The sequence below is a fragment of the Citrobacter sp. CK191 genome (assembly GCF_030333435.1).
Classification (GTDB): domain Bacteria; phylum Pseudomonadota; class Gammaproteobacteria; order Enterobacterales; family Enterobacteriaceae; genus Citrobacter_B; species Citrobacter_B koseri.
Genome location: NZ_JAOWFX010000031.1, coordinates 287,846 through 403,188, shown reverse-complemented (window position 1 = coordinate 403,188; position 115,343 = coordinate 287,846). Strand labels below are relative to the sequence as shown.

General features: G+C 53.2%; 105 protein-coding genes, 3 pseudogenes, 1 riboswitch and 1 other annotated feature (2 of these 110 running past the window's edge). Of the genes and pseudogenes, 46 read left to right on the top strand and 62 right to left on the bottom strand.

Features of this window, described 5'->3' with window-relative positions; translation table 11 throughout:
* From OGV82_RS13465 to pduF, 12 genes are all read right to left on the bottom strand, one after another.
* Positions 1 to 484: the 5' portion of a cobalt-precorrin-6A reductase gene (locus OGV82_RS13465; protein WP_012131785.1), read on the bottom strand. Its footprint begins 302 nt before the window's first position; only the first 484 of its 786 coding nucleotides appear in the window; it begins with the start codon at positions 482 to 484; the stop codon falls past the left edge of the window.
* A complete protein-coding gene (locus tag OGV82_RS13460) occupies positions 481 to 1,206 on the bottom strand; it encodes a precorrin-3B C(17)-methyltransferase (protein ID WP_012131784.1) in 726 nt (241 codons plus the stop codon). The genes OGV82_RS13465 and OGV82_RS13460 overlap by 4 nt, the downstream gene beginning before the upstream one ends.
* The gene (gene cbiG, locus OGV82_RS13455) at positions 1,206 to 2,261 is read right to left on the bottom strand and encodes a cobalt-precorrin 5A hydrolase (RefSeq protein WP_047462746.1); all 1,056 of its coding nucleotides are present in this window, start codon (positions 2,259 to 2,261) and stop codon (positions 1,206 to 1,208) included. The genes OGV82_RS13460 and cbiG overlap by 1 nt, the downstream gene beginning before the upstream one ends.
* A complete protein-coding gene (locus OGV82_RS13450; RefSeq protein ID WP_047462743.1) occupies positions 2,242 to 3,015 on the bottom strand; it encodes a cobalt-precorrin-4 methyltransferase in 774 nt (257 codons plus the stop codon). The genes cbiG and OGV82_RS13450 overlap by 20 nt, the downstream gene beginning before the upstream one ends.
* The gene (locus OGV82_RS13445; protein WP_047462740.1) at positions 3,008 to 3,577 is read right to left on the bottom strand and encodes a decarboxylating cobalt-precorrin-6B (C(15))-methyltransferase; all 570 of its coding nucleotides are present in this window, start codon (positions 3,575 to 3,577) and stop codon (positions 3,008 to 3,010) included. The genes OGV82_RS13450 and OGV82_RS13445 overlap by 8 nt, the downstream gene beginning before the upstream one ends.
* Positions 3,567 to 4,172 (bottom strand): cobalt-precorrin-7 (C(5))-methyltransferase, encoded by a 606-nt coding sequence (locus OGV82_RS13440; protein WP_047462737.1) that lies wholly within the window; start codon positions 4,170 to 4,172, stop codon positions 3,567 to 3,569. Before OGV82_RS13440 ends, OGV82_RS13445 begins: the two co-directional genes overlap by 11 nt.
* The gene (gene cbiD / locus OGV82_RS13435; protein ID WP_012131779.1) at positions 4,166 to 5,305 is read right to left on the bottom strand and encodes a cobalt-precorrin-5B (C(1))-methyltransferase CbiD; all 1,140 of its coding nucleotides are present in this window, start codon (positions 5,303 to 5,305) and stop codon (positions 4,166 to 4,168) included. The genes OGV82_RS13440 and cbiD overlap by 7 nt, the downstream gene beginning before the upstream one ends.
* A complete protein-coding gene (locus tag OGV82_RS13430; protein ID WP_047462734.1) occupies positions 5,302 to 5,934 on the bottom strand; it encodes a cobalt-precorrin-8 methylmutase in 633 nt (210 codons plus the stop codon). The genes cbiD and OGV82_RS13430 overlap by 4 nt, the downstream gene beginning before the upstream one ends.
* Before the next feature lie 12 nt (positions 5,935 to 5,946).
* A complete protein-coding gene (gene cbiB / locus OGV82_RS13425; protein ID WP_047462732.1) occupies positions 5,947 to 6,906 on the bottom strand; it encodes an adenosylcobinamide-phosphate synthase CbiB in 960 nt (319 codons plus the stop codon).
* Positions 6,903 to 8,282 carry a cobyrinic acid a,c-diamide synthase CobB gene (locus OGV82_RS13420; RefSeq protein ID WP_047462731.1) on the bottom strand — a complete coding sequence of 460 codons (1,380 nt, stop codon included), beginning with the start codon at positions 8,280 to 8,282 and terminating at the stop codon, positions 6,903 to 6,905. Before OGV82_RS13420 ends, cbiB begins: the two co-directional genes overlap by 4 nt.
* A 99-nt stretch (positions 8,283 to 8,381) precedes the next feature.
* Positions 8,382 to 8,555: riboswitch (cobalamin riboswitch) on the bottom strand.
* Positions 8,556 to 8,853: 298 nt separating this feature from the next.
* The gene (gene pocR, locus OGV82_RS13415; RefSeq protein WP_047462728.1) at positions 8,854 to 9,765 is read right to left on the bottom strand and encodes a transcriptional regulator PocR; all 912 of its coding nucleotides are present in this window, start codon (positions 9,763 to 9,765) and stop codon (positions 8,854 to 8,856) included.
* Between the two features lie 205 nt (positions 9,766 to 9,970).
* Positions 9,971 to 10,780, bottom strand: coding sequence for a propanediol diffusion facilitator PduF (pduF, locus tag OGV82_RS13410; protein ID WP_047462725.1), 810 nt, complete (start codon positions 10,778 to 10,780; stop codon positions 9,971 to 9,973).
* A 523-nt stretch (positions 10,781 to 11,303) separates the two neighbouring features.
* On the opposite strand from pduF, the gene pduA reads away from it, so the two are divergent.
* From pduA to OGV82_RS13305, 21 genes are all read left to right on the top strand, one after another.
* Positions 11,304 to 11,588 carry a propanediol utilization microcompartment protein PduA gene (gene pduA / locus OGV82_RS13405; RefSeq protein ID WP_001183618.1) on the top strand — a complete coding sequence of 95 codons (285 nt, stop codon included), beginning with the start codon at positions 11,304 to 11,306 and terminating at the stop codon, positions 11,586 to 11,588.
* Entirely contained in the window at positions 11,585 to 12,397 is an 813-nt protein-coding gene (gene pduB / locus OGV82_RS13400) for a propanediol utilization microcompartment protein PduB (protein WP_012131771.1), read from the top strand. The genes pduA and pduB overlap by 4 nt, the downstream gene beginning before the upstream one ends.
* Before the next feature lie 18 nt (positions 12,398 to 12,415).
* Positions 12,416 to 14,080: a propanediol dehydratase large subunit PduC gene (pduC, locus tag OGV82_RS13395; protein WP_047462720.1), complete on the top strand. Its 1,665-nt coding sequence runs from the start codon at positions 12,416 to 12,418 to the stop codon at positions 14,078 to 14,080.
* A 10-nt stretch (positions 14,081 to 14,090) separates the two neighbouring features.
* A complete protein-coding gene (gene pduD / locus OGV82_RS13390) occupies positions 14,091 to 14,765 on the top strand; it encodes a propanediol dehydratase medium subunit PduD (RefSeq protein WP_047462718.1) in 675 nt (224 codons plus the stop codon).
* 14 nt (positions 14,766 to 14,779) lie between these two features.
* Positions 14,780 to 15,298 (top strand): propanediol dehydratase small subunit PduE, encoded by a 519-nt coding sequence (gene pduE / locus OGV82_RS13385; RefSeq protein WP_012131768.1) that lies wholly within the window; start codon positions 14,780 to 14,782, stop codon positions 15,296 to 15,298.
* A gap of 15 nt (positions 15,299 to 15,313) precedes the next feature.
* Positions 15,314 to 17,146 carry a diol dehydratase reactivase subunit alpha gene (locus tag OGV82_RS13380; protein ID WP_047462712.1) on the top strand — a complete coding sequence of 611 codons (1,833 nt, stop codon included), beginning with the start codon at positions 15,314 to 15,316 and terminating at the stop codon, positions 17,144 to 17,146.
* Complete coding sequence (locus OGV82_RS13375; protein WP_047462708.1) at positions 17,136 to 17,486, top strand: glycerol dehydratase reactivase beta/small subunit family protein; 351 nt, start codon at positions 17,136 to 17,138, stop codon at positions 17,484 to 17,486. The genes OGV82_RS13380 and OGV82_RS13375 overlap by 11 nt, the downstream gene beginning before the upstream one ends.
* Positions 17,487 to 17,505: 19 nt before the next feature.
* A complete protein-coding gene (gene pduJ, locus OGV82_RS13370) occupies positions 17,506 to 17,781 on the top strand; it encodes a propanediol utilization microcompartment protein PduJ (protein ID WP_004853788.1) in 276 nt (91 codons plus the stop codon).
* 24 nt (positions 17,782 to 17,805) lie between these two features.
* Positions 17,806 to 18,270 (top strand): BMC domain-containing protein, encoded by a 465-nt coding sequence (locus tag OGV82_RS13365; protein WP_047462701.1) that lies wholly within the window; start codon positions 17,806 to 17,808, stop codon positions 18,268 to 18,270.
* A gap of 11 nt (positions 18,271 to 18,281) precedes the next feature.
* Entirely contained in the window at positions 18,282 to 18,914 is a 633-nt protein-coding gene (locus OGV82_RS13360) for a phosphate propanoyltransferase (protein ID WP_012131764.1), read from the top strand.
* Positions 18,911 to 19,402, top strand: coding sequence for a microcompartment protein PduM (gene pduM / locus OGV82_RS13355; protein ID WP_047462698.1), 492 nt, complete (start codon positions 18,911 to 18,913; stop codon positions 19,400 to 19,402). Before OGV82_RS13360 ends, pduM begins: the two co-directional genes overlap by 4 nt.
* A gap of 3 nt (positions 19,403 to 19,405) precedes the next feature.
* Positions 19,406 to 19,681, top strand: coding sequence for a EutN/CcmL family microcompartment protein (locus OGV82_RS13350; RefSeq protein WP_047462697.1), 276 nt, complete (start codon positions 19,406 to 19,408; stop codon positions 19,679 to 19,681).
* Positions 19,682 to 19,691: 10 nt separating this feature from the next.
* Positions 19,692 to 20,699 (top strand): two-domain cob(I)yrinic acid a,c-diamide adenosyltransferase PduO, encoded by a 1,008-nt coding sequence (gene pduO / locus OGV82_RS13345; protein ID WP_047462694.1) that lies wholly within the window; start codon positions 19,692 to 19,694, stop codon positions 20,697 to 20,699.
* A complete protein-coding gene (gene pduP / locus OGV82_RS13340; protein ID WP_047462692.1) occupies positions 20,696 to 22,081 on the top strand; it encodes a CoA-acylating propionaldehyde dehydrogenase PduP in 1,386 nt (461 codons plus the stop codon). The genes pduO and pduP overlap by 4 nt, the downstream gene beginning before the upstream one ends.
* A gap of 10 nt (positions 22,082 to 22,091) precedes the next feature.
* Positions 22,092 to 23,204 (top strand): 1-propanol dehydrogenase PduQ, encoded by a 1,113-nt coding sequence (locus tag OGV82_RS13335; RefSeq protein ID WP_047462690.1) that lies wholly within the window; start codon positions 22,092 to 22,094, stop codon positions 23,202 to 23,204.
* On the top strand, positions 23,201 to 24,556 hold the full coding sequence (locus tag OGV82_RS13330; RefSeq protein ID WP_101743971.1) for a 4Fe-4S dicluster domain-containing protein: 1,356 nt from the start codon (positions 23,201 to 23,203) through the stop codon (positions 24,554 to 24,556). Before OGV82_RS13335 ends, OGV82_RS13330 begins: the two co-directional genes overlap by 4 nt.
* A 2-nt stretch (positions 24,557 to 24,558) precedes the next feature.
* Positions 24,559 to 25,113 (top strand): propanediol utilization microcompartment protein PduT, encoded by a 555-nt coding sequence (gene pduT / locus OGV82_RS13325; RefSeq protein ID WP_047462688.1) that lies wholly within the window; start codon positions 24,559 to 24,561, stop codon positions 25,111 to 25,113.
* The gene (gene pduU, locus OGV82_RS13320; protein ID WP_047462685.1) at positions 25,113 to 25,463 is read left to right on the top strand and encodes a propanediol utilization microcompartment protein PduU; all 351 of its coding nucleotides are present in this window, start codon (positions 25,113 to 25,115) and stop codon (positions 25,461 to 25,463) included. Before pduT ends, pduU begins: the two co-directional genes overlap by 1 nt.
* Before the next feature lie 4 nt (positions 25,464 to 25,467).
* Positions 25,468 to 25,920: a EutP/PduV family microcompartment system protein gene (pduV, locus tag OGV82_RS13315; RefSeq protein ID WP_012131755.1), complete on the top strand. Its 453-nt coding sequence runs from the start codon at positions 25,468 to 25,470 to the stop codon at positions 25,918 to 25,920.
* The gene (locus OGV82_RS13310; RefSeq protein ID WP_047462682.1) at positions 25,905 to 27,119 is read left to right on the top strand and encodes an acetate/propionate family kinase; all 1,215 of its coding nucleotides are present in this window, start codon (positions 25,905 to 25,907) and stop codon (positions 27,117 to 27,119) included. Before pduV ends, OGV82_RS13310 begins: the two co-directional genes overlap by 16 nt.
* Positions 27,120 to 27,211: 92 nt before the next feature.
* Entirely contained in the window at positions 27,212 to 28,078 is an 867-nt protein-coding gene (locus tag OGV82_RS13305) for a GHMP family kinase ATP-binding protein (RefSeq protein ID WP_047462679.1), read from the top strand.
* A gap of 33 nt (positions 28,079 to 28,111) precedes the next feature.
* Here the strand turns inward: OGV82_RS13305 and OGV82_RS13300 are convergent, their stop codons facing one another.
* The 4 genes from OGV82_RS13300 to dacD form a co-directional block, all read right to left on the bottom strand.
* On the bottom strand, positions 28,112 to 28,447 hold the full coding sequence (locus OGV82_RS13300; protein ID WP_024130204.1) for a DUF496 family protein: 336 nt from the start codon (positions 28,445 to 28,447) through the stop codon (positions 28,112 to 28,114).
* A gap of 172 nt (positions 28,448 to 28,619) precedes the next feature.
* Positions 28,620 to 29,678, bottom strand: a complete 1,059-nt coding sequence (locus OGV82_RS13295) for an FUSC family protein (RefSeq protein WP_012131751.1) — start codon at positions 29,676 to 29,678, stop codon at positions 28,620 to 28,622.
* Positions 29,679 to 29,821: 143 nt separating this feature from the next.
* Positions 29,822 to 30,289, bottom strand: coding sequence for a DNA gyrase inhibitor SbmC (sbmC, locus tag OGV82_RS13290; protein ID WP_012131750.1), 468 nt, complete (start codon positions 30,287 to 30,289; stop codon positions 29,822 to 29,824).
* 248 nt (positions 30,290 to 30,537) lie between these two features.
* On the bottom strand, positions 30,538 to 31,710 hold the full coding sequence (dacD, locus tag OGV82_RS13285; protein WP_101744055.1) for a serine-type D-Ala-D-Ala carboxypeptidase DacD: 1,173 nt from the start codon (positions 31,708 to 31,710) through the stop codon (positions 30,538 to 30,540).
* Positions 31,711 to 31,934: 224 nt separating this feature from the next.
* Here dacD and sbcB point away from each other — a divergent pair, with 224 nt between their 5' ends.
* Positions 31,935 to 33,359, top strand: a complete 1,425-nt coding sequence (gene sbcB, locus OGV82_RS13280; RefSeq protein ID WP_047462673.1) for an exodeoxyribonuclease I — start codon at positions 31,935 to 31,937, stop codon at positions 33,357 to 33,359.
* Between the two features lie 13 nt (positions 33,360 to 33,372).
* Here sbcB and OGV82_RS22990 read toward each other — a convergent pair.
* The 5 genes and pseudogenes from OGV82_RS22990 to OGV82_RS13260 all read right to left on the bottom strand — a co-directional run.
* Positions 33,373 to 33,468: pseudogene (locus OGV82_RS22990) on the bottom strand (hypothetical protein); the annotation flags it as partial.
* A gap of 104 nt (positions 33,469 to 33,572) precedes the next feature.
* Positions 33,573 to 34,934 carry an APC family permease gene (locus tag OGV82_RS13275; protein ID WP_024130202.1) on the bottom strand — a complete coding sequence of 454 codons (1,362 nt, stop codon included), beginning with the start codon at positions 34,932 to 34,934 and terminating at the stop codon, positions 33,573 to 33,575.
* On the bottom strand, positions 34,924 to 34,986 hold the full coding sequence (yoeI, locus tag OGV82_RS13270; protein ID WP_099433339.1) for a membrane protein YoeI: 63 nt from the start codon (positions 34,984 to 34,986) through the stop codon (positions 34,924 to 34,926). Before yoeI ends, OGV82_RS13275 begins: the two co-directional genes overlap by 11 nt.
* A 161-nt stretch (positions 34,987 to 35,147) precedes the next feature.
* Positions 35,148 to 36,132 (bottom strand): annotated as a pseudogene (locus tag OGV82_RS13265) (LysR family transcriptional regulator).
* Positions 36,133 to 36,173: 41 nt separating this feature from the next.
* A complete protein-coding gene (locus OGV82_RS13260) occupies positions 36,174 to 36,998 on the bottom strand; it encodes an SDR family oxidoreductase (RefSeq protein WP_047462666.1) in 825 nt (274 codons plus the stop codon).
* A gap of 175 nt (positions 36,999 to 37,173) precedes the next feature.
* On the opposite strand from OGV82_RS13260, the gene hisL reads away from it, so the two are divergent.
* From hisL to hisIE, 9 genes are all read left to right on the top strand, one after another.
* A complete protein-coding gene (gene hisL, locus OGV82_RS13255) occupies positions 37,174 to 37,224 on the top strand; it encodes a his operon leader peptide (protein WP_001364200.1) in 51 nt (16 codons plus the stop codon).
* Positions 37,200 to 37,324: a sequence feature (His leader region), on the top strand. (Overlaps the previous gene by 25 nt.)
* Before the next feature lie 46 nt (positions 37,325 to 37,370).
* A complete protein-coding gene (gene hisG, locus OGV82_RS13250; RefSeq protein WP_047462663.1) occupies positions 37,371 to 38,270 on the top strand; it encodes an ATP phosphoribosyltransferase in 900 nt (299 codons plus the stop codon).
* Positions 38,271 to 38,275: 5 nt separating this feature from the next.
* Entirely contained in the window at positions 38,276 to 39,580 is a 1,305-nt protein-coding gene (gene hisD, locus OGV82_RS13245; protein ID WP_286462730.1) for a histidinol dehydrogenase, read from the top strand.
* A complete protein-coding gene (hisC, locus tag OGV82_RS13240; protein WP_047462657.1) occupies positions 39,577 to 40,656 on the top strand; it encodes a histidinol-phosphate transaminase in 1,080 nt (359 codons plus the stop codon). The genes hisD and hisC overlap by 4 nt, the downstream gene beginning before the upstream one ends.
* Positions 40,653 to 41,720 carry a bifunctional histidinol-phosphatase/imidazoleglycerol-phosphate dehydratase HisB gene (gene hisB / locus OGV82_RS13235; protein ID WP_286462729.1) on the top strand — a complete coding sequence of 356 codons (1,068 nt, stop codon included), beginning with the start codon at positions 40,653 to 40,655 and terminating at the stop codon, positions 41,718 to 41,720. The genes hisC and hisB overlap by 4 nt, the downstream gene beginning before the upstream one ends.
* Positions 41,720 to 42,310, top strand: a complete 591-nt coding sequence (gene hisH / locus OGV82_RS13230) for an imidazole glycerol phosphate synthase subunit HisH (RefSeq protein ID WP_047462651.1) — start codon at positions 41,720 to 41,722, stop codon at positions 42,308 to 42,310. Before hisB ends, hisH begins: the two co-directional genes overlap by 1 nt.
* Complete coding sequence (gene hisA / locus OGV82_RS13225) at positions 42,310 to 43,047, top strand: 1-(5-phosphoribosyl)-5-[(5-phosphoribosylamino)methylideneamino]imidazole-4-carboxamide isomerase (protein ID WP_101743974.1); 738 nt, start codon at positions 42,310 to 42,312, stop codon at positions 43,045 to 43,047. The genes hisH and hisA overlap by 1 nt, the downstream gene beginning before the upstream one ends.
* On the top strand, positions 43,029 to 43,805 hold the full coding sequence (hisF, locus tag OGV82_RS13220) for an imidazole glycerol phosphate synthase subunit HisF (RefSeq protein WP_012131735.1): 777 nt from the start codon (positions 43,029 to 43,031) through the stop codon (positions 43,803 to 43,805). Before hisA ends, hisF begins: the two co-directional genes overlap by 19 nt.
* Complete coding sequence (gene hisIE / locus OGV82_RS13215; protein WP_047462646.1) at positions 43,799 to 44,410, top strand: bifunctional phosphoribosyl-AMP cyclohydrolase/phosphoribosyl-ATP diphosphatase HisIE; 612 nt, start codon at positions 43,799 to 43,801, stop codon at positions 44,408 to 44,410. Before hisF ends, hisIE begins: the two co-directional genes overlap by 7 nt.
* Before the next feature lie 79 nt (positions 44,411 to 44,489).
* On the opposite strand, the gene wzzB is transcribed toward hisIE, so the two are convergent.
* The 31 genes and pseudogenes from wzzB to OGV82_RS13060 all read right to left on the bottom strand — a co-directional run bounded on the left by wzzB (position 44,490) and on the right by OGV82_RS13060 (position 80,812).
* On the bottom strand, positions 44,490 to 45,473 hold the full coding sequence (gene wzzB, locus OGV82_RS13210; RefSeq protein ID WP_047462644.1) for an LPS O-antigen chain length determinant protein WzzB: 984 nt from the start codon (positions 45,471 to 45,473) through the stop codon (positions 44,490 to 44,492).
* Between the two features lie 146 nt (positions 45,474 to 45,619).
* A complete protein-coding gene (gene ugd / locus OGV82_RS13205; protein WP_047462643.1) occupies positions 45,620 to 46,786 on the bottom strand; it encodes a UDP-glucose 6-dehydrogenase in 1,167 nt (388 codons plus the stop codon).
* 236 nt (positions 46,787 to 47,022) lie between these two features.
* Entirely contained in the window at positions 47,023 to 48,429 is a 1,407-nt protein-coding gene (gene gnd / locus OGV82_RS13200) for an NADP-dependent phosphogluconate dehydrogenase (RefSeq protein WP_047462640.1), read from the bottom strand.
* A 149-nt stretch (positions 48,430 to 48,578) separates the two neighbouring features.
* Complete coding sequence (locus tag OGV82_RS13195; protein WP_012131730.1) at positions 48,579 to 50,015, bottom strand: undecaprenyl-phosphate galactose phosphotransferase; 1,437 nt, start codon at positions 50,013 to 50,015, stop codon at positions 48,579 to 48,581.
* A 14-nt stretch (positions 50,016 to 50,029) separates the two neighbouring features.
* Complete coding sequence (gene glf / locus OGV82_RS13190) at positions 50,030 to 51,178, bottom strand: UDP-galactopyranose mutase (RefSeq protein ID WP_047462637.1); 1,149 nt, start codon at positions 51,176 to 51,178, stop codon at positions 50,030 to 50,032.
* A 12-nt stretch (positions 51,179 to 51,190) separates the two neighbouring features.
* Entirely contained in the window at positions 51,191 to 52,180 is a 990-nt protein-coding gene (locus OGV82_RS13185; RefSeq protein WP_047462633.1) for an acyltransferase family protein, read from the bottom strand.
* A gap of 23 nt (positions 52,181 to 52,203) precedes the next feature.
* Complete coding sequence (locus OGV82_RS13180; RefSeq protein ID WP_012131727.1) at positions 52,204 to 52,965, bottom strand: DUF4422 domain-containing protein; 762 nt, start codon at positions 52,963 to 52,965, stop codon at positions 52,204 to 52,206.
* Positions 52,966 to 52,978: 13 nt separating this feature from the next.
* Positions 52,979 to 54,259, bottom strand: coding sequence for an MATE family efflux transporter (locus OGV82_RS13175; protein ID WP_286462728.1), 1,281 nt, complete (start codon positions 54,257 to 54,259; stop codon positions 52,979 to 52,981).
* Positions 54,259 to 55,335 (bottom strand): EpsG family protein, encoded by a 1,077-nt coding sequence (locus OGV82_RS13170; RefSeq protein WP_101743975.1) that lies wholly within the window; start codon positions 55,333 to 55,335, stop codon positions 54,259 to 54,261. The genes OGV82_RS13175 and OGV82_RS13170 overlap by 1 nt, the downstream gene beginning before the upstream one ends.
* A complete protein-coding gene (locus OGV82_RS13165; RefSeq protein ID WP_047462627.1) occupies positions 55,323 to 56,633 on the bottom strand; it encodes a capsular polysaccharide export protein, LipB/KpsS family in 1,311 nt (436 codons plus the stop codon). Before OGV82_RS13165 ends, OGV82_RS13170 begins: the two co-directional genes overlap by 13 nt.
* A gap of 363 nt (positions 56,634 to 56,996) precedes the next feature.
* A complete protein-coding gene (gene galF, locus OGV82_RS13160; protein WP_012131721.1) occupies positions 56,997 to 57,890 on the bottom strand; it encodes a UTP--glucose-1-phosphate uridylyltransferase GalF in 894 nt (297 codons plus the stop codon).
* Positions 57,891 to 58,055: 165 nt separating this feature from the next.
* Positions 58,056 to 59,459 (bottom strand): colanic acid biosynthesis protein WcaM, encoded by a 1,404-nt coding sequence (wcaM, locus tag OGV82_RS13155; protein WP_047462624.1) that lies wholly within the window; start codon positions 59,457 to 59,459, stop codon positions 58,056 to 58,058.
* Positions 59,460 to 59,470: 11 nt separating this feature from the next.
* On the bottom strand, positions 59,471 to 60,691 hold the full coding sequence (gene wcaL, locus OGV82_RS13150; protein WP_047462621.1) for a colanic acid biosynthesis glycosyltransferase WcaL: 1,221 nt from the start codon (positions 60,689 to 60,691) through the stop codon (positions 59,471 to 59,473).
* Positions 60,688 to 61,968: a colanic acid biosynthesis pyruvyl transferase WcaK gene (gene wcaK, locus OGV82_RS13145; protein ID WP_047462618.1), complete on the bottom strand. Its 1,281-nt coding sequence runs from the start codon at positions 61,966 to 61,968 to the stop codon at positions 60,688 to 60,690. The genes wcaL and wcaK overlap by 4 nt, the downstream gene beginning before the upstream one ends.
* A 109-nt stretch (positions 61,969 to 62,077) precedes the next feature.
* Positions 62,078 to 63,556, bottom strand: coding sequence for a colanic acid undecaprenyl disphosphate flippase WzxC (gene wzxC / locus OGV82_RS13140; RefSeq protein WP_101743976.1), 1,479 nt, complete (start codon positions 63,554 to 63,556; stop codon positions 62,078 to 62,080).
* A 9-nt stretch (positions 63,557 to 63,565) separates the two neighbouring features.
* A complete protein-coding gene (wcaJ, locus tag OGV82_RS13135) occupies positions 63,566 to 64,960 on the bottom strand; it encodes an undecaprenyl-phosphate glucose phosphotransferase (RefSeq protein ID WP_047462612.1) in 1,395 nt (464 codons plus the stop codon).
* Positions 64,961 to 65,014: 54 nt separating this feature from the next.
* Positions 65,015 to 66,385, bottom strand: coding sequence for a colanic acid biosynthesis phosphomannomutase CpsG (cpsG, locus tag OGV82_RS13130; protein ID WP_012131713.1), 1,371 nt, complete (start codon positions 66,383 to 66,385; stop codon positions 65,015 to 65,017).
* Between the two features lie 148 nt (positions 66,386 to 66,533).
* Positions 66,534 to 67,970 carry a mannose-1-phosphate guanyltransferase gene (cpsB, locus tag OGV82_RS13125; RefSeq protein ID WP_012131712.1) on the bottom strand — a complete coding sequence of 479 codons (1,437 nt, stop codon included), beginning with the start codon at positions 67,968 to 67,970 and terminating at the stop codon, positions 66,534 to 66,536.
* A 3-nt stretch (positions 67,971 to 67,973) separates the two neighbouring features.
* Positions 67,974 to 69,197, bottom strand: coding sequence for a colanic acid biosynthesis fucosyltransferase WcaI (wcaI, locus tag OGV82_RS13120; protein ID WP_047462609.1), 1,224 nt, complete (start codon positions 69,195 to 69,197; stop codon positions 67,974 to 67,976).
* An 86-nt stretch (positions 69,198 to 69,283) separates the two neighbouring features.
* Positions 69,284 to 69,757 (bottom strand): annotated as a pseudogene (locus tag OGV82_RS13115) (GDP-mannose mannosyl hydrolase); the annotation flags it as partial.
* Positions 69,758 to 69,759: 2 nt separating this feature from the next.
* Positions 69,760 to 70,725 (bottom strand): GDP-L-fucose synthase, encoded by a 966-nt coding sequence (gene fcl / locus OGV82_RS13110; protein WP_047462602.1) that lies wholly within the window; start codon positions 70,723 to 70,725, stop codon positions 69,760 to 69,762.
* A 2-nt stretch (positions 70,726 to 70,727) separates the two neighbouring features.
* Positions 70,728 to 71,849, bottom strand: a complete 1,122-nt coding sequence (gene gmd, locus OGV82_RS13105) for a GDP-mannose 4,6-dehydratase (protein ID WP_012131708.1) — start codon at positions 71,847 to 71,849, stop codon at positions 70,728 to 70,730.
* Between the two features lie 23 nt (positions 71,850 to 71,872).
* Positions 71,873 to 72,427: a colanic acid biosynthesis acetyltransferase WcaF gene (gene wcaF / locus OGV82_RS13100; RefSeq protein WP_047462599.1), complete on the bottom strand. Its 555-nt coding sequence runs from the start codon at positions 72,425 to 72,427 to the stop codon at positions 71,873 to 71,875.
* 15 nt (positions 72,428 to 72,442) lie between these two features.
* The gene (gene wcaE, locus OGV82_RS13095; RefSeq protein WP_012131706.1) at positions 72,443 to 73,189 is read right to left on the bottom strand and encodes a colanic acid biosynthesis glycosyltransferase WcaE; all 747 of its coding nucleotides are present in this window, start codon (positions 73,187 to 73,189) and stop codon (positions 72,443 to 72,445) included.
* Positions 73,190 to 73,201: 12 nt separating this feature from the next.
* Positions 73,202 to 74,422, bottom strand: a complete 1,221-nt coding sequence (wcaD, locus tag OGV82_RS13090) for a colanic acid polymerase WcaD (RefSeq protein ID WP_012131705.1) — start codon at positions 74,420 to 74,422, stop codon at positions 73,202 to 73,204.
* Complete coding sequence (wcaC, locus tag OGV82_RS13085; RefSeq protein WP_047462595.1) at positions 74,397 to 75,614, bottom strand: colanic acid biosynthesis glycosyltransferase WcaC; 1,218 nt, start codon at positions 75,612 to 75,614, stop codon at positions 74,397 to 74,399. Before wcaC ends, wcaD begins: the two co-directional genes overlap by 26 nt.
* Positions 75,611 to 76,099, bottom strand: a complete 489-nt coding sequence (gene wcaB / locus OGV82_RS13080; RefSeq protein ID WP_047462592.1) for a colanic acid biosynthesis acetyltransferase WcaB — start codon at positions 76,097 to 76,099, stop codon at positions 75,611 to 75,613. The genes wcaC and wcaB overlap by 4 nt, the downstream gene beginning before the upstream one ends.
* A gap of 2 nt (positions 76,100 to 76,101) precedes the next feature.
* Entirely contained in the window at positions 76,102 to 76,944 is an 843-nt protein-coding gene (gene wcaA / locus OGV82_RS13075; RefSeq protein WP_024130193.1) for a colanic acid biosynthesis glycosyltransferase WcaA, read from the bottom strand.
* A 114-nt stretch (positions 76,945 to 77,058) separates the two neighbouring features.
* The gene (gene wzc, locus OGV82_RS13070) at positions 77,059 to 79,221 is read right to left on the bottom strand and encodes a tyrosine-protein kinase Wzc (protein ID WP_012131701.1); all 2,163 of its coding nucleotides are present in this window, start codon (positions 79,219 to 79,221) and stop codon (positions 77,059 to 77,061) included.
* A gap of 2 nt (positions 79,222 to 79,223) precedes the next feature.
* Positions 79,224 to 79,667, bottom strand: a complete 444-nt coding sequence (wzb, locus tag OGV82_RS13065) for a low molecular weight protein-tyrosine-phosphatase Wzb (protein ID WP_012131700.1) — start codon at positions 79,665 to 79,667, stop codon at positions 79,224 to 79,226.
* A gap of 5 nt (positions 79,668 to 79,672) precedes the next feature.
* Entirely contained in the window at positions 79,673 to 80,812 is a 1,140-nt protein-coding gene (locus tag OGV82_RS13060; protein ID WP_012131699.1) for a polysaccharide export protein, read from the bottom strand.
* Between the two features lie 691 nt (positions 80,813 to 81,503).
* On the opposite strand from OGV82_RS13060, the gene OGV82_RS13055 reads away from it, so the two are divergent.
* Positions 81,504 to 83,087, top strand: a complete 1,584-nt coding sequence (locus OGV82_RS13055) for a TerC family protein (RefSeq protein WP_101743978.1) — start codon at positions 81,504 to 81,506, stop codon at positions 83,085 to 83,087.
* Between the two features lie 171 nt (positions 83,088 to 83,258).
* Here the strand turns inward: OGV82_RS13055 and asmA are convergent, their stop codons facing one another.
* The 3 genes from asmA to udk form a co-directional block, all read right to left on the bottom strand.
* Entirely contained in the window at positions 83,259 to 85,112 is a 1,854-nt protein-coding gene (gene asmA / locus OGV82_RS13050; RefSeq protein WP_012131693.1) for an outer membrane assembly protein AsmA, read from the bottom strand.
* 21 nt (positions 85,113 to 85,133) lie between these two features.
* Positions 85,134 to 85,715 (bottom strand): dCTP deaminase, encoded by a 582-nt coding sequence (dcd, locus tag OGV82_RS13045; protein ID WP_012131692.1) that lies wholly within the window; start codon positions 85,713 to 85,715, stop codon positions 85,134 to 85,136.
* A gap of 91 nt (positions 85,716 to 85,806) precedes the next feature.
* Positions 85,807 to 86,448 (bottom strand): uridine kinase, encoded by a 642-nt coding sequence (gene udk / locus OGV82_RS13040; protein ID WP_024130192.1) that lies wholly within the window; start codon positions 86,446 to 86,448, stop codon positions 85,807 to 85,809.
* Between the two features lie 327 nt (positions 86,449 to 86,775).
* Here udk and OGV82_RS13035 point away from each other — a divergent pair, with 327 nt between their 5' ends.
* On the top strand, positions 86,776 to 90,105 hold the full coding sequence (locus OGV82_RS13035) for a diguanylate cyclase (RefSeq protein ID WP_012131688.1): 3,330 nt from the start codon (positions 86,776 to 86,778) through the stop codon (positions 90,103 to 90,105).
* Here the strand turns inward: OGV82_RS13035 and alkA are convergent.
* A complete protein-coding gene (alkA, locus tag OGV82_RS13030) occupies positions 90,073 to 90,942 on the bottom strand; it encodes a DNA-3-methyladenine glycosylase 2 (RefSeq protein WP_012131687.1) in 870 nt (289 codons plus the stop codon). The two genes, OGV82_RS13035 and alkA, sit on opposite strands and share 33 nt — an antisense overlap.
* Before the next feature lie 135 nt (positions 90,943 to 91,077).
* Between alkA and yegD the strand changes: the two genes are divergently transcribed.
* Positions 91,078 to 92,430, top strand: a complete 1,353-nt coding sequence (yegD, locus tag OGV82_RS13025; protein WP_047463986.1) for a molecular chaperone — start codon at positions 91,078 to 91,080, stop codon at positions 92,428 to 92,430.
* Positions 92,431 to 92,529: 99 nt separating this feature from the next.
* Here the strand turns inward: yegD and OGV82_RS13020 are convergent, their stop codons facing one another.
* The gene (locus OGV82_RS13020) at positions 92,530 to 92,589 is read right to left on the bottom strand and encodes a type I toxin-antitoxin system Ibs family toxin (protein WP_075203763.1); all 60 of its coding nucleotides are present in this window, start codon (positions 92,587 to 92,589) and stop codon (positions 92,530 to 92,532) included.
* 280 nt (positions 92,590 to 92,869) lie between these two features.
* Here OGV82_RS13020 and OGV82_RS13015 point away from each other — a divergent pair, with 280 nt between their 5' ends.
* The 10 genes from OGV82_RS13015 to yegS all read left to right on the top strand — a co-directional run bounded on the left by OGV82_RS13015 (position 92,870) and on the right by yegS (position 107,607).
* On the top strand, positions 92,870 to 94,117 hold the full coding sequence (locus OGV82_RS13015) for an MdtA/MuxA family multidrug efflux RND transporter periplasmic adaptor subunit (RefSeq protein WP_047462585.1): 1,248 nt from the start codon (positions 92,870 to 92,872) through the stop codon (positions 94,115 to 94,117).
* Entirely contained in the window at positions 94,117 to 97,239 is a 3,123-nt protein-coding gene (mdtB, locus tag OGV82_RS13010) for a multidrug efflux RND transporter permease subunit MdtB (RefSeq protein WP_047462581.1), read from the top strand. Before OGV82_RS13015 ends, mdtB begins: the two co-directional genes overlap by 1 nt.
* On the top strand, positions 97,240 to 100,326 hold the full coding sequence (gene mdtC / locus OGV82_RS13005; RefSeq protein ID WP_012131682.1) for a multidrug efflux RND transporter permease subunit MdtC: 3,087 nt from the start codon (positions 97,240 to 97,242) through the stop codon (positions 100,324 to 100,326).
* Positions 100,323 to 101,738, top strand: a complete 1,416-nt coding sequence (locus OGV82_RS13000; protein ID WP_047462577.1) for an MFS transporter — start codon at positions 100,323 to 100,325, stop codon at positions 101,736 to 101,738. Before mdtC ends, OGV82_RS13000 begins: the two co-directional genes overlap by 4 nt.
* Complete coding sequence (gene baeS / locus OGV82_RS12995; RefSeq protein WP_047462573.1) at positions 101,735 to 103,138, top strand: envelope stress sensor histidine kinase BaeS; 1,404 nt, start codon at positions 101,735 to 101,737, stop codon at positions 103,136 to 103,138. The genes OGV82_RS13000 and baeS overlap by 4 nt, the downstream gene beginning before the upstream one ends.
* A complete protein-coding gene (gene baeR, locus OGV82_RS12990; protein WP_012131679.1) occupies positions 103,135 to 103,857 on the top strand; it encodes an envelope stress response regulator BaeR in 723 nt (240 codons plus the stop codon). Before baeS ends, baeR begins: the two co-directional genes overlap by 4 nt.
* Before the next feature lie 209 nt (positions 103,858 to 104,066).
* Positions 104,067 to 105,428, top strand: a complete 1,362-nt coding sequence (gene trhP, locus OGV82_RS12985) for a prephenate-dependent tRNA uridine(34) hydroxylase TrhP (RefSeq protein WP_012131678.1) — start codon at positions 104,067 to 104,069, stop codon at positions 105,426 to 105,428.
* A 399-nt stretch (positions 105,429 to 105,827) separates the two neighbouring features.
* A complete protein-coding gene (locus tag OGV82_RS12980) occupies positions 105,828 to 106,091 on the top strand; it encodes a type II toxin-antitoxin system RelE family toxin (protein WP_012131677.1) in 264 nt (87 codons plus the stop codon).
* A gap of 95 nt (positions 106,092 to 106,186) precedes the next feature.
* Positions 106,187 to 106,561, top strand: a complete 375-nt coding sequence (locus OGV82_RS12975; RefSeq protein ID WP_012131676.1) for a helix-turn-helix domain-containing protein — start codon at positions 106,187 to 106,189, stop codon at positions 106,559 to 106,561.
* A 146-nt stretch (positions 106,562 to 106,707) separates the two neighbouring features.
* Positions 106,708 to 107,607: a lipid kinase YegS gene (yegS, locus tag OGV82_RS12970; RefSeq protein ID WP_101744013.1), complete on the top strand. Its 900-nt coding sequence runs from the start codon at positions 106,708 to 106,710 to the stop codon at positions 107,605 to 107,607.
* A gap of 78 nt (positions 107,608 to 107,685) precedes the next feature.
* On the opposite strand, the gene OGV82_RS12965 is transcribed toward yegS, so the two are convergent.
* The 4 genes from OGV82_RS12965 to dalD form a co-directional block, all read right to left on the bottom strand.
* Positions 107,686 to 108,348: an HAD family hydrolase gene (locus OGV82_RS12965; RefSeq protein WP_048902422.1), complete on the bottom strand. Its 663-nt coding sequence runs from the start codon at positions 108,346 to 108,348 to the stop codon at positions 107,686 to 107,688.
* A 48-nt stretch (positions 108,349 to 108,396) separates the two neighbouring features.
* Positions 108,397 to 109,674, bottom strand: coding sequence for an RbtT/DalT/CsbX family MFS transporter (locus tag OGV82_RS12960; protein ID WP_012131672.1), 1,278 nt, complete (start codon positions 109,672 to 109,674; stop codon positions 108,397 to 108,399).
* Between the two features lie 67 nt (positions 109,675 to 109,741).
* The gene (gene xylB, locus OGV82_RS12955) at positions 109,742 to 111,205 is read right to left on the bottom strand and encodes a xylulokinase (protein ID WP_101744014.1); all 1,464 of its coding nucleotides are present in this window, start codon (positions 111,203 to 111,205) and stop codon (positions 109,742 to 109,744) included.
* Positions 111,206 to 111,214: 9 nt separating this feature from the next.
* Positions 111,215 to 112,582 (bottom strand): D-arabinitol 4-dehydrogenase, encoded by a 1,368-nt coding sequence (dalD, locus tag OGV82_RS12950; protein WP_101744015.1) that lies wholly within the window; start codon positions 112,580 to 112,582, stop codon positions 111,215 to 111,217.
* Positions 112,583 to 112,791: 209 nt separating this feature from the next.
* Here dalD and OGV82_RS12945 point away from each other — a divergent pair, with 209 nt between their 5' ends.
* Positions 112,792 to 113,733 (top strand): sugar-binding transcriptional regulator, encoded by a 942-nt coding sequence (locus tag OGV82_RS12945; RefSeq protein ID WP_012131669.1) that lies wholly within the window; start codon positions 112,792 to 112,794, stop codon positions 113,731 to 113,733.
* Here the strand turns inward: OGV82_RS12945 and OGV82_RS12940 are convergent.
* The gene (locus OGV82_RS12940; RefSeq protein ID WP_058669402.1) at positions 113,730 to 114,761 is read right to left on the bottom strand and encodes a LacI family DNA-binding transcriptional regulator; all 1,032 of its coding nucleotides are present in this window, start codon (positions 114,759 to 114,761) and stop codon (positions 113,730 to 113,732) included. The two genes, OGV82_RS12945 and OGV82_RS12940, sit on opposite strands and share 4 nt — an antisense overlap.
* A 164-nt stretch (positions 114,762 to 114,925) precedes the next feature.
* On the opposite strand from OGV82_RS12940, the gene OGV82_RS12935 reads away from it, so the two are divergent.
* A protein-coding gene (locus OGV82_RS12935) for an SDR family oxidoreductase (RefSeq protein WP_072025321.1) crosses the window boundary here: on the top strand, positions 114,926 to 115,343 show its 5' portion. The gene runs 332 nt beyond the window's last position; the window shows 418 of its 750 coding nt (coding positions 1-418); it begins with the start codon at positions 114,926 to 114,928; the stop codon falls past the right edge of the window.

Here is a 115,343-nt window from a genome sequence, read left to right as displayed (position 1 = left end):
CAGGTAAGACGCGGGCCAGCAGTTTTTTGTGCGGCAACCCGGCTCGCCAGGTCGCCAGATCTTTACTTCCGGTCGTTAACAGAACGCGTTCGCCAAAGCGCTGCGCCACATCGCAGGCCTCAGCAATCGTGTGGACATGGTGCAACAGCGGGTGCGTAAGCTCGCTGAGCTGTTCCGGGCGCTGATAGCGGCTCAGCAACACCCCCGCGCGTTCACAGGCGTGCATAATGTTGCGGCTGACGACCTCGGCATACGGGTGCGACGCATCAATGACCCAACGCGTGCGGTGCGCTTTCAGCCAGGCCACCATCTCCTCTGGCTCCAGGCGCCCGCAGCGGATCTGACCTTTAATGTCGCCAGCCAGCTGCTTTCCTGTCGGCGTGGCAACCGACAGGGTGTATGCCACCTTTGCCGCATCCAGTTGCTGACACAGCATCCGGGCATCGCTGGTGCCGCCCATAACCAGCACGTCGCCGTAACTCACAGTACGTAACCTCGCGGCGTGATCATCAGACCATCCTGTACGTAAGTGGCTTTGTTGCCGACAATCACCAGGCTGGTCATATCGACAGGCTCAAAATCCATATCGCCGAGCGTGGTCAGCCATTTTTCCTGCTTTTTACGCCCGGCCGACTTCACCACGCCAACCGGCGTTTGCGCGTTTTTGCTGGCGGACAGCAGTTCAAAAGCACGCGCCAGATGACCTTCACGGCCACGGCTGCGCGGGTTATAGAAACAGATCACGAAGTCTGCTTCTCCGGCGGCGATAATCCGTTTTTCGATGACCGGCCACGGCGTCAGGAGATCGCTCAGGCTGATATGACAGAAATCGTGCATCAACGGCGCGCCCAGCAGGGAGGCCGCCGCGATACTGGCGGTCATGCCGGGGATCAGCCGCACTTCAACGTCCAGCTTCTGTTTGCTGACCAGTTCCAGCACCAGCCCCGCCATGCCATAAATCCCCGCATCGCCGCTGCTGATCAGCGCCACATTGTGTCCGGCCTGCGCCAGTTCAATCGCCGCCTGACAGCGTTCGATCTCTTTGCACATTCCGGTTTTGATCACCTGCTTGTCGCCGGTAAAGGCTTTTACCAGATGGGTGTACGTTTTATAGCCAACGACAATTTCCGCCGCCTGTAAGGCTTCTACGGCTTCCATCGTCATCATTGCCTGCGAGCCAGGGCCAATTCCAATTACGCTTAACATCAGTGTGAAACTCCCAAAGTAATAGTGACGCCCTGTTCGCGCAGGGTTTCGCCAGACAGTTTTCCGTGACTTAACAGCCAGGCCGCCGGGCCGGATACGCTGCCCACACCGACGGTTTGCCGCACAAATCTGGAGGCCGGGAAGCGATGTTCATGCTCACGCAACGCGTCAGCGGTAAAGGTTTCAAAGGGAACGCGACAGCAGGAGGCAAGCTGGATTAATCCTTGCTCATCTTTTTTGAGCGAGACGCTGCCAATCGCTTTCAACGCCAGCGGATCAAATTTCTGCGCCTCCAGCTGTCGCGCCAGCAGCGCTGCCAGCAGCGGGAACGGCGTGTCGCGGCGACAGCCGATTCCGGCGACCACTCGCTGCGGCACCAGCTTCCAGTGTCGGACGGGTATTTCTGGCAATTCATTGCGCAAAGTGATGCAAATCAGCGCATCAAGCTCAGGAAGTTGGTGCAGGTCGGTCACGGTGATGAACCCGCGTCGATCGCAGTGACTGACATCGTCTGCCAGTTCCTCATCCCACCACAGCCCGACGCGCTGGTGGCTGACCAGCATCTGGTTGACGATTTTTACCGCCGAGCGGAAATCGGTCATCCGGGCATTGAGCTGAAATGCCAGCGTATCAAGCGCCGCCATATCGTTAACGTCAGTCGCCGTCGTGATAACCGGATCGGCGCCGAGCATGCCCGCCAGATAGCGGGTCAGCGCATTGGCGCCCCCCGCATGACCAGAGAGCAGGCTGATCACATGCTGGCCCCGTTCGTCGATCACCACCACCGCCGGGTCGCTGAATTTGTCGTTTACCAGCGGCGCCAGCACGCGTACCGCGATGCCGGTCGCACCGATAAAAATCAGCGCCGAATAGTTAGCAAACGCATCGCGGGCCGATTGTGCAAATCCGCCTTCGAAGGGCATAAACCCGTCTTCCAGCAGTTTCTCACTGGTAAAGCAGGTTAACGGCAGCATCGCCGCCAGCCGCTTCGCAAGCTGTACGCCGCCGGGCGTCAGACAAAACAGGGCTATAGATTCAGGCTTTACGGTATTCATGGCTAAAGTCCGCCGCATAGAGTTTTGAGTAGTGATACTCATCCCCCAGGAAATTCCCGACCAGAATGAGCGCCGTTTTACGGATACCCGCCTCACGTACTTTGTCGCCGATATCCGCCAGCGTGCCGCGCACGGTCTGGCTTTCCGGCCAGGTCGCTTTGTAGATAACCGCCACCGGCGTGGTGGTCGGATAGCCGCCTTCAATCAGCCGCTCGGCGACCCGGTGAATACGCTGCACGGAGAGATAAATCGCCATTGACGTCTGGTGGCTGGCGAAGGACTCCAGTTGTTCACGTTCCGGCACCGGAGTACGCCCTTCCAGACGGGTAATGATGAGGCTTTGCGAAACTTCCGGGACGGTATACTCCACCCCCAGTTCCGCAGCAGCGCCGAGAAACGCGCTGACGCCCGGCACCACCTGCCAGTCGATGCCGCGCCGGGTAAGTTCTTCGCCCTGCTCACGCACGGAGCCGTACAGCGACACATCGCCCGTTTGCAGGCGTACGACCGTTTTTCCGGCCTTCACGCCCGCTTCCATCAGGTCAAGAATTTGCTCCAGATGCAGTTCTGCGCTGTCGTGGCACTCAGCGCCTGACGGGCAATAGTCCAGCAGTTCAGTATTAATCAGCGATCCGGCATAAATAACGACCTGCGCCTGTTGCAACAGGCGATAACCTTTCAGCGTGATCAGTTCACGATCGCCCGGACCTGCGCCGACAAACCATACACAGCGGGGATCAAATGTCTCAGACATGGTTCTCTTCCTTCTGACAGGCGATAACAAAAACAGGATTATTCGGTTTGAAATAGTGGCCATTGCCGAGGGGAGTGAGTGACGACACCTGCACTTGCAGGCAATCCACCTCATGGATGCCAATCTGTGTCAGATATTCCAGCGCAGTATTCAGGTTTTCCTGAAGGATAAAGGTCATCACCAGACGGCCGCCGGGATGCAATTGCCGCATAGCCCAGTCAATCAGCGTCGTCAGATGGCCGCCGCTCCCGCCCATAAACACCGCATCCGCTTTTTCAGTCATCGTCATCGGCGCTTCACCCGGCAGAATGTCGATATTGCCGCAGGCAAAATGCTGGCGGTTTTCATCCAGCAACCGCAGGGCTGCCGGGTTACGTTCAATCGCCGTAACGTGCAGCGAAGGGTGCTGTAACGCCGCCTCTATCGACACACTCCCGGTTCCGGCGCCTACGTCAATCAGATGGCTGGCACGGTGCAAATCAAGTTTTGACAGCGCGAGCGCGCGAACCGCTTCTTTGGTCATCGGCACGTTCTCGCCACGTAGAAAAAGCTCATCTTTCATCAAGGATCACCACTGCGTTCATGTCATAGTCGGCATTGACTTCACTGACGCGCAGCCAGTGAATCCGCTCGTTTTCCATTGCCAGGTTTTCGCCTATCACCATCCAGCGATGACCCTTGTCGCGCGCCATTAACTGCGTCGCAATTTCTCGCGGCCCGCAGCGGGCATCCGTCACCATCGCGACCTTGCGATGACGCGCCAGCTCATCAAAACAGACGCTACGACCGTGGCTGCTGGTCAGCCACATATCGTTCATATCGATACCCGATTGCGCGCACAGATATTGCACTGCGCTGATACCGGGAATAATGCGCACCCGCTCAATGCCAAAATGGGCCACCATGCGCGTCCCGATGCCGTAAAACAGCGGATCGCCGGACGCCAGCACCACGATGCGTTTGTCCTGCTGCCCGGCAATCCAGTTGAGCAATTCCGCAATATTGGCGCCCAGAACAAACTGTTCGCCGGTGAACGCAGGAAACTGCAATAAATGACGCTTTCCCCCCACCAGCACATCGGCATCCGCCACGGCCTCGCGTGCCGCTGGCGTCATCAAATGCAGCCCTGCCGGCCCCATGCCCACCACCGTTAGCATTGCATCTCCTCCACAATCTCTTCGATCGGGCGATTGCTACCGAGGATCTGGTTATCAAAAGAGAACATGATGGCGTCGCAGGTAGGTGGCGTTTTCGTGAAGCGCAGCATCTGCATCACGCGCATACAGATGCGTTGCGCAAGATGGTTGTAAATATGTTGAAAACCGTATGCTTCAATGTGTTCCATTGCCGCTTCGGTGGTGTCGCAGTCGCTGACCCGAGTCAGTAACTCAAGCGGCGCGCCAAGCAGCGCCAGATGCGCCACCAGGGTTTCCATGCGGGCATCTGCGATGTGGCTGTGAGTGTGGAAAATCCCCGCGGCTATTTTAATCAACTTACCGGGATGGCCGATCAACACGATATGGCGGTATCCCAGACGTACCGCTTCTTCAATCATGTAGCCGACAAAATTGCTCATGGTGACGACAACCTGCGTGTCGATACCCATCTGTTCGCGCACAAAGCGCTCGCCGTGGTTTCCCGGCACCAGCACAACGCGTTCCAGACCGGCGGCGCGTTTGATTTCCAGCTCCAGCGACAGCGAGCGTTTCCAGCTCTCCTCCGACATCGGAGTGACAATGCCGGTGGTTCCAATGATCGAAATACCGCCCAGAATACCGAGGCGCGCGTTATAGGTTTTCTGCGCCCGTTCTTCCCCCTCCGGGGCAAAAATTTCAATATCCGCTCCCCGCGCCGGGCCTATCGCTTCGCGTACTACAGACTCAATGGTATGGCGCGGAGTACGATTAATCGCCGCGCTGCCCACCGGCAGTCCAATTCCCTTACGCGTCACGGTTCCCACGCCTTCTCCGCCCTGCAACGTAATCTCGCCGCTATCGTTCAGCGTTACGCGGGCAAAAATCAGCATTCCGTGCGTGGCATCGACATCATCGCCGCCGTCCTTACGGATCGCGGCAATCGCCTGCCGCCCTTCGATGTGCGGCGACTCGACGTTCAGGCACAATGTCACCCCGGACGGCGTAACGATGGAAACCTGATGAATCAGATGCTGGCGTAACACCATCAACGCGGCGACCTTTGCCGCAGCGGTTGCGCACGATCCGGTGGTATACCCTTTTCGCAACGCTTTGCCGTTGTGCCAGACAGGCGCGTCGAAGGATTGATCGCTCATCGCGCCCCCTGCAAGTAATAGAGCATGGCGTTTACGATCGCGGCGGCGACGTTGCTTCCTCCTTTACGCCCCAGCGCCGCGATAGCTGGCAACGCGCTTTTCGTCAGCGCATTTTTAGACTCCGCCGCCCCGACGAACCCGACCGGTACGCCTACCACGCCGCTCACGGCAACATCATGCTCAAGCAACCGGAACAGCGCCGTCGGCGCATTGCCGAACACAAACACCTTTTCACTCTCTTCCGTCACGGCGATATCCACCGCCGCCATTGATCGGGTAATCCCCTGCGCTTTTGCTTCCGCCACAACTCGCGGATCGCTGATATAGCAACGGCATTCACCGCCAAACGTCGCCAGCAATGTTTTATTGATGCCGGAAAGCGCCATTGTGGTATCGGTATAGATAATGGATGGGCGACTCAGCGCCGCGCAGAGTCGCTCCAGCGCGTCATCGGAAAACCAGAGAATATCCAGCCAGTCAAAGTCGGCGGTGGTGTGAATCACCCGCTTGATGATCGCTTCGTGAAGCGGGCTGGCAAACTGATACTCCGGGCGTGTCTCGCGAATGATCTCGCCAATGATGTCGAAACTTTTGGCCTCAATCGCCTGGGGCTGCTGAATATATTGCATCGTCTGTTATCCTCAGGCTGCGCCAACCAGCAGGCACCGTACGGCGATAAACAGCGCCAGTGCCAGGGTCGAGGCTACCCACATCAATCGAATCGTTCGGGAAATGTCATCTACTGAAATGCCGCGCTGCGCGTCGCCTATCCAGGGTTTTTCAACACGCTCGCCAAAGTAGTCATTCGGGCCGCCAAGACGAATACCCAGCGCACCGGCAACAGAGGCTTCTGACCACGCGCAGTTAGGACTGCTGTGGTTGTAGCGATCCCGCCAGCCGATATGCAGGGCGCGATAGCCGTCGTAACGACACAACGTCGCGGCAATGCTCAGCAGCAGCCAGCTCAGACGCGCCGGGATAACGTTCGCAATATCATCCAGACGGGCGCTGACCATACCAATGGCGCGATATTTTTCGTGTTTATAGCCAACCATTGAATCGAGGGTATTTACGGCTTTGTACGCCATTGCCAGCGGCGCGCCGCCCAAAAAGAGGAAAAAAAGCGGGGCGATGATGCCGTCTACGGTGTTCTCAGCGACCGTTTCCACCACGGCACGATTAACCTGTTCAGGCTGTAACTGTGAGGTATCCCGTCCGACAATCCATGACAGCTTCTCGCGGCTTTCAGCTAAATCGCCCGCCCGCAGCGGGCGTTCAACATCGCGGGCAGCATTCGCAAGACAGCGGCCAGCCAGAACGGTAAAAATCATCCAGATCTCTACCAACCAGCCAAACCAGGGATGGATCGCGCTCGCCAGCGCCAGCACGCCCCAGGAAACCGCCCACGTCACGCCGACCACCACCAGCCACATCACCGCTCCGCCAATGCGCAGCGATCTGTCGCTATGGCAGTAACGCCGCACAACACGTTGAGTTGCTGAAATTAAATTGCCAATCCAGCGTACCGGATGCGGCCAGTTCTGCGGATCGCCAATAACGAAATCAAGAAGCCAGGCGATACACCACGCAAGCACGGTCATAGCGCCCCCCTTCCTGCCGCCAGCCAGTGGTTCAGCATTGCAGGGCGTTGTGCGAAATGAACGTGAAGGTAGCTTGCGAAGGTATTCCCCACCTGCCAGCCGCCAGACCATTCCTGCAATGTCTTACCATCGCGGACTTTACGGCACGCCATCACCGCCGGGTTTTCCGGGAGAAAATCAGAATAGTGGAACTCATGTCCACGCAGCACTTCGCCTGCCGCCGCCAGCAGCGTTTGCTCTCTGGCCTGCGCTTCGCAGTAGCCGAAGCGGGTCAACCGTTTCCCCATTTTGCTGTGCCCCGGAATCACATCCACCATCCGGTGAATCTCTCCACTGGCGTCCTCCAGGGTACTGCCGAGGTACATCAGCCCGCCGCACTCTGCATAAATCGCCACGCCGCGCTGATGGGCGGCGCGCATTTGCGCCAGCATTGGGGTGTTCGCCGCCAGCGCGGCGGCGTGTAGCTCGGGGTATCCGCCTCCCAGCCAGATCATCTGGCATTCCGGCAGCGTGCTGTCATGCAGTGGACTGAAACGCGTCATCGTTACGCCAGTACGTTCCAGCAGTTTGATGTTATCGGGATAGTAAAAGTTAAACGCTTCGTCATCCGCGATGGCAACGGTAAGTCCTTTCCCCGCCTGCGGGTCGGGTAACGCTGGCCACTCGCCAGCAGGCAGCGCGGTTAGCTGACTCAGGGAAAGAAGCGCATCAATGTCCAGCGTTCGTTCAAGCGTATCGGCAAAATCCTGCCACGGCTGTTGATTAACGACGGACTCACGCGCGGTAATCAGCCCCAGATGACGCTCCGGCAACGCCACGCCTTCCACTCCGGGAACATAGCCAAGCACCGGTAGCGAACAATAGCGTTCAATCGCCGTTTTCAGGAGTTGGTAGTGAGTTTCGCTATTAACGCGATTAACAATCACGCCAGCGATATTGAGGTCAGGATCAAAGTGCTGAAATCCCATTACCGTTGCGGCAATGGAGGTAGAAACGGCTTTACCGTCCACCAGTAAAATCACGGGGCAGCCCAGCTGTTTCGCCATCGCCGCCGTACTACAGTAGTTCGGATCGGTGCCATAGCCGTCATAGAGTCCCATCACGCCTTCGATCACCGCGACATCCGCCTGCTGCATGTGTTCACAAAACAGCGCGTTAAGCACGGGCTCCGGGAGCATAAAGCTGTCGAGGTTACGGGACGCACTGCCGCATACTGCCGTATGCCAGCCGGTATCGAGATAATCAGGGCCGACTTTGCATGGCTGAACACGCATTCCACGTCTTTTCAGCAGACTCAGCAGACCAAGCGTGACGGTGGTTTTACCACAGCCACTTCCGGTCCCTGCGAGAATAAATGCGTGAAGCTTTGCCGCCATACCCTGATCCTGTTCAGGGTGGTAGAGGTATTGTTTAGCTGCGTATTACCCCAGTCTTTCGACTGTACGCTACTGAGCAACCCACTTCCCACCGAAGTTGTTGGTAAATACCGACAGGCAGGTCTTCTGGCTTAGCTTCCTCCTCGCCCGTCCTTCCCAATCTTGCGATCAGTGGTCTTACGGGGTCGTCAGCATCACAGCAGCGGGGGCTGCGGGGGATTCTCACCCCCTTCCCTGACACAAATGTGCCAAACCTGTCGGCTGATGTTATGAGCATCACTTTCTCGCTCATAACGACAATTAAATTTTAATTACCTGTTACGCGCCATTATGCCAACGCAATGGTGTAATGACGCCTGTTTTGAATGAAACACTGCGCAAAAGAATAATGAAACCTATTCATAATGACACTGTATCTCATCACAAAAATAAAAACTGGCTCAGTTTATCCTTCAGATAACATTATTTTGTTGCGCTATGACAATTTATTGCTCTGCTATAGTTTTTTTCATTTTATAATGACTGACATACAATACGATATCAAAAATCGGCAATAGCAAAATATTGCTATTTATGCAGACTCGGCGGACGAATTATCATTTATTTGCTGACGGAAAGCCTGCGGCGTGATCTGATAGGTCTGACGGAACACTTTGCAAAAATAACTGGTTTGAGAAAAGCCTAAATTACGTGCAATGCTGGCGATACTCCAGTCACTGTGACAAAGCAGCTCTCTGGCGCTGGCCATGCGCTGTTGGTTTACCCAGGCATTAAAACCGATTCCCTGATATTTCTTGAATAACTTACTAAAGTAGTACGGGCTGAGGTAGACGTGAGAAGCGACATCCTCAAGGCGAAGATCGTCCGATAAATGCGCATCAATGTAGCGTAACGCTTTCTTCATTTTGCTGTCGTGGGGATTGGGCCCACGTTGCGAACGAGTAGGTTCCGCTTGCGGCGGATTGTCTTTGATAACAACAAAATTAAGTTGTTTTTTAAGGCAATTTTCCACAATCAGCTTCAGCAGATCCGCAGAGGCTATCACCCGCGCGTAGTCCATTTCGGGGACGTTTCGGAACTCATTCAACAGTTCAGGATCGGCCTGCCAGCGATCATCGACATTAAGAATATCAACCAGTCCGACATCATCGCTTAAACGTACCTGACCGCATAACACAAACCCCACCAGATGACCGGCAATCACCAAAGGAATGGAGAAATCGGTTAGCCCGGCATGGCAACGATAAATACAGGGCTGATCTGATTTTGACGCTTCCAGTCCCCCGCAGCGATCGCTCATACGGCAACGAATACTGTGTTGAGGATGTTGACGCATTAGCTGACAAAAAGGCGTGAAATTGAATAACTCAGAAATTTCATCACCGTGAATATTGACAACCACGACCGCCAGACTGGTGGCTTGTGCAAAATCCTGTGCGATTTTATTAATGAGTTCTGAGTTCAGGGCACTCGCAGAAATCATGATAAAACCCCTCAGTTAATTTATTGTTGCAAATGGAACATTTATTTCACATTTACCTTTCATCATCACCATACTGTATTAGTGATAAAAAAGTATAAGGGACAATAACAAAAGTCTCCCATCCGTGGGAGACGTTTTGACCAGTTCGTGAAACCAGATCACGAAATGATTTTACGTGTTTCAAAAATACATACGTCCCGTCGTGTTAACGTCCATTTTCCTCCAGCTTACAGGCATTGCACGGTAAATTTTTACCAATCAGGTAACGATAAACCGCAGCTCCGGCGCAAGCTCCGACAATCGGCGCAATAATCGGCACAATAAAATAAGGAATATCGCGCCCCCCGGTCATGGCAATGTCTCCCCAACCGGCAAACCACGCGAATAATTTTGGACCAAAATCACGCGCCGGATTCATCGCAAACCCCGTAAGCGGCCCGGTAGACGCCCCGATAACGGCAACCAAAATACCGATAAGCAAAGGCGCCAGCGGCCCTTTAGGAACCCCATTGCCATCATCGGTCAGCGCCATGATCATCCCCATCAGAATCGAGGTAATGACCACTTCGACCAGCGCCGCCTGCCATACGCTCAGCGCGGCTGCCGGGTAGGTACTGAAAATACTGGCAAGTTGCAGACTCTCCACGCTGCCGCGCACCATATGGTTCGCCGCTTCAAACTCGGTAAATAAGCTACCGTAGAGCAGATAGGCCAACAGCGCGCCGCCGAACGCTCCGGCAACCTGAGCGATGGAATAAGGCAAGACCTTTCGCCCTGGGAAACAGGCAAACAACCACAGCGCAATGGTAATCGCCGGGTTCAGGTGCGCGCCCGATATCCCGGCCGTGAGATAAACGGCAAGCGAGATCCCAAGCCCCCAAATGATGCAGATCTCCCATAGCCCCAGACTCGCACCCGCAACCTTTAATGCACTCAGGCAACCGATACCAAAGAACAAAAACAGCCCGGTGCCCAAAAACTCGGCAATACATTGTGCTTTTAGTGAATCGTTCATTGTGACACCTTCTAAGCAGAGTTCGTGTCTTTACCAGCACAACGCCGTACTGGCAGTAGAGTACAACGAGCATCACTATAAAAAGCGGCACCTGTAAATTGTTGGCAATCTGCCGTTAACCTGCCCCGAAAAATCGTGTTGCTATAGCAAAATATTGCTCTCTGTTTATTCTCCAGGGCAATAATGGAGCGTACTCTAACGAATAAAATGCCAGATTAGGAATAATAAAAAATTGCGATCACCAGATATTCGTTTTCAAACAAATATCACAATTCCATTTTTCGCGTAGCAAAAGTTATTTATTTTGTCATCCTGCAAAATGTAAAAATGGAATAGCGAAAACGAAATAATCATATCAAAAACAACACATCCAACCTTTAAATTCAACTAGTTATAAAAAATCACAGCAATTTAGTGCTATTGACCACCCATTATTTTTTCATTCTCTTTTTCAAGTCAGCCATTCTTTTTCCTCGCTTCTTTTTATAGTCATCAACATCGGGACAACCCAGGCGAGGTCTTTATGCAACAAGAAGCATTAGGAATGGTAGAAACCAAAGGCTTAACCGCAGCCATAGAGGCCGCAGACGCAATGGTGAAGTCAGCCAATGTGATGTTAGTCGGCTACGAAAAAATTGGCTCCGGGCTGGTAACGGTCATCGTTCGCGGTGACGTTGGCGCAGTAAAAGCGGCAACCGATGCGGGCGCCGCTGCCGCACGCAACGTGGGAGAAGTGAAAGCCGTACACGTTATTCCACGCCCTCATACCGATGTAGAAAAAATCTTACCGAAGGGAATTAGCCAATGAGCAGCAATGAACTGGTGGAACAGATCATGGCGCAGGTGATTGCCCGTGTGGCAACGCCAGAACAAACGGCCATTCCTGAAGAAACCCACCCAATACGAGAGACGGCTATGGCAGAGAAAAGTTGCAGTTTAACGGAATTTGTCGGCACCGCGATTGGCGACACCGTCGGTCTGGTGATCGCAAATGTGGACAGTGCCTTACTGGAAGCGATGAAGCTGGAAAAGCGCTACCGCTCCATCGGAATCCTTGGCGCGCGAACTGGCGCAGGCCCACACATTATGGCCGCCGATGAAGCAGTAAAAGCGACCAATACCGAAGTGGTCAGCATTGAGCTTCCCCGCGATACCAAAGGCGGCGCAGGCCACGGTTCGCTGATTATTTTAGGCGGCAATGATGTTTCGGACGTGAAGCGCGGCATTGAAGTTGCGCTGAAAGAACTCGACCGGACGTTCGGCGACGTATACGCCAATGAAGCCGGACATATCGAGCTGCAATACACCGCCCGCGCCAGCTATGCGCTTGAAAAAGCCTTTGGCGCGCCAATTGGCCGCGCCTGCGGCGTGATTGTCGGCGCCCCCGCCTCCGTTGGCGTACTGATGGCGGATACCGCGCTGAAATCCGCCAATGTTGAGGTCGTGGCTTACAGCTCTCCGGCACACGGCACCAGCTTCAGTAACGAAGCCATTCTGGTGATTTCCGGGGATTCCGGTGCGGTACGTCAGGCGGTTATTTCAGCCCGTGAAATCGGCAAAACCGTTCTGTCGACCCTCGGCGCGACGCCGAAAAACGATCGTCCGTCCTACATCTGATATCCGTGAGGCTGATTCATGAGATCGAAAAGATTTGAAGCACTGGCGAAACGCCCTGTGAATCAGGACGGCTTCGTTAAGGAGTGGATCGAAGAAGGCTTCATTGCGATGGAAAGCCCGAACGACCCCAAACCGTCGATTAAAATCGTTAACGGCGCGGTCACCGAGCTGGACGGCAAAGCCGCCAGCGAATTTGACCTGATCGACCACTTTATCGCCCGTTACGGTATTAACCTGGCGCGCGCGGAAGAAGTGATGGCGATGGACTCGGTCAAACTCGCCAATATGCTGTGCGATCCAAACGTCAAACGCAGCGACATCGTTCCGCTCACCACGGCGATGACGCCAGCAAAAATCGTTGAAGTCGTCTCACACATGAACGTGGTAGAGATGATGATGGCGATGCAAAAAATGCGCGCCCGCCGCACGCCTTCTCAGCAGGCGCATGTCACCAACGTGAAAGACAACCCGGTTCAGATTGCCGCCGATGCCGCAGAAGGCGCGTGGCGTGGGTTTGATGAGCAAGAGACAACGGTTGCGGTTGCGCGCTACGCCCCGTTCAATGCTATCGCTCTGCTGGTGGGTTCCCAGGTCGGTCGCCCAGGCGTATTAACGCAGTGTTCACTGGAAGAAGCCACCGAACTGAAGCTCGGTATGCTGGGCCACACCTGCTACGCCGAAACCATTTCCGTCTATGGTACTGAACCGGTCTTTACTGATGGCGACGATACCCCCTGGTCAAAAGGCTTCCTCGCCTCTTCCTATGCCTCTCGCGGCCTGAAAATGCGCTTTACCTCGGGGTCGGGTTCCGAAGTACAGATGGGCTATGCTGAAGGCAAATCAATGCTCTATCTGGAAGCCCGCTGTATCTATATCACCAAAGCCGCAGGCGTTCAGGGTCTACAGAACGGTTCTGTCAGCTGCATCGGCGTTCCTTCCGCCGTACCGTCAGGCATTCGCGCCGTACTGGCGGAAAACCTGATCTGCTCCGCGCTGGATCTGGAATGCGCCTCCAGTAACGACCAGACCTTCACCCACTCCGATATGCGTCGTACCGCGCGTCTGCTGATGCAGTTCCTGCCGGGTACTGACTTCATCTCCTCGGGTTATTCCGCCGTACCGAACTACGACAACATGTTTGCCGGTTCAAACGAAGATGCGGAGGACTTCGACGACTACAACGTTATCCAGCGTGACCTGAAAGTGGACGGTGGTCTGCGTCCGGTTCGCGAAGAAGACGTTATCGCCATCCGTAATAAAGCCGCGCGCGCGCTGCAAGCCGTGTTTGCCGGAATGGGGCTGCCGCCGATTACCGATGAAGAGGTTGAAGCCGCAACCTACGCTCACGGCTCGAAAGATATGCCTGAACGTAACATCGTCGAAGACATCAAGTTCGCGCAAGAGATCATCAACAAAAACCGTAACGGTCTGGAAGTGGTGAAAGCCCTTGCAAAAGGCGGTTTCACCGACGTCGCGCAAGACATGCTCAACATCCAGAAAGCCAAGTTAACCGGAGACTATCTGCATACCTCCGCCATTATCGTCGGCGACGGGCAGGTGCTCTCTGCGGTGAATGACGTCAACGATTATGCCGGTCCGGCAACAGGTTATCGCCTGCAAGGCGAACGCTGGGAAGAGATTAAAAACATCCCTGGCGCACTCGATCCCAACGAACTTGGCTAAGGGGTGAAAAATGGAAATTAATGAAAAGCTGCTGCGCCAGATAATCGAAGACGTGCTGTCCGAAATGCAAACCAGCGATAAGCCCGTCTCCTTTCGCGCACCGACAGCATCAACTTCGCCGCAAACCACAGCGCCGCAAGGCGACGGTTTTCTGACGGAAATTGGCGAGGCCAGACAAGGTACGCAGCAGGATGAAGTGATCATTGCCGTGGGCCCGGCATTTGGCCTGTCGCAGACCGTGAATATCGTCGGCTTGCCGCACAAAAATATCCTGCGTGAAGTGATCGCCGGTATTGAAGAAGAAGGCATTAAAGCCCGCGTGATCCGCTGCTTTAAATCCTCTGATGTGGCGTTCGTCGCCGTTGAAGGCAACCGCCTCAGTGGCTCCGGCATTTCAATCGGTATTCAGTCAAAAGGCACTACCGTTATTCATCAGCAAGGGCTGCCGCCGCTCTCCAATCTGGAGTTATTCCCTCAGGCGCCGCTGCTGACGCTGGAAACGTATCGTCAGATTGGCAAGAACGCCGCGCGCTATGCGAAGCGTGAGTCACCACAACCGGTTCCGACCTTAAATGACCAAATGGCGCGCCCGAAGTACCAGGCGAAATCCGCCATTCTGCACATTAAAGAGACGAAGTATGTCGTGACGGGCAAAAACCCGCAGGAACTGCGCGTGGCGCTTTAACAAAGGATACCTCCATGAATACCGACGCAATTGAATCGATGGTTCGGGACGTGTTGAGCCGCATGAACAGCTTGCAGGGCAACGCACCTGCTCCGGCCGCAGCAAGCGCATCAACGCATACCGCAAAAGTGACGGATTATCCGCTGGCGAATAAACATCCAGAATGGGTAAAAACCGCCACCAATAAAACGCTGGATGAATTCACGCTGGAAAACGTCCTCAGCGACAAAGTGACCGCACAGGATATGCGCATCACGCCGGATACGCTGCGCATTCAGGCGGCTATCGCCAGAGATGCCGGACGTGACCGCCTGGCGATGAACTTTGAGCGCGCAGCGGAACTGACCGCCGTACCGGACGATCGAATCCTTGAAATTTACAACGCCCTGCGTCCATACCGCTCGACGAAAGAAGAGCTGATGGCTATCGCAGACGATCTGGAAAATCGCTATCAGGCGAAGATTTGCGCAGCTTTCGTGCGTGAAGCGGCAACGTTATACGTCGAGCGTAAAAAACTCAAAGGTGACGATTAATTTTAGGGAAATACGATGCGATACATAGCTGGCATTGATATTGGCAACTCATCAACAGAAGTCGCGCTGGCGCGGCTGGATGAGGCCGGCGCGCTGACCATTACCGGCAGCGCGCTGGCGGAAACCACCGGAATTAAAGGCACATTACGAAATGTGTTTGGTATTCAGGAGGCGCTTACGCTTGCGGCAAAAAACGCAGGCATCAATGTCAGCGATATTTCGCTTATCCGCATCAACGAAGCCACACCGGTCATTGGCGATGTCGCGATGGAAACCATCACGGAAACCATCATTACCGAGTCCACAATGATCGGCCACAACCCTAAAACCCCAGGCGGGGTCGGTCTGGGTGTGGGAGTGACCATTACGCCGCAAGAGTTATTAACCCGCCCGGCGGATACGCCTTATATCCTGGTCGTGTCATCGGTGTTCGACTTCGCCGATGTCGCCACCATAATTAACGCCTCCGTACGCGCCGGATATCAACTCACCGGCGTCATTTTGCAGCAAGACGACGGCGTCCTGGTCAGCAACCGCCTGGAACAGCCTTTACCGATCGTCGATGAAGTGCTCTATATCGACCGGATTCCGCTGGGCATGCTGGCCGCAATTGAGGTTGCCGTACCAGGGAAAGTGATTGAAACGCTCTCTAACCCTTACGGTATTGCCACGGTTTTCGGCCTTAATGCCGAAGAAACTAAAAATATCGTCCCTATGGCGCGCGCGCTGATTGGCAATCGCTCCGCCGTCGTCGTGAAAACGCCGTCAGGGGATGTCAAAGCACGCGCCATTCCCGCCGGGAATCTGGAACTGCTTTCTCAGGGACGCACGCTCCGTGTAGATGTTGCCGCCGGTGCTGAAGCCATCATGAAAGCGGTGGGCGAATGCCGCAAGCTGGACAACGTGACCGGCGAAGCAGGCACCAATATTGGCGGCATGCTGGAACATGTACGCCAGACCATGGCGGAACTGACCAATAAGCCCAGCAACGAGATCTTCATTCAGGATTTGCTGGCTGTCGATACTTCCGTTCCGGTGAGCGTTACCGGCGGGCTGGCAGGCGAATTTTCTCTGGAGCAGGCCGTGGGCATCGCCTCAATGGTGAAATCCGACCGTCTGCAAATGGCGATGATCGCCCGCGAAATCAAACAAAAGCTGAGTGTTGACGTTCAGGTTGGCGGTGCTGAGGCTGAAGCGGCGATTTTAGGCGCGTTGACGACTCCCGGCACCACGCGTCCGCTGGCGATTCTCGATTTGGGCGCAGGTTCGACAGATGCCTCCATCATCAATCCCAAAGGGGAGATCATTGCCACCCACCTCGCAGGGGCTGGCGATATGGTCACGATGATTATTGCCCGTGAGCTGGGTCTGGATGACCGCTATCTGGCAGAAGAGATTAAAAAGTATCCACTCGCGAAGGTGGAAAGCCTTTTTCATCTGCGTCACGAAGATGGCAGCGTCCAGTTTTTCCCCACCCCGCTGCCGCCAGCCGTATTTGCCCGCGTATGTGTGGTGAAACCCGATGAACTGGTTCCATTACCCGGCGATTTAGCGCTGGAAAAAGTACGCGCCATTCGCCGCAGCGCCAAAGAGCGGGTTTTCGTCACTAACGCCCTGCGCGCGCTGCGCCAGGTCAGCCCGACCGGCAACATTCGTGACATTCCTTTTGTCGTGCTGGTTGGCGGATCGTCTCTGGATTTCGAGATCCCGCAACTCGTCACCGATGCGCTGGCGCACTATCGCCTGGTGGCCGGTCGCGGAAACATTCGCGGCACAGAAGGCCCGAGAAATGCAGTCGCAACCGGGCTGATTCTCTCCTGGCATAAGGAGTTCGCGCATGGACAGTAACGCCAGTACCCCGGCTATCGTTATTTCGACCATCAATGACGGTATCGCGGTCTGGAAAGAGGTGCTTCTCGGTATTGAAGAAGAAGGCATCCCCTTTGTTATCCAGACGCAGACTGACGGTGACGTGACCCATTGTGCCTGGCAGGCGGCGCGTCGGTCTCCGCTACTCGTCGGCATAGCCTGCGACAAAGAAAAGCTGGTTGTGCATTACAAGAATTTACCCGCATCAGCGCCGCTTTTTACGCTGATGTATCACCAGGACAGCCATGCCCGGCGAAGTGCTGGTAACAACGCGGCAAGGTTAGTCAAAGGGATCCCCTTTCGGGATCTGAATACCTAAGCAACAGGAGAATCGCAGTATGAACAACGCACTGGGACTGGTTGAAACAAAAGGGTTAGTCGGCGCTATCGAAGCCGCTGACGCCATGGTGAAGTCCGCCAACGTGCAACTGGTGGGCTATGAAAAAATCGGCTCCGGCCTGGTCACCGTTATGGTTCGCGGTGATGTTGGCGCGGTTAAAGCGGCAGTCGATGCGGGAAGCGCCGCAGCAAGCGCCGTGGGCGAGGTGAAATCTTGCCACGTCATTCCACGTCCGCACAGCGACGTTGAGGCCATTTTACCCAAGTCAGCCTAAACGGCCGCAACCAAGGAGCACAGCGTGAAGCAATCACTGGGATTACTTGAAGTTAGTGGTCTGGCATTAGCCATCAGTTGCGCGGATGTCATGGCGAAAGCCGCTTCCATCACGCTGGTGGGGCTTGAGAGAACCAACGGTTCTGGCTGGACGGTGATCAAAATCACCGGTGATGTGGCCTCCGTGCAGTCCGCCATCATCACCGGTGCCAGTTTTGCCGATCAACAACAGGGGCTGATCGCCCATAAAGTTATCGCCAGGCCTGGGGAGGGGATTCTTTCCCGCGCGACGGTTATTCCGCCCGCGCCCATGCCAGCCCCGGAACCTGAAACAGAACCTGAATCTGAACCTGACGTCGTGGTTGTAGAAGAGTCAGTACCGGAAGCAGAACCCGAAGCCGGAATGGTCAGTTGCAATCTCTGTCTTGACCCTGCCTGTAAGCGGCAAAAAGGCGAGCCCCGGTCACTCTGCCTGCATTCAGGTAAGTGAGGTAAAGCGTAATGGATAAACAGCTTCTGGAAACAACCGTCAGCAAAGTGCTGGATGAAATGCGTGAGCGCCCTATTCCTCTGGGTGTTTCCAACCGTCATATCCATCTTAGCGCTGAAGACTATGCCCGGCTTTTCCCTGGTCAGCCAATCAGCGAGAAAAAAGCGCTGCTCCAGCCTGGGCAATATGCGGCCGACCAGACCGTCACGCTTATTGGCCCTAAAGGTCAGCTAAAGAATGTGCGCCTGCTCGGCCCCCTTCGCCGTACCAGCCAGGTTGAGATTTCCCGCACCGATGCCAGAACATTGGGCATCGCTGCGCCGCTGCGCATGTCGGGAGACCTTAAAGGAACGCCAGGCATTCGTCTTGTCAGCCCCTTCGCCGAGCTGGATCTCGCATCCGGCGTGATTGTCGCCCAACGCCACATTCATATGTCGCCGCTTGATGCGTTGATATTTCGCGTTGCGCATGGCGACAAAGTTTCTGTCGCTATTGAAGGCAATGCGCGCAGGCTAATTTTCGACAACGTCGCGATTCGCGTCTCTGCGGATATGCGTCTTGAAATGCACATCGACACAGACGAAGCCAATGCCGCAGGCGCCGACAGCCCGGACGCGTTTGCCACTCTGGTTACACCGCGATGAACGGCGAGATGTTGCAGCGCATTATTGAGGAGGTCATCTCCCGCTTGCAGCGTCGGGCGGAAAGCACGGCCACGCTCAGTATTTCGCAACTGCGGGAGGCCGATTCCCGCGCGCTGTTTTGTCAGTATGCGGCGCTGCATATTGTGCAGGCGGATCTGCCTTCGCTGACGTATATCGCAGAGCAGGATGCTGACGACCCTGTAGCGAAGAAAGTCCATGACGCACTGGCATCAGGTATTCGTCTACAGATATCCCTGCACCATCGCCTGTTGCCGTCGCTGCCGGTGAAAAAGCTGGCGCGTCTGCCCATCAGGCTGGTCGATGAACGAGGGCAAACAATCTGCCTGCATCCGACCACTCTTTTGAGTTACGCCGACGTCGCCCTACTCGCGGGGCAATTACTGGTGCTGCGTCGTCGCTGTGTCGTCACCGCTCTGGCCCGTGAAGCCGCCAGCGCGCGTAATATTCAACTTATTAAGCAGGAGTGAACCATGCATCTGGCACGAGTCACAGGCGCGGTGGTATCCACGCAAAAATCGCCCTCTCTGGTTGGGAAAAAACTTTTGCTGGTACGTCGGGTAAGTGCCGATGGAGAGCTTCCCGACCCGCCCATTACCGGAGATGAGGTTGCCGTCGATTCCGTCGGCGCTGGCGTGGGTGAACTGGTTTTACTCAGCAGCGGCTCCAGCGCCAGACATGTTTTTTCCAGCCCGAACGAGGCCATCGATCTGGCCATTGTCGGCATCGTAGACACGCTTTCTCATTAAGGAGCGGATGATGGCGATTTATACCCGAACAGGAGATACCGGCACTACGGCCTTATTTACCGGCCAACGGGTCAGTAAAACGCATCCGCGCGTCGAAACCTACGGCACGCTGGATGAACTCAATGCAGCGCTAAGTTTATGCGTTTGCGCCACAACCTGCGCGCAACACCGCACGTTGCTCGAATCTATTCAGATGCAGATATTCTGGTTTAGCGCCGAACTCGCCAGCGAAAGCGAGCAGCCGTCGCCGGAGCAGCGCTATATCAGCGCGGAAGATATTGCCGCGCTTGAAGCGGCTATTGATACCGCGATGGGACGCGTTACGCCTTTACACAGTTTTATTTTACCTGGCCGTTGCGAAGCCGCGAGTCGCCTGCACTTTGCCCGCACGCTTGCCCGCCGGGCTGAAAGACGTCTGGTCGAGCTGTCGGCAACCGCCAGCGTCAGGCACGTCCTGATGCGCTACATCAACCGCTTATCTGATTGCCTGTATGCGCTGGCGCGCGCCGAAGATCATGACGCTCATCAGAGCAACATCATTCGGGAGGTCACTGAGCGCTACCTGGCCTCAAACCCGGCCTCTGTCGTCAAGGAGCCCTCTATGGCCCTCTCTTTTCACGAGCTTCATCAGTTAACTCGTTCAGCGGTGGCGCGGGCGGAGGCGCTTCAGATTCCTGTGGTCGTCAGCATTGTGGATGCCAATGGCACCGAAACCGTGACCTGGCGTATGCCGGACGCTCTGCTGGTGAGCAGTGAACTGGCGCCGAAAAAAGCCTGGACCGCCGTCGCTATGAAAACAGCCACCCACGAACTGGCTTGCGCCGTTCAGCCGGGCGCTTCGCTCTACGGTCTGGAAAGCCATATGCAGGGGAAAGTCGTCACTTTTGGCGGCGGATTCGCGTTATGGCGTGATGGTCTGCTCATTGGGGGTCTTGGCATCAGCGGCGGGAGCGTTGAACAGGACATGGATATTGCACAAGCCGCCATAGCGGCAATTAACGTGAGAACACATCAATGAATACTTCTGAACTGGAAACCCTCATCCGTAATATTTTAAGCGAACAGTTGGCGCCTGCGCAGTCCGAAACGCAAGGACACGGTATTTTTCAGTCCGTCGGCGAAGCGGTAGACGCGGCGCATCAGGCTTTCTTACGTTATCAGCAGTGTCCGCTCAAAACGCGCAGCGCCATTATCAGCGCCCTGCGCCAGGAGCTTACGCCGCATCTTGCCACGCTGGCGGCGGAGAGCGCAGCGGAAACGGGGATGGGGAACAAAGAAGATAAATTCCTTAAAAACAAAGCCGCGCTGGATAACACGCCAGGCATTGAGGATTTGACAACCACGGCCCTCACCGGCGATGGCGGCATGGTGCTGTTTGAATATTCACCGTTCGGCGTCATTGGTTCCGTCGCGCCCAGCACCAACCCTACCGAAACCATTATTAACAACAGCATTAGTATGCTGGCTGCGGGCAACAGCGTTTATTTCAGCCCGCATCCTGGCGCGAAAAACGTCTCACTCAAATTGATCGGCATGATCGAAGATATCGCTTTCCGCTGCTGCGGCATCCGCAATCTGGTCGTCACTGTCGCAGAACCGACTTTTGAGGCAACCCAGCAAATGATGGCGCATCCCAATATTGCGGTGCTGGCTATTACTGGCGGCCCCGGCATTGTTGCGATGGGAATGAAAAGCGGTAAAAAGGTCATTGGCGCCGGGGCGGGCAATCCGCCCTGTATCGTTGATGAGACCGCCGATATCGTCAAAGCGGCCGAAGATATCATCAACGGCGCAGCGTTCGATTACAACCTGCCCTGCATCGCAGAAAAAAGTCTGATTGTCGTGGAGAGCGTCGCTGAGCGCCTGGTTCAGCAAATGCAGGCTTTCGGCGCATTGCTGTTAAACGCTGCGGATATCGATAAATTACGCGCCGTCTGCCTCCCGGAAGGTCACGCGAATAAAAAACTGGTCGGGAAAAGCCCGGCCGCCATGCTGGAAGCCGCCGGTATTCCCGTTCCCGCAAAACCGCCGCGTTTGCTTATCGGTATCGTCAGTGCCGACGATCCGTGGGTAACCAGCGAACAGTTGATGCCAATGCTACCCGTCGTGAAGGTCGATAATTTCGACAGCGCGCTGGCACTGGCGCTAAACGTTGAAGAAGGCCTGCACCATACCGCCATTATGCACTCGCAGAATGTCTCTCGCCTGAATCTGGCGGCGCGCACCTTACAGACCTCTATTTTTGTGAAAAACGGCCCTTCCTATGCCGGTATCGGCGTTGGCGGCGAAGGGTTTACCACCTTTACCATCGCCACCCCGACCGGCGAAGGGACAACCTCGGCACGCACATTTGCCCGTTCCCGTCGCTGCGTACTGACCAACGGCTTTTCAATTCGCTAATGAGGTCGTTATGAATACGTTTTCACTACCAACCCGATTGTACAGTGGCAGAGGAAGTCTGGATGTGCTGACGCGTTTTACAAACCGGCATATCTGGATTATCTGTGATGGATTTCTGGCGCAATCACCGCTGATCAATACGCTGCGCGACGCCCTTCCAACGGATAATCGCATCAGCATATTCAGCGACATCACCCCGGACCCTACCATCGGTACGGTAGTGCAAGGTATTGCGCAAATGCATGCCCTGCGACCGGATGTGGTCATCGGCTTTGGCGGGGGATCGGCGCTCGACGCGGCAAAAGCCATCGTCTGGTTCAGCCGTCAGTTCGGCATCGAAATTGAAACCTGTGTTGCAATTCCCACCACCAGTGGCACCGGTTCCGAAGTCACCAGCGCATGCGTCATTAGCGATCCAGAAAAGGGCATTAAATATCCGTTATTTAATAAAGCGTTGTATCCAGATATGGCTATTCTCGACCCGACGCTGGTTGTCACCGTTCCGGCAAATATTACCGCCAACACGGGGATGGACGTCCTGACGCATGCGCTTGAAGCATATGTGTCTCCGCACGCCAGCGACTTCACTGACGCGCTGGCGGAAAAAGCCGCGCAAATCGTCTTTCAGTATCTGCCCGTTGCGGTCAGGAAAGGGGATTGTCTGGCTACCCGTGGGAAGATGCACAACGCCTCAACGCTGGCGGGAATGGCGTTTAGCCAAGCTGGACTGGGGCTGAACCATGCTATTGCCCATCAGTTAGGCGGCCAGTTTCATCTGCCGCACGGGCTTGCCAATGCGCTGCTGCTGACATCGGTCATCCGCTTTAACGCCCACGATCCTCGGGCGGCAAAACGATACGCAAGACTCGCGAAAGCCTGTCAACTCTGCCCCGCCAGCGCAAACGAGACGTCATGCCTCAATGCGCTGATTCATCAGATTGAGCAGCTCAAAACACAGTGTGCAATCCCTTCATTCGCCCAGGCGCTTAAAGAGGGACGACAGGCGTATTCACAACGAATCCCGATCATGGTTCAGGCGGCGCTGGCTGATGTGACGTTAAGAACCAACCCGCGTACCGCCGATGCCAGCGCGATCCGGGAACTTCTTGAGGCGTTGTCATGAATACCGTCAGCGCCATTGAACAGGATAGCTATGATGCGCAAACCATACGCGATCGAGTACGTGCTGCGGGCGTGGTTGGCGCCGGGGGGGCGGGTTTTCCCGCCCACGTCAAACTACAGGCGCAGGTTGAGATCTTTTTGGTTAATGCTGCTGAATGTGAACCGATGCTCAAGGTTGATCAGCAATTAATGGCGCAGCAGCCCGCGCGCCTGATTCGCGGCGTGCAGTACGCCATGAAGGCAACCGGCGCACGCGAGGGAATTATTGCGTTAAAAGAAAAATACCGCGATGCGATTGAGGCATTAACCCCCCTGCTACCTTCCAGTATCAGGCTGCATATTTTACCGGATGTCTACCCGGCCGGGGACGAAGTGCTGACCATCTGGATGGCGACAGGCCGACGCGTTCCGCCTGCGGCGTTACCGGTGAGCGTCGGCGTGGTGGTCAATAATGTTCAGACCGTACTGAATATCGCCCGTGCGGTAGAACAACAGTATCCCGTAACGCGCCGCACTCTTACCGTTAACGGCGCGGTTGCAAGGCCGCTGACCGTCACCGTTCCTGTCGGTATGTCTTTACGCGACGTTTTAGCGCTTGCAGGCGGCGCCACCGTTGATGACCCTGGATTGATTAACGGCGGCCCTATGATGGGAAGCCTGGTGACATCGCTGGATTCACCGGTGACAAAGACCACCGGCGGCCTGTTGGTGTTACCAAAAACCCATCCCTTGATTCAGCGACGAATGCAGGATGAACGCACCGTTTTGTCTGTTGCAAAAACCGTTTGCGAGCAATGCCGGTTATGTACTGATTTATGCCCCAGGCATTTGATCGGCCATGAGTTATCTCCCCATTTACTGGTACGTGCGGTGAACTATCAACAGGCCGCGACACCGCAACTCCTGCTTAGCGCGCTGACGTGTTCAGAATGCAACGTTTGCGAAAGCGTGGCATGCCCGGTGGGGATCTCCCCCATGCGCATTAACCGTATGCTGAAACATGAGCTACGGGCGCAAAACCTTCGTTACGAAGGCCCGCTGAATCCCGCCGATGAAATGGCGAAATATCGGCTGGTGCCGGTTAAGCGATTGATTACCAAACTGGGGCTCAGCGACTGGTATCACGACGCGCCGTTAACGGACGTCGCCCCTTCAACAGACAAAACGACGCTGCTCTTGCGTCAGCATATTGGCGCCAGCGCCGTTCCCTGCGTACAAAAAGGTGAACGCGTTGTCCGTGGGCAGTGTGTCGCCGATATGCCATCTGGCGCGTTAGGCGCTCCCGTTCACGCCAGTATTGACGGCATTGTCAGCGACATTACTGAACACGCCATCACGGTTGTAAGAGGTTAACCATGTCTCAGGCTATAGGTATTTTAGAACTCACCAGCATCGCTAAAGGAATGGAAGCAGGCGATGCCATGCTGAAAAGCGCCAGCGTCAATTTACTGGTCAGTAAAACAATCTGTCCGGGTAAATTTTTACTGATGCTGGGCGGCGATGTCGGTGCGGTACAGCAGGCCATCGAAACGGGCACATCGCTGGCCGCAGACATGCTCGTGGATAGTCTGGTGCTATCGAATATTCATGCCAGCGTGCTGCCTGCGGTCAGCGGGTTGAACAGCGTTGATCAACGTCAGGCCGTAGGGATCGTGGAAACCTGGAGCGTAGCAGCCTGTATCAGTGCCGCCGATCGCGCCGTTAAAGCCTCCAACGTGACGCTGGTGCGTGTCCATATGGCGTTCGGTATTGGCGGAAAATGTTACATGGTGGTGGCAGGCGATGTCTCCGATGTCAACAACGCCGTTACGGTAGCCAGTGAAAGCGCAGGCGAAAAAGGACTGCTGGTTTACCGCGCCGTGATCCCCCGTCCGCATGAAGCCATGTGGCGACAGATCGTGGAGGGATAATGGAAAAGCAACCGACAACGGAACGCATGATTCAGGAGTATGTTCCCGGGAAACAGGTGACGCTGGCGCATCTGATTGCTAACCCCGGCAAAGATCTCTTTAAAAAACTGGGTCTGCCGGATGCGGTGTCCGCTATTGGGATCCTGACCATTACGCCCAGCGAAGCCTCGATTATTGCCTGCGATATCGCCACCAAATCCGGCGCGGTCGAGATTGGTTTTCTTGACCGTTTCACCGGGGCCGTCGTGCTGACCGGCGATGTCTCAGCCGTCGAGTATGCGTTAAATCAGGTGACCAGAACATTGGGAGAAATGATGCGTTTTACCGCCTGCCCAATTACCCGGACATAACGCCATGAAACGCATTATGTTAATCGGCCCCAGCCAGTGCGGGAAAACCTCTCTTACACAGAGTCTGAACGGCGAAGCGCTTCATTACCAGAAAACACAGGCTATTGTCTGGTCGCCCGGCACGATCGATACGCCAGGCGAATATCTGGAGAACCGCTGTCTGTATAGCGCGCTGCTGGCAAGCGCCTGTGAAGCCGACATTATCGCGCTGGTTCTTAATGCCGATGCGCCGTGGTCGCCCTTCTCCCCCGGTTTTACCGGCCCAATGAACAGACCCGTTATCGGGATCGTCACCAAATCTGATTTGGCGGATTCGTCACGTATCTCATGCGTGGAAAACTGGCTGATTCAAGCCGGTGCGCAGAAAATTTTTGTCACCAGCGCGCTGATGAAATCCGGGATTGATGAAATGTTTGTTTTTCTGAGTGCTAAGGAACCCTTATGTCTCACAAAATAATGGCGATTAACGCCGGTAGCTCGTCGCTAAAATTCCAGTTGCTGGCAATGCCGCAGGGCGAAATGATCTGCCAGGGATTAATCGAACGTATCGGAATGGCGAACGCCAGAGTCACAATGAAAACATCCGCGCAAAAATGGCAGGAAACGGCCCCCATCGCCGATCACCGCGAAGCCGTTACCCTGCTGCTGGATAAGCTCCTCAGTCATCACATCATTAATACCTTACAGGATATTGACGGCGTGGGTCATCGCGTGGCGCACGGCGGAGAGTTCTTTAAGGATTCGGCGCGCGTGACCGATGAAACGCTCGCTCAAATTGAGCGCCTTGCCGAACTGGCCCCGTTGCATAACCCAGTTAACGTGCTCGGTATTCATATTTTTCGCCAGTTGTTACCCTCAACGCCTTCTGTGGCCGTATTCGATACCGCCTTTCATCAGACGCTGGACGAGTCGGCCTATATTTACCCTCTGCCCTGGCGTTATTACACCGAGCTGGGTATTCGCCGCTATGGTTTTCACGGTACCAGCCATAAATATGTCAGCACGGCATTAGCTGAAAGACTGGGCATCCCGCTCAGCGCCTTACGCGTTATTTGCTGTCATCTGGGTAATGGCAGCAGCATTTGCGCTATCAAAGGGGGGCAATCCATCAATACATCAATGGGATTTACGCCGCAATCAGGCGTGATGATGGGAACCCGTAGCGGAGACATCGATCCCTCCATTCTGCCCTGGATTGCAGAACGTGAAGGGAAGACGCCCCAGCAGCTTAATTATTTATTAAACAATGAGTCGGGGCTGCTGGGCATTTCCGGCGTTTCGCATGATTACCGCGACGTTGAGCAGGCCGCCGATGGCGGAAATCGCCGGGCGGCGCTTGCGCTTACGCTATTCGCTGAGCGCATTCGCGCGACAATCGGCAGTTATATCATGCAAATGGGCGGTCTGGATGCGCTCATTTTTACCGGTGGAATCGGCGAAAACTCCGCCCGTGCCAGAGCGGCAGTCTGCCATAATCTGCATTTCCTGGGGCTGAGTATTGATGAGGAAAAAAACCTGCGCAACGCTACGTTTATTCAGGCAGAAAACGCAGTGGTGAAAGTGGCGGTCATTAATACCAATGAAGAGCTTATGATCGCACAAGATGTGATGCGGATTGCGTTAAGTGACAAGGTCACATTTGGCGTTTCCGCCTGATTTTGCCCGACTGCAACTTGCGGAAAATCATGGTAATAGCGCAATCGCCGTGACACTATGCGCCGAGGATTGCTGACCAGAAAGGTGAAAACGTGGCTGTTGCGCAATGCCCCGCGTCATGCGGAGAACTTATCCAGGGCTGGATTCTGGGCAGTGAGAAACTGGTCTCCTGCCCTGTCGAATGGTACAGCACAGTGGAAGTAAGCTCGGGCGCTCCCCTTGCGGATGAGCGTCCCCTTTCACGCGCAATGGTCAATCGGCTACTGGAATACTGGCGCTACCCTGCGCAGTGGAGCCAGGAGATTCGGATCGCAGTGCATTCCACCATTCCCGTCGCCAAAGGGATGGCCAGCAGTACCGCAGATATCGCGGCAACGGCGGTCGCAACCGCACACCATCTGGGGCATACGCTGGATGAACCCACGCTTGCACATCTGTGTGTTTCGCTTGAACCCACCGACAGCACCATTTTCCGTCAACTGACGCTTTTCGATCACAATGACGCCTCTACGCAAATGGCTTGTGAAGCGCAACCACAGCTTGATCTTTTAGTCCTCGAAAGCCCAATAACGTTGCGCACGGCGGATTATCACCGCATCCCCAGACTGGAACGTCTGCATGCGGGGGCAGCGATGTTGCAGCAGGCATGGGAAAGAGTGCAGGAAGCCTGCATAACGCAAAACCCTCGTCGGATGGGGGAAGCCGCCACGCTCAGCGCTATCGCCAGCCAACAACTGTTACCAAAGCCAGGCTTTGATGCCCTGCTGGCGCTGGTGGAAGCATGTGATTTATACGGTCTGAATGTGGCGCACAGCGGAAGCGTTGTCGGGCTGATGCTGGACAGGCAGCGCCATGACGTTGACCATATTAAGTGGGAACTCGCACAACGAAAACTGACGGAACACTGGCCCGATCAGCATTTGCTGAAGATGGTCACTGGCGGGGTTGAATTACAGTGAGGAACACGCGGCGTTCCCCACTGCCACAGGCTGTTACTCTGCTTTTGCGTCGCCGTTTTTCATTTCGCCCATCGCTTTCAGCTTTTTAGAAATGTCGCGGCGTTCTTTAGAAATTTCTGCGTTTTTGATGATGTAATCATCAACGCGGTCCTCATAGTCGCTCTTCATGCTGGCGATGATGCCCTGGATCGCTTCAACGCTCATACCTGGCTTGATGTAATCGCTCAGGTTGTCCAGCAGCAGAACACGCTTCTGGTTGTCACGGATCTTTTTCTCAACGTCCTGGATTTCACGTTGCAGTTTGTTCTTACGGCGGAACAGACGAACAAATTCCAGTACGTCCTGGAAAGAAGGCTTGTTGGTTTCCATTTTTACACCCCTGATAATGTGAGATTCGGATTCGTTTAAGCAACCGCTATACGTTAGGGTAAACATTACTTTTAGCCGTTGCAGATGACAATGGTTTTATCCTTTTTCAGTATCATACCCTTAATCGGTGCTGAATCGAAGCAGCAGCCGAATCACGAGCGTCATCTGCTTTTTATTTGCGCAATGCCCGGCAGATCAAATGGGAGAGCAGCTCCAGTTGCCGCGCCGTCTCCATACTTAGCCAAACATAGCCATGAATAGGCGTTTCAGCCACGGTATTGCCATGATGCTCGTTTATCAACTGGCGCAGCTCCGCGACAATCTCATTGAGTTTTTCCGTGTTTGCCAGTACCGGTTGCGGGTTGCCTTCGAACAGCGCATGGGCGATGGTGAGTAACGTTTGCTGCGTCATTTGCTGCGTTTCGCGCAGCGTGTGCGCATTCAGCATCACAAAATGGCTGGCACGAGATGCCCAGTGTGCATTAATTTGCAGCTCAAGCATACAGACCAGATTGCGGTTCACGGTTTGAATCGCTTCGAATATCGACTTTTGAATGCGGGTTTCTTTACTGGCTGGCGTAATCAGCCCACGCATTTTGACGACGTCGCTCAGCAGTTTCTGTAAATGCTTCTCCAGCCGGGGACGCTCTAACAAATTTGGCGACAACGCGGCCTGATAGACCCGATTGTACGCCGTCACACAATGCGCCATCTGAATGCGCCAGTGTAAAAATGCGCGTTGCGGCCAGATGCCGGTGAACAGCATCGCCAGCAGCGAACCTAAAATAACATCCCCGCCGCGCCACAATGCCGTGTTCATGTCGCCTGCCGGCGCGCCTACCACCACGGCGAGCGTGATGCCGATCAACAGAGCCTGATACGGCTTTTTCCCTAACGCCAGCCAACCGCACAAGAACATTGCCGCAGCGCACCAGATCAACATCAGCGGGAGGGAAAAAAGCTCCAGACGTAACGCTACAAGACCTAATACCGACCCCAGAATCGTGCCGCCGATGCGCTCAAACGCACGGGGAACCACGTTCCCCCAAAAGGAGATCGGCCCCATAATGACGACCAGTGTGATCAGCGGCCAGGTGCCTTCCGGGATGTTGAACAGTCGAACCAGCAGGAAAGTGAGAATAAACGCCAGCGCAATGCGAATGCCGTGTACAACACGATAATGGCGATATAAACGAATTTCAAAGGGACTCAGCGATTTATCGGCCCGCACTCACGCACTCCGTCTGGAAATGACCAAAAAACGAATTGTACCCGCTTTTGCAGCGAAAATATCACCATAGCGGACAGGACTCGCACGTAAACTGCCCCGTCACGACGCCTATCCGCCGGGTACTGCGTACAATTTACACAGGGCTATTTCGACTGTACGGGTACATACATTTCAATGTCCCAGTACCCGTCTTCCGTTCCATTGTTAAGATAGACCTCAAAACACGGTTTAGCCGCTATCTGGTAGTGATTGTCCTGTAACAGGCTATTGAAGAACTGATACCAGGGCGTCGCGAAATCATGATTCTCAACGCGCGCCACCGCTGTCGCATACTGCCCGCCGGCGATCTCCGTCAGGATGACGCCTTCGCTATTTTTCGGAATGGTGAAATTATCCGGGACAGACACCACCGTATCGCAGCGGAGTTTTTCCGCCGGAACCTCATCTGGATTATCGTAGTAAACCGCGATCCATTCGAGCGGAACAACCTGATTCCCGTCAACCCACATCATGAGTTGTTCAAAACCTTGCTTCACCGTTTTTTCCCACGGGCCGACCATGTGAAAACCGGCGATATTACGCTTCTCTGCCTGCCTGATTTCGTAGTCCATACTGCCTCCGATAGTTTCACTGAGACTGATAGCACACCGTCGACCCGATGGCGCTGCGCGTATCAGGTCGACGGTGTTCCATAATGCATTGAAGTCAGCGCCGGATAAGGAAGCGATGTCCCCTCCGGCAAATCTTATACTGTATATAAACACAGTATAAGATTTTGCATATAAAGGTCACAAGGAAATCATGATGAGTATGTGAGCAGACTCGCACTCTTACCAGTCTGCCGTGTCAGAAAAGGGGGTTACGCCTTATGGTGGAAGTAATCGCTCAGTCGGGAAAAAACGCCGCCTTTGCCAACAGACTCCAGCGTCACCAGAGGCCAGTGCGCCACCAGCTTATCCCGATCGTATAGCTCAATTTCACCGACCCGCTGATGTGCGGCAATAGGGGCTTCAAGTTCTTTTTTATCAAGGGCATACCGGGCTTTAATATGCGGAATTTCAGTTTTCGGCAGCGCCATCCAGAAATCCTGCTCGGTGCCCAGAGCAATATTTTCTTTATCGCCGTGCCAGATACGTTCCGTGCCAACCTGTTTGCCACTGCGTAAAATTTGTACCGTATCGAAATTTTGCTGTCCCCACTGCAACAACTTACGTGCCTGATCTTCACGCCCTTTCGCGCTTTCCGCGCCCATCACAACGGCGATAAGACGACGCTGCCCGTCCACGGCGGAGGCAATCAGGTTAAAACCCGCGCCGGAGGTATGGCCGGTTTTCAGCCCGTCGATATTCATGGTTTTATCCCACAGCAGTCCGTTACGGTTCTGCTGGGTAATACCGTTCCATGTCAGGCTCTTTTCACTGTACATATGATAAAACTCAGGCTCACCGTGAATAATGGCGCGGGACAATACCGCCAGATCATAGGCTGAGCTGTGCTGGCCTGGCGCATCCAGTCCGTGTACCGTTTCAAAATGGGTATCCTGCAACTTCAGGGTTTCAACGTAGTGATTCATCATGGCGACGAACTGCGGTTGCCCTCCGGCGATGTAATCCGCCAGCGCAACGCAGGCATCGTTTCCAGAGTCAACAATCAGCCCCCGGCTGAGATCCCGAACCGAAACGCGCTCCCCTTGTTTCAGAAACATTAATGAAGATCCCACAAACACCGGGTTGTCTTTGGCCCAGGCATCACGTCCAACGGTTACGATATCGTCCGGGCTAATACGATGGCTGTCGATAGCGCGATCGACAACATAGCCGGTCATCAGCTTGGTCAGGCTGGCCGGGTTACGCCGCTGATGTTCATTACCTGCGGTCAGAATTTGACCCGTGGTGTAATCCATAAGTACCCATGACCCTGCCTGAATGGCCGGAGGCTGGGGAGAAAAATCTGGCACATCGGCAGCCAGAGCGGAAGAAAGATTCATCGCGAGAAGTGAAGCGGCAATAAACAAACGGCGTTTCAACACTATTTCCTCAGGAAAGTCATAATTTGCCGTTCTTTTTACGGAAGTTCTGATAAACAAACAGGGATAAATTGCAAGAAAATGTGACATAACGCACGTTTTTCTATGCAGTGCCGGGCAGCGTAACCTTAACGCTCCCAATAACGACTCAGAAGCTGATAACACCGCCAGGATTTGATACCCTGCTGCGCAGAACCGCGCAAACGCACAGTAACGGATAGAACTGAACAATGAATGACGGCAAGCAGCACCCTACCTTCCTGTTCCATGACTACGAAACCTTCGGGACTCACCCGGCGCTGGACAGACCCGCACAGTTTGCCGCCATCCGCACGGATAGCGACTTTAATATTATTGGCGAACCTGAAGTCTTTTACTGCAAGCCCGCCGATGATTACCTGCCTCAGCCAGGCGCTGTGCTCATCACCGGGATTACGCCGCAGGAAGCGCGCGACAAAGGAGAGAACGAAGCCGACTTTGCCAGACGTATTCATTCGCTGTTCACCGTGCCAAAGACCTGTGTCGTCGGCTACAACAATGTCCGTTTTGATGATGAAGTCACGCGAAACATTTTGTATCGCAACTTCTACGATCCCTATGCCTGGAGCTGGCAGCACGACAACTCGCGCTGGGATTTGCTGGATGTGATGCGCGCCTGCTATGCCCTGCGCCCGGAAGGCATAAACTGGCCGGAAAATGACGACGGATTGCCCAGCTTCCGCCTTGAGCACTTGACCAAAGCCAACGGGATCGAACATGCCAACGCGCACGATGCAATGGCAGACGTGTACGCCACCATCGCTATGGCGCAACTGGTGAAGTCGCGCCAGCCGCGTCTGTTTGACTACCTTTACACGCATCGCAACAAACATAAACTGGCGGCGTTGATCGATGTGCCGCAAATGAAACCGCTAGTACATATCTCCGGTATGTTTGGCGCCTGGCGCGGCAACACCAGTTGGGTTGCGCCGCTGGCCTGGCATCCAGAAAACCGCAACGCGGTCATTATGGTGGATCTGGCGGGCGATATGTCGCCATTACTGGAACTGGACAGCGATACCCTGCGCGAGCGGTTATATACCGCTAAAGCCGATCTCGGCGATAACGCCGCAGTTCCGGTAAAACTGGTACACATCAATAAATGCCCGGTACTGGCTCAGGCTAATACGCTCCGCCCGGAGGATGCCGATCGCTTAGGGATTAACCGTCAGCACTGTCTCGATAACCTGAAAGTGCTGCGCGATAATCCGCAGGTACGCGATAAGGTTGTGGCAATCTTCGCTGAGGCCGAGCCGTTTACGCCGTCTGAGAACGTCGATGCGCAGCTATACAATGGCTTTTTCAGCGACGCCGATCGTGCCGCCATGAAAATCGTGCTGGACACCGAACCGCGCAATTTGCCCGCGCTGGATATTACGTTTGTCGATAAGCGGATTGAAAAACTGCTGTTCAACTATCGCGCCCGTAACTTCCCGGGGACGCTGGATGAAACCGAACAGCAACGCTGGCTGGAGCATCGTCGTCAGGTGTTTACGCCAGAGTTTTTGCAACGGTATGCGGAAGAGTTACAAATGCTGTATCAGCAATATGCTGACGACAAAGAGAAACTGGCATTGCTGAAATCACTCTGGCAGTACGCAGAAGAGATTGTCTGAGGAGCCACGCGTCGCTTTTGCCGGATGGCGGCGTAAACGCCTTATCCGGCCTACAAACAGTGCGGAGTGTAGGCCTGATAAGCGAAGCGCCATCAGGCGTTGGCGTTGGCGTTGTGCCGAAGAACGGCCGATGACCTTATCCGGCCTACAGATTTTTGCATAAAAAAACCGGAGAACATGTCTCCGGTTTTTTACCTGTGAAAGGTCATTTCATTACTGTGCGATATCTTCGTACTGCGGTACCGGATTGCGGAAGCTTTTGGTCACGCAAGCCAGATACACCAGGCCAATACCCGCCCAGATCAGACCCAGAGTCATTGAGCTTTCTTCCAGGTTGATCCACAGTGCGCCAACAGTCAGCGCGCCGCACACCGGCAGAACCAGATAGTTGAAGTGGTCTTTCAGCGTTTTGTTGCGCTTCTCACGGATCCAGAACTGGGAAATCACGGAGAGGTTCACGAAGGTAAACGCCACCAGCGCACCGAAGTTGATCAGCGCCGTCGCCGTAACCAGATCGAAATTAATCGCCAGCAGTGCGATCGCGCCAACCAGCAGCACGTTCCACGCCGGAGTACGCCATTTCGGATGAACGTAGCCGAAGAAACGCGTCGGGAACACGCCGTCACGACCCATGACGTACATCAGACGGGAAACGCCCGCGTGTGCCGCCATACCGGATGCCAGTACGGTCACGCTGGAGAAAATCAGCACGCCCCACTGGAAGGTTTTACCCGCAACGTACAGCATGATTTCAGGCTGTGATGCATCCGGGTCTTTAAAGCGCGAAATATCCGGGAAGTACAGTTGCAGGAAGTAAGACGCCGCGATAAAGATCAGGCCGCCAATCAGCGCCGTCAGGAAAATCGCGCGCGGAATAACGCGCTCCGCGTCTTTAGTCTCTTCAGACAGAGAAGAGATACCGTCAAAGCCGAGGAACGAGAAGCACAGGATTGTCGCACCGGTAATCATCGGCACAACGTGCGCGCCTTCAGACCAGAATGGACGGGAGCTTACCAGCGTACCCGCACCTTCGCCGTGAGACACGCCGTAGATAATCAGCCCGACAATCACCGCTACAATCCCCATTTGCAGAATAACAATCAGGGTGTTGAAGTTAGCGACGGTCTTGATGCTGCGCAGGTTAGAGATGGTCATAAAGGCCACCAGCGCCACCACAAAGATCCACGACGGCACTGTCGGCACCAGCGCTTCAAAATAAATTTTCGCCAGCAGAATGTTGATCATCGGCATGAACAGGTAGTCCAGCAGCGATGACCAGCCCACCATAAAGCCTACGGTCGGGCTGATGGATTTCTGGGCGTAAGTGTACGCGGAGCCAGCGGACGGGAAACGACGCACCAGTTTACCGTAGCTCAACGCAGTAAAAAGAATCGCGATCAGCGCAAAGGCATACGCCGTCGCAACGTGACCGTCAGTGAGGCCTGAGACGATACCAAATGTATCGAACAGCGTCATCGGCTGCATATAGGCAAGACCCATCATTACAACCGGAATCAACGTAAGCGTCTTACGCAATTCCACGCGAGAGGTGTTTGGAGTAACGTTATGCGACATGGTCATTCCCCTTTACGGCGAATGCCGTCGCGTAAGCAAAAAATTGCCCCATTTTCTGGATTCCTCAGCGACAACAACTGTCGGTTTTTAGTAAGTATCTATCCGGTACGAAGCCCGGCCTCTTTTATTGAATGATTGGTTTGATGCAAAAAAATAACCGACGCGTATTAAAACGTCGGTTAATGTCATTTTTTGCAAGCGGCGCATTGTGCACTAAATTAAGGCGAAATGACAAGAGAATGAGAGCCCCGTCAAAAAATATTTTTTATTAACTGTTTGATTTCCCAGCATCCCCCATTGTATAGACGCCAGCAATAGCACTATTTGCTAAAATTTTATCTCGCCACCACGCGCTGGCCAGTCCGGCCGTCTGTTCGTTCCAGCCCATCCACACCGGCTCCGACACGATCTGCGCCGCCACGTTCTTCTCAATAAGCGCACCGCTGTCCAGAAAGCGTTGCGCCAGATAGCGCGGTAAATACCCACATCCCAGGCCGCTGATTTGCAGTTCCAGTTTGGTTTTAAAATCAAAAACCGTTATGGCTTCCTGATCATCAAGCAATTGCGCGCTTGCCGAACATGCCGGATGCGTCTCATCGCCGACCACAATCGCGCGGAACCGTTTTATTGTGCGCCGACTCAACGGCTCTTCTTCCTGCACCAGTGGATGATGCGGGGCAATCGCAAAAACCTGCTCAAGCTCTCCCAGACGCGCAAAACCGAAACCACTGGCGTAGGGCGGATCGTGCATCGCGCCAACGATGATATCCGCCCGCCCCTGCGTCAGCGCCTCCCAGGAACCGCCCAGTACGCCATTTATGAATTTCAGGCGCGTTACGCTGTGATGTTGGTAGAAGGATTCAATGAGGGGAGTAAGGAGAGAAAAAGGAAACGTATCGTCCACGCCGATGACCAGTTCGTTCTCCCAGCCTTCGTGAAGTTTGATGGCCTGCTTTTCCAGTTCGCGCACGGTATGCAGAACTTCCCGGCCTTTTTCCAGCAGCATCTGGCCGGTGCGGGTAAATTTAGCCCGATGCCCGCTGCGATCTAACAGTTGGATATTCAGATCGCTTTCCAGTTTATGGACGGTATAGCTGAGCGCTGACGGCGTCTTAAACAATTTTGCCGACGCCGCCGCAAAGCTCCCCTCTTTCTCTAACGCATCGAGAATCATCAGAACGTCCAGCAGTGGTTTCATACTCGCCCCCTTGCGGTGTATGGCGGTAGTCTGCTGGCGCGTCACTCCATCGGCATCACCAGCGGGTCGGGATACTGGTATTCAAACCCGAGTTCATTACAAATCCGGCTGCCATCAATAATCTTGCCTTTATCGTTACTCTGGCTTTCCAGAAAATGCGGCGGTTCCATACCCAGCAAACGCGCCATCTGCGGATAAAACACATTACGCGCCGGATGCGAAGGCGCACATATATTATAGATGTGTCCCCCTTTAGGTGCCTGTAACAGCAGAGTAATAGCGGCAATCACATCTTCCAGGTGGACCAGATTCACACCTTGCTGGCCGTCAGGCGCGGTTTTACCGGCAAAGAAACGCCCCGGATGTCGTCCTGGCCCTACCAGCCCGGACAGACGCAGAATATCGACGGAAGTGCCGGGCAGATTGTGCAGCCAGTCTTCGAGTTCCTTCAGGATGCGCCCACTCGTCGTGACGGGATTACGCGGCGTAGTCTCTTTCACAATGCCGTGCACATCGCCGTACACTGACGTGGAACTGGTAAAAATGATACGCGGAACGTGATACGCCAGCGCACTGTCGACCACCTCCTGTATTGCCTGGCGGTAAAAATCTTCCCCTGGCCCGCTACGGCGAGCGGGCAGCGTAATGACCAGAGCATCCACATCCATCAGCGCATCAAGATCGTCCGTTTCGCAAACCAGTTCAGGTTCCAGGCGCAGCGGATAGCTCTCAATGCCGCTCATGCGGGCCGCTTCCACGCCATCCTGCGTGGTTTTCGTGCCAGTAACCTGCCAGCCTCTTGCCGTCAGCGACATCGCCAGCGGCATTCCTAACCATCCTAAACCGACAATTGCGACCTTTTTCATGCGTTCTCTCCTGACTTTAACGCCATCTTATCTAAGGCTACGCCAGCCCGCCGGGACTGACAATTCATACCTTCAATATGAAATGAATTAATGATGAAAAAAAGCCCTTGCTTTCCGGCGCTAAAGTGGTTTAGGTTAAAAGGCATCAAATGAATAAGCATTCATCGAGAATTTTATGACACGCGTTCAATTTAAACACCACCATCATCACCATCATCCTGACTAGTCTTTCAGGCGATGTGTGCTGGAAGACATTCAGATCTTCCAGTGGTGCATGAACGCATGAGAAAGCCCCCGGAAGATCATTCTTCCGGGGGCTTTTTTTTGGTGCGCGATTCAGACCGGTTCAGACAGGATAAAGAGGAAAAAAGAATGTTAGATAACACCCGTTTACGCATAGCTATTCAGAAATCAGGCCGTTTAAGCGATGATTCACGCGAATTACTGGCCCGCTGCGGTATTAAAATCAACCTGCACACCCAGCGTCTGATTGCGATGGCGGAGAATATGCCGATTGATATTCTGCGCGTGCGTGATGACGATATTCCCGGCCTGGTCATGGATGGCGTGGTCGATCTGGGGATCATCGGGGAAAACGTTCTGGAAGAAGAGCTGTTGAGCCGCCGCGCGCAAGGCGAAGACCCGCGCTACTACACCCTGCGCCGTCTCGACTTCGGCGGCTGCCGCCTCTCGCTGGCCACCGCCGTCGATGAAGCCTGGGACGGCCCGGCTTCCCTTGACGGTAAGCGCATCGCCACCTCTTACCCGCACCTGCTTAAGCGTTACCTGGATCAGAAAGGCGTGTCGTTTAAATCCTGTCTGTTAAACGGTTCTGTTGAAGTCGCTCCGCGTGCGGGTCTGGCCGATGCCATCTGCGATCTGGTGTCTACCGGGGCGACGCTGGAAGCCAACGGTCTGCGTGAAGTCGAGGTGATTTACCGCTCTAAAGCCTGCCTGATCCAGCGAGACGGCGAAATGGCCGAATCCAAACAACAGCTTATCGACAAACTGCTGACCCGTATTCAGGGCGTTATTCAGGCGCGTGAATCCAAATACATCATGATGCATGCGCCGAGTGAGCGTCTGGAAGAAGTCATCGCCCTGCTGCCGGGCGCAGAGCGTCCGACCATTCTGCCGCTGGCGGGCGATCAGCAGCGCGTCGCCATGCACATGGTCAGCAGCGAAACCCTGTTCTGGGAAACGATGGAAAAACTGAAAGCGCTCGGCGCCAGCTCTATTCTGGTGCTGCCAATTGAAAAGATGATGGAGTGACGGCCATGAGCTTTAATATAATCATCGACTGGAATAGCTGCAATACTGAACAGCAGCGTGCATTGCTGATGCGTCCGGCTATTTCCGCCTCCGACAGCATTACCCGTACCGTCGCAGAGATCCTGGATAATGTGAAATCACGCGGTGATGACGCCCTGCGCGAATACAGCGCAAAGTTTGATAAAACGAACGTCGCAGCGCTGAAAGTGTCCGCCGAAGAGATTGCCGCGGCCAGCGCGCGTCTGAGCGACGATCTCAAACAGGCGATGGCGGTAGCGGTAAAAAACATCGAAACCTTCCACAATGCGCAAAAACTACCGGCGGTAGATGTTGAAACGCAGCCCGGCGTTCGCTGTCAGCAGGTGACGCGCCCTGTCGCATCTGTCGGCCTGTATATCCCGGGCGGCTCTGCCCCGCTCTTCTCCACCGTATTAATGCTCGCCACGCCCGCGCGTATTGCCGGATGCAAAAAAGTGGTGTTGTGCTCGCCACCGCCTATCGCGGATGAAATCCTTTACGCTGCGCAGCTGTGCGGCGTGCAGGAAGTCTTCAACGTCGGCGGCGCCCAGGCCATTGCCGCTCTGGCGTTCGGCAGCGAGTCCGTGCCAAAAGTGGACAAAATTTTTGGCCCCGGCAACGCGTTTGTCACCGAGGCGAAACGCCAGGTCAGCCAGCGTCTCGACGGCGCGGCAATTGATATGCCTGCCGGCCCTTCTGAAGTGCTGGTGATCGCCGACAGCGGCGCCACGCCAGATTTCGTGGCGTCTGACCTGCTCTCTCAGGCGGAACACGGCCCGGATTCTCAGGTCATTCTGCTGACCCCGGATGCCGGTATTGCGCAGAACGTCGCGGAGGCCGTCGAACGACAGTTAGCGGAGTTACCGCGTGCGGAAACGGCGCGTCAGGCATTAAGCGCCAGCCGTCTGATCGTGACGAAAGATTTAGCCCAGTGCGTCGCCATCTCGAACCAGTATGGGCCGGAACACCTGATCATTCAGACCCGCAAGGCACGCGATCTGGTGGAGGATATTACCAGCGCGGGTTCCGTTTTTCTCGGTGATTGGTCACCGGAATCCGCAGGCGACTACGCTTCCGGCACCAATCATGTGCTGCCGACCTATGGTTATACCGCCACCTGCTCCAGCCTCGGTCTGGCGGATTTCCAGAAACGCATGACCGTTCAGGAATTGTCGCAGGCGGGTTTCTCCGCACTGGCATCCACCATTGAAACGCTGGCTGCGGCAGAACGGCTGACCGCCCACAAAAATGCTGTCACCCTGCGCGTTAACGCCCTTAAGGAGCAAGCATGAGCACTGAAAATACCCGCAGCGTCACCGACTTAGCCCGGGAAAACGTTCGCAACCTGACGCCGTACCAGTCCGCTCGCCGTCTGGGTGGTAATGGCGATGTCTGGCTGAATGCCAATGAGTTCCCGACGGCAGTGGAGTTTCAGCTGACTCAGCAAACGCTCAACCGCTACCCGGAATGCCAGCCAAAAGCGGTTATTGAAAATTATGCGCAGTATGCCGGAGTGAACCCCGGGCAAGTGCTGGTCAGCCGTGGCGCAGACGAAGGTATTGAACTGCTGATTCGCGCATTCTGCGAACCGGGGAAAGAGGCGATTCTCTATTGTCCGCCAACGTACGGCATGTACAGCGTCAGTGCGGAAACCATTGGCGTTGAATGCCGGACGGTTCCGACGCTGGAAAACTGGCAGCTGGATCTGCGGGGCATCGCCGATAAACTCGACGGCGTTAAAGTGGTGTTTGTATGCAGCCCCAACAACCCGACTGGGCAGCTTATCAATCCACAGGATTTACGTACTCTGCTGGAAATGACGCGCGGCAACGCCATTGTGGTGGCGGATGAAGCCTATATTGAATTCTGCCCACAGGCGACGCTGGCTGGCTGGCTCTCTGAATACCCGCATCTGGTGGTGTTACGCACGCTCTCCAAAGCCTTTGCGCTCGCCGGTCTGCGCTGCGGATTTACGCTGGCGAATGAAGAGGTCATCAACCTGCTGCTGAAAGTCATCGCCCCCTACCCGCTCTCTACGCCGGTCGCCGATATTGCCGCTCAGGCGTTGACGCCGCAAGGCGTCAACGCGATGCGCGAACGGGTGGCGCAGATTCTGCTGGAACGTCAGTATCTGGTTAATGCGCTGAAAGAGATTGCCTGCGTAGAACAGGTGTTCGATTCAGAAACCAACTACATTCTGGCACGTTTTACCGCGTCAAGTAGCGTGTTTAAATCTCTGTGGGATCAGGGCATTATCTTACGTGATCAGAATAAACAACCTTCTTTAAGCGGCTGTCTGCGTATCACTGTTGGAACCCGCGAAGAAAGCCAGCGCGTCATTGACGCCTTACGTGCGGAGCAAGTATGAGCCAGAAGTATCTTTTTATTGACCGTGATGGAACCCTGATTGCCGAACCACCGAGTGATTTTCAGGTGGATCGTTTTGACAAACTCGCCTTTGAACCGGACGTGGTGCCGGTTCTGCTGAAGCTGCAAAAAGCCGGCTTTAAGCTGGTGATGATCACCAACCAGGACGGGCTGGGAACGCAGAGCTTCCCGCAGGCAGACTTCGACGGCCCGCACGACCTGATGATGCAGGTTTTCACCTCCCAGGGCGTACTGTTTGATGAAGTGCTGATCTGCCCGCACCTGCCAGCGGATGAGTGCGACTGCCGTAAGCCGAAGGTAAAACTGGTTGAACGTTATCTGGCTGAACAGGCGATGGATAGCGCCAACAGCTACGTGATTGGCGATCGTGCTACCGACATCCAGTTGGCCGAAAACATGGGTATTAACGGGTTACGTTATAACCGTGAAACCCTGAACTGGACGATGATTGGCGAACAGCTGACAAAACGCGACCGCTATGCCCACGTTGAGCGTAATACCAAAGAAACGCAGATTGACGTCAAGGTGTGGCTGGATCGCGAAGGCGGCAGCAAGATCAATACCGGCGTGGGCTTCTTTGACCATATGCTCGATCAGATCGCCACGCATGGCGGTTTCCGTATGGAGATCGCGGTCAAGGGCGACCTCTATATTGACGATCACCACACGGTAGAAGATACCGGTCTGGCGCTGGGCGAAGCGCTAAAACTGGCGTTGGGCGATAAGCGCGGCATCAACCGCTTCGGTTTTGTGCTGCCGATGGACGAATGCCTGGCGCGTTGCGCACTGGATATCTCCGGGCGCCCGCACCTAGAATATAAAGCCAAGTTTACCTATCAGCGCGTGGGCGATCTGAGCACCGAGATGGTTGAACACTTCTTCCGCTCGCTCTCCTACACCATGGGCGTGACGCTGCACCTGAAGACCAAAGGTAAAAACGATCACCACCGTGTAGAAAGCCTGTTTAAAGCGTTTGGCCGCACGTTGCGCCAGGCCATTCGGGTAGAAGGCGACACGCTGCCTTCTTCTAAAGGAGTGCTGTGATGAACGTCGTCATCCTTGATACCGGCTGTGCCAACCTGAACTCGGTGAAATCCGCCGTGGCGCGCCACGGTTATGATCCGATGGTCAGCCGCGACCCGGAGGTCGTCTTAAAAGCTGACAAACTCTTCCTGCCCGGCGTGGGAACCGCCCAGGCGGCGATGGATCAGTTGCACGAGCGTGAGCTTGTCGAATTGATTAAGGCTTGTACTCAGCCCGTTCTGGGAATTTGTTTAGGCATGCAGATCCTCGGGCGCCACAGTGAAGAGACAAACGGCGTCGACCTTCTGGGCATTATTGACCAGGACGTCCCGAAGATGACCGATTTTGGCCTGCCGCTCCCGCATATGGGCTGGAACCGCGTTTACCCGCAGGCGGGTAATCGTCTTTTCCAGGGCATTGAAGATGGCGCCTGGTTCTACTTTGTCCACAGCTACGCTATGCCCGTAAATCCGTGGACCATTGCTCAATGCAACTACGGCGAACCCTTCACTGCGGCAGTGCAAAAAGACAATTTCTTCGGCGTGCAGTTCCACCCGGAACGCTCCGGCGCCGCTGGCGCGCAGTTGCTGAAAAACTTCCTGGAGATGTGATGATTATTCCGGCATTAGATTTGATCGATGGCACCGTAGTGCGTCTCCATCAGGGCGACTACGCCCGGCAGCGTGATTACGGTAACGATCCCCTTCCCCGCCTGCGGGATTATGCCGCCCAGGGCGCCGAAGTGCTGCATCTGGTCGATTTGACCGGGGCGAAAGATCCGGCCAGACGGCAGATCCCGCTGATTAAAACGCTGGTCGCGGGTGTGAACGTGCCCGTGCAGGTTGGCGGCGGCGTGCGTACTGAAGACGATGTTGCGGCGCTGTTGGACGCAGGCGTTGCCCGCGTGGTGGTCGGCTCCACGGCGGTCAAATCTCCCGAGGTGGTCAAAGGCTGGTTTGAGCGCTTTGGCGCTGACGCGCTGGTGCTGGCGCTGGATGTGCGTATTGATTATCGGGGCAACAAACAGGTTGCCGTCAGCGGCTGGCAGGAGAACTCCGGTGTTTCGCTGGAAGAACTGGTCGAGACTTATCTGCCGGTTGGCCTGAAGCATGTACTGTGCACCGATATCTCCCGTGACGGCACGCTGGCGGGTTCCAACGTCTCACTGTATGACGAAGTGTGCGCGAAATATCCGCAGATCGCCTTTCAGTCTTCCGGCGGAATTGGCGGGATTGAAGACGTAGCCGCTCTGCGCGGCACGGGCGTTCGCGGCGTGATTGTCGGCCGCGCCCTACTGGAAGGTAAATTCACCGTTAAGGAGGCCATCCAATGCTGGCAAAACGTATAATCCCTTGCCTGGACGTACGCGATGGTCAGGTGGTAAAAGGCGTACAGTTCCGCAATCATGAAATCATCGGCGATATCGTCCCGCTGGCAAAACGCTATGCCGATGAAGGCGCAGACGAGCTGGTATTCTATGATATTACCGCTTCCAGCGACGGGCGCGTGGTTGATAAGAGTTGGGTGTCGCGCGTCGCGGAAGTGATCGACATTCCATTCTGTGTCGCGGGTGGCATCAGGTCTATTGATGACGCCGCTAAAATCCTCTCTTTCGGCGCTGATAAAATTTCCATCAACTCCCCTGCGCTGGCCGACCCAACGCTGATCACCCGTCTTGCTGACCGTTTTGGCGTACAGTGCATCGTCGTGGGCATTGATACCTGGTTTGATGCCGAAACCGGCAAGTATCACGTCAACCAGTATACCGGCGATGAAAGCCGTACTCGCGTGACGCAGTGGGAAACTCTCGACTGGGTGCAGGAAGTGCAAAAACGCGGGGCCGGTGAAATCGTGCTTAACATGATGAATCAGGACGGCGTGCGTAACGGTTACGATCTGGAGCAACTGAAAAAAGTCCGTGACGTCTGTCATGTACCGCTGATTGCCTCCGGCGGCGCGGGCACGATGGAGCACTTCCTTGAAGCCTTCCGCGATACCGATGTCGACGGGGCGCTTGCTGCCTCCGTCTTCCACAAACAGATTATTAATATTGGTGAATTAAAAGCGTACCTGGAAGCACAGGGCGTGGAGATCAGGATATGTTAACAGAGCAACAGCGCCGCGAGCTCGACTGGGAAAAAACCGACGGATTAATGCCGGTTGTCGTGCAACATGCGGTATCCGGTGAAGTGTTAATGCTGGGTTACATGACCCCTGAAGCGCTGGATAAAACAATCGAAAGCGGCAACGTCACTTTCTTCTCACGAACCAAGCAGCGTTTGTGGACCAAAGGCGAAACATCCGGCCACTTCCTGAAGGTAGTCCGCATTGCGCCGGATTGTGATAACGACACACTGCTGGTGCTGGCCAATCCAATTGGACCAACCTGCCACAAAGGCACCAGCAGCTGCTTTGGGGATGCCAGCCATCAGTGGTTATTCCTGTATCAACTTGAGCAACTGTTAGCCGAGCGTAAAACTGCCGATCCGGCAAGCTCTTACACGGCGAAACTTTACGCCAGCGGCACCAAGCGTATCGCGCAGAAAGTGGGTGAAGAAGGTGTCGAGACCGCGCTGGCCGCAACGGTACATGACCGTTTTGAGCTGACCAATGAAGCCTCCGACCTGATGTACCACCTGCTGGTGCTGCTACAGGACCAGGACCTTGATTTAACGACCGTCATTGAGAATTTACGTAAGCGTCATCAATAGCTTCTGATGCGAAAAAACCGGGCAATGCCCGGTTTTTTGTAGGTCGGATAAGCGTAGAGCCATCCAGGATAACAATAAATTACTGCGCTTTCTCTCTGTAGTCGCGCAGAGCATTACGCCCCAGCACCACACCTGCACCAATCATCCCGCCCAGTAGCACCGCCAGGACCAGCACAATTGCCTTTTTCGGACTGTCACGACGAACCGGCAGCGTCGGCTTCATGACGTAACGGTAGGCGTGAATGGATGCGGTTTCGATTTTCAGATTTCCGATATCCAGCAAATTTTGCTTGGTCTGATAGTAGGCCCCAGAGAAAACCAGCGGACGCGTGGATTCATGTTCAATCATTGATTTCAGCGCATCACTACCAAGAAGGAACATACTGTCCTGGGTGACATCCTGAGTTTGCTGAATTTGTGGCTTTATCACATTCGCCTGCTCCGCATAACGCAATGCTTCCTGAATTTGCTTGATACGCAAATCTTTTTGCTCCTGCGCGACCACTTCCTGCGTTTTTAACGAGTCCTCAAGCGTAGTTGTCTGCAACTTGATGTTATCTTTCAGATCCGCGTCCAGTTCTTTCGCAACGCTCTCATCTACCTGCTGGATATACTCTGCCAGCTGGCGCTGCGCCCCTTCCGCAGACTCTCCAACGTAAGAAACAGCCAACGGCAATGATTGACCCTTAACAGAAGGAGTAATAGTTAATTCTTCAGGTTCTTCCTGATTATCCAGAGCTGCTGACAATGCGGAAAAGGCGGAGCTAAAGCGACCGATAAAGCCAGTCTGAATATCCGCAACTTTCGGAGCATTATCGCCATACAAAACGCTCATCGCATTATTATAAGTGGCAATTTGCCCTACATCAGGCTGGGTGATGATGGCGGTAGAGGTCCATTTCTCTTTCGCTACCAGGATGTAACCAACAGCCAATAGAATTGCGACAATGACACACACAAAGATTGTCATTTTTCCGCGCCACAATTGCATCACTAAATCAATCAAATCAATCTGTTCCGGGTCATTACTGCGCCCGGTAGCATTGTTATTGTTCACTGTCATCAGTACCCTAACTAAGAAAATGCTTAAGCTGGAGACAGTGTAGTCATAAACATCGTTAATGCTATAGGATTATTGATAAAATTTACGGATTATTTCAAACACTTTGATAGCCAATCAGGGGCTATTGTAGCCCCAATAACAGAAGGTTAATCACTGCCAAAGAGATCGCGTGTATAAACTTTGTCCTGAACATCCAGCAGTTCAGACGCCATGCGATTGGAGATAATCACGTCGGACTGCTGTTTAAACGTATTCAAATCACGTTCAAGGCGGGAATTAAAGAACGACGCTTCCTTCATAACCGGTTCGTAAATAATAACTTCCACACCTTTAGCTTTGATACGCTTCATAATCCCCTGAATTGAAGACGCACGGAAATTATCAGAACCGCTCTTCATAATCAGACGATAGATGCCCACCACTTTGGGTTTTCTGGACAAGATGGCATCTGCAATAAAATCTTTACGCGTCCGGTTCGCATCCACGATCGCGGAGATAATATTGTTTGGCACTGACTGATAATTCGCCAGAAGTTGCTTCGTATCTTTCGGCAGACAATAACCGCCATAACCAAATGAAGGATTGTTGTAATGATTGCCAATACGAGGATCCAGACACACACCTTCAATAATTTGTCGGGTATTCAGTCCTAAACTTTCCGCATAGCTATCAAGTTCATTAAAGTAAGCAACGCGCATCGCAAGGTAAGTATTAGCAAAAAGCTTAATCGCCTCTGCTTCCGTCGAATCGGTAAACAGGGTTGGAATATCCTGTTTTATGGCGCCTTCCTGTAGCAAAGCAGCGAATCGCTCCGCACGCTCAGAGCGTTCACCAATCACAATCCGCGAAGGATGCAAATTATCATAAAGCGCTTTACCTTCGCGCAGGAACTCGGGGGAGAAAATGATATTCTGCGTATTAAATTTTTTACTCATCGTTGCGGTGAAGCCAACCGGCACCGTTGACTTGATCACCATCACTGCCGATGGGTTAATCTCTGTCACATCCTGAATAACCGATTCTACACTTGATGTGTTGAAATAATTTGTTTTTGGATCATAGTCGGTTGGTGTTGCAATAATGACATAATCAGCATTTTGGTAGGCGGATACCTTGTCTAAGGTTGCTTCAAAATTAATATTCCCGGACGCTAAAAATTGCTGTATTTCTTTATCAACAATCGGAGATATCCGATCATTTAGCATTTCTACACGTTCGGGAATAATGTCTAACGCGGTAACCTGGTGATGCTGTGCGATAAGCAAACCGTTTGACAGACCAACGTACCCGGTTCCAGAAATGGTGATTTTCATTTCACGCTCTCAGAATTAACTTAATTATGCATCATGATGTTTATACATCCTGATAAGATATAAAAGTTTTAACGCCTGAATGAATATTGTGTCAATGAAGGCTAAAACAATTCAGATTTTCTTTATCAGGTTAAACATTAATTATTAAGTTAATATTAAGAAGTAAAAATAAATCAATCAGATTAGGGACAAAAAAAAGCCCGGCGAATCACCGGGCTTTTGATGCGAATCAGGAATTACTCCAGCCATTCAGTATGGAAAACGCCTTCTTTATCAGTACGCTTATACGTATGCGCCCCAAAGTAGTCACGCTGCGCCTGGATCAGGTTCGCAGGAAGAACGGCTGCGCGATAGCTGTCGTAGTAGGCAACAGCGGCAGAGAACGTCGGAACCGGGATACCATTCTGCACGGCATACGCAACCACATCACGCAGCGCTTGCTGATAATCGTCCGCGATTTTCTTGAAGTACGGTGCCAGCAGCAGGTTAGCGATACCCGCATTTTCTGCATATGCGTCGGTGATTTTCTGCAAGAACTGTGCACGAATAATGCAGCCGGCACGGAAGATCTTCGCAATTTCGCCGTAGTTCAGATCCCAGTTGTATTCGTCAGAAGCGGCACGCAGCTGGGAAAACCCTTGTGCGTAAGAGACGATCTTGCCAAGGTAGAGCGCGCGACGGACTTTCTCGATAAATTCCGCTTTGTCACCCGCAAGCTGCGCTTTAGGTCCCGACAACACTTTAGACGCTGCGACACGCTGCTCTTTCAGAGAAGAGATATAACGTGCAAAAACGGATTCCGTGATCAGCGACAGCGGCTCGCCCAGATCCAGAGAACTCTGGCTGGTCCATTTACCGGTGCCTTTGTTCGCCGCTTCATCCAGAATCACATCAACCAGATATTTACCCTCTTCATCCTTTTTGGTGAAGATGTCTTTGGTGATGTCGATCAGGTAGCTGTTCAGCTCGCCTTTGTTCCACTCAGTGAAAGTATCTGCCAGCTCTTCGTTAGACAGATTCAGGCCACCTTTCAGCAAAGAATAGGCTTCTGCGATCAGCTGCATGTCGCCGTATTCGATACCGTTGTGAACCATTTTCACATAGTGACCGGCACCATCGGCACCAATATAGGTCACGCAAGGTTCGCCATCTTCTGCAACTGCGGCAATTTTAGTCAGAATCGGCGCAACCAGTTCGTAGGCCTCTTTCTGACCGCCAGGCATGATAGATGGGCCTTTCAGCGCCCCTTCTTCACCACCGGAAACGCCGGTACCAATGAAGTTAAAGCCTTCAGCAGAAAGTTCGCGATTACGACGGATAGTGTCCTGGAAGAACGTGTTACCACCATCAATGATGATGTCGCCTTTATCCAGATACGGCTTCAGGGAATCGATAGCAGCATCAGTGCCCGCCCCTGCTTTCACCATTAACAGGATACGACGAGGCGTTTCAAGGGATTCAACAAACTCTTTTACCGTGTAGTAAGGCACCAGTTTTTTGCCTGGGTTTTCGGCAATCACTTCTTCGGTCTTTTCACGGGAGCGGTTGAAAACGGAGACGGTATAACCACGGCTCTCGATGTTGAGCGCCAGGTTGCGCCCCATCACTGCCATACCGACGACGCCGATCTGTTGCTTGGACATTACATACTCCTGTCAGGTGTGGATACCCCGCCGTAAAATGGCGGCGAGTAAAGTGAAGAACATGTTAACTCAGGTTAGAGGCCAGAAGGTAGCAATAGATGTCCTCTTCAGAATGAACTTAATGCACATAAAATGCAGTTTCTGCTACATCAATATGCACCATCTCTATGGAGGACTACCTTCACTGTTTTGAAAAGAATAGCGATGTCATTCCACAGCGACCAGTTCTTGACATACCAAGAGTCAAAGTAGACTCGGGTATCGTAATCCACATCGTTACGTCCACTTACCTGCCACAACCCTGTCATTCCCGGTTTCGCCATTAGATAGTAATCAACATTCTCATCATAGCGTGGTAACTCTTCAGAGATAATCGGACGCGGGCCAACCAGACTCATTTGACCTTTCAGCACATTAAATAACTGAGGCAATTCATCAAGACTGGTTTTACGAATAAATCGACCGACAGGAGTGATTCGCGGATCGTTTTTCAACTTAAAGTCACGCTCCCATTCTTCCCGTGCAGCAGGATCGGAATCAAGGAGCTTTTGTAAAACCTCCTGCGAATTCATCACCATTGAGCGAAACTTATAGCAAGGGAAAAGCTTACCGTGACGCCCTACTCGCATATGACCGTAGATTGCCGGACCACCATCACGGGTAACTTTGTACCAAAGATAAATGAGCAGTGGCGAAGAAATTAAGATAATCAGTGATGAACAGACAATATCGAAAGTCCGTTTAAGGAAACGAGATGTCCGTTTTGCCAGATTATTATGAATACGCAGCAACATGACTTCATGACTAAAGATGAAAGACATATCGGTATTATAAAGTGGTAACCCGCGCAGGGACGGAATAACCGTGACAGAACGGCAGTCCTTCTTCGATAGTTCGCGCAACCAGTTAATGGTCTTATCGCTGTTTTCCATTTCAAAAGCTACAATGAAATGAATATCGCCTGTTTTCTTCATTTCCCAAAGAATATTGGGGTCCTGAAGAACCGGCAGTCCCTGTAGCGTTGCCTCTGTACACTCTTCGTCATAAAATGCGACAACATCAAAGCCAAGCATTTCCTCACTTTGCAGTGCATAATAAGCTTCCACTGCATTACTTCCGCTACCCATAATGACAGTCTTTTTCTTCCAAATCCCAAGACGATTAAGAAGTTGTTTGGTCATTGCTCGGAAAAGCGGTAGCAGAATTAATGCAAACGTCCAACAAAAGACCCATACATACCGAGAAAATTGCCATTTAGAAAAAGCGACCAGCGCCAGATCAAAAACAGCAAAGATCACAATAGTACGGATAATCTCCTTCAATTCAAACCAAAAGGGTTTGCGATAGGAATAATGTCGCAACCGAACCCAAAACCATCCCACACATATCAAACTCAGGATGACATGAGAAATTATGCGCATCTCTAGTTGAGCATCGGGGATAAAACGATAAAGATCGTTAAAAATCCAGTATACACAACCAATAGAGAGGGCCAGTGATAAGTTAAAAAATATAAAATCCGATGCTGCGAGAAAAACCTTGCATAGCAATGGATTATATTTATTCAAAAAATTATCCGTATCCATGACAACACCTGACGTTAGCGAGGATTTATATTAAATACAGGCATTGGCTCCTGACTCTTTTGACATTCAAGGAATTTATTTGCAACATCAATAGCTTCACGAATAGTGACATCCATATCCAGATAGCGGTAGGTACCAAGACGCCCGACAAAAGTGGTATTGCTTAATTCCATCGCTTTATCCAGGTAGCGATTGAGCAGTTCTTTTTCCTTAACCATACGGATCGGATAATACGGAATATCATCTTCGGTGCAGAAGCGACTAAATTCACGATAACATGTTGTTTTTTCGTGTGACTCCCAAGGTGAGAAATGCTTATGCTCAGTGATTCGGGTATAAGGTACATTTTCTTCGCAGTAGTTGATAACAGCCGTTCCCTGGTAGTCACCTTCTGCTGAGAATTTTTCGAAATCCAGCGTGCGATAACCCAGACGCCCCTCACTAAAGTTAAAGTAACCATCCAGCGCGCCTGACCAAAATACATGCTGGTAGGCCCCACTCTCGGTAGCTGAAAACTCAGTATCTGTTCTTATTTCAATCAGTTCGTGATCAAGAATTTTTCCAACCATATCGGTATAGCCATCTCTGGGCATCCCCTGATACTGGTGGTTAAAATAATTGTCATTATAGTTAAAACGAAGCGGCAAGCGTTTCAAAATACTGGCTGGTAACTCCGTCGGCTCACAACCCCATTGTTTACGCGTATAGCCTTTAAAGAATGCTTCATACAGTTCCCGACCAATCATGCTGATGGCCTGTTCTTCAAAGTTTTTCGGTTCGACAATAGATTTGTCAGCTTTAGATTCGATGAAAGCACGAGCTTCATCCGGACGCATTGTTTTATTGAAAAACTGATTAATCGTATGCAGGTTTACTGGTAGTAAGTAAACATTGCCTTTGTAAATGGCCTTCACACGGTTGGTGTAAGGCATAAACTCTGAATACTGATTAACGAAATCCCAAACTTCTTTATCATCTGTATGAAAAATATGGGGACCATAAACGTGCAACATGACGTTGGTCTGCGGATCACGTTCTGAATGACAGTTACCAGCAATATGAGAACGTTTGTCAAAAACAACAGACTCAATCCCTTCCTCTGCTAATAATCTCGCAATAACCGCACCAGAAATACCCGCACCGACAATAGCAACAGATTTCATCAATGACCTCAATTATTTTGCTTCTTTGTAAGTTACAAACATTTTCCCATTCACCAGGGAATTAAGAGCTGGCCAGCATGCAATTATTTTCACAAGAATAGCGAGCAATATGATCTGAATAATAAAACTTAATATGACATAGTATTCCATATGTGCAAAAGTTAATATATTTTTCGCTATGGCATTAATATAATAATTAAACCCCAATATAACTAAGGTATTTTTACCCAACCAAGAGATAAATTCCGAATTAATATAACCCGCAATATAATAGAGCAGATAACTTCCTGCTAAAGCAGAAGCAAGATTTATAAAAGCCCATACTCCATTCCCCACCTGTAATGCAGACATATCAACCTCAGTGGGAGTTAAATACGAAAATCCCAAAAGCAGTACAACAGAAATCATCGCATAATTAATATGTCTGGTTATGACAATACTTTGCAATATGTATCCAATTAAAAAATATGGCATAGCGATAAAAGCTATATTCACATTAAAAAAATGAAAAATATCTACATTTTTCGCAATTAAATAAAAGGAAATTACAATCAAGGCAATAATATATTTATTTGAAGAGATTTTCATTATTAAATAAAACATAGCCTCAACTATAAACAGGCAATATAAAAACCAAATGGGAGTAACAAAGAAATTATTTGCTACTTTTGTTGCACCTGTTAATGTTCCATATAGTTTCATAAGGAAATCACTACCAGATATATTACTCATCAATAACATAGCAACAAACGGCAAGCCACAAATTACTCCAATCGTCCATGCAGGAATAATCAATCTATAAAATCGCTGGATGATAAATATCCAAGGTTTCAACTCCAGATTTTTAACATTTACCAGATAACCAGAAAGAATGAAAAAAGCAGGCATATGAAAACTATAAATAATCTTATGCCAAGATGGACTGAGGAAGGATACATGTCCTAACACAACCAACAATATCCCCAGTCCACGATATATATCTATATCCGTACGTCGAGTCATTGAATACTCTCGCTGCTTATATTTTATTTTAGGAAATGCCTAACCAAGAGTGCACTTCCTTTTTTTATTAAATTTTCACCTTCAATATTTACAACCTTTCTGTATCCAACTTTAATATTTCTTTTATTATGTTCAATCCATACATTAAATAATCTTTCTGCCATGAATCCCAAAATTCTTTTTTGATAAGAATCATAACCAGAGAAATCAATCTGTTTATTCACTTCGTCTAATAGAGGGAAAAGCCACTGGCAATACTGATTGACCACATCGGCCTTACCTACGAACATATTATACAGACTTATTTTCCGACCATGCATAACCGTATCGAAGGCTTGATTATAATCAGGATACATAGCCTCCACGATAGAGCGTAATATATTCAAATCACCTTCTGAATGAGCTCGGCAGTAATGATTTTTTATATTCGTAACATAGTAATTACGTTTACGAGCGACAATTAAATCATATTTATTTAGGTCAAAATCATTACTAGAAGCAATGCCCTTACCATGGAGCGGTATAATATTATGAACGCCAGCGAAATAACGACGATAATGAACTAAACCAACAATATCTTCATCTGAATTTTTCCAGATCCAATATAATGCAGTCAATTCACAATATGATGGATTTAATTCTGATATATTATCTCCTTCATTATCACCGATAACACTTATACCTAAATCTGATGTACTATTCTTCTTACCTACATGGATAGGTTGATAACCTTCATCTACAGGAAAATCATATTGCTTATGTGTTGCGATATATATTCTAATCATGATATTACCAATTTTACTTCAAATAAAAATAATCAAGGATATTGATATCCAGTTTTCTTTTCACAAAATAGACAGCAATGACATTCTGTATAATCACAGAAAGAGCAACAGCGCAGGCAATTCCTTTTATGCCGAATCCCCCCCCCATGAAGTTAAGGTTGATAATCATCATAAATGCATTAAAGAAAATAATATTTCTAAATATTTTCTCATTACCTGTCATTGTTAATAAGAAAGCGACCGACCCTGTCAGGACATTAATTAACTGACCAATGCAAACTATTCTAAGTATGATAGATGCTTGAGTATATGCACGCCCAAAAATTGAAAGCACAAACTCAGGGAATAGTAAGAGAAACGCTACTCCTGGCAATGACAAAATAACGACAAGACGGGTGCTACTTCTTACCATTAATTTAAGCTCATCAAATTTCCCTTCAGTATACAGCTTGGAAAAATTTGGTGCAAAAACAACATTTAATGAAATAAGGAAGAAACTGATAACTAAACCAATCCGCAAGCAAACAGAGATAAGAGCAACGTCTTCACTTGAAATATAGTAGTTAGAGATGATAGGTGTAATCCATTGTATAATGGTATTACATATTAATATTAGCAAGAAAGATAGTAATGTTGTAATTATATATTTATATTTAAGCTTCTTCAAATAAACAACAGCATTTATATTAGTAAATATATATTTTTTCCACAAAACAGCACAAAAGATAAAACTAAGTATAATTGATAAAAATAAAAACCTTACTAAATTTAATGCATTAGCTTCCATATGCAGAACGGCACATACTAAAACAATAAACGAAAATATCAGCGGATAGGATATATTAATTATAATAACAGATAATAATGATCTCCCATTAGTCTGAAATATATATCCCGTATATTGGATCATGGAAAGAAGAGGGATGCTCGCACAAATATATAAAGCACCATAGACCTTTAATGACTCTCCGTAAGTCAGAAAAAGATATATAGCGCCTGATAACAGACATGATATAACTATAATTATTAATGCTCCAAACAATGCCAATGAACTTGCCTGGATATAATTTCTTGTGGCTATAAGTTGCGGTCGCATTCTAAGAATGGCATCACAAAACCCTGATGTACCGATAAGTCCCCACAACATAATAATAGAGAAGGAGGTGAAGAATATTCCGGCTTCATTTACATTGACCCAGCGAGTAACAAGTATATTCATCAAAAAACTAATGGATACACCAATTACTCTCGCTGCGATAACAGCAAACAATGCCTTAGTTTTTTTTCTAGTCATTAGATAAATCGAGTCACTAATTCAGATAACCAGTTATGTGATATAACCCCATAAAGCATAAAAATAATAACTATTAGTAATAATATTACCCTTCGTTGAGTTTTAACAAAAACGTGTTCTATACTCATAATATAAAAAGGGATTAAAAAAACATTTACTACAAACAAATATCTGATCGATGATTCTTTGGTGAAAAATAAGATGGCAGAGAAAACATATGCTAACAGAGCATATTCTAAAATAAGAGACGCGCTTTTATTTTTTATTATTTTATCCAATAAGAATAAAGGAATAAATACAAATATTGAAGAATATAAAAACTTATATATATATATGGCGTGTTCATTATTTCGATCTGAATACTCAAATGCTCGAATTATTTTATTAGCAAACACACTTCCCGGGGGTAATGCTTTGAGCACAAAACCAACAATATATTCTGATGCCAAAGCAAAAATAAGTGATAGCAAAATAATTATATATTTTTTATGAAAATCAAGTCGTCTCCATATAGGCATAACCAAAAATATTAAAGCAGAGAAATGTAGACTGATAGCTATAATAATAGTGATAAAAGATTTAATCGATGCATTTCTTGATTGGTATGCTATTGATAAAAGAATAAAACTAAAACTGATAGCTTGTCGCATTCCTCCCATATAGAGATACATGAAACTTATCATACTTGTCAGACAAAAAGCAATTATAGTTGTCTGTACATATTCATTTGTTAGCTTCAGTATTGCTATAAAAGATAACCATGTTGTAATTAATATTGTTATTACAGGAAATAACTCAGATGGTATACCTATTGTTCGTAATATATAGACTAATAAAGTAAATCCTGGCTCAAACTTTCTGGAGGTATCACCCTCATAAAAAGGTATATAATAGTGAATAGAATCATATCCCCAACGATTAGCTATACCAAGATATAATCCAATAAGTGTTATGTTAATAGCCAATAAAAAAAAGGAAAACTTGCTTCTTTTTAAGAAAGATATTATAGAAACAAAAAAAATCTGTAAAACAGAGAATGCTGCAAAACCAATTGGTGAAAATATTACCTGCAGCATATTTTTTCTACCGCATTGTTGAGATCATAATAATTGCTATTTTTATAATTATCTTTAACCATATAGTTTTTAAATAAATAAGCTATATAAAGTTTCACTTCTTCCTGGGTAGCTTTATTATCGATGGCTTTAACTATTTCAGTTTTTAACGATTCTCGAGATGTTAGATTATTTACTATTTGAGGATAATATATATCACCAAGTGTTAATACAGCAGCACCTCTTACAGCAGCCTCAAGTCCTACAGTTGAGTTTATTACAATTACTAACGAAGATTTATCGATTAAATGATCAATTGGAGTATTATTATCAATATGTACATTCACATTTTCATTAATTAACTTATACAGTGATTTATTATATCTCCCTTTATTCATTGGATGTTCACGAACAATAAGATCATATCCCTCAGGTAATGATTTAATAACTGAAGTTAACATATCATCAATTGATGAAAATAATTTACAGTTTGAGATAATCTGGACATCATTTGGCACTTGTAACGCAACAAAAATATATTTCCCTTGTTTTTCTATATCAATATTATTTGCTTTACTATTCTTTTTAAATGGCAGACGTCCTAATAAATAAGGAATAGACTCCCAAAAACCCTCCCCTGTATATAGCTCGACAGCACATACTTTCCTAAAAATAGATGGAGGGACACTTTGAAGGACATCTTTTATCTTCCTGAAATAAGAACCAATATTCTTTTCATAAAATTTCTTTTCACTGACAGATGTAATGCATTTATTATATAAATATTTTATTTCATCTTCATTTACATTATTCCGCATCATATCGAGACTAGCAGTAGTGATGCTCATATTACAATTGACGCCTTTCGGATCAAAAATCATCGTCCCATATGGGCCAGGTTCAAAATAGAATACTTGAACCTCTTTTAATTTTGCAAAATAGCCACCAATAGAAGAATATAAACGTTTATCTCCAATAAATACCACACTGTGGAAATCTTCCCATGGGAAATAATTCTCATAAAAATCCCAATATTTCCTAGAGATATCTAAAAAATATTTTTCTAATTCAGGGAAAAGAGAGATATGAAACTCATAAAAATGACGAGGTATTGTAATATTTTTTTCTGACTTATATTTACGAACATTTCCAGGTAAATCAATATATTCTAATGAGTTTTTGATGCAATAGTTAGTCGAAGAAGCATACATACACAACTGGACAGTATCTCTACCAGTCACCTCTTTTATCTGTTTTGATAGTTGATGTATATATCTTGAATTACTCTCATAAAAGGACATTATTGCTATTTTTTTCATTTCTACAAAAATCTTTTTTGATGACAAAATTAAAAATCGCGTCGAATTTTTGATATGCTGTCCACGCTACCGCCCTTGGCTCTACAGCTACCAATACACTGAGAAACAAGGATTCAAAAATCCATGTAATTAATACCCCAGTCAACCTCTTCTGAAATCAATCTCAACTTCCGTTTCCGTGTGAGACACAACCTCACGACAGTTGTTTGTGATTGCCCTAAGAAAGAGTTTGGCAGGGGTTGTTTGTTGATCATTTTACACTAAAGTGCAAAACAAAACGGCAATAAGCATCAACTTTCCACAGTCGAGCTTATTGTCGAGTGATAACTGTCTATGGTTCTAATGACAGTATCCTGGCTTAGCTTACTCGTTAAGCAACGCCTCAATCCCCTTCCGAAACTTCGCCCCTTCCTTCAGGTTGCGCAGCCCGTACTTAACGAACGCTTGCATATAGCCCATTTTCTTACCGCAGTCGTAGCTGTCGCCTGTCATCAGCATGGCGTCAACAGACTGTTTTTTCGCCAGTTCTGCAATTGCATCCGTCAACTGGATACGGCCCCAGGCGCCGGGTTCTGTTCTTTCCAGTTCTGCCCAGATATCTGCCGACAACACATAGCGACCTACCGCCATCAGATCTGAGTCCAGCGTCTGCGGTTGATCCGGCTTTTCAATAAACTCAACAATACGGCTGACTTTCCCCTCATTATCCAGAGGTTCTTTGGTCTGGATAACGGAATACTCTGAAAGGTCGCCTTTCATGCGTTTTGCCAGCACCTGGCTGCGTCCCGTTTCGTTGAAACGCGCTACCATTGCCGCAAGATTATAGCGAAGCGGATCGGCCGTCGCGTCATCAATGATGATATCAGGCAGCACCACCACAAACGGGTTGTCACCAATCACAGGACGTGCGCATAAAATGGAATGCCCCAGACCCAGCGGTTGAGCCTGGCGAACGTTCATAATCGTCACGCCTGGTGGGCAAATGGACTGCACTTCCGCCAGCAACTGACGTTTCACGCGTTGCTCCAGAAGTGACTCTAATTCGTAGGAGGTGTCGAAGTGGTTCTCTACCGCATTTTTGGAAGCGTGAGTAACCAGAACGATTTCTTTGATCCCAGCAGCAACAATTTCGTCAACAATGTACTGTACCATCGGTTTGTCAACAATCGGCAGCATCTCTTTGGGGATTGCCTTGGTGGCAGGCAACATGTGCATACCCAGACCAGCTACCGGAATAACTGCTTTCAAATTAATCATTATTTCATCCACCTATAAAATGGTTGCTGAATTATAGCTCTTTAGCATGTTTTAGCCAGCATGAATTACATTATGGCGTTGGATGTGATGGTACGCCGCTTATCCGCAGATTGCAGTAGCCATAATCTTAAGTATGAGTAACTTTCGCCAGGAATGGTCGCAAAACTACCTCCCCCGCTCCGGCAACCTGAAATTGACCGCTTCCACATTCACCACCTTGTGGTTAATCCTGTCGATATCGACAGAGCTCTGCCCCTTCTCATTGACTGCATGAACGTTCGCCAGCGACAGCAAAGTGTCCTGTTTCGCCATAAACTTGCCGCGTATATCTTTACGCAGATCAAAGTGCATCTTCAGCGCGGGCCCTGTCGCAGACTCCTGCATTACCTTGATATTACGCAGGAAAAGATGCTGAGGCTGGTTGTGTAGTTCAAGCGTAGCGCGCTTCATATCCAGATTGGTGATCGCCACAAAGGAGGTCGCATTCCCTGAAGAGATCTGAATGCCGCGCAGTTTATAGGCCAGGCGAGTGTTATCAAGATGAATATCATTTAATTTGAAGTTTTGCGGAATGGATAAATATTTGCCTTTGACGACGCCATAACCAATAAGCATCCCCGCACAATTCACCATATCGATATTATCAATCACGAAATTATCACACCCATAAATTGCTACCGTCGCATTATCAATGCCCGCTTTCTTACTGAAATCAGGCGTGATATTCCGCGCTTTTACATTACGAATGATAAAGTGTTTTCCGTTCTCCACATGAACCAGTTGTCGGCAATCCGATCCGGTAATATTGGCCACGACAAAGTTCTTTACGGTTTGCTCTTCCGGGTAGGCATTATCGTAGGTGCTGCCCGCCAGCCCGATGCCAATCCCCCAATTGATTTTCCCGTTGGTGCAGTCGATGCGTTCTATAACATGGTCAGAGATCAGAATGTTACGATCGTTAATCGCCACGTTCCATTCGATAGCATCCCCTTGCAGATCGCTGAATCGGCCGTTGGTGATGCGCGCGCCGTCCACCTGGTTGTGGAATCCCTGGCGCAGAATGGCGTAATTTGCATGACTGACCGTAATATCATCAATGGTGAGATTACGCATCACTCGCGGCTTTTTGCCGCCAATGTAGATCTGGGTAACGGGGCCGAACCCGCTCATGGCAATCCCCCTGATGGTGCAATCTGAACCGCGCACATCCAGGGTGATGTTGTGCAGGCCGCCGCCCTGCTCCCCTGTTACCTGGCAGCCATCCTGCAACACGAACCGACCGCGACCATTGCCGCTTAAGCGCCCGCGCACATGCAGCGTTTTTCCTGCCGGGATAAAGATGCCGGTATTGACGTTCTCGCAGACCAGCCCCGCAGGAACAACAACCGTCTGCGCTTCGCTAAACGCCTGTTTAAACGAGGCTATCCAGTCTCGGGGGTTATAATCCTGAATATTGACGGTTTGCCGGGGTTCAATCGCGCGGGCAAAGGGGGAATGGAGGACAGGAAGTACGGCAAGCGCAGAGCCTGCCGTCAGGAAGGTGCGACGGGAGAGTTTATTCTCTGGCATACAACCTCGGTTTACATCGTTTGCAGCAGGCTGGCTAACTGTTGATTAATCACCTGCTGATTAAAATCAGCCTCAACTTTTTCACGGGCGCGTTGTACCACAGGCCGCAACGACTCGGTGTCGATGCGACTGAATGCCGCCAGTTGCTCCGCCAACGCCTCAGCATCATTTTCAGGCACCAGCCAGCCCGACTTACCGGCATCCACCAGTTCAGGGATTCCGCTGTGAACGGTTGAAACCACCGGCAGCCCGACTGCCATCGCTTCCATCAGCGCCACCGGAATACCTTCCATATCGCCATCCGTACCGGTGATAGACGGCAGCAGAAACACATCCGCGTCATCCAGCATTTTTTTCACTTCATGGCTGGGCTTAAAGCCGGGCATTTCAATCACATCATCAAGCTGGTACTGCTCAATCAATGTGCGCAGGCGTCTCTCCCACGGCCCCATGCCCAGGATGCGATAACGGAACGCCACCCCCTGCGCTTTGAGCTGTCGGCAGGCCTCAATCGCTACGTGCAGTCCTTTCTTCTCGGTTAATCGCGCCACGGAGATAATCTCCAGCGGCGTACCCGGCGCTTTTACCGGACGGTGAGTAAAGCGCGTCATATCGACGCCCATCCGCGAGACCGCAATTTTCTCGGGCGGGCACCCCATTGTTTTAAGGCGTCCCGCCCATAATTCACTGATAGGCAGCATGAGATCGCCACGCTGGAACAGGCGCTGATATTCAGGCGTGTAGTGATTGAGCACATCGCGGTGCGATACATCAATACCGTGAAAAACGGTGGAAATTTTGCCTTTGATCACGCCAAGTTCCCGCAACTTCGCCGCCGTTACACCCGCCGGGCCAAAATGTGCGATAAAAACATCCGCCTGGAACATTTTTGGCGTCAGCCCGCAGATTGCGGACAGAATCAGGTTGCGCGCTTCATCACCGTAACGTGAAACATTCAGCGCCTTCCAGGTCGATGCGCGCGTACCGCCACGCAAAGACGCAATGGCGCGATAGCGCAGCTTCGCCAGCTTGCCTTCCGGCTCATCCAGCAGCCAGTGCGTTTTTTCACCCAGGCGGTAGGTGTCATACGCCGCATGCGTGTTCTCAAGGTCGCCTTTATGCAACGCGACAATTTCCACCTCAAACCCCATATCGATAAACGCGGTGATCTGGTTCAGCACGAAGGTCTCTGACGACAGTGGGAACTTCAGTAAAAAGAAGCTGACCTTCATTTCCCCTCCCCGATACTGGTTAACACTGACTGCACCATGCGAAAGCCCTGTTCACGCTCGTGGTTTACGGCGTCCGCCAGTCGCGCGTTGAGCGCGGGCAACTGCCCCAGCGTATCGGCCACCATCGCTTCCAGGCTGCCGTCCAGCAAATGACGAATGTCGATCGCCATTTCAGGCAATCCCAGCTGTTGCATAATTCCGGCAGATTTGTGCTCATAATTAATGGCAATCGCAGGGGTCGCGAAATTCATGGAAATAATGGCGGAATGCAGGCGCGTGCCCACGGTCAGTTCACAGGCGCCGAGGATTTTCCCCATTTCAAGATCGTTGAGTTCGTCCATTACCACATGGTAACGATCCGGGTCGCTGACGTGCTGGCGCAGGTTTAACGCCACCATGCGATCGTCTTTGTTATAGCTGTCGATACCGGTACAGGTTGACAGCGCAATCACCTGATAGCCTTCCTCAAGGATACGGTTCACCACGCCAGCAAACGCCTTCTCGTAAGCCTGCTGGGTGGTTCCCAGACGCTTATCGAATGGCGCCAGTTCACGCAGCGTAATCGCAACCGTCTTTTGCTTTCCGGCGAGGGCTAACCAGTGCTGAACGGCATAAGCCGGTTCAAAATCGTCATTGTGATGATCAACCAGCCAGGCGGTATCGACCCCCGCTTCAACTTTCGTCGTGGTGATATCGCTACGCTTCATCAGTTCCAGACTGACTGATTCACGCAGAATCAACGCATCACAATGACCAAAGACATAATTCGCCAGCGTGTTGAACTGCTCGTCCTGGAAGGGGCCGACACTGTGACCAATCATATACAGCGGCTTCTTCGCCATAAAAGTACACAACGCATGTTCAAACTGTGGCACACCGTACAGATCAACGAAAAACGAGCCTCCGACCTGGATAATGGCGTCATAACCGGATAACAGACGCACGAAGTCGGTAAACCCCTGCGCAATGGCAATATTGCGCAGCTTGCCGGTATCGGTGACGCGGGAGAGCAGTACCTGATGCTGATAGCGGCGACGCAGCACTTTTTTCACACGCCCCATCACGCCCGCCGCGTTATTGTGCTGTTTCATCTGCGAATAGAGCGGATCGCCCATCACCGGGCGATTCAATAACCAGGATGAGCTCACCGGATAGCGACTCATCACATCCACTTCTGCGTCAGGTTCAAGACGGTTAATGGCATCCAGCAGGCCGCGCAAAATTGCGCTGTCGCCACGATTGCCGCAGGTGTGGTTGCCCAGGATCAGTAATTTCATATTTGCCCCTTAAAATCGTTGCCGGCTGGCGGCTGTCGCCTTATCCGGCCTACAGCAAAATCAATTCATAGGCCGGATACGACGCGTAAACGTCGCCATCCAGCAAAAGTTATCCTGCGCGAAGCAGTGTTTTCATTTTTTCGCTACGGCAAAACTGGCGCTTCATCTCCACCACCAGCGGATGGCGCGAAAGCACAATCATCACGGCGAAGGCCAGCGCGCCCGCCACGATTTGCGTTGCCAGCAGTACGCTCAGCGGCAGATGTCCATTCAGCGCAATCCCCAACCCATAGCTCACCGCCAGGGTAGGTAAAGAGAGATAAAACGGTAGCCACAGGCTAAGGATGTACTGGCGGTAACTCGACCCCAGCACCGGTTTAATCATGACGAAATAGCTCAGAACGGTATTGATGATCTGCACCAGCAGGAAGCCCAGCGTCACGCCTGTCACCCCCGCCAGATGGCCGCCAACGATAATTGCCGGAATGAACAGAAAGGTTTTGAACACATTGAATTTGAAGCTGATATCGACGCGCGCTTTCGCCATCAGCAACGAACCAATCGGGTTGCCGACAGAGCGCAACAGCCCCACCACGCACAGCAGTTGCAGCACCGGAATGATGCTGTTCCACTTCTCGCCAAAAACCAGCGGTACAAAATTATTCGATACCACCATCAGACCGAGCAACGCGGGAAAATTAATAATCCCCACGACCGACAGCAGCTTGTAGAAGTTGACGCGCAGCTTCTCCGTATCATCCTGAATTTTGGCGAACGCCGGGAACAATACGCGGGTAATGATCGGGTTAAGCTTCATTGGCGGAACTACCGCCACGTTATAAGCAAGGTTGTATCCCCCGGCGACGCTCGCGCCGAGAATACGCGCCAGCACCAGCGTCGACAGGTTAGTATTGACGTAATTGATGATGCTGTCCGCCGTCAGCCATGCGCCAAAGCGCAGGTTCGACGAAACAGACGCCAGCGAAAAATGCAGACCGGGGCGGTAGATCTTCCGGCCAAAATAGCCGAACAGCAGCGTACGGACGGCGCTGTTGACCAGATAGCCGAGGATCGCCGTCATTGCCAGCGGCCAGAAATGGGCGCTGACCACGGTGAAGGTGAACCCCGCCAGCACCGAGCTGGTCTCGATCATGCCTATTTTGTTAAATTCCAGCTCCTTTTGCATCAACGCGCGAAACTGTTGCCCGTGAGGGATCACCACAAACGCCAGCGACAGGGTTTTAATCAGCGGCGCCAGATCGGGGTTATGCAGCACGTTGCCGATCGCGTCGCTAAGCAAAAACACCACGACGCACACCGCCAGCCCTAAGCCAACGTTCAGCCAGTACAGGGTGGTGAGTTCAAGGTGGCTTATCGTTTTACGCTGGATAATGGAGTTGGCAATACCGAAGTCCGACAGCGTATCGGCGAGGGCGATAATCACCAGCGACACGGTCAGCAGACCAAACTGGTGATTATCAATAATCCGCGCCAGCACGGTCATCTGAATCAGTCCCAGCCCGATAATGATAACCGTAGCGATCGCCGACCACTTCGCCCCACTGATGGTTTTTTCTCGTAAGCTCATGATCGTTCCTCAGTACGCCGCTTTATTCACAAAGCCTTTGAACACCGTCAGAAAAACAATCTTGATGTCAAACCACACACTCCACTCACGGATGTACTCCAGATCAAACTCCACGCGCTTTTCCATTTTCTCCAGCGTGTCGGTCTCGCCGCGCCAGCCGTTGATCTGCGCCCATCCCGTAATGCCGGGTTTGACTTTATGGCGCAGCATGTAGCCTTCGATAAGCTGGCGATACTGCTCGTTATGCGCCACCGCGTGCGGGCGCGGCCCGACGATAGACATGCCGCCGGTCAGAACGTTGATAAACTGCGGCAGTTCATCAAGCGAGGTACGGCGCAGAAAATTCCCCACGCGGGTTACACGCGGGTCGTTTTGCGTCGCCTGCGTCACCACTTTGTCGTTTTCCATCACCTTCATGGAGCGGAATTTCCACACTTTGATCGGCTTACCGTCCATGCCATAACGGGTCTGGCGGAAAATGATCGGCCCTGGCGAACTGAATTTGACCGCCAGCGCAATGCAGCACAGCACCGGAGAGATCAGCAGCAGAATCAGCGACGCCAGCACGATATCTTCCGCGCGTTTCAGCAGACGATTGATCCCTGACAGCGGCGTGTCATACAGCGGCACGACCGGCACGCCGCTTACCTCTTCAATGCGCGAGTGCAAAATATTGAAGGTAAAAACATCCGGGATGAGGATGACCGAGCAGGTGGTGTCCGCCAGAGCGCGCACCAGTTTTTTTACCTGCGCCCCGTCACTCATCGACATGGCGATATAGACGTTATGAATGCGTGAGGCTTTAGCATCCTCAACCAGTTGTTGCAGATTTCCGGCCCAGTCAGAAGAGACGCCGCCCGGTTTCGGATCGTAGTAAACGCCGACCACTTCAAAACCCAACCACGGCTCCTTGCGGAAGCTGTCCAGCAGCGACTGACCGGCAGGAAGATCCCCCGCCACCGCCACCCGGCGCGTGTTGTACCCACGGTTACGCAGCCATCCGGCTCCGTAGCGAATGAACGAGCGGCAGACCACCAGACCCACGCTGGAGAGCGCATACCACGCCAGCCAGACGGTAAGACGGTTATCAAAGTCGTTATTGAAGGCAATCAGGCCCGCGCTGAAGACCAGACTCAGCGTCCAGTTTTGCAGCAGTAGCGCCAGTTCCGTCGAAATCTTCACGCCGCGCCAGGAACGGTAAAAATCAGTTATGCCGCCCAGCATCTGAAAAACCACCAGCGTGATCAGCGCCACCAACAGATGCATATACAGGAAAGGCAATCCGCTCAGCTTGCAGACAACCCATAACCCGCCAAACATGATGGTGATATCCGAAAAGCGTTGCACCATAGAGATTAACGATGCATTGGTTTTGGCTCGCTCGCGCTTTTTTAGATTTGTCATCGTTGTTCCTGTTATTAGCCCCTTACCCGTCGCCGGGTAAGGGAAGAACCGACATTACTGATTCAGCAACGTCAGCAGGGTTCGCGTTCGCGCTTCCATCAGCGGAATGTCGCCGCGTGATTCCACATTCAGCCGCACCACCGGTTCGGTATTGGAAGAACGCAGGTTGAAGCGCCAGTCGGCAAACGACATGCTGATGCCGTCAGTTCTGTCCACCGTCAGCGCTTCACGCGCAAAGTGTGCTTCCACCCGGCTGATGGCGGCCGCAGGCTCTGCCAGTTTGCTGTTGATTTCACCGCTGGCCGGGAACGCCGCCATCCGGTCACGCACCAGTTCCCCCAGCGACTGCCCTTTCAGACATACCAGCTCCGCCACCAGCAGCCACGGGATCATCCCGCTGTCGCAGTACGCAAAATCACGGAAGTAGTGATGGGCGCTCATTTCGCCGCCGTAGATAGCATCTTCATGGCGCATACGTTCTTTAATGAAGGCATGACCGGTTTTCGACATCACCGGCGTGCCGCCCGCCGCCGTCACCACATCAACGGTGTTCCAGGACAGACGCGGGTCGTGGATGATCTTCGCCCCCGGGTGTTTCTCCAGAAATGCCTCCGCCAGCAGGCCGACAATGTAGTAGCCCTCAATGAACTGCCCTTTCTCATCAAACAGGAAGCAGCGGTCGAAATCCCCGTCGAAGGCAATGCCCATATCTGCGCCGTGTTCAATAACGGCGTTGCGGGTGTCATCGCGACACTCCGGCAGCAGCGGATTAGGGATGCCGTTCGGGAAGTTGCCGTCCGGCGTGTTGTGGATTTTGATGAAGTCAACCGGTACGCCCTGCGCCTTAAAGCGGGCTTCAATGGCATCCACCACCGGGCCTGCCGCGCCGTTGCCGGAGTTGATGACCAGCTTCAATGGCGTGAGATTGTTGACGTTGATGTAGCCGAACAGGTGGTCGATGTAGGCATCACGCAGATTGATCTGCTTATAGCTGCCGCGTCTGGCTTCGTTGACCGGTGGAAAATCATTGGCTTCCGCCAGACGCTGCACGTCGCGCAGGCCGGTGTCGCCGCTGATGGGGCGCGCGCCCTCGCGCACCAGTTTCATACCGTTGTAGTCCATCGGGTTATGGCTGGCGGTCACTTCAATACCGCCATCGACGCCCAGATGGAAGGTCGCAAAATAGATCTCTTCCGTGCCGGAAAGGCCAATATCCAGTACGTCAACGCCCGCATCCTGCAACCCTTTCGCCAGCGCCAGTTTCAGCGACTCGCTTGTCAGGCGCACATCGCCGCCCAGCACAATGGTTTTCGGTTGCAGGAACTCGCCGTAAGCGCGGCCAATACGCCACGCGATATCCTCATTCAACTCTTCGCCCAGCCTGCCGCGAATATCGTAGGCTTTAAAACAGGTTAATTTCGTCATGTTTTTACCCTTCTTCAGGCAACAGTTGGCCCTGACTCTCGTAAGAGCCTTTTTCAATTTTTGTTTTATTGCCCGGTGACGCTACGCTTACCGGGCCTACGGACCTGTCGGCCGGATAAGCAACGCACTATCCGGCAACTTACCGGGCTTACACCCGCCCGTAGCGATCGGCGAAGCGCACCACGTCGTCCTCTTCAAGGTACGAACCGGAGCGGACTTCAATCAGATCGAGCGGAATTTTTCCCGGATTCTCCAGGCAGTGGGTCGCCCCCAGAGGTATGTAGACAGACTCGTTTTCACCGAGCAGTTTGATTTCGCCGTTGATGGTGACTTTTGCCGTCCCTGCGACCACCACCCAGTGCTCCGCCCGATGGTGATGCATCTGCACGGAGAGCCCCTCGCCGGGTTTAACGGTAATACGTTTCACCTGATAACGGTCGCCGGCGTCGATAGAGTCGTATTTGCCCCACGGCCGGTAGACTTCACGGTGGATATGGTGCTCATGACGCCCGTCAGCTTTAATCTGCTCCACCACTTTTTTCACATCCTGCACCGCATTGCGATCGGCAATCAGCACCGCATCTTTGGTCTGTACAACCACCAGGTCTTTCACCCCGACGGTCGTCACCAGGCCCGACTCCGCATAAACGTAGCTGTTTTCCGTTTTATGGCTAATGACGTCGCCGTGATGCACGTTTCCCTCGGCGGTATGCGCGCTGATTTCCCACAGTGAAGACCAGGAACCCACGTCGCTCCAGCCGGCATCCATCGGCATAACCACCGCATCCGCCGTGCGCTCCATCACCGCGTAGTCCACCGACTCTTCCGGGCAGGCGAGGAACGCCTCTTCATCCACGCGGATAAAGTCGAGGTCGGGGTCAACGATGCTCATCGCGTTTTCGCAGGCGTCCAGAATATCGGGACGGTATTTTTTCAGTTCTTCCAGATAACGCCCGGCGCGGAACAGGAACATCCCGCTGTTCCAGTAGTAGTCGCCGCTCGCCACGTAGGCCTGCGCGGTTTCAAGATTGGGTTTTTCGACAAACTGCGCGACGTCAAAAGCGACCGCGTCTTGCTCGCCGGGAGAGACATCGCCGCGACGAATATAGCCATAGCCGGTTTCCGGCAGATCCGGCACGATGCCGAACGTGACCAGCTTACCCGCTTCGGCATACGGAATGGCGTTACGCACCGCGTCGCGAAATGCCCCTTCATCAGCAATGACGTGATCGGCCGCCAGTACCAGCATCAGCGGATCGCCTTCCGGGCTGTGGCGTTTCGCCGCCAACGCCGCCAGCGCAATCGCTGGCGCGGTATTGCGCCCGGCAGGTTCGAGAATAATGTTCTCCGTCAGTTTGTTTAGCTGGCGCAACTGTTCGGCGACAATAAAGCGGTGCTGCTCATTGCAGATCACCACCGGGCTTTCGCACTCCACGCCGTTCAGACGACAAATGGTCGTTTGCAGCATGGTGAGATCGCCCTTCAGGCAGAGAAACTGTTTTGGATAAAGTACACGAGAAAGCGGCCATAAACGGCTACCCGAGCCACCCGCCATCACGACCGGATAAAGTTTACGTTGACCCATGATTTATCCCCGAATATCTGTAATAAATTGACGTAACACGTTCTCTTTATCGAGCGTGCGTTCGGCATATTCGCATGCCACCGTGTTGTTCTCAGGCATGGCAAGCGCCTGGGTAATCCCCGTCACCAGCGCGTCGACCGATTCCGGTTCCACGCAAACGGCAATGCCGGGATAGTCGCGACAAAGCTGGCCGAGTTCAGTTTCCGGTTCAGCGGTAATCACCGCGTTGCCGCCCACCGCCAGAATATTGGTCAGTTTCGACGGCAAAACGGCATCCGCCGCGCCGCGCTTTTGCACCACCAGATGGCAATCGCCCATCTTCAGCAGCGCAGGTAAGGCTTCATAAGGCTGAAGCGGATAAAATTTGACGTTATCCAGGCCGCGCTCACGGGCCATTTTTTCCAGCCGCGCTTTGCCGCCGCCCTGCCCGACAATGACAAACAACCAGGGGCGATCGGTAAGACGCTCAGCAGCGTCAATCACGTTCTCAAGCCCTTGTTTTTCACCAATATTGCCAGAGTACAGAATGATTTTTTTATCATCCGGCAACCCCAACGTCTGGCGTAAGCGGGCCGCATCGCTAGCGGTCACGTCGCGAAAACGCGCCACTTCCGACCAGTTAGGGAAGAAAATCACCTTGTCTGCCGCGACCCCTTTCTCCTGCGCTTTATTCATCATTGAGCGGGAGATGGTGGAGACGTTATCGACGTTGTGCAGACCGCTGCGCTCGAACGCGGCGGCCAGTCGGGCAACCTTACCGCTCTTGCCTTGCCCGGCCAGCCCCAGACCGAGCATCGCATCCACCTCGTAGTCCTGAATATGCAGCAGCGTGCGCGCGCCGGAGAGTTTCGCCAGCAAACGCATACCCGGCGTGCAAAACAGCGTCGGCACCACGCCGATAATCCGATCCGGCTTCCAGCGTCGCTGCGCCATCAGCGGGAAGAAACTGCTCAGGGCGAAACTGCCCAGGTGCAGCAAGCGTTTCAGCGTCGATGGCTGCGTCGGAACATATAACGGGCAGCGCCAGACGGTGGCCGCCCCCTCTTCCCGGCGATAACGCCAGGAGGAATACTGCTCGCCCACTTTCCACTGCGGGTAATAAGGCGGCGCGGTGATCACCCGAACTTCATGCCCTTCACGCGCCATCCACTCCACCATCTCGCCGGTGTATTTACCGATGCCGGTTAGCTCCGGCGAGTAGTTGATGCCGTACACAAGGATTCTCATACGCTTCATCCTTCAACCTGACTCTGCGTTGGCTGCATCTGCTCACCCCTGCCGCCTTGATTCAGGCTGAATGATTTCGTGTAACATCCAGGCACCCCGGACTGACGATCCGCGAGGAAGTACGCCCGACTGTTGTCGTGAACGCTGGCGCTTGCCAGAAGCCGCTCAGGCGTCTGCCAGCGATAATCTTCATGTTGTTCATCAGGCAGATGCAGATCCGCCTGATTCACCTTCAGGCGAAAACCAAGCACAACGTAATGAGTGGTAAAGTCTTCGCCGGAGAAGTTATCGTCATAGAAGTGCTGCCAGACGCCATAAAACGCGCCTGCGGACAGCGGTAAACGCAGCCCCAGTTCCGCCTGAGTGAGACGCTCAAACGCTTTTTCCAGCGTCTCATCCTTCTGCACGCGCCCGCCCGGTACGAACCAGTAACCCTGCGCAGGGCGATTGGTGCGCTTGCCCAGCAGGAACTCGCCTCGCTCATTCTCCACGATCAAATCAATGGAGATCAGCGGCGTAGAGCGCACGACGGTAGCGAAATCTTCCTGACGTAAAAACATGTTTACCCCCGGAACCGGTGCTGGTTCTCAAGGAACCACTGGTAAGTGCTGGCAAGCCCGGCCTCCAGCGACACCTCGTGATACCAGCCAAGCTGATGCAGGCGCGTTACGTCGAGCAGTTTGCGCGGCGCACCGTCCGGTTTCGTGGCGTCAAACACCACCCGCCCTTTGTAGCCCACGACCTGAGCGATCGTTTGCGCCAGCTCCCGAATGGTGCAATCCACACCAGTACCGACGTTGATGTGCGAGAGCATCGGCTGCGTGTTCTCCTGCCACACTTCGCGATCCAGCTCCATCACATGGATGCTGGCAGCGGCCATATCATCCACATGCAGGAACTCGCGCATCGGTGTCCCGCTGCCCCATACCACTACATCCGGCGCGTTCTGCTCGGTCGCTTCATGGAAGCGACGCAGCAGCGCGGGAATGACGTGCGAATTACTCGGGTGGAAGTTGTCATGCGGCCCGTACAGGTTGGTCGGCATAACCGAGCGGTAATCGCGGTCAAACTGGCGATTCCAGGACTCACACAGTTTGATCCCGGCAATTTTGGCGATGGCATACGGCTCGTTGGTTGGTTCAAGCGACCCTTGCAGCAGTTCGCTTTCCGCCATCGGCTGTTTTGCCAGTTTGGGGTAGATACAGGAGGAACCGAGGAACAACAGCTTGTTCACGTTGTGCAGATGCGCGGCGTGAATGATGTTGCTCTCAATCATCATGTTCTCGTAGATGAAATCGGCCGGGTACGTATTGTTGGCGACAATACCGCCCACCTTCGCCGCCGCCAGATAAACCTGGTCAATGCGTTCTTCAGCGAAGAATGCCTGTACCGCCCGGCTGTCCAGCAAATTCAGCTCGTCGCGGGTGCGAAGCACCAGCTCCACATCCTCGCGCTGCGCCAGCTGTCTTACGATGGCGGAACCCACCATCCCGCGATGGCCCGCCACAAAAATACGTTGTTTCATCATCCTCAGGACTCCAGCGCGATGGCAACCTCGTAGCCATGAGATTTCAGCAAGGAATGTTTCTTCGCCGCTTCCAGGTCTTTCGCAACCATTTCAGACACCATCTCCTGGAGTGTGATCTCCGGTTTCCAGCCCAGCTTCTCGTGCGCTTTTGACGGGTCGCCCAGCAGGGTTTCCACTTCCGCAGGACGGAAGTAGCGCGGGTCAACGGCGATAATCACATCACCCGGCTTCACGCCCGGCGCGTCATGACCGGTGACAGAAACGACAATCCCTTTCTCTTCCACGCCTTCCCCTTCAAAGCGCAGTTTGATTCCCAGCTGTGCCGCCGCCATTTCGACGAACTGACGCACGGAGTACTGCACGCCGGTCGCGATCACGAAATCTTCCGGCGTCTCTTGTTGCAGCATCATCCACTGCATCTTGACGTAGTCTTTGGCATGGCCCCAGTCACGCAGGGAATCCATGTTGCCGAGGAACAGGCAGGACTCCAGCCCCTGAGCGATATTGGCAATCGCGCGGGTGATTTTGCGGGTCACGAAGGTTTCGCCGCGACGCGGAGATTCATGGTTGAACAGAATGCCGTTACAGGCGTAGATGCCGTAGGATTCGCGGTAGTTAACGGTGATCCAGTAGGCGTACAGTTTGGCGACGGCATACGGAGAGCGCGGATAGAACGGCGTGGTCTCTTTTTGTGGAATTTCCTGCACCAGACCGTACAGCTCAGAGGTGGAAGCCTGATAGAAACGGGTTTTCTTTTCCAGGCCCAGGAAGCGAATCGCCTCCAGCAGACGCAGCGTTCCCAGCGCATCTACGTCGGCGGTGTATTCCGGGGACTCAAACGAAACCGCAACGTGGCTCATTGCCCCCAGGTTGTAGACTTCATCCGGCTGCACTTCCTGCAAAATGCGGGTCAGGTTGGATGAGTCGGTCAGATCACCGTAGTGCAGATGGAATTTCGGGTTGCTGGCATGCGGGTCCTGATAGATATGATCCACGCGTTCGGTATTGAACGAAGACGCGCGACGCTTGATACCATGAACCTCGTAACCTTTCTCCAGCAGAAGTTCCGCCAGGTAAGAACCATCCTGCCCGGTTACGCCAGTAATGAGAGCGACTTTTGACATTTTATTTTCCTCAAATAGTCCCGTTAGGGAGTAACTTTCTCAACGCGCTCGCGCGTTACCACTGCGGGATTGCCACGGCAGATTGTGTTTGCCGGTAGCGATTTAAAAACACTGCTTCGCGCACCAACGACGGTGCCGTCGCCTATCGTTACGCCGGGAGCGACAAAGACATCCGTCGCCAGCCAGCATTTCTCGCCAATCACAATTGGCGTGGCGTTAATATCAAAATGGGCGCTGGCATAATCATGACTGCCGGTACATAAATAGCTTTTCTGCGAAATAACAGAGTGTGCGCCAATCGTAATGTCACCCAGCGTATATAAAACGGCGTCATCGCCGACCCAGGCGTAATCACCTAACGTCAATTTCCACGGATACGTAATTTTTACAGAAGGTCGGATGACTGCGTTTTTTCCTATTTTTGCGCCAAACATCCGTAATAAAAATGCGCGCCAGCGATACATCACCTGCGGCGACCAGCTAAATAACGTCGCCTGCACCGCCCACCATAATTGCACTTTTATTGCATTGCCGCCCCGGAACCCTTTCGGCACCGAGAAGCCGCTTAAATCCTGCATCATTTTTCCTTATATTCAGGCTTTGTTATATAAGGCTTTTGCTTTGCCAGTCGTTTTCAGACGTAATAAATAAGATAATTCCGCCCAGAATCCGGGGACGCGTAATATTTTACGCTGCACGTTTTTTGCATCCCGGCATAATTCCAGATTGTTTGAGGTTGACACGCCGCCCATAGAAAATTCAGACACCAACCCTTTGATTCGACGGAAAGGATAGCCTGATTTATAAAGACTGGCCGCCAGCGCGTAATCAGATGACACCTTATATTGCAGATCGTATGGATGTTTTTTCAGCCCTGCGGTCGGGAAGAAAATAGCCTGATGGCTGGCGGGTAAGCTGTGGTAGATATACCAGCCATGTTTGGCGCTTCGTCGGGTTTTATTTCCTTCACCAAAATCCAGCAACGCGTCGCCAATGTACATCGCGTCATCATTTTTTCGCCCCAGTTGACGGACAAAATCGGTGACATCTTCATGAAACACATCGCCGGAATTGAGGAAAAGAGTATAGCGCCCTTGCGCCATCGCAATGCCTTTGTTCATCGCGTCGTAAATGCCGCGATCTTTTTCACTCACGAAGCGTAAGTTAAACTCACCGTTGAGTTTTTCCAGAAACTGGGCGGTGCCGTCATCCGAACCGCCGTCCACGACAATCCATTCAAAGGTCAGGCTGGGATCGCGCGCCAGGTTGCGCAGCGAGCGCCAGGTGTTTACCACGCCGTCGTAATTACGAAAGGCGACAGTAACGACGCTAAGTAACATAAAACCACCTCGTCATGAATTCGTAATATTTAGCGCTTTGCGCAAAATAAAAGGACAAACGATTAAAAATGCATATTCCGGGCTAAATATCGAACCGGTAAAAAACAACGATACCGGCGTAAAGAGATAAAGCTGCACCCGAAAATTCTGATTATCGCCAAACGCATTCAGCGTCATTTTTAAGATTTTCCACATGTACCATGCGGTCAATAACACCGCGAACCATGAGAAATAAATAATCAGCAGATACAGGCCATTGTCTATTGTTTTCCCGACATCCGCACCGTTAAAAATTCCGAATGATGCGACATATTCATAAAGTGAGCCAAATCTGACTACGCCATCAATATGGGTCAACGAATAACCGACCATCACTAATGGCCCAACGATACGATAATACGATGACGAACCTTCCGTTCCTAAATCTCCAAGACGTTCAGCGATATAAGGAAACGCAAAAACCACACCGACTAAAAATACGCCCAACGAAATAATCGCCAGTGGCAATTTTTTCCTTATCGCATCCTTATTCAGATACTGAAATGCCCACTCCAGTAAGTAAAACAGGATAAAGGTCATTACCCCTGAAAATGATCCTGATAATATTATCCCTGCCAGAATCATAGCATCGGTCTTAGGGGTTTTGATACCAAACTGTTTGATGCTGAGCCAAATTGAGATTAACGCCAGAGCAAAAAACGCCGGTTCAAAATAGAGCGCAGTGGTTCGCTTACCGCCAAATTTAATAAAATTCAGCACATAGCTATTACTGTAAATAAGATATTTCGAAATTCCTTCCATTAAGCTGCTGCCGCCGGTAAGAATGATCTGCGCCATCTCAACTGCCGCCAGCGCCACCACAAACGCCACCACCATATAGAAAAAACGTAATATCTTGCGGTAGTTATGCGGGGAAACGGTTTTAAAGCGAATACTCCACACCATGCCGATAATGATGACGATGTAAACAAACAGCATCGTCGAGGTGACATATTTGCTGGCATCCAGCGACTGACCGAACAGGTAGTTAAACGCCGTCAGCCCTGCCCCCACGCCCAGCGCAATCATCAATTTTTTAATGCTGATGCGCTCAATGAACAACAACAGCAAAACGGGTAAAAAGGTGACGATGGTGATGGGGAAGCTTTCGCCCAGTTGGGCAATTTTGACGTTGACCAGCAGGTAGATCAGCGGCAGCAGCAGGTAACTACAGATTCTGATAGAACGAGACATACTCCTCCAGCATCTGTTGTCCGCTGTATGCGGTGCGGCTACGCTCGCAAAAGGCCTCCAGCGAGGCGCCAAATACGGCCTGGGCAATGTCGGATTTGCTCATCTGCACCAGGTTAAGCACCTCGTCTTCACTGAACGTTCGCCCGCCCGATTTTGCCAACACCTCCTGCGCCGCGTCGCTGTGCGTGGCGATCACCGGCACGCCGATAGATAACGCTTCACACAAAATCAGCGGGTAATTATCGACCCGGGAGCTGAACACCAGCGCATCCATCTGGTTAAGGGCGCTCATCAGCTTGCGTTTATCGGTTTCAAAGCCGTGATTCACCACGTTCTCACCATCGAAGGGGGAAAACTTACCGAAGGTGTGCAGCTCAATGTTGTTGCCTGCCGCCATCATGTCGCGCACCAGTTGTTGGTTTGTTTTGCCGTCATAGCGCAGATCGTGCGCCACCACGGCAATTTTCGGTTTGCCCTGGCGCTCGCTCACCGGCGACAGTTCGGACAGAATCGCTTCGGTCGCCACATCAATGCCATTGTTGATAATGCGACAACGCCCTGCCCCGTACAGGCTGTTAAACGCCTCCGCCACATGCTGGCTGGGCGAGATAAACTGACAGCCCAGCGAGAGCATCTGCTGAAACAGCTGCCGCTTGCCCACCACCAGCTGGTGCGCTCTGTCCACTTTTACCGGCGGATAATTGGTCAGCGTCGGGCATTTCTGGCAGCCGCTTTTCCAGCCTTCACAGCCGTCGGTAAAGGCACAGCGTCCGGTCACGCTCCAGTGATCGTGCAGCGTCCAGACCAGCCTCACGTCCGGCTTGTGGTTTTTCACCTTCTCGCAGAAAGCGACAACCTCTGCCAGATTCAGCCAGTAGCTGTGCAGCACATGAAAATGCAGCACCAGCGGGCCGGGTGTCCGGGTCACTTTGCGGTACAGGTTATCGAGATTGCCAAAGAGGTCGCGGTTAAACAGACGAAACAGCGCGATATTGGCGACCGATGTCAGACGCGGCGTCTGTTTAATCACATGCGGGTAGTTGCTGTGGCTGACGCTTTTCTTCCCGCCTTTGCCATAGCCATAGACAAAGTGCGAGGTCAGGCCTTTTTGTAGCGCGCGCAGGTGCAGGTCTAATGCCACGCCCGCCGCGCCGCCTTCCGCCAGTCGAACATTAAATTGCAGAATATTCATTTAATTACCTTCACTCGCGCCTTCTCTCCCACTACCAGCGCGTTATCGGGAACCGTGTCGAGCACCACGCTGCCCGCCCCGATAGTCACGTTATTGCCGATGGTGATATCCCCCAGCAAAATGACGTTAGCGCCCAGCTCAACGCCGTTACCAATGACCGGGCACGCCAGGCTGTCGCCGCCCCGGTTGCCGATGGTGACGCCATGACGCACGGTGAAGTCGTCGCCCGCGACAACATGCTTATTGATCACGACGGCATAACCGTGATGGATGGTGAAGCGTCGGCCGATGGTTGCGGCAGCCTGAATTTCGTAACCAAACAGGCATTCGGTTATCAGGCGGTACAGCACCAGCACCGGCGCGGCCCACAGGTTATTCAGCACATTTTTTTTGCGCCAGACGGAACAAAAATGGGCGACACGGTAGGCCAGCACCATGCAGCACGGGCGCAGACTCCAGCTGTTTGCGCGTAGATCCTCCAGCATCCTTAACGCCCCCGCAGTCCGTCAGCCAGGCGTTTGCCGTTACGCACAGAAAACAGCGTCAGCAACGTGCGCCAGGTCATTCGCTTATTGCGGATCTGGTACAGCGTAAACAGCTGATACTTTTTGCTGGCGCGGTCGAATTTGTCTTTATGCTTGCGGTAGAAATGGAAGTAGCCGGAGAACTTTTTCGGCGAGGAGGTGATCTGCATTTCACCGTGATTGATGTGCAGAATCTGCGTCGCCTCTTCCACTTTCCACGGTTCGCCGTACTCAACCACCATGCGCAGGAAAATATCGTAGTCCTGCGCGGCTTTCAGTTCGGTATCAAACAGGCACTCTTTAAAACGCCAGGCCCAGGTAAAGACCTGATTGCCAATGATATTGCGTTTATAAAAAAGACGGCGTGAGTACGGCGATTTCGGGTACAACGGCAGACTGGCCGGCTGCGAGTAAACCTCACCTTCGCAGACATAGTCATTGGCGTATAAAAACGCGTGCGTTACCAGCTGATGCTTATGTTCAAGGAACACGCTCAGACGATTCGGCGTCCATTCATCATCATCATCGATCCCGGTGATGTACTGCCCCTTCGCCTGCATAATGGCCTGATTACGCACCGCGCAGGCGCCGGAATTAATCGCATTGTGGGTGTAGCGCACGCGCGGGTCGTTTAACCCTTCAACAAACTGCTGCAACTGCTCATACGATGAGGAGCAGTCATCCACAATGATCATTTCCCAGTGGGTATAGTCCTGGCGCAGCACCGATTTAATCGCGCGAATCGCCAGTTGCTGCCGATTCCAGGTTGGCATGTAGATCGAAATCAGTGGGTTGTCTATTGTCATTCTCATTCCCCGGATAGTGTCGGATGGCGGTGTAAACACCTTATCCGGCCTACAGTCACCAGCAATTTTGTCGGCCCTGTAGGCCTGATAAGCGCAGCGTCATCAGGCGACTTATTATTTTGAATCCGACTTGTATTCGTACTCGTAGTAACCGTAATCCTGATAACCGGTCGCCCGTCGGAAGATGGAGTTGAGGATTACGCCTTTTACCGGAATGCCGTTCTGCTCAAAGCGGCTCAGGCTGGTTTCCACCTCTTTTAATGTGTTAACGGCGTAACGCGCCACCATCAGCGTGGTGCCGACATGCCGTCCGACGATCGCCGCATCGGTCACCGCCAGAATCGGCGGCGTATCGATTAAGACCAGGTCATAGTGCGCGCTGGCCCAGGCAATCAGCTCGCCAAAGCGCTCGCTCATCAGCAGTTCCGACGGGTTAGGCGGCACCTGTCCGCGCGGCACCAGATCGAAATGCGGGATGGAAGTGGGTTTAGCGCAGGAGGCGATATCCCCTTTGCCCACCAGAATGTCGGACAGACCATTCACGTTGTTGGTGCCCAGCAGCTCGTGGGTATAGCCTTTACGCATATCGCAGTCGATCAGCAGCACGCGTTTGTTGGTCTGGCTGATGACCGCCGCCAGGTTGGCGCAGACAAAGGTTTTGCCGATAGACGGGCTGACCCCGGTCAACATCAGCACATTGTTTTGCGCCTGCATCATGGCGAAATGCAGGCTGGTACGCAGGCTACGCACCGCTTCAATCGCCAGATCGGTTGGATTCCCCACCGCCAGCAACTGGCTCTGTTTGTAGCGCTTAACGCCCTTAATCGTTTTGACGTTATCGCGCGCTTTCTGCCACTCCGACAGAGGAATACTGGCATAGACGCTGATGCCGTGTTCTTCGAGCACCTGCGGACTTTCAATCCCTCGGTTAAACAGCGAACGCAGCAACACGCCGACGATAGAGAGCATCAGGCCAAGAATAATGCTGCCAAGAATAATCAGCGCTTTTTTCGGCTTCAGCACGCCCGGCTGGGCAATCGCCGGGTCAACAATACGCACATCCCCGACGGTACTGGCCTCGGTGATCTTCAGCTCCTGCTGCTTGTTCAGCAGTTGCATATAAACCTGCTGACCGGATTCGACGTCGCGCGTTAGACGCACAATTTCCTGCTGCGTTTTCGGCATGGCCGTCACCCGCCCGTTCAGTTTGGCTTTTTCGTCTTCCAGCGCTTTACGTTTTTCCAGCAGCGTACGGTAAGCCGGATGCGCTTTAGTAAACAGCTTGGAGATTTCCGCCTCTTTGAAGGTCAGTTCGTTAAGCTGGGCGTCGATATTCACCATCGAATCCAGCACCGCCTTGGCCTCCAGCGGTAAGTCCACGGAGTCTTTATCCTGACGGAAGGCGTTGAGTTTATTTTCCGCGACGTCCAGGCGACTGCGCACTTCCGGCAACTGTTTCGCCAGGAACGCCAGACTTTTCGCCGCTTCCGCAGATTTCCGCTCAACGTTCTGTTCGAGATAGTTGCGGGTGATGCTGTTGAGAATATCGCGGATCTGATCCTTGTCTTCACCGGTGAAGGCCAGGCTCAATACGCCGGTATCTTTGCCGTTTTCCGTCACGGTCAGGTTGTTTTGCAGATTGTTGATCATCCCAAGCGTGGAGAATTTAGTGACGGTAAATTCACTGTCCGGGCGGGCATGGATAGCGCTCACCATCATCGTCACGCCGTCTTTACTCAGCAGTTGCCCGGCCTGACCGCGCGCGCTAAAGCCGCCGTCGCTGGTCAGTTCGTAGGTTTTGTCACTCAGCACGTTAAGCGTGAAAACCTGCTCGCCCATCTCTTTTGGACGGGTGAACGTTGTCACTTTCACCGTCTCATTCTGCCGCCCCATCAGGCGCTCCCAGCCTGCGCCAAACAGAGGGAAAGTGTTTTTGGTGACGGAGATATCCAGGTCGAGATCGTCAACGGTTTTCCCCAGAACCAGACGCGACTGAATCAGCTGAATTTCTGCTTCTGATGCTGGCGGTTTATTGGCCAGCGCAGAGCCAATATCCTGCACCAGCGAGTTACCGGTATTTTGCTCGATTTGCACCAGCGCGTCGGCGCTGTAAATCGGCGTGGCGAATAGCGTGTAAATCACCGCGCACAGCGCAAATACCGCCGTAATGCCAAGCACCCACCAGCGCGCTTCAATGACGGTTCCCACCAGGCGACCGATATCGATTTCATCACTGCCCGTTACCGGAGCGGCAAGCTGTTTTACTTTTTCTGTCATTGTTATACCTGCTCTGCGTTCAATGCCTGCGCCCATTGGCGAGCAGACCTTTCAAGTAATGTGTACACCGCTTCAAACGCCTCGCGACTTTTGCGATACGGGTCGGGTATTTCACGCTCGCTGTCCCAGTGGCCGAACAACATCACTTTCCCGCGCATCTCTGGCGCCATCTCGCACAGTCTGGCGATATGGCGTTTTTCCATCGCCAGAATCAGGTCATAATCCCGGCACATACGCCCGGAGATCTGGCGGGCGCAATGACCTTCAAGAGAGAGGTTATGCGCCGCCGCCACGCTGACCGCCGACCGGTCGGCGCCCCTTCCCACCAGCGCGCCCAGCCCGGCGGACTCCACCGTTAACGACGGGTGATAACTTTTCAGCAAGCGCTCTGCCGTCGGGGAACGGCAAATGTTCCCCACGCAAACAACTAAGATTTTGTTAAACATGACGTTTACCAGTTATGAATGTCGCTGGCCGTATCCGTCATATAACGGACACCGCTGATGGTCGGCAGCAACTGATTGATCAGACGGTTCCAGCGCGCAACCGGTGCGGTCGTGACGTACACCACATCGTAAGGTTGCAGTCGGAACTCCGTCGCCATCACCAGAGAGGTGGCATCAGACATATCAAGCTGATAAATATTGGCGATCTTGCCATTGCGTCCGCCCTCGCCTTTCAGCGGTCGAATCACGAAGATGCCGCTGGCATTGGAGGTGGTCAGGTCGATACCTTCCGCCGTACCCAATGCTTCGGTGAGCGTCATACCGCTGAAGTCCATTTTGAGGGTGCTCTGTTTCTTCACTTCACCCATTACGAAGACTTTCAGATCGTCATTACGCGGTACAAACAGGATGTCTCCAGGGTAGAGCAACCGGTTCTGGCTGAGATCGCCGTTTTGCATCAGCGCCTGCAAAGAAATTCGCTGCTCCTGGCCATTGTGCGTCAGCACGACGTTGCGCCAGTCGGCGTTTTCGGTCAGACCACCTGCGGCGTTGATGGCATCAAGAACGGTGAGCGGCACGTTGGTGATCGCCTGCTGGCCGGATTTATTCACCTGCCCGGAGACATACGCCTTCTGCGAGCGGAAAGCGGCGATATTAACGTCCACCTGCGGGTCAGCAATGTACTTCGCTAAGCGCCCGGTAATATCACTGCGAATTTCACCCAGCGTTTTGCCCACCACAGTCACTTTGCCGATGTAGGGATAAAACATGGTGCCATCAGGTTGAACCCAGTTGCCGGTATCACTGGAGCTACGGTACTGCCCGGCGGGCGTGGTCAGTTCCGGGTGATCCCAGACCGTCACATTCAAAACATCGCCTGGGCCGACGCGGTACTGGTAGCTTGAGATCTCCTGGTCCAGTGACATATTGGGCTGCGCCACATTTGGACGTGGTCGTAATTGCTCCACCAGGCGCGGCGTCAACGGATAGACATTCACCATACGGTCGAGATCAAAATCAGCGTCTTGCTGTTTGATCACGTCTTTACCCATCGTAGACATATTGCTGCCCGGAAGTACTGTGCAACCACTTATCAAGGTTACCGACACCAATAATGGCATCAATTTCATTTTGGATTTCATCATTGATTATTTATCACTTTGGCAGAGTAATTATCCCGTGCAATTTAAATAGCGACTTCGCCTGTACACATTTACATTGCAGTTAATTGAAAAGAAATTTAACTGGCATCAGTCCTAAAAAATTTGGATTCATCCGTAGGCTATTGACAGAATAATTCAGACTTGTCACCAGGTTATCAGACACGCTACCGCCCTTGGCTTTTTAGCTACCAATACACTGATTAATTTAGGTTTTTATAATCCTCTTTATTTCCTCTTCTTCGCGACAGAGAAACATCACAGGAAATAAGAAAGTTACTCAGTAATGGCCTGCTTGACGGCGACAGGATATTTTTGTTGCCCACCATTAATGCTGCAAGAATTGTTGCAGTTAACGTAATAGCAGGCAAGGTAACAAGCCTGTACTTCACCCTTTTTAAGATTAATATTAAGCGTGGCGAAATTATAATTTTAGGATTTTATTGATGTTGACAAATTCTATATTTAACGCCCAACCTGCGATATTTCCGAAATATATCCACATTCAAAAAATCGTACCATATGGAAACTTTATGGTTATTTTTCCGCCACGTTTTCAGCATAAAAGCCTGATATAAAAGAAAGAGAAATGACGTTATGTCATTGCATTTTGCGCCAGCTTTATCCATGATCGAATTGTGACAACTGTCATATAACGAAAGGTATTATTCTCACTATGGAATGGATTGCCGATCCATCAATCTGGGCCGGACTCGTCACGCTTATCGTCATCGAGTTAGTCCTCGGCATTGATAACCTGGTCTTTATTGCCATCCTCGCTGAAAAACTGCCGCCTGCGCAGCGCGATCGTGCGCGCATTACCGGGCTGCTGTTAGCGATGATCATGCGCCTGCTGTTGCTGGCGTCTATATCGTGGCTGGTCACGCTGACGAAGCCTCTCTTTAGCATACGCGACCTGAGCTTCAGCGCCCGGGATCTGATTATGCTGTTTGGCGGTTTCTTCCTGCTCTTTAAAGCCACGATGGAGCTCAACGAGCGGCTGGAGGGGAAAGACAGCGATAACCCCACCCAACGCAAAGGGGCGAAATTCTGGGGCGTGGTGGCGCAAATTGTGGTGCTGGACGCCATCTTCTCCCTCGACTCGGTCATTACCGCCGTGGGGATGGTCGAACACCTTGCGGTGATGATGGCGGCGGTGATTATCGCCATCAGCCTGATGCTGCTGGCCAGTAAATCCCTGACCCGGTTTGTGAACAGCCACCCAACCATCGTGATCCTCTGCCTCAGCTTCCTGCTGATGATCGGCTTCAGCCTGGTGGCGGAAGGGTTTGGCTTCCATATTCCGAAAGGTTATCTGTACGCCGCGATCGGCTTCTCGGTGATGATTGAAGCGCTGAACCAACTGGCGATCTTCAACCGTCGTCGCTTCTTATCCGCCAACCATACGTTGCGCCAGCGCACCACCGAAGCGGTGATGCGTTTGCTCAGCGGGAAAAAGGAGGATGCCGAGCTGGATGCTGACACCTCCGCTATGCTGGCGGATCATGACGACAGCCAGATTTTCAACCCGCAAGAGCGGCAGATGATTGAGCGGGTGCTGAACCTCAACCAGCGCACCGTCAGCAGTATCATGACCTCGCGCCATGATATTGAGCACATCGATCTCGACGCGCCTGAAGAGGAAATTCGCGCCCTGCTGGAAAAAAACCAGCATACGCGTCTGGTAGTGACCGGAGAGGACGAACAGGAAGAGTTGCTTGGCGTGGTGCATGTCATCGACCTGCTACAGCAATCGCTGCGCGGCGATCCGCTCGATCTGCGGGCGTTGATCCGTCAACCGCTGGTGTTTCCTGAAACGCTGCCGCTGCTTCCGGCGCTGGAGCAGTTCCGTAACGCCCGCACGCATTTTGCTTTTGTCGTGGATGAGTTTGGTTCCGTTGAAGGGATCGTAACCCTGAGCGACGTCATGGAAACCATCGCCGGTAATCTGCCGAACGAAGTGGAAGAGATCGACGCCCGTCACGATATTCAGAAAAACCCGGACGGCTCCTGGACCGCCAACGGCCATATGCCGCTGGAAGATCTGGTGCAGTACGTTCCGCTGCCGCTGGATGAGAAACGCGAGTACCACACCATCGCGGGGTTGTTGATGGAATACCTGCAACGCGTGCCGAAAACCGGAGAAGAGGTTCAGGTGGGAGATTACCTGTTGAAAACCTTGCAGGTTGAGAGTCACCGCGTACAGAAAGTACAGATTATACCGTTACGTAGCAATGACGAGTTAGATTACGAGGTGTAAGGCTGAACGGCATGCCGGGTGGCGGATGACGCCTTACCCGGCCTACGGTTGTGTCGTTGTAGGCCTGATAAGCGCAGCGCCATCAGGCGTAGGGTGTTGCCGGATGGCGGCGTAAACGCCTTACCCGGCCTACAAATGTTGTCTGTTTTCACAGCCGGCATTCAGATTCGCTTACAGCTTATCCAGCAGCTTCTTCACGTCTTTACCGTTGCGGGTCTCTTTATTACGATCCGCCCAGTCGCTCAGACGACGTTTTGCTTCATCCTGCAAATGCTTACGCAGAATCTGGTCAACCTGGAGATTGTAATTCAGCGCCTGCCACTTACCGTATACGCGCAGCGGAACCGGCGTCTCTTTCAGGAAATCAATCAGCTTGCTTTCACCTGTCCAGCCGCCCAGCACGCGCACGTTAAACTGCGTGTCGCAGGTCTGCTCAACAAGATTCAACGCGCCATTACCGGAAACCGCCAGTATTGCAGACTGCCCTTCCATGCTGCCCAGCGTGAGCTTACCGTTATCCAGCGTCAGGTCGGTGACAAAGCGATCCAGGCGGGTCGCGTTATCAAAATTCTGCTGCGATTGCTGCACATCGCCACCGCTACGCGTTACCGCCTGCTGCACCAGTTGCTGGAAGTTCATCCCTTCCATACGCGTGTCGCGCATTTCAACATGCGCCTGCCCTTGCCAGCTGTGACGAAACGCCTGGGCGTCAATATCCGCGCCGGAAAAATCACCCGCCAGCGACATTTTGCCGGTCAGCGCGATGGGATAGTCAAACGCGTTCAGAATCGTGCCAATTTCCACATCTTCAAGGCGCGGCTGGAACACGGCGCGCGGATTTGCCGCTCTCGCGTCCAGCGTACCGGGCAGAGAAATCTCACCGCCGTCGAGTTTCCCCTGCAACTCGACGATATTCAGCAAACCGGCCTGATTCGTCATTTTCGCCGACACGTCGGTAAACGCCATGCCACGCCACTGCGCGTTATCCGCCCGCAGAGAGAGGGCCGCAGAAAACCCTTTTAGCCCCTGATAAGCGGGTTCATCAACGCGGGACGCGATAACCGGCCGCGGCCGCGTCGACTGCTGCCCCGTTTGCGCCACGTTTTTGGATGTGCTTGCCACGTCATTTCGCGGAAGAAGGTTATCCAGATTCAGCTTGCCAAATTGCAGATCGATCGCCCATTCCGGCTCATCGCTCAGCGTCACCTGAGCCTGTCCGGTCAGGGTGCTGTCGTTGGCGGTTAAACTGAGCTGACTGAAAGAGAGCCTTTTTTGCCCTTCCTGCCACTGCGCCTGTAATTGCCCCTGGCCCTGAATACCCTGTTTCGGTAAATCGGCTCCCTGCAACTGCCAGTTGAGCTGCTCGATACCGGCCGTTAGGTTGTGCGGATAGTCAGACGCATCGACCGTTCCGTTGAAGGAGAGCGAGAGATCGCGCTGATCGCGGTTCACCCGCCCGGAAAAATCAAACGTCCCGCGATGCTGTTCATCCTGCTCCATTTGCAGGCGAATATCGCGAACCGTAATTTGCTCGTCGTCTTCATGCTGGAACACCAGCACGCTGTCAGCAACGCGTAAGCTGCTGATATCAAAAGACCAGCCACGGTCTTCCGGGACATCCGGCAGCGTATTGTCTTTTGGCGCAACAGGCGCGTCTTCCCGGCGCGCCGCTTCCGTCTGCGGCGTCAACTGGATGACCGCGCCTTTGAGCATCACCTGTTCAACCTTCAACTGATGACTAAGAAGCGGCCACAGCGCAACGTCCAGGCGCATATTGTCGGCCCGAACCAGGGGTTCGCTGGCGCCTTCCGCCGTCAACGCCATCCGTCCAGAGAGGATGCTGAGTTGAGGCCATACGTGCCAGCGCAGAGGGCCATCCAGTTGCAGTTGATATCCGCTACGCGCAGCGACCTGCTGCACCATATACGCGCGGAAATCATTCGGATTCACCAACATCACCAACGCCGAGAAACCGGCCACCAGCACGACCAGGAGAATCATCAGCGTCGTCAGAAATCGTCTCATGCTATCCTCAGTGGAGCAGACTCAGTCTTTGTCAATCCGGCTGGCAACAGCGCCTTGCTGATCGCGGTATTTCGCATCCTGGCGACGGTTATAAGGGCGTGCGGCAGGGCCGGAGAGCGGCTCAAAGCTCAGGGCGCCAATCAGCATTCCCGGACGCAGGGCCAGCGGTAATTTCCCGGAGTTGTAGAACTCCAGAACGATGCAACCGGACCAGCCGGGATCGATACGGTGCGCGGTAACGTGCACCATCAGCCCAAGACGCGCCAGCGAGGAACGGCCATCCAGCCACCCCACGAGATCCGGCGGCAGCGTGACGGACTCAAAGGTCACGGCCAGCGCCAGCTCGCCCGGATGAAGATAAAACGCGTCGCCTTCATCCAGCACGATTTCATCGCTCATCACGCGATCCAGCGCAGCGCTGACCTCATCCTTCGGGCCGCTTAAATCAATAAACGCAGCCGTGTGGCCACGAAATGTACGAAATTTATTGCCAAGGCGCACATCCACCGTCGCGCCATTAATACGCTCAACAGGAGGACGCGGGTTGATCGACAAGCGGCCTTCATCCAGCCAGGCTTCAATATCTCGGTCACACAAACGCATGGCACTTTCTCCTTTCGTGCATCAGGCCCTTAACGTTCAACGCGTCAAGGGCGAACCAGGTTATCACTGAACGGTACACAATTCGCTGGGCTTATTCAAAGAACTGACTGATTTTCGCTTTCAGAATATCAATCGCGATGCGGTTCTTACCGCCGCGCGGTACGATAATATCGGCGTATTGCTTGGAAGGTTCAATAAATTGCAGGAACATCGGGCGTACGGTTTTCTGGTACTGCGCCATCACCGAATCCATTGAACGCCCACGCTCGTTGACGTCGCGCTTAATACGGCGCATCAGGCAGATATCCAGCGGGGTATCGACAAAAATGGAGAAGTTCATCTCTTCACGCAAACGCGCGTCCGTCAGCAGCAAAATCCCTTCAAGAATAATGACTTTTTTGGGCTCGACGCGAACGGTTTCCTGCATGCGGGTATGTTCAACATAGCTGTATACGGGCAATTCAATCGCCGAACCGCGCTTGAGCGCTTGCAGATGCTGGAACAGCAAACTGTGATCCATCGCATTAGGATGGTCGTAGTTGGTTTTTACACGCTCTTCCATCGACAGATGACTTTGATCTTTGTAATAGCTGTCTTCGGGAATAACGCCGATATGTTCATCACCCACTTGTTCACGCAATTCGCGATAAAGGGTACTGGCAATAAGACTCTTGCCGGAAGCCGATGCGCCAGCAATACCGATAATGACGCACTGATGAGACTGAACAGTCATAAATTTAGCGACCTGATTAACCTGGATGTTAGGGAGGGCGACGCCGAAGCGTCAAACGCGGCAATTATAGGGATTTCAGCGGCACGATACCAGTCGAGATAACAGAACGCTAAATTGCCGTCCATCTCTCCCTGTCGCAAATTAAAATGCTTATTTTTAAAGCAGCTGCCGGATTTATTCGTTTATGCCGGAATTAATCCCCCGGAGATGTCAAATTATGAGCCGCTGACGTATAAATCGTAAATTGTTTGTACTAGCATGATCCTGAATGAAAACTGACGCGTCCGGGCCCTCCGCGACGGCAAGGGCTATTCGGATAACGTGGTAATGAGTAAACAAACCCAACATGTTTTAGTTACCTTGCCTCACCCTCTACTGCGTCTCGTCAGTTTAGGTCTGCTCACCTTTATCTTTACACTCTTCTCGCTGGAACTGTCGCGTTTCGATACACCGCTGGCGCCGCTGTGGTTCCCGACGTCAATCATGATGGTCGGTTTTTATCGCCACGCAGGACGGATGTGGCCGGGGATCGCACTGGTCTGTTCCCTCGGCAGCATAAGCGCGTCACTCGTTTTTTCTCCTGCCGGTTCGCTGAATTTTGGCTGGACGGCGATCAATATTATTGAAGCGGTGGTCGGCGCAATCCTGTTACGTAAGCTACTGCCCTGGTATAACCCCTTACAAAATCTGAATGACTGGCTCCGCCTGGCGACGGGCAGCGCGGTGATTCCACCGTTACTGGGAGGCGCGCTGCTCTGGCTGCTGATGCCCGAAGGGACACCAGTAAAAACATTTTTGATTTGGATTCTGTCCGAGTCTATCGGCGCGCTGGCGCTGGTGCCATTAGGCTTGCTGTTTAAACCGCGCTACCTGCTTCGCCATCGCGATCCCCGCTTACTGCTTGAAACGCTGCTTACGCTGACGATAACGCTGGGGCTAAGCTGGCTCTCTATGCTGTACGTCCCGTGGCCTTTCACCTGCATTATCGTTCTGCTGATGTGGAGCGCGATACGTCTGCCGCGTATGGAAGCGTTTCTGATCTTCCTCGCCACCGTCATGATGACGTCGCTGATGCTGGCATCCGACCCGGCGCTGCTGTCAACGCCCAAAACATACGCCATGATGAACGTTCCCTGGCTGCCGCTTTTAATGATCCTGCTGCCCGTCAACATCATGACAATGGTGATGTATGCGTTTCGGGCGGAACAAAAAAATATCACGGAAAGCGAATTACGCTTTCGTAACGCGATGGAATATTCCGCGATCGGCATGGCGTTAGTGGGCACCGAAGGCCAATGGCTACAGGCCAACAAGGCATTGTGTCAGTTTCTTGGCTACAGCCAGGATGAACTGCGCGCCCTCACCTTTCAACAGCTTACCTGGCCTGAGGATCTGCATAACGACCTTGAACAGCTGAATATGCTGGTGCGCGGCGATATCAACAGCTATTCCATGGAGAAACGCTATTACACCCGCGACGGCGATGTGGTCTGGGCATTACTGGCCGTTTCACTGGTTCGCCATAGCGACAACACCCCGCTCTATTTCATTGCGCAAATTGAAGATATCAACGACCTGAAACATACCGAACGGGTAAACAAGCGCTTGATGGAGCGGATTACGCTGGCGAACGAAGCGGGCGGTATCGGCATCTGGGAATGGGAACTGCGGCCTGACGTGATCAGTTGGGATAAGCGCATGTTTGAGCTGTATGAGGTTCCGCCGCATATCAAACCCACCTGGCAACTCTGGCACGACTGCCTGTTGCCGGAAGACCGCGCGCCGACGGAAAAGATCATCCGCGAGTCTCTGGCGGCACGTCTCCCCTTTAAGCTCGAATTCAGGATTGGCGTAAAAGATGGCATCCGGCATATCCGCGCCCTGGCGAACCGGGTGCTGGATAAAGACGGCGACGTGGAACGCCTGCTTGGCATCAACATGGACATGACCGAAGTCAAGCAGCTTAACGAGGCGCTGTATCAGGAAAAAGAGCGCCTGCACATTACGCTGGACTCCATCGGGGAAGCGGTTGTCTGCATTGACGTCGATATGAACGTAACCTTTATGAACCCTGTCGCCGAAAAGATGAGCGGCTGGCAGCAGGAGCATGCGATCGGCATCCCGCTGCTGACGGTATTGCGCATCACTTTTGGCGATAACGGCCCGCTGATGGAAAATATCTATAGCGCGGATATGTCGCGTTCCGCCATTGAGCAGGATGTGGTGCTTCACTGTCGCAACGGCGGTCGCTACGACATTCATTACAGCATTACGCCGCTCAGTACGCTGGACGGCGGGAATATCGGCTCCGTACTGGTCATTCAGGACGTCACGGAATCGCGGAAAATGCTGCGCCAGCTCAGCTACAGCGCCTCTCATGACGCCCTCACCCACCTGGCTAACCGGGTCAGTTTTGAAAGCCATCTGAAAGAAATCCTGCTTACGGTACGCGATACGCGCCAGCATCATGCGCTGGTCTTTATTGATCTTGACCGCTTTAAAGCCGTTAACGACAGCGCCGGGCATGCCGCAGGCGATGCGCTGCTTCGCGAACTGGCCGCCTTAATGCTCAGTATGCTGCGTTCCAGCGATATGCTGGCCCGCCTGGGCGGGGACGAATTTGGCCTCCTGCTGCCGGATTGCAATATCGACAGCGCACGCTTTATTTCTACGCGGATCGTCAACGCGATTAATGAATACCGCTTTACGTGGGAAGACCGCGAACACCCCATTGGCGCCAGCGCCGGAATCACGCTAATCAATAACGCCAATCGTCTGGCGGCAGACGTGATGTCCCAGGCGGATATCGCCTGCTATGCCTCTAAAAACAACGGTCGGGGACGTGTCACCGTGTACGAAGCGCAGCAGGAACAGGCGCACAGCGAGCGGGAAGTCACGTCTCAGGATGAACAATGGCGCATAATCAAAGATAATCCTCTATTGATGATCGCCCGTGGGGTCGCGTCGCCGCGCATCCCTGAAACGTGCGGTTTTTGGCTGATCTCGCTGCGGCTGTGGACCAGCGACGGCGAAATCATGGAGGAGCAGGCATTCCGCGCAGGGCTAACCGATCCCGAACTCAGCCACGCGCTCGATCGTCGCGTGTTTCAGACATTTTTCCAGCACGCGGCATCCACCGTCGCCAGTAAGGGGGTGAGCATCGCCCTGCCGCTTTCCGCCGCCGGACTCAGCCGCGCAACATTCATTGATGAGCTGCTCGAACAGCTGGAGCGCAGCCCACTTCCGCCGCGCTTATTGCATCTGGTTATCCCGGCACATGTCCTGATGCAAGAGTCCGATAAGGCCATACCCGCGATACAGATACTGCGTCAGGCGGGCTGTCGCATTGTTCTCAGCCAGGTCAACCGTGACCTGGCGCTTTTCGATTGCTTAAGCGCCCACATGGCTGACTACCTGTTGCTTGATAGCGAACTCTGCGCCAGCCTTCACGGTAATTTAATGGATGAAATGCTGGTATCGATTATTCAGAGCCATGCGCAGCGGCTGGGCGTCAGAACCATTGCCGGCCCGGTACAAATGCCGCTGATCATGGATGCGCTTTCCGGTATTGGCATCGATCTGATTTACGGCGACGTCATTGCCGATGCCCAGCCGCTGGATCTGTTACTGAACACCAGTTATTTCGCCATCAACTGACGGCTGCCAGCCATCCGTATACCAGATATGCAGCAACGCGTAGGAACGCCAGGGTTTCCAGCGCTCCGCATAACGGCGGATTTGCGCGGGCGTCATTCCCGAAAACCGCTGTTTAATCAGATAATCATCCGGCAAAAAGATATCTTTCGCCTGCCAGCCGCGCAGCGCGAAGTAGTTGGCCGTCCAGCGCCCAATCCCAGGAAAGGTTTGCAGGTTTTTCACCCCCAGCGCAATATCCGGCGGCGCGGACGTCTCTAACGTTCCATCCAGCGTCGCACGCGCCAGATGGATCAGCGCTTCTGCGCGTTTAAGCGGCATCCCCAGTGCTTTAAGCGCGAATGGGTCCGCCGCCGCCAGCGTTTGCGGCGTGGGGAAACAGACATACTCCGGCGCATCGGCAAGCACATCGCCATAACAACGGGCGACTTTCGCCGTCAGCTTTGCCGCCATCGCCACGCTGACCAGTTGCCCGAGTATCGCCCTTACGCCCTGTTCGAAGGCATCCACCGAGCCGGGCAGGCGCAATCCCGGTCGCGCAGCCCCCAGACTGCCGAGCGCGTCGGCAATCTGATCGGGGTTACAGCGCAGATCGAACAGGCGTTCAATTTTTGCCAGACATTCTTCGGCGACGGGCAACAAGCCCGCGCTCAGGGTTACGCGCAGCGTATGCGTCTGGTGCTCCGGTACAACGGCGATCAGTCCCCGATGTTCTCCCGTCGCCAGACTGCGAACGTAACGCGCGGGCTCAACCGTTTCGACGCCGCTCACCGCACGCGCGGCGAGAAAACCCAACATCCAGGACCAGTCATAAGGCGGCTGCCAGCTTAGGATATACATTGCGACTCCTGTTTTTATTCTCCTTCAGCATAAACGCTATTCAAACGCCGCGCCTTGCTTTCATATTCCAGTTGTCGGGATTACAACATTTCGTTAAAGTCACGCCCCTTCTTCACTGGCATGGGGATTATTAAGGTGTTTATTGGTTTTGACTACGGCACGGCAAACTGTTCCGTTGCCGTCATGCGCGACGGGCAACCGCAGTTGCTAAAAATGGAAAATAACAGCACGCTGTTGCCCTCAATGCTTTGCGCCCCGACGCGTGAAGCCGTCAGCGAGTGGCTGTACCGCCATCACGCGGTTTCGGCGACGGATGACGAAACGCAGGCGCTGTTGCGGCGCGCAATGCGCTACAACCGTGAAGAAGATATTGAGGTCGGCGCAGGCAGCGTGCAGTTCGGGCTGGCTTCGCTGAGCCACTACATTGACGACCCGGAAGAGGTTTACTTCGTTAAATCGCCAAAATCCTTCCTCGGCGCTAACGGCCTAAAACCGCAGCAGGTTGCGCTGTTTGAGGATCTGGTTTGCGCGATGATGTTGCACATCCGTCATATGGCGCAAACGCAGTTGCCGGAAAGCATCACACAGGCGGTGATTGGTCGACCAATTAACTTTCAGGGGCTGGGTGGCGATGAGGCTAACCGCCAGGCGCAAGGCATTCTGGAACGCGCGGCAAAACGCGCCGGTTTTCAGGATGTCGTCTTCCAGTTTGAACCGGTTGCGGCGGGTCTGGATTATGAAGCCACGTTGCAGGAAGAGAAGCGCGTACTGGTGGTGGATATTGGCGGCGGGACGACCGACTGTTCATTGCTGCTGATGGGGCCGCAGTGGCATCAGCGCGCTGACCGCGCCTCCAGCCTGCTCGGGCACAGCGGCTGTCGCGTGGGCGGTAACGACCTGGACATCGCGCTGGCGTTTAAACACCTGATGCCGTTGCTGGGCATGGGCGGCGAAACCGAAAAAGGCATCGCATTGCCGGTTCTGCCGTGGTGGAACGCTGTCGCGATCAATGATGTTCCCGCACAGAGCGATTTCTACAGCAGCGCCAACGGTCGCCTGCTCAACGAGCTGGTTCGGGACGCCCGCGATGCGGATAAAGTCGCGCTGCTGCTTAAAGTCTGGCGTCAGCGCCTCAGTTATCGTCTGGTACGCAGCGCGGAGGAGAGCAAAATCGCCCTGTCCGGGCAGCCCGATATCCTCACCACGCTGCCGTTTATCAGCGATGAGCTGGCGACGTCTGTCAGTCAGCAGGGGCTGGAAGCCGCGCTGAGCCAGCCGCTGGCGCGTATACTGGAGCAGGTACAACTGGCGCTGGACAATGCGCAGGAAAAACCGGATGTCATCTATCTGACCGGCGGCAGCGCACGCTCACCGCTGATCAAAAACGCGTTGGCGGAGCAGTTGCCGGGCATTCTGATTGCTGGCGGCGATGACTTCGGCTCCGTCACCGCCGGTCTTGCGCGCTGGGCGGACGTCGTATTTCGTTAACCGCCTCGCAAGCTGAGCGGCTTGCAGATTGACATTATTTTTGCTGTGGCTTATTTTCAGGAGTGAGGGTTAGGGAGGGTTTCCCCTCCCCCTGGTGTCTTAGTAAGTCTGAAAGCTAATCACTAAGAGTATCACCAGTATGATGACGCACTTCATCATAACCCTTTCCTTATTTTGGCCCCTTCCTCGGGAGGGGCTTTCCCGTTCCAGCGTCCTGCTGAAAGCTGTGGCTTACCTCCTTTTTTTGCCGTGCCGCCACTCTAACGTAAGAGTAAATATCCGTGTTTTTCATGGGTGATTGTTGCGTAACGCCTCGCAAAGGCCGACGTCATTCAGACGAATCCAGACAGTGTTTCATAATTCCTCCATTTTTCTCCCGTTATGGATGACTAAACTAGTATCATTCCGCGAAACGTTTCAGGATGAGAAACTTATAACGATGAAAGGCAGTAAAAAATCCCGCTGGGTGATAGCAATCGTGGTCGTTGTGGCGGCCATTGCCGTGTACGGGTTCTGGCATAGTCGCAGCGAAACCCAGGGGAATGCGCCGGGCGCTAACGAACATGCGCAACGTCAGGCTGGCGCAGGACGTCGCGGCATGCGTTCTGGCCCGCTGGCGCCGGTTCAGGCGGCCACCGCAACGGAACAAGCCGTACCACGCTATCTGACCGGGCTGGGCACGATCGCTGCCGCCAATACCGTCACGGTACGCAGCCGCGTGGATGGTCAACTGATGGCGCTGCACTTCCAGGAAGGACAACAGGTCAAAGCAGGCGATCTGCTGGCGGAAATCGATCCCAGCCAGTTTAAAGTCGCCTTAGCGCAAGCGCAGGGGCAGCTCGCGAAAGACAAAGCCACGCTGGCGAATGCCCGTCGCGATTTAGCACGCTATCAACAGTTGGTGAAAACCAACCTTGTCTCCCGCCAGGAGCTGGACGCGCAACAGGCGCTGGTCAGCGAAACAGAAGGCACCATTAAGGCCGATGAAGCCAGCGTCGCCAGCGCGCAGTTGCAGCTTGACTGGAGCCGCATCACCGCACCGGTAGAGGGTCGCGTGGGGTTAAAACAGGTGGATGTCGGTAATCAAATTTCCAGCGGCGATACCACAGGCATTGTCGTTATCACCCAGACGCACCCAATCGATCTTATTTTTACCTTGCCGGAAAGCGATATCGCCACCGTCGTACAGGCGCAAAAAACGGGTAAAACATTGACCGTTGAAGCCTGGGATCGCACTAACTCACAGAAATTAAGCGACGGCGTACTGCTCAGCCTGGACAACCAAATCGACGCCACGACCGGCACCATCAAAATCAAAGCCCGTTTTAACAACCAGGATGACGCGCTGTTCCCTAACCAGTTTGTTAACGCCCGCATGCTGGTCGACACGCAGCAAAACGCGGTGGTGATACCGACAGCGGCCGTGCAAATGGGTAACGAAGGCCACTTTGTCTGGGTGCTAAATGATGAGAACAAAGTCAGCAAGCATCTGGTTAAACCGGGTATTCAGGACAGTCAGAAAGTGGTAATCAGCGCCGGGCTGTCGGCAGGCGATCGCGTCGTGACGGACGGGATCGATCGTCTGACGGATGGGGCGAAAGTCGAAGTGGTGGAAGCGCAAGCGCCTGCGGCGAAAGAAGATAAAGCCACGAATCGGGAATACGGTAAGAAAGGAGTGCGCTCCTGATGCAGGTGTTACCTCCGAGCAGCACAGGCGGCCCGTCGCGCCTGTTTATTATGCGCCCTGTCGCGACCACGCTGCTGATGGTGGCGATTTTACTCGCCGGGATTATCGGTTACCGCTTCCTGCCCGTCGCCGCGTTGCCGGAGGTGGACTACCCCACCATTCAGGTGGTAACGCTCTACCCCGGCGCCAGCCCGGATGTGATGACCTCCGCCGTCACCGCGCCGCTTGAACGCCAGTTCGGGCAAATGTCCGGCCTGAAACAGATGTCGTCACAAAGTTCCGGCGGTGCATCGGTTGTGACGTTGCAGTTCCAGCTGACTCTGCCGCTGGATGTCGCCGAGCAGGAAGTACAGGCCGCCATTAACGCGGCCACAAACCTGCTGCCTAGCGATCTGCCTAACCCGCCGGTATACAGCAAAGTTAACCCGGCAGATCCACCGATCATGACGCTGGCCGTCACCTCAACCGCTATGCCCATGACGCAGGTGGAAGATATGGTGGAAACCCGGGTGGCGCAGAAAATTTCCCAGGTTTCCGGCGTAGGGCTGGTCACGCTGTCCGGCGGCCAACGCCCGGCCGTGCGTGTGAAGCTGAATGCGCAGGCGATTGCCGCGCTGGGGCTTACCAGCGAGACGGTCCGCGCCGCCATCACCAGCGCCAACGTCAACTCGGCGAAAGGGAGTCTTGATGGCCCAACTCGCGCGGTCACGCTCTCTGCTAACGATCAGATGCAGTCCGTCGATGAGTATCGCCAGTTAATCATCGCCTGGCAGAACGGCGCGCCGGTACGTCTGGGCGATGTGGCAACGGTCGAACAAGGCGCGGAAAACAGCTGGCTCGGCGCGTGGGCCAATAAAGAACAGGCCATTGTGATGAATGTGCAGCGCCAGCCCGGCGCCAACATTATCTCCACGGCGGACAGCATTCGTCAGATGCTGCCGCAGCTTACGGAAAGCCTGCCGAAATCGGTCAATGTCACTGTGCTGTCGGATCGCACCACCAACATTCGCGCTTCCGTTACCGACACCCAGTTCGAACTGATGCTGGCGATTGCGCTGGTGGTGATGATCATCTACCTGTTCCTGCGTAATGTCCCCGCCACAATCATTCCGGGCGTCGCCGTGCCGTTATCGCTGATCGGCACTTTTGCGGTAATGGTCTTTCTCGATTTCTCGATCAATAACCTGACGCTAATGGCGCTGACCATCGCCACCGGCTTCGTCGTGGACGACGCGATTGTGGTGATTGAGAACATTTCGCGTTACATCGAGAAAGGGGAAAAACCGCTGGCGGCGGCGCTCAAAGGCGCTGGCGAAATCGGCTTTACCATTATTTCATTAACCTTCTCGCTGATTGCGGTACTGATCCCGCTGTTATTCATGGGCGATATCGTCGGGCGTTTGTTCCGCGAATTTGCGGTCACGCTGGCGGTAGCGATCCTGATCTCCGCCGTCGTGTCGCTGACCCTGACGCCCATGATGTGCGCCCGGATGCTCAGCCAGGCGTCGCTGCGCAAGCAAAACCGCTTCTCCCGCGCGGCGGAAAAAATGTTTGATCGCGTCATTGAGAAATACGGTCAGTGGCTGGCAAAAGTGCTCAACCATCCGTGGCTGACGCTGAGCGTGGCGCTCGGCACCCTGCTTCTCAGCATCATGCTGTGGGTCTTTATCCCGAAAGGGTTCTTCCCGGTGCAGGATAACGGCATTATTCAGGGCACATTGCAGGCTCCGCAATCCAGCTCGTTCGCCAGTATGGCCCAGCGCCAGCGCCAGGTGTCTGATGTGATTTTAAAAGACCCGGCGGTAGAAAGCCTGACCGCCTTTGTCGGCGTTGATGGCACCAACCCGGCGCTGAACAGCGCGCGTCTGCAAATTAACCTTAAGCCGCTGAATGAACGTGACGATCGGGTGCAGAAAGTCATCGCCCGCCTGCAACACGCCGTGGCGAAAGTGCCCGGCGTCGATCTCTACCTCCAGCCAACGCAGGATCTCACCATTGATACTCAGGTGAGCCGCACGCAGTACCAGTTTACGCTACAGGCCACCTCACTGGACGCGCTCAGCACCTGGGTGCCGCAGCTGATAGAAAAACTCCAGCAGCTTCCGCAGCTTTCTGACGTCAGCAGCGACTGGCAGGACAAAGGTCTGGTGGCGTATGTGAACGTTGACCGCGACAGCGCCAGCCGTCTTGGCATCAGCATGGCGGATGTCGATAACGCCCTGTATAACGCCTTTGGCCAGCGCCTGATTTCGACCATCTACACCCAGGCGAATCAATATCGCGTCGTGCTGGAACATAACACCGACACCACGCCGGGGCTGGCGGCAATGGACACCATCCGTCTGACCAGCAGCGACGGCGGGATTGTGCCGCTTAGCGCCATCGCCAAAATCGAGCAGCGTTTCGCGCCGCTTTCCATTAATCACCTGGATCAATTCCCGGTAACGACCTTCTCGTTTAACGTGCCGGATAATTATTCGCTCGGCGATGCGGTACAGGCCATTCTGGACACGGAGAAAACTGTCAACCTGCCAGTCGATATCACCACCCAGTTCCAGGGCAGCACGCTGGCCTTCCAGGCCGCGCTCGGCAGCACCGTCTGGCTGATCGTGGCGGCAGTGGTGGCGATGTATATCGTGCTTGGCGTGCTGTACGAAAGCTTTATCCACCCAATCACGATCCTCTCCACCCTGCCGACGGCAGGCGTCGGGGCGCTGCTGGCGCTCATGATTGCCGGTAGTGAACTGGACGTGATTGCCATCATCGGGATCATTTTGTTGATCGGTATTGTGAAGAAGAACGCCATCATGATGATCGACTTCGCCCTGGCCGCCGAGCGCGAGCAGGGAATGGCGCCGCGTGATGCGATTTTCCAGGCCTGTCTGCTGCGTTTTCGCCCGATTCTGATGACCACGCTGGCGGCACTGTTAGGAGCGCTGCCATTGATGTTAAGTACCGGCACAGGCGCGGAATTACGCCGCCCGTTAGGGATTGGCATGGTAGGCGGCCTGCTGGTCAGCCAGGTCTTAACCCTGTTCACCACGCCCGTCATCTATCTGCTGTTTGACCGCCTGTCGCTGTATGTGAAAAGCCGCTTCCCCCGCCAGGAAGAGGAGGCGTAAATGAAATTTTTCGCCCTTTTCATTTACCGCCCGGTGGCGACCATTTTAATCTCCATCGCCATTACGCTCTGCGGCGTGCTGGGTTTCCGGTTATTGCCGGTCGCCCCGCTGCCGCAGGTGGATTTTCCGGTCATTATGGTGAGCGCATCGCTTCCGGGCGCTTCGCCGGAAACCATGGCGTCGTCGGTCGCCACGCCGCTGGAGCGTTCGCTCGGACGCATCGCAGGGGTCAGTGAGATGACCTCCAGCAGCTCGCTGGGCAGCACACGAATTATTCTTCAGTTTAACTTTGACCGCGATATCAACGGCGCGGCGCGTGACGTGCAGGCGGCAATTAATGCCGCACAGAGTCTGCTGCCCAGCGGGATGCCCAGCCGCCCGACCTACCGTAAAGCCAACCCGTCCGACGCGCCGATTATGATTCTGACGCTCACATCGGACACCTGGTCGCAGGGAGAGCTGTATGACTTCGCCTCAACGCAGCTGGCGCAGACAATCGCGCAAATTGACGGCGTCGGCGATGTGGATGTCGGCGGCAGTTCGCTGCCCGCCGTGCGCGTGGGGCTTAACCCGCAGGCGTTGTTTAATCAGGGCGTATCGCTGGATGACGTGCGCAGCGCCATCAGCAATGCCAACGTGCGTAAGCCGCAGGGCGCGATCGACGACAAGACTCATCGCTGGCAGGTTCAGACAAATGATGAACTGAAAACGGCGACAGAATACCAGCCGTTGATTATCCACTACAACAACGGCGCCGCCGTGCGTCTGGGCGATGTCGCCACGGTAACTGACTCGGTGCAGGATGTACGTAACGCCGGGATGACCAACGCCAAACCGGCGATTTTGCTGATGATTCGCAAGCTGCCGGAAGCCAATATCATCCAGACGGTAGACAGCATTCGCGAGAAGCTCCCGGAATTACAAACGCTGATTCCCGCCTCAATTGACCTGCAAATCGCTCAGGATCGTTCCCCGACGATTCGCGCCTCGCTGGAGGAAGTGGAGCAGACGCTGGTTATTTCCGTCGCGCTGGTCATTCTGGTGGTCTTTTTATTTCTGCGCTCCGGGCGCGCAACGTTGATTCCTGCCGTTGCGGTTCCCGTGTCGCTGATTGGCACCTTCGCCGCAATGTACCTGTGCGGTTTTAGCCTGAACAACCTGTCGCTGATGGCGCTGACTATCGCCACCGGGTTTGTCGTCGATGACGCCATTGTGGTGCTGGAAAATATCTCCCGCCATCTTGAAGCCGGCATGAAGCCCTTGCAGGCGGCGCTTCAGGGAACGCGTGAAGTTGGCTTTACGGTGCTCTCCATGAGCCTCTCCCTGGTGGCGGTATTCCTGCCGCTCTTGCTGATGGGGGGATTGCCCGGAAGATTATTACGCGAGTTTGCCGTCACCCTTTCGGTGGCGATCGGCATCTCGCTGCTCGTCTCGCTCACGCTAACCCCCATGATGTGCGGCTGGATGCTGAAGTCCAGCAAGCCTCGCGAGCAGACGCGAAGCCGCGGCTTTGGCCGTCTGCTGACTGGCCTGCAACAGGGGTACGGCACATCGCTGAAATGGGTGCTAAACCATACGCGGCTGGTGGGCGTCGTCTTGTTGGGCACCATTGCGCTGAATATCTGGCTCTATATTTCCATCCCCAAAACCTTCTTCCCCGAACAGGATACGGGCGTACTGATGGGCGGCATTCAGGCTGACCAGAGTATTTCGTTTCAGGCGATGCGCGGCAAACTTCAGGACTTTATGAAGATCATTCGCGACGATCCGGCGGTCGACAACGTGACCGGCTTCACCGGCGGTTCGCGGGTCAACAGCGGGATGATGTTTATTACGCTGAAATCACGCGGCGAGCGCCATGAAACGGCGCAGCAGGTTATCGACCGGCTGCGGGTCGCGCTGGCAAAAGAGCCGGGCGCAAACCTGTTTCTGATGGCGGTGCAGGATATCCGCGTCGGCGGGCGGCAGGCTAACGCCAGCTACCAGTATGCCCTGCTGTCTGATGATTTAAGCGCGCTGCGGGAATGGGAGCCGAAAATCCGTAAAGCGCTGGCGGCGCTCCCCCAACTGGCAGACGTTAACTCCGACCAGCAAGATAACGGCGCGGAGATGAACCTGATTTACGACCGCGAAACCATGTCCCGGCTGGGGATCGACGTGCAGGCCGCCAACAGTCTGCTGAATAATGCCTTCGGTCAACGGCAAATTTCCACCATCTATCAGCCGATGAACCAGTATAAGGTTGTGATGGAGGTTGACTCACGCTATACCCAGGACATCAGCGCGCTGGAGAAGATGTTCGTCATTAACAGCGACGGGAAGGCGATTCCGCTCTCTTATTTTGCAAAATGGCAGCCCGCCAATGCGCCGCTGTCAGTGAATCACCAGGGGTTGTCCGCCGCCTCGACTATCGCGTTTAACCTGCCTACGGGCACGTCGCTGTCCGAAGCGACGGAAGCCATCAACCGGGCGATGACACAGCTTGGCGTACCGTCAACGGTGCGCGGCAGTTTCGCAGGAACGGCACAGGTTTTCCAGGAGACGATGAATTCGCAGGTGATTCTGATCCTGGCGGCGATCGCGACGGTCTATATTGTGTTGGGGATATTGTATGAAAGTTATGTTCATCCGCTGACCATCCTCTCTACCCTCCCCTCCGCAGGCGTGGGGGCGCTACTGGCACTGGAGCTATTCAATGCCCCGTTCAGCCTAATCGCGCTCATCGGGATCATGCTATTAATTGGCATTGTGAAGAAAAACGCCATCATGATGGTCGATTTTGCGCTTGAGGCGCAGAGAAATGGCAACCTGACGCCGGAACAGGCGATTTTCCAGGCCTGCCTGCTGCGTTTTCGCCCAATCATGATGACCACGCTGGCGGCGCTGTTTGGCGCGCTGCCGCTGGTTATCTCCGGGGGCGATGGTTCAGAGTTACGTCAACCATTAGGGATTACGATCGTGGGCGGACTGGTGATGAGCCAGCTGCTGACGCTCTATACCACCCCGGTGGTCTATCTCTTTTTCGACCGTCTGCGGCTGCGTTTTTCACGTAATAATAGCCAACCGGAATCCATAACAGAGCCATGACAGAACTTCCTGACAGCACACGCTGGCAACTCTGGATTGTGGCATTCGGCTTTTTTATGCAATCGCTGGATACCACAATCGTCAACACCGCGCTTCCCTCTATGGCGCTCAGTCTGGGGGAAAGCCCGCTGCATATGCACATGGTCGTGGTTTCCTATGTACTGACCGTGGCGGTAATGCTGCCTGCCAGCGGCTGGCTGGCAGATAAAGTCGGCGTGCGTAATATCTTCTTTACCGCCATTGTGCTGTTTACGTTGGGATCGCTATTTTGCGCCTGGTCCAGCACGCTGAATGAACTGGTGCTGGCGCGCGTTTTACAGGGCGTGGGCGGCGCCATGATGGTGCCGGTCGGCAGACTGACGGTCATGAAGATCGTTCCGCGCGAACAATATATGGCGGCAATGACCTTCGTCACGCTGCCCGGTCAGGTCGGGCCGCTGCTCGGCCCGGCGCTGGGCGGGATTCTGGTCGAGTACGCCTCCTGGCACTGGATTTTCCTGATTAACATTCCGGTCGGCATTATCGGGGCGATTGCGACGCTCATGCTGATGCCGAACTACACCATGCAAACCCGGCGCTTCGATCTTTCAGGGTTCCTCCTGCTGGCCGTCGGCATGGCGGTACTGACGATGGCGCTGGACGGCAGCAAAGGCACGGGGCTCTCGCCTCTCTCACTGGGCGCACTGGTGTTGTGCGGCATCCTGGCGATTGCGCTCTACCTGAAACACGCCAAAAACAATCCGCGCGCGCTGTTTAGTCTGGCGCTGTTTCGCACCCACACCTTCTCGCTGGGCCTGTCTGGTAGCTTCGCCGGGCGCGTCGGGAGCGGCATGCTGCCCTTCATGACGCCGGTCTTTTTGCAGATTGGTCTGGGGTTCTCGCCGTTTCATGCCGGGTTGATGATGATCCCGATGGTACTCGGCAGCATGGGAATGAAACGTATCGTCGTACAGGTGGTAAACCGCTTTGGCTATCGTCGCGTACTGGTCGCCACCACCCTCGGTCTGTCGCTGGTCAGCCTGCTGTTTATGAGCGTTGCGATGCTTGGCTGGTATTACGCCCTGCCCTTTGTGCTGTTCCTGCAAGGCATGGTCAACTCCACCCGTTTTTCATCCATGAACACCTTAACGCTCAAAGATCTGCCCGATGAACTCGCCAGCAGCGGCAACAGCTTGCTGTCCATGATCATGCAGCTGTCGATGAGTATTGGCGTGACCATCGCCGGGCTGCTGCTGGGCATGTTTGGTCAACAACATATCGCGGCCGACAGCGGCGCGAGCCACACGGTGTTTATGTATACCTGGCTGTGCATGGCCCTGATTATCGCGCTGCCCGCACTCATCTTCGCCCGGGTGCCGAACGACACGCATAAAAACGCCGTCATTTCACGACGCAAAAGGAGCACGCAATGAAGTTCTGGCGGCCCGGTATTACCGGCAAATTGTTTCTGGCGATTTTCGCCACCTGCATTGTCTTGCTGATCAGCATGCACTGGGCCGTACGCATCAGCTTTGAGCGTGGGTTTATCGACTACATCAAACATGGCAACGAACAGCGGTTGCAGATGCTCGGCGACGCGCTGGGCGAGCAGTACTCGCTGCACGGCAACTGGCGTTTTTTACGCAATAACGATCGCTTCGTTTTCCAGATCCTGCGCTCTTTTGAGCATGACAACGACGATAACAAACCCGGCCCCGGGATGCCGCCGCATGGCTGGCGAACCCAATTTTGGGTCGTCGATCAACACGCCAATGTGCTGGTCGGCCCGCGAGCGCCAGTCCCGCGTGACGGCACCCGCCGGGCTATTCACGTAAACGGTGTGGAGGTTGGCGCGGTGATTGCCTCTCCCGTTGAGCGACTGACGCGCAATACCGATATTAATTTTGATAAGCAACAGCGCCGTACCAGCTGGCTGATCGTGGCGTTGTCGACTCTGCTGGCGGCGCTGGCGACGTTTCCGCTGGCGCGCGGGTTGCTGGCGCCCGTTAAGCGGCTGGTGGAAGGCACGCACAAACTGGCCGCAGGCGATTTCACGACGCGCGTAACGCCGACCAGCGCGGATGAACTGGGTAAACTGGCGCAGGATTTTAACCAGCTCGCCAGCACGCTGGAAAAAAATCAGCAAATGCGCCGCGATTTTATGGCGGATATCTCCCACGAACTGCGCACGCCGCTGGCGGTATTACGCGGTGAGCTGGAGGCTATCCAGGACGGAGTCCGCCAGTTTACGCCCGAATCGGTGGCTTCGCTCCAGGCTGAAGTCGGCACGCTCACCAAGCTGGTTGACGATCTGCATCAGCTTTCTATGTCCGATGAAGGCGCGCTGGCGTACCAGAAAACATCGGTGGACCTGATTCCCCTGCTGGAGGTGGCGGGCGGCGCGTTTCGCGAGCGCTTCGCCAGCCGTGGGCTGACGTTACACTTTTCCCTTCCTGACAGCGTGATGGTATTCGGCGATCCGGATCGTCTGATGCAGTTATTCAATAATCTGCTGGAAAATAGTCTGCGCTACACCGACAGCGGCGGCAGCCTGCACATTTCCGCCGAGCAGCGCGACAACATGCTACTGCTAACGTTCGCCGATTCCGCGCCCGGCGTTCGCGATGAGCAGTTACAAAAACTGTTTGAACGTTTCTACCGCACAGAAGGCTCCCGCAACCGCGCCAGCGGCGGGTCCGGTCTGGGACTGGCGATTTGCGACAATATCGTACAAGCGCATAATGGTCGTATTCGGGCGTCCCATTCGCCTTTTGGCGGGCTTAGCATTACAGTAGAGTTACCGCTGGAACGCGATTTACAGAGAGATGTATGACTGAGTTACCCATTGATGAAAACACGCCACGTATTTTAATCGTGGAAGATGAACCCAAGCTGGGACAACTGCTGATCGACTATCTGCGCGCCGCAAGCTATGCCCCCACGCTAATCAGTCATGGCGATCAGGTATTGCAGTATGTGCATCAAACACCGCCAGACCTGATCCTGCTGGACTTAATGCTGCCAGGTACGGACGGTCTGACGCTGTGCCGGGAAATTCGCCGTTTTTCTGACGTGCCCATCGTGATGGTCACGGCAAAGATTGAAGAGATCGACCGCCTGCTTGGGCTGGAGATTGGCGCCGATGATTACATCTGCAAACCTTACAGCCCCCGTGAGGTGGTCGCCCGCGTGAAGACGATTTTGCGCCGCTGCAAGCCGCAGCGTGAGCTGCAACAGCTGGACGCGCAAAGCCCGCTGATTGTCGATGAAGGCCGTTTTCAGGCATCCTGGCGCGGCAAGATGCTCGACCTGACCCCCGCAGAGTTTCGCCTGTTGAAAACGCTGTCTCACGAGCCGGGGAAAGTTTTCTCCCGCGAGCAGCTGCTTAATCATCTCTACGATGATTATCGCGTGGTGACGGACCGCACCATTGACAGCCACATCAAAAACCTGCGCCGCAAGCTGGAATCGCTGGATGCCGAACAGTCGTTCATCCGTGCGGTATACGGCGTCGGGTATCGCTGGGAAGCGGATACCTGCCGGATTGCATAAGTCACGCCTGCAATAGTCGGATGACGCTCCGCTGATCCGGCCGACAAATAAGAGCGTTGTCGGCCAGAGAAGGCGCTACGCCGCCATCCGGCGTTTTTCTTTACCTGCCTCCCCCACAGCGCTACAATGCCCGCCCTTAACGTAGGGGCACTCCCCTAACCGCCTCATTCAGTGAAGCGGATCTGACCTGTCATCAGAACGAGAAAATTATGTTTAAACCGGAACTCCTTTCCCCGGCGGGAACGCTGAAAAATATGCGTTACGCTTTCGCTTATGGCGCAGATGCCGTGTATGCGGGCCAGCCGCGTTACTCCCTGCGCGTGCGCAACAACGAATTTAACCACGAGAATTTGCAGCTCGGCATTAACGAAGCCCACGCGCTTGGCAAAAAATTCTATGTGGTCGTGAACATTGCGCCGCATAACGCGAAACTGAAAACCTTTATTCGCGATCTTAAACCGGTTGTGGAAATGGGGCCGGATGCGCTGATCATGTCCGATCCCGGGCTTATCATGCTGGTACGTGAAAACTTCCCGGAGATGCCGATTCACCTTTCGGTGCAGGCCAACGCCGTAAACTGGGCAACGGTGAAGTTCTGGAACCAGATGGGGCTGACCCGCGTTATTCTTTCCCGCGAACTGTCGCTGGAAGAGATTGAAGAGATTCGTCAACAGGTGCCGGAAATGGAGATCGAAATCTTCGTACACGGCGCGCTGTGCATGGCCTACTCCGGTCGTTGCCTGCTCTCTGGCTACATCAACAAACGCGATCCGAACCAGGGAACCTGCACCAACGCCTGCCGTTGGGAATATAACGTGCAGGAAGGGAAAGAAGACGTCGTGGGCAACATCGTCCATAAATACGAACCGATTCCGGTACAGAACGTCGAGCCGACGCTGGGTATCGGCGCACCGACCGACAAAGTGTTTATGATCGAAGAAGCTCAGCGTCCGGGCGAATACATGACCGCGTTCGAAGATGAACACGGCACCTACATCATGAACTCGAAAGATCTGCGCGCCATTGCTCACGTTGAGCGCCTGACCAAAATGGGCGTGCACTCACTGAAAATCGAAGGCCGTACCAAATCCTTCTACTACTGTGCGCGTACCGCTCAGGTTTATCGCAAAGCGATCGACGATGCCGCTGCGGGCAAGCCGTTTGATCCGCAACTGCTGGAAACGCTGGAAGGCCTGGCGCATCGCGGTTACACCGAAGGCTTTCTGCGCCGCCACACGCATGATGACTACCAGAATTACGAGTACGGTTACTCTGTTTCTGAACGTCAGCAGTTCGTGGGTGAGTTCACCGGCGAGCGTAAAGGCGCCCTTGCCGCCGTTGCCGTGAAGAACAAATTCTCCATCGGCGACAGCCTGGAGCTGATGACGCCGCAGGGGAACGTCAACTTCACTCTGGAACATATGGAAAACGCCAAAGGTGAAGCAATGCCGGTGGCGCCTGGCGATGGCTACACCGTCTGGATGCCGGTGCCGCAGGATATGGATCTGAATTATGCGTTGTTAATGCGTAATTTTTCCGGCGAATCCACGCGGAACCCACACGCTAAGTAGTTAATCCACGTTATTTTTTCATTATGGGAAGATTCTTAGAAATCGATCACATACCGCCTCGTTCATTACGGGTATTATCCGAGGCGCTGAAAAACATAACCCATAAATGCTAGCTGTACCAGGAACCACCTCCTTAGCCTGCGTAATCTCCCTTACGCAGGCTTATTTTTTATCTCATCGTTGCACACTGGAAAAGAGCCATTCCCTCCAGTATCCACATCTTAGTTGTTCCATTCTCGTTTCACATCCATGTGTTTTTGGCACACACGCCTTGTTCACTCAGCGTCCTTCCCCTATAAAAATAGAGGTATAATTTGACAATATAGGGTTAAAACCCTATATTTAAGGCCTGCCATGTAGGGTGTGCTCTTTAACAATTTGTTTTACAGGGGATGTTTTATGACCCAGATACTCTGGACGGGTAGAGCCGTTAAGGATCTGCGAAAGCTACCTGCTGATGATCAAAAAGCTGTACGTGAGAAAGTAAACGCCATGCAGTTATACCCAGACATTAGCTCTCTGGATATCAAAAAACTCACGGATCAAGACGGGCAGTACAGATTAAGGGTGAAAAGCTATCGAGTTCTCTTCGTATTTGTAAACGGAGAGCCGCTGATCGTTGAAATTCAGCGCATATTACGCCGTAGCTCATCAACCTACTGACAGACGGCGGGGAAACCCGCCCGTTTCCCTCTGTAAACAATTTGTTAATTAACCGACAACAACTATTAGCATGTAAATGTAAAAAAGGTAATCTTATGGCCGCTATCCAATTTATTACAGACAGTCGAGGCCGCAGAGTCTCTGCTGTTGTGCCAATTGACCTCTTCGAAAAGTTAGTTAGCGACAGAGATCTTGATGAACTGTATGACACTGTACAAGACGAATCAGGCGCATCTGATAATGTTCGTTACCCCAACGAAGTGATCAGCATACTTTCTGAGCGAAATTGCACCATGCAAGCGGCATGGCGCATTTACAGAGGGATGACGCAAAAACAGGTTGCGGAAGCCCTGGGCATCAAACAGGCGACTGTCTCAGAGTTTGAGAAGTCAGAACGCCCACGTAAAGATAACATCGAAAGATTAGCAAAACTGTATAACTGCGCTCCCGAGCAACTCATCCTCGAATAGCCAAAAAAGCCCCGGAAACCGGGGCTTTTTTGGCTGAGTCTTTATCCTTTCCTTTACGCTCCTGATTCATTTTCAGCCTGTTCTGACCTTTCCGCGCCTTTTCTGCTATACACTTTCAACAGGTTAACGACAGAGGCAAACAAAGGATGGCTACGTTTCCCGCCAGCTTACTGATTTTAAATGGCAAAGGCGCTGATAATCAGCCCCTGCGCGACGCGATAGGGCTACTTCGCGATGAGGGCGTGGAGATTCACGTCCGGGTTACCTGGGAAAAAGGCGATGCCCAGCGTTATGTTAATGAAGCCCGACAGCTTGGCGTTGAGACAGTTATTGCAGGCGGCGGCGACGGCACCATCAATGAAGTTTCCGCCGCGCTGATTCAGTGTCAGGGCGGCAACGTTCCCGCGCTTGGCATTTTGCCTCTGGGCACGGCCAATGACTTCGCCACCAGCGCCGGCATCCCGGAAGCGCTGGATAAAGCCTTAAAACTGGCGATTGCCGGTAACGCGGTTGCGATCGATATCGCTCAGGTCAACGATAAAACCTGCTTTATTAATATGGCGACAGGGGGTTTCGGGACGCGCATCACCACCGAAACGCCGGAAAAACTCAAGGCCGCGCTGGGCGGCGTCTCTTACTTTATTCATGGGCTGATGCGCATGGACACCCTCAAGCCCGATCGCTGTGAGATTCGCGGCGAGAATTTTCACTGGCAGGGCGATGCGCTGGTGATTGGCATTGGTAATGGTCGTCAGGCCGGTGGCGGACAACAGCTCTGCCCTGGCGCACTCATTAATGACGGGCTGCTGCAACTGCGGATCTTCACCGGGGAGGAGCTGCTTCCGGCGCTGTTTTCCACATTGACGCAGCCGGAAGAGAACCCCAACATTGTCGATGGCGCATCCGCCTGGTTTGATATTCAGGCTCCGCATGAAATCACTTTTAACCTTGATGGCGAGCCGCTCAGTGGTCAGGAATTTCATATTGAAATACTTCCCAACGCGCTGCGTTGCCGTTTGCCGCCAGACTGCCCGTTACTGCGCTAACGAAAAAAGAAAGTAAGCGCAGAGAGGGATAATCAGACCGGCGACATCCCGGAACCTCTGCGCTCACAAACGGGTCATTTACCCTGCGGCCCGAACCGGCGGGGCCAGCGTCTCCAGGAGTTGCGGCATTGACGTGTAGCGCCCGATGGCCTCGCTAAAGCAGGGGTGCTGGCAGCCGTCAGACACCACAATGGTATCAATTCCGGCGGCCTGCGCGGCGCGAAAACCGCTCAGGCTGTCTTCAATCACCAGACACTCTGCGGCGGGCAGGCCCAGCTTTTTCAGCGCGGAGAGATACACCGCCGGGTGCGGTTTGCCGTAGCGTTCATCGTCGGCGCTGCAAATGACGTCAAAATGCCCCCGAAGATTAAGTTTAGAGAGAACAGCCTCAATAACCTGATGGGATGATGACGTAGCCAGCGCAATCCGATACCCCCTGTGGCGAAAATGATGCAATACCGCGTAGACGCCGTCCATCGCTTCGCCTTCCGTTGCAATAAGTCCGGTAATGCGTTTGCGAATGGCTGACTCCAGCACCCCAGGGTCTGTCTGCAACGGGCAGTATTCGCACCAGACGCGGGCAATCTCATCCAGTCGCTTCCCTTTGGTTAACGTTTCACACTCCTCGTCATTAACCGTCACTCCCCAGCCTGCCAGCGCGTCTTTTTGCGCCTGACGCCACAGCCCTTCGGAGTCAATGATGACGCCATCCATGTCGAAAATTACCGCTTTACTCTTCATCATTTTCCGCCTTAAAAAGACCCGGCAGCGCAGCCGGGCCCGACATCATTAAGAAATACCGACCGTTTCGCCTTCACATGCCTCCTGACGCGTGAATCCGGGTTGTTCAACACGAATAAACGGACACAGAATAAACGCCACAATATAGAGCAACGTATACGCAATCACGACGCCAATGGTGCTGAAGTGCGGTAACAACACCACGGCGATCGCCGGGGCGAGGAAGTTGGAAAGCCCAGCCGACAGGTTGTAGACCGAAATCGCGGCTCCTTTGTGTTTTGGCTCAAGCGCAGGAAAGACAGCGGCCATCGGCACAAACGCGGCAACGAAGATCCCCAGCGCGATTGCCGGAACCAGCGCCATCGCGAAGTTATGGCCAAAGTGCTGCGGAATGTAATAAAACGCGAGGCTGGAGAGCGCCATCCCGATGCAGCCAAACCAGCGGACAACCTTCATCCAGCCCATTTTCTCTGCCAGTACGCCCCAAAAGACGTTGGAGAAGATGGTTGTGAAGAAGAACGCCGCCCATACCTGTAGCCATTCAGAGGTGGTGAAGCCCAGTTCATCCACAAACATCATCGGCATGACCACCGCAAAACCGAACAGCGATAACGTATTGATAATACGCACGATGCTGGACAACATAATGCTACGGTTGGTGTAAAGCAGCGTGACCGCACGCCCCAGTTCGCTGAACTTTTCACGGGTGGTGAGGTTTTGCATATGGCGCGGCGTTTCAATTTTACGCAGCGAAACCAGCGCGATAACACCGCCGGTCAGGCAGAACGCCAGCGCCAGCCACAGGGTGCCCATTTCGCCAATATGCGGAATGGTAAAACTCGGGATATAACTGCCGAAAACGCCAATCCCAATAGAGTAGACTGCCCAGAACCAGCCCAGCGCGGCGCTGGTGCTGTCGCTACGGACGTTATGCACAATGGCGACGATAAACGCATAAAGGAACAGCGGATACGCCAGACCGCGAATACCGTAAAACAGCAGAATTAAGGCGTAGTTGGACTGACCCAGCCCAAAAACGAGGAACAATACGTGGAATACGCACCACAGCACAAAGCCGATCATCATGGTTTTTTGCGGCGTGATGATCTCCGCCACTACGCCAGATACCCAGGCCGACAGCGCCGCCGCCAGGCCATATAGCGTAAAGGCGAAGGAGGCTTCCGCCGGGGTAAAGCCCAGCGCTTTGATGTAGTGCGACAAAAATGCCAGCTCGAAACCATCACCAGTCATGAATACGGCGATGGCGATATACCCCCAGACCAGACTTAAGGGTAATCCCAGCCATTGTTTGTTAGTTAACGACATATTGACCTCGTTTTAGGGTGCAGGGAGCCACTCCGGTACATTCACCGGAGGGCTTTTGTTATAGAAATTATTGATTTCGATAGTTCAGGTCGTTTCGGTACAGTGCGTTAAACTGCTGATAACGCTGCATTAGCGCCGTGTGGCGAACCGGATCGCCATACCAGGTTTTGTAGACTTCCGGTTTTTCGCAAACGGACGCCAACGGTTTACCTGCCGCAAGGCACGCCAGTCGCGCCGCGCCCAGCGCGCCGCCGGTTTCTCCGCCTTTGTGCGTCACCACGGGCATATCCAGAATATCTGCCAGCAGTTGCGCCCAGAACGGACTTCGGGCGCCGCCGCCCACCAGCGAACATTGTTCGATATTTGTACCGCTCTCCTGCAAAACACGGAGCCCGTCAGCGATGCCGAAACTGACGCCTTCCAGAACCGCATAACCCATCAGCGCGCGCTGGCTGGAGTGCGTCAGCCCCCAGAACATACCCCGGGCGTCAGGATCGTTATGCGGCGTGCGTTCGCCGGAAAGGTACGGCAGGAACATCGGCGCGCTGGCTTTTTCTGCATCGCTTAACTGCGCGATTTCTTCCAGCAGTTCCGTTTCCGTTGTCCCCACCAGGCGGCAGAACCATTGCAGACAGCTGGCGGCGCTGAGCATTACGCTCATCTGGTGCCACAAATTCGGCAGGACGTGGCAAAAAGCATGTACTGCGGATTGCGGCGCGGGACGGTACGCGTCCGTCACCACAAACAGCACGCCGGACGTCCCCAGTGAAATAAACGCATCGCCGGGCGATACCGCGCCAACGCCAATAGCGCTGACCGCGTTGTCTCCGCCGCCCCCGGCGACCACCACCGAAGGGTTTAACCCCCAGCGTTGCGCGACGACGGGATCGAGCGTGGCAGAAATATCGCAGCCTTCCACCAGCTCCGGCATATTGGCCCGCGTCAGTCCGCATTTCTCCAGCAGCGCATCCGACCAGTCGCGCTTCTCGACGTCAAGCCACAGCGTCCCTGCTGAATCGGACATGTCGGAGACTTTTTTACCCGTCATTTTGAAACGCAGATAATCCTTCGGCAGCAGCACCGTTTCGATGCGGGCAAAATTCTGCGGTTCATGGCGACGCACCCACAGCAATTTCGGCGCGGTAAACCCCGGCATCGCCAGATTACCGGCAACCTGATGCAGTTCTGGGGCAATTTCTTCCAGCTCCGCACACTCCTGGGCGCTACGGGTGTCATTCCACAGAATCGCCGGGCGGATCGTATTCCCGGCGGCATCAAGCAGTACCGCGCCATGCATCTGACCGGAAAGACCGATCGCCTTAATCGCCTGCCAGTGATGACCACATTTCTCCCGCAGGGTGGACATCAGATACTCCGTCGCGTCCCACCAGGCTTCCGGTGATTGCTCTGACCAGTGTTGATGGGGCCGCTGAATCGTCAGCGGCGCGCTATGGGTGGCGACAATGTCATTATTTTCATCAATGACCAGCGCCTTCACTTCAGATGTGCCGAGATCGATACCCAGATACATAGCCACCTCTCAGTTAATCAGCGTGTGAACAGCGGCGATTTTCTCGCGCAGCAGCGCGGCGAAATCATCACGTTCCGTCAGGTCGCCAAACAGCGCTTTATCACTGGCATACGCCGCGATCGGATCGGCGGATTCAAACATGGCATGTACCGCTGGCGCATCCAGAATGCCGTCCTGGTACTCATAAGGCAGCGTGCCCTTGTGCCACTGCTCCATAAAGACGTAAAACAGTGCGGGCAGCATAGCGGTAGCGTTCGGCCGCGCATCGCGCTGATAGCACTCGCGCAGCGTCGGCGCAATCATCGCCGGGATTTTCGAGAATCCGTCGGCGGCAACGCGCTGGTTGGTATCCTGAATATGCGGGTTGGTAAAACGCTTAAGCACCACATCACGATAGGTCGGGAGATCGATGCCGTTATCTCCCAGGCAAGGGATCACGTCTTCCGTCACGTAGCGGTCGGCAATCTGGTAGATAAAGTCCGTCAGGGTGCTTTCATGAATATACTGCTGGCCGATTAACGTACCCGCCCACGCAATGCAGCTATGTGATGAGTTGAGGATGCGGATTTTCGCCTCTTCATACGGGATAACAGACGTCACCAGCTCCACACCGACATTTTCCAGCGCAGGACGCACATCGCGGAAACGATCTTCAACCACCCACTGGATAAAGGTTTCGCCCATTACCGGCGCTTTATCATCAATGCCCGTCTGCGCTTTGATACGCGCCGGAAGATCGGCTGCCGGACGCGGCGTGATGCGGTCCACCATCGTATTCGGGCAGGTCGCATTGGCGCTAAGCCAGTCAATCACCGCCTGTTTGCCGGTCAGCTGTAAAAACTCAACCAGACCATCGTGGAACCGTTCACCGTTGTGACGCACGTTGTCGCAGTTGAGCAGCGTCAGCGGCCCTGCGTTATTGGCCATACGCGCTTCCAGAATGCGGGTAATGACGCCGTAAATCGTTTTACAGCCGCCGTTGAGATCGCTCGCCAGATCGGGGTTATTCACTTCCAGCTTGTGGCTGGTGTTCAGGTAGTAGCCCCCTTCCGTCACGGTAAAGGCAATCACTTTGGTCTGCGCTCTGGCGCCTTCGGCAATCAGCGGCTGCAAATCCGCCTGCCACGGCAGCAGTTTCTGAATCGACGTGATCTCTTCGTACTCACGTTCGCCCTCCGGGCTGACCGTTTCCAGCACATAACGACCGTTTTGCGCCGCCAGCGCCTGCACAACGTGCTCGGCGTCATTGCGAATATTGCCGGCGGCAATGTGCCAGCGCGTATCGCCGGAAGCGATCAGACGATGCAGATACCACGCCTGATGGGCGCGGTGAAAAGAACCTAAGCCAATATGAAGCCATGTGTATTGATCGTTCATTGTTCTGCTCTCCAGTGAGGTTATGCCTGCACTCTAGTCGATCATTTGTATTAAATAAGAGCCGTAGATCACAAAAGAGCAATTGCTCTATAAAATTACAAATGACCACAAAAGAGCAAAGAGCTTGCCTCAATCCTGAGCACCCGCCAGAATGACCTTATCGGTTGAGGGAAATTAACGCCCCAACGCCACTCTTAAGGTAGGGAAACGTGAGCAAAGAAGATGACATCAGGCTGGATCAGAAAGTCCGGGCCGCATGGATGTACTACATTGCGGGTTTAAACCAAAGTGAGATAGCCAGCCAGCTTGGGACGTCAAGACCGGTGGTACAACGCCTTATCGCTGCGGCGAAAGAGGAAGGCATTGTTTCGATTGGTCTGCACCATCCTGTCGCGAACTGCCTCGATTACGCGCAGCTTTTGCAGGAAAAGTATCAGTTAATTAACTGCAATATTGTTCCCGCCTACAGCAGCGAAAGCACCCTCGACAGCGTAACCTTTGGCTGTTATCAACTGATGGCCCGCTACTTACAGGGCGACAAACCGACGGTAGTCGGCATTGGTTCCGGGTTGACGCTGAAAAAAACCATCAAACGCATTGATTTCGACAGTCGCAATACGCGCTGCGTGGCGTTGATCAGCGCCATGAACGAACACGGACAATGTAACTATTACGACGACGTCCCACTGTTGCTGGCGCGTAAAATTCAGGGCAAATATTACCAGTGGCCCGCGCCACGCTATGCGCAATCCTGTGATGAATACGAGATGTGGTGCACCAGCCGTCTGTTTCGCAACGTCTCTGCCGTCGCCGAAGCGTCGGAGGTCATTTTTGTCGGCATCGGCGCGCTGGGGAAACAGAGCCCTATCTTCAAAGACGGTTTTATCAATGAGGCGCAACTGGACGAACTGACCGCGCGCGGCGGCGTGGGGGAAATACTTGGCCGCTTTATTGACGCAGACGGCAACGTAGTAGATAGCCTCATCAACCGCTACATCACCAGCTACGATATACGCCAGAGCCAGTGTCCGCGTATTGCGGCGGCCTGCGGTGAAGATAAGCGCCCTGCTATCCTCGCCGCACTGAAAGGCGGCTGGATCAACGGTCTGGTCACCGATGAACATACCGCGCGCTGGTTGCTGACGCGCTAACGCGCCATGTTCTGGCTGGCGATCAATTCTGGCGGGATCTCAATACGACGTATTGTGGTGTCGCCGGAATCCACAATCTCAAACACTTTGTCCAGCATGGCTGGCACATCCTGGCGCACCATATCAATATCGTGCCCCAACAGAGAGACAAACGGGTCCCAGTCAAAACAGCCCATTGGCGGCTGATGGCTTCCCGTCTGCCCGTTCTGCGCCAGCCAGCGCACCACCCCTTCGAGCGAAATTGTCGAATTAACAAACAGCCCCGGCAGCGGAATATCAGGCGACGGATAGACCGATTTCAGTAACCCTTCCACCCTTGCGGAAGAATACCCCGTAACCAGTTGCTGCGTTTCCGGCACCGTCAATCCATGCGCTTTATGCGCGTCGAGGAAGCCGCGCAAGCGTTCGGCGGTGTTATTGTCGGTGATTCGCCCCCCCACAAACGTCAGCGGAGCCAAAACGCCATACCGCTTTTGGCTGCTGGCGAGAATGCTTTCCGTCAGCGCTTTAGCCCCCGCATAGTTATCCGAAATAATCGACGGCGCCAGCGTTCCGGGCAGATCGAGGTTCAGCGTGGGCACACCCGCCTGATGACACATCTGCGCGATCTTATCCGGGTGCGTCGCCCCGGTGGCGATAACCCAGTCCACCTGCCAGGAGAGCATCGCCCTCGCCGCTTCAACCTCCAGCTCCGGTTGACGCCGCGTACAGGTAATGATGGGCAGCAGCCCCCTGGCACGCGCCATCTCTTCAAACTTTTCAGCAATGGAGCCAAAGTAGCGGTTGTCGTATTTCGGGACAATCATCCCGATGACATTCGATTTCTTACTGCGAAGCAGGCTGGCCTGTCGGTTCACCGCATATCCCTGCTCTTCTGCAATCCGGGTCACCTTCTCCGCCAGCTTTGCGCTAATGCGTCGCTTCTTCCAGTTGCCATTCAAAATTGCGCTCACCGCGCTGGCGGAAACCCCGGTTAACTCTGCCAGGTCGTAGATGGTTGTTTTCTTCGTTTTCTCAACGCGCGTCACAAAATCGCCTCTTCATTTTGAATGTCTCTTGCTGAGGAAATAAACAAGTGCTAGATCAGCTTCATCGATTGAGCAATATGCTTCACACGCCAGTCAGAACGCCCCCGTTCTTCGCGCAGAAGCAAATACACCTTAAAAATCACCTATGCATAAAGGATTATAAAATGAATCACTCTGTCCCCTCCATGAATACTTCCCTCAACGGCAAGGTTGCAGCCATTACCGGCGCAGCCTCCGGTATCGGCCTTGAATGTGCGAAAACCCTGCTTGCCGCAGGAGCAAAAGTGGTCCTGATCGACCGAGAAGGCGAGAAGCTGAAGAAAATCGTCGCGGAACTGGGCGATAACGCGTTTGCGCTGCAAATCGACTTGTTCAATACCGGGCAGGTCGACAACATGCTGGCAGGCATTATCGAGCTGGCCGGTGGGCTGGATATTTTCCATGCTAACGCAGGCGCTTACATTGGCGGACCGGTCGCCGAGGGCGATCCTGACATCTGGGATCGCGTACTGAACCTCAACATCAATGCCGCATTTCGCTGCGTCCGCGCCGTATTGCCGCATATGATTGCGCAAAAATCCG

What these genes read in the sequence shown, in the direction of transcription:
- mdtC (WP_012131682.1), top strand. Translation starts at nt 97,240, where the DNA reads ATGAAATTTTTCGCCCTTTTCATTTACCGCCCGGTGGCGACCATTTTA.
- gmd (WP_012131708.1), bottom strand. Translation starts at nt 71,849, where the DNA reads ATGTCAAAAGTCGCTCTCATTACTGGCGTAACCGGGCAGGATGGTTCT.
- baeR (WP_012131679.1), top strand. Translation starts at nt 103,135, where the DNA reads ATGACTGAGTTACCCATTGATGAAAACACGCCACGTATTTTAATCGTG.
- ugd (WP_047462643.1), bottom strand. Translation starts at nt 46,786, where the DNA reads ATGAAAATCACCATTTCTGGAACCGGGTACGTTGGTCTGTCAAACGGT.
- wcaD (WP_012131705.1), bottom strand. Translation starts at nt 74,422, where the DNA reads ATGTCTCGTTCTATCAGAATCTGTAGTTACCTGCTGCTGCCGCTGATC.
- OGV82_RS13450 (WP_047462743.1), bottom strand. Translation starts at nt 3,015, where the DNA reads ATGTCTGAGACATTTGATCCCCGCTGTGTATGGTTTGTCGGCGCAGGT.
- hisC (WP_047462657.1), top strand. Translation starts at nt 39,577, where the DNA reads ATGAGCACTGAAAATACCCGCAGCGTCACCGACTTAGCCCGGGAAAAC.
- xylB (WP_101744014.1), bottom strand. Translation starts at nt 111,205, where the DNA reads ATGTATCTGGGTATCGATCTCGGCACATCTGAAGTGAAGGCGCTGGTC.
- OGV82_RS13460 (WP_012131784.1), bottom strand. Translation starts at nt 1,206, where the DNA reads ATGTTAAGCGTAATTGGAATTGGCCCTGGCTCGCAGGCAATGATGACG.
- sbcB (WP_047462673.1), top strand. Translation starts at nt 31,935, where the DNA reads ATGAATGACGGCAAGCAGCACCCTACCTTCCTGTTCCATGACTACGAA.
- wcaE (WP_012131706.1), bottom strand. Translation starts at nt 73,189, where the DNA reads ATGTTACTTAGCGTCGTTACTGTCGCCTTTCGTAATTACGACGGCGTG.
- OGV82_RS13185 (WP_047462633.1), bottom strand. Translation starts at nt 52,180, where the DNA reads ATGACTCGACGTACGGATATAGATATATATCGTGGACTGGGGATATTG.
- wcaJ (WP_047462612.1), bottom strand. Translation starts at nt 64,960, where the DNA reads ATGACAAATCTAAAAAAGCGCGAGCGAGCCAAAACCAATGCATCGTTA.
- OGV82_RS12975 (WP_012131676.1), top strand. Translation starts at nt 106,187, where the DNA reads ATGGCCGCTATCCAATTTATTACAGACAGTCGAGGCCGCAGAGTCTCT.
- baeS (WP_047462573.1), top strand. Translation starts at nt 101,735, where the DNA reads ATGAAGTTCTGGCGGCCCGGTATTACCGGCAAATTGTTTCTGGCGATT.
- asmA (WP_012131693.1), bottom strand. Translation starts at nt 85,112, where the DNA reads ATGAGACGATTTCTGACGACGCTGATGATTCTCCTGGTCGTGCTGGTG.
- OGV82_RS13015 (WP_047462585.1), top strand. Translation starts at nt 92,870, where the DNA reads ATGAAAGGCAGTAAAAAATCCCGCTGGGTGATAGCAATCGTGGTCGTT.
- wzzB (WP_047462644.1), bottom strand. Translation starts at nt 45,473, where the DNA reads ATGACAGTGAACAATAACAATGCTACCGGGCGCAGTAATGACCCGGAA.
- alkA (WP_012131687.1), bottom strand. Translation starts at nt 90,942, where the DNA reads ATGTATATCCTAAGCTGGCAGCCGCCTTATGACTGGTCCTGGATGTTG.
- dalD (WP_101744015.1), bottom strand. Translation starts at nt 112,582, where the DNA reads ATGAACGATCAATACACATGGCTTCATATTGGCTTAGGTTCTTTTCAC.
- wcaF (WP_047462599.1), bottom strand. Translation starts at nt 72,427, where the DNA reads ATGCAGGATTTAAGCGGCTTCTCGGTGCCGAAAGGGTTCCGGGGCGGC.
- OGV82_RS13275 (WP_024130202.1), bottom strand. Translation starts at nt 34,934, where the DNA reads ATGTCGCATAACGTTACTCCAAACACCTCTCGCGTGGAATTGCGTAAG.
- OGV82_RS13195 (WP_012131730.1), bottom strand. Translation starts at nt 50,015, where the DNA reads ATGGATACGGATAATTTTTTGAATAAATATAATCCATTGCTATGCAAG.
- OGV82_RS13055 (WP_101743978.1), top strand. Translation starts at nt 81,504, where the DNA reads ATGGAATGGATTGCCGATCCATCAATCTGGGCCGGACTCGTCACGCTT.
- OGV82_RS13430 (WP_047462734.1), bottom strand. Translation starts at nt 5,934, where the DNA reads ATGCAATATATTCAGCAGCCCCAGGCGATTGAGGCCAAAAGTTTCGAC.
- dcd (WP_012131692.1), bottom strand. Translation starts at nt 85,715, where the DNA reads ATGCGTTTGTGTGACCGAGATATTGAAGCCTGGCTGGATGAAGGCCGC.
- OGV82_RS12960 (WP_012131672.1), bottom strand. Translation starts at nt 109,674, where the DNA reads ATGTCGTTAACTAACAAACAATGGCTGGGATTACCCTTAAGTCTGGTC.
- hisH (WP_047462651.1), top strand. Translation starts at nt 41,720, where the DNA reads ATGAACGTCGTCATCCTTGATACCGGCTGTGCCAACCTGAACTCGGTG.
- hisG (WP_047462663.1), top strand. Translation starts at nt 37,371, where the DNA reads ATGTTAGATAACACCCGTTTACGCATAGCTATTCAGAAATCAGGCCGT.
- hisB (WP_286462729.1), top strand. Translation starts at nt 40,653, where the DNA reads ATGAGCCAGAAGTATCTTTTTATTGACCGTGATGGAACCCTGATTGCC.
- OGV82_RS13035 (WP_012131688.1), top strand. Translation starts at nt 86,776, where the DNA reads ATGAGTAAACAAACCCAACATGTTTTAGTTACCTTGCCTCACCCTCTA.
- trhP (WP_012131678.1), top strand. Translation starts at nt 104,067, where the DNA reads ATGTTTAAACCGGAACTCCTTTCCCCGGCGGGAACGCTGAAAAATATG.
- cbiG (WP_047462746.1), bottom strand. Translation starts at nt 2,261, where the DNA reads ATGAATACCGTAAAGCCTGAATCTATAGCCCTGTTTTGTCTGACGCCC.
- pduJ (WP_004853788.1), top strand. Translation starts at nt 17,506, where the DNA reads ATGAACAACGCACTGGGACTGGTTGAAACAAAAGGGTTAGTCGGCGCT.
- pduO (WP_047462694.1), top strand. Translation starts at nt 19,692, where the DNA reads ATGGCGATTTATACCCGAACAGGAGATACCGGCACTACGGCCTTATTT.
- hisIE (WP_047462646.1), top strand. Translation starts at nt 43,799, where the DNA reads ATGTTAACAGAGCAACAGCGCCGCGAGCTCGACTGGGAAAAAACCGAC.
- pduU (WP_047462685.1), top strand. Translation starts at nt 25,113, where the DNA reads ATGGAAAAGCAACCGACAACGGAACGCATGATTCAGGAGTATGTTCCC.
- wcaI (WP_047462609.1), bottom strand. Translation starts at nt 69,197, where the DNA reads ATGAGAATCCTTGTGTACGGCATCAACTACTCGCCGGAGCTAACCGGC.
- OGV82_RS12980 (WP_012131677.1), top strand. Translation starts at nt 105,828, where the DNA reads ATGACCCAGATACTCTGGACGGGTAGAGCCGTTAAGGATCTGCGAAAG.
- OGV82_RS13375 (WP_047462708.1), top strand. Translation starts at nt 17,136, where the DNA reads ATGGACAGTAACGCCAGTACCCCGGCTATCGTTATTTCGACCATCAAT.
- wcaC (WP_047462595.1), bottom strand. Translation starts at nt 75,614, where the DNA reads ATGAATATTCTGCAATTTAATGTTCGACTGGCGGAAGGCGGCGCGGCG.
- sbmC (WP_012131750.1), bottom strand. Translation starts at nt 30,289, where the DNA reads ATGGACTACGAAATCAGGCAGGCAGAGAAGCGTAATATCGCCGGTTTT.
- OGV82_RS13335 (WP_047462690.1), top strand. Translation starts at nt 22,092, where the DNA reads ATGAATACGTTTTCACTACCAACCCGATTGTACAGTGGCAGAGGAAGT.
- cpsB (WP_012131712.1), bottom strand. Translation starts at nt 67,970, where the DNA reads ATGGGTCAACGTAAACTTTATCCGGTCGTGATGGCGGGTGGCTCGGGT.
- OGV82_RS13310 (WP_047462682.1), top strand. Translation starts at nt 25,905, where the DNA reads ATGTCTCACAAAATAATGGCGATTAACGCCGGTAGCTCGTCGCTAAAA.
- OGV82_RS13165 (WP_047462627.1), bottom strand. Translation starts at nt 56,633, where the DNA reads ATGAAAAAAATAGCAATAATGTCCTTTTATGAGAGTAATTCAAGATAT.
- hisD (WP_286462730.1), top strand. Translation starts at nt 38,276, where the DNA reads ATGAGCTTTAATATAATCATCGACTGGAATAGCTGCAATACTGAACAG.
- OGV82_RS13420 (WP_047462731.1), bottom strand. Translation starts at nt 8,282, where the DNA reads ATGGCGGCAAAGCTTCACGCATTTATTCTCGCAGGGACCGGAAGTGGC.
- mdtB (WP_047462581.1), top strand. Translation starts at nt 94,117, where the DNA reads ATGCAGGTGTTACCTCCGAGCAGCACAGGCGGCCCGTCGCGCCTGTTT.
- OGV82_RS13445 (WP_047462740.1), bottom strand. Translation starts at nt 3,577, where the DNA reads ATGAAAGATGAGCTTTTTCTACGTGGCGAGAACGTGCCGATGACCAAA.
- gnd (WP_047462640.1), bottom strand. Translation starts at nt 48,429, where the DNA reads ATGTCCAAGCAACAGATCGGCGTCGTCGGTATGGCAGTGATGGGGCGC.
- OGV82_RS13380 (WP_047462712.1), top strand. Translation starts at nt 15,314, where the DNA reads ATGCGATACATAGCTGGCATTGATATTGGCAACTCATCAACAGAAGTC.
- OGV82_RS13350 (WP_047462697.1), top strand. Translation starts at nt 19,406, where the DNA reads ATGCATCTGGCACGAGTCACAGGCGCGGTGGTATCCACGCAAAAATCG.
- cbiB (WP_047462732.1), bottom strand. Translation starts at nt 6,906, where the DNA reads ATGACCGTGCTTGCGTGGTGTATCGCCTGGCTTCTTGATTTCGTTATT.
- OGV82_RS13170 (WP_101743975.1), bottom strand. Translation starts at nt 55,335, where the DNA reads ATGCTGCAGGTAATATTTTCACCAATTGGTTTTGCAGCATTCTCTGTT.
- pduB (WP_012131771.1), top strand. Translation starts at nt 11,585, where the DNA reads ATGAGCAGCAATGAACTGGTGGAACAGATCATGGCGCAGGTGATTGCC.
- OGV82_RS13175 (WP_286462728.1), bottom strand. Translation starts at nt 54,259, where the DNA reads ATGACTAGAAAAAAAACTAAGGCATTGTTTGCTGTTATCGCAGCGAGA.
- OGV82_RS13180 (WP_012131727.1), bottom strand. Translation starts at nt 52,965, where the DNA reads ATGATTAGAATATATATCGCAACACATAAGCAATATGATTTTCCTGTA.
- cpsG (WP_012131713.1), bottom strand. Translation starts at nt 66,385, where the DNA reads ATGACGAAATTAACCTGTTTTAAAGCCTACGATATTCGCGGCAGGCTG.
- pduC (WP_047462720.1), top strand. Translation starts at nt 12,416, where the DNA reads ATGAGATCGAAAAGATTTGAAGCACTGGCGAAACGCCCTGTGAATCAG.
- pduA (WP_001183618.1), top strand. Translation starts at nt 11,304, where the DNA reads ATGCAACAAGAAGCATTAGGAATGGTAGAAACCAAAGGCTTAACCGCA.
- OGV82_RS13000 (WP_047462577.1), top strand. Translation starts at nt 100,323, where the DNA reads ATGACAGAACTTCCTGACAGCACACGCTGGCAACTCTGGATTGTGGCA.
- glf (WP_047462637.1), bottom strand. Translation starts at nt 51,178, where the DNA reads ATGAAATCTGTTGCTATTGTCGGTGCGGGTATTTCTGGTGCGGTTATT.
- wcaL (WP_047462621.1), bottom strand. Translation starts at nt 60,691, where the DNA reads ATGAAGGTCAGCTTCTTTTTACTGAAGTTCCCACTGTCGTCAGAGACC.
- yegS (WP_101744013.1), top strand. Translation starts at nt 106,708, where the DNA reads ATGGCTACGTTTCCCGCCAGCTTACTGATTTTAAATGGCAAAGGCGCT.
- wzxC (WP_101743976.1), bottom strand. Translation starts at nt 63,556, where the DNA reads ATGAGCTTACGAGAAAAAACCATCAGTGGGGCGAAGTGGTCGGCGATC.
- pduV (WP_012131755.1), top strand. Translation starts at nt 25,468, where the DNA reads ATGAAACGCATTATGTTAATCGGCCCCAGCCAGTGCGGGAAAACCTCT.
- pduM (WP_047462698.1), top strand. Translation starts at nt 18,911, where the DNA reads ATGAACGGCGAGATGTTGCAGCGCATTATTGAGGAGGTCATCTCCCGC.
- OGV82_RS13330 (WP_101743971.1), top strand. Translation starts at nt 23,201, where the DNA reads ATGAATACCGTCAGCGCCATTGAACAGGATAGCTATGATGCGCAAACC.
- OGV82_RS13360 (WP_012131764.1), top strand. Translation starts at nt 18,282, where the DNA reads ATGGATAAACAGCTTCTGGAAACAACCGTCAGCAAAGTGCTGGATGAA.
- OGV82_RS13060 (WP_012131699.1), bottom strand. Translation starts at nt 80,812, where the DNA reads ATGATGAAATCCAAAATGAAATTGATGCCATTATTGGTGTCGGTAACC.
- pduF (WP_047462725.1), bottom strand. Translation starts at nt 10,780, where the DNA reads ATGAACGATTCACTAAAAGCACAATGTATTGCCGAGTTTTTGGGCACC.
- wcaB (WP_047462592.1), bottom strand. Translation starts at nt 76,099, where the DNA reads ATGCTGGAGGATCTACGCGCAAACAGCTGGAGTCTGCGCCCGTGCTGC.
- pduE (WP_012131768.1), top strand. Translation starts at nt 14,780, where the DNA reads ATGAATACCGACGCAATTGAATCGATGGTTCGGGACGTGTTGAGCCGC.
- pocR (WP_047462728.1), bottom strand. Translation starts at nt 9,765, where the DNA reads ATGATTTCTGCGAGTGCCCTGAACTCAGAACTCATTAATAAAATCGCA.
- wzb (WP_012131700.1), bottom strand. Translation starts at nt 79,667, where the DNA reads ATGTTTAACAAAATCTTAGTTGTTTGCGTGGGGAACATTTGCCGTTCC.
- cbiD (WP_012131779.1), bottom strand. Translation starts at nt 5,305, where the DNA reads ATGAGCGATCAATCCTTCGACGCGCCTGTCTGGCACAACGGCAAAGCG.
- hisF (WP_012131735.1), top strand. Translation starts at nt 43,029, where the DNA reads ATGCTGGCAAAACGTATAATCCCTTGCCTGGACGTACGCGATGGTCAG.
- OGV82_RS12965 (WP_048902422.1), bottom strand. Translation starts at nt 108,348, where the DNA reads ATGAAGAGTAAAGCGGTAATTTTCGACATGGATGGCGTCATCATTGAC.
- OGV82_RS13440 (WP_047462737.1), bottom strand. Translation starts at nt 4,172, where the DNA reads ATGCTAACGGTGGTGGGCATGGGGCCGGCAGGGCTGCATTTGATGACG.
- galF (WP_012131721.1), bottom strand. Translation starts at nt 57,890, where the DNA reads ATGATTAATTTGAAAGCAGTTATTCCGGTAGCTGGTCTGGGTATGCAC.
- wcaM (WP_047462624.1), bottom strand. Translation starts at nt 59,459, where the DNA reads ATGCCAGAGAATAAACTCTCCCGTCGCACCTTCCTGACGGCAGGCTCT.
- pduP (WP_047462692.1), top strand. Translation starts at nt 20,696, where the DNA reads ATGAATACTTCTGAACTGGAAACCCTCATCCGTAATATTTTAAGCGAA.
- wcaK (WP_047462618.1), bottom strand. Translation starts at nt 61,968, where the DNA reads ATGAAATTACTGATCCTGGGCAACCACACCTGCGGCAATCGTGGCGAC.
- OGV82_RS13300 (WP_024130204.1), bottom strand. Translation starts at nt 28,447, where the DNA reads ATGGAAACCAACAAGCCTTCTTTCCAGGACGTACTGGAATTTGTTCGT.
- OGV82_RS13260 (WP_047462666.1), bottom strand. Translation starts at nt 36,998, where the DNA reads ATGAAAAAGGTCGCAATTGTCGGTTTAGGATGGTTAGGAATGCCGCTG.
- pduD (WP_047462718.1), top strand. Translation starts at nt 14,091, where the DNA reads ATGGAAATTAATGAAAAGCTGCTGCGCCAGATAATCGAAGACGTGCTG.
- fcl (WP_047462602.1), bottom strand. Translation starts at nt 70,725, where the DNA reads ATGATGAAACAACGTATTTTTGTGGCGGGCCATCGCGGGATGGTGGGT.
- udk (WP_024130192.1), bottom strand. Translation starts at nt 86,448, where the DNA reads ATGACTGTTCAGTCTCATCAGTGCGTCATTATCGGTATTGCTGGCGCA.
- wzc (WP_012131701.1), bottom strand. Translation starts at nt 79,221, where the DNA reads ATGACAGAAAAAGTAAAACAGCTTGCCGCTCCGGTAACGGGCAGTGAT.
- wcaA (WP_024130193.1), bottom strand. Translation starts at nt 76,944, where the DNA reads ATGACAATAGACAACCCACTGATTTCGATCTACATGCCAACCTGGAAT.
- hisA (WP_101743974.1), top strand. Translation starts at nt 42,310, where the DNA reads ATGATTATTCCGGCATTAGATTTGATCGATGGCACCGTAGTGCGTCTC.
- pduT (WP_047462688.1), top strand. Translation starts at nt 24,559, where the DNA reads ATGTCTCAGGCTATAGGTATTTTAGAACTCACCAGCATCGCTAAAGGA.